Source organism: Pseudomonas sp. GW821-FHT09D08 (genome assembly GCF_059416305.1).
This window is the reverse complement of the sequence record NZ_JBWKOX010000004.1, coordinates 1-111629: the sequence shown is the minus strand read 5'-3', so window position 1 is coordinate 111629 and position 111629 is coordinate 1. Positions and strand designations below refer to the sequence as shown.

Annotated in this window: 109 protein-coding genes and 1 pseudogene; 53 read left to right on the top strand and 57 right to left on the bottom strand. The window is 61.0% G+C overall.

Features of this window, described 5'->3' with window-relative positions:
• Window positions 1–156: 156 nt before the first annotated feature.
• Entirely contained in the window at window positions 157–2439 is a 2283-nt protein-coding gene (locus AC07OP_RS09525) for a CHASE2 domain-containing protein (RefSeq protein ID WP_495100764.1), read from the top strand.
• A 180-nt stretch (window positions 2440–2619) separates the two neighbouring features.
• On the opposite strand, the gene AC07OP_RS09520 is transcribed toward AC07OP_RS09525, so the two are convergent.
• From AC07OP_RS09520 to glyQ, 4 genes are all read right to left on the bottom strand, one after another.
• Entirely contained in the window at window positions 2620–3390 is a 771-nt protein-coding gene (locus tag AC07OP_RS09520) for a lysophospholipid acyltransferase family protein (protein ID WP_027608159.1), read from the bottom strand.
• An 82-nt stretch (window positions 3391–3472) separates the two neighbouring features.
• On the bottom strand, window positions 3473–4009 hold the full coding sequence (gene gmhB, locus AC07OP_RS09515) for a D-glycero-beta-D-manno-heptose 1,7-bisphosphate 7-phosphatase (RefSeq protein WP_166655292.1): 537 nt from the start codon (window positions 4007–4009) through the stop codon (window positions 3473–3475).
• 2 nt (window positions 4010–4011) lie between these two features.
• Complete coding sequence (glyS, locus tag AC07OP_RS09510; RefSeq protein ID WP_065926815.1) at window positions 4012–6066, bottom strand: glycine--tRNA ligase subunit beta; 2055 nt, start codon at window positions 6064–6066, stop codon at window positions 4012–4014.
• Window positions 6063–7016 (bottom strand): glycine--tRNA ligase subunit alpha, encoded by a 954-nt coding sequence (gene glyQ / locus AC07OP_RS09505; RefSeq protein WP_003187265.1) that lies wholly within the window; start codon window positions 7014–7016, stop codon window positions 6063–6065. Before glyQ ends, glyS begins: the two co-directional genes overlap by 4 nt.
• Before the next feature lie 81 nt (window positions 7017–7097).
• On the opposite strand from glyQ, the gene AC07OP_RS09500 reads away from it, so the two are divergent.
• Both AC07OP_RS09500 and AC07OP_RS09495 read left to right on the top strand, forming a co-directional pair.
• Window positions 7098–7655, top strand: coding sequence for a DNA-3-methyladenine glycosylase I (locus AC07OP_RS09500; protein ID WP_495100763.1), 558 nt, complete (start codon window positions 7098–7100; stop codon window positions 7653–7655).
• Between the two features lie 40 nt (window positions 7656–7695).
• Window positions 7696–8583, top strand: coding sequence for a lysophospholipid acyltransferase (locus AC07OP_RS09495; RefSeq protein ID WP_092488127.1), 888 nt, complete (start codon window positions 7696–7698; stop codon window positions 8581–8583).
• A 55-nt stretch (window positions 8584–8638) separates the two neighbouring features.
• On the opposite strand, the gene AC07OP_RS09490 is transcribed toward AC07OP_RS09495, so the two are convergent.
• The 5 genes from AC07OP_RS09490 to def all read right to left on the bottom strand — a co-directional run bounded on the left by AC07OP_RS09490 (window position 8639) and on the right by def (window position 13201).
• On the bottom strand, window positions 8639–8950 hold the full coding sequence (locus AC07OP_RS09490) for a tetratricopeptide repeat protein (RefSeq protein ID WP_092488126.1): 312 nt from the start codon (window positions 8948–8950) through the stop codon (window positions 8639–8641).
• An 18-nt stretch (window positions 8951–8968) separates the two neighbouring features.
• Entirely contained in the window at window positions 8969–10342 is a 1374-nt protein-coding gene (gene trkA, locus AC07OP_RS09485; protein ID WP_027608153.1) for a Trk system potassium transporter TrkA, read from the bottom strand.
• Window positions 10343–10364: 22 nt separating this feature from the next.
• Window positions 10365–11675, bottom strand: coding sequence for a 16S rRNA (cytosine(967)-C(5))-methyltransferase RsmB (gene rsmB, locus AC07OP_RS09480; RefSeq protein ID WP_495100762.1), 1311 nt, complete (start codon window positions 11673–11675; stop codon window positions 10365–10367).
• Window positions 11672–12625: a methionyl-tRNA formyltransferase gene (gene fmt, locus AC07OP_RS09475; RefSeq protein WP_495100761.1), complete on the bottom strand. Its 954-nt coding sequence runs from the start codon at window positions 12623–12625 to the stop codon at window positions 11672–11674. The genes rsmB and fmt overlap by 4 nt, the downstream gene beginning before the upstream one ends.
• A 69-nt stretch (window positions 12626–12694) precedes the next feature.
• Window positions 12695–13201 carry a peptide deformylase gene (gene def, locus AC07OP_RS09470; RefSeq protein WP_005783383.1) on the bottom strand — a complete coding sequence of 169 codons (507 nt, stop codon included), beginning with the start codon at window positions 13199–13201 and terminating at the stop codon, window positions 12695–12697.
• 135 nt (window positions 13202–13336) lie between these two features.
• On the opposite strand from def, the pseudogene AC07OP_RS09465 reads away from it, so the two are divergent.
• The 3 genes and pseudogenes from AC07OP_RS09465 to tsaC all read left to right on the top strand — a co-directional run.
• Window positions 13337–13474 (top strand): annotated as a pseudogene (locus AC07OP_RS09465) (peptidoglycan-binding protein); the annotation flags it as partial.
• A 118-nt stretch (window positions 13475–13592) separates the two neighbouring features.
• Window positions 13593–14696 carry a DNA-processing protein DprA gene (gene dprA / locus AC07OP_RS09460; RefSeq protein ID WP_495100760.1) on the top strand — a complete coding sequence of 368 codons (1104 nt, stop codon included), beginning with the start codon at window positions 13593–13595 and terminating at the stop codon, window positions 14694–14696.
• 75 nt (window positions 14697–14771) lie between these two features.
• Complete coding sequence (tsaC, locus tag AC07OP_RS09455; protein WP_027608149.1) at window positions 14772–15329, top strand: L-threonylcarbamoyladenylate synthase type 1 TsaC; 558 nt, start codon at window positions 14772–14774, stop codon at window positions 15327–15329.
• Window positions 15330–15387: 58 nt separating this feature from the next.
• On the opposite strand, the gene AC07OP_RS09450 is transcribed toward tsaC, so the two are convergent.
• Window positions 15388–16365, bottom strand: coding sequence for a quinone oxidoreductase family protein (locus AC07OP_RS09450; protein WP_065937897.1), 978 nt, complete (start codon window positions 16363–16365; stop codon window positions 15388–15390).
• A 176-nt stretch (window positions 16366–16541) separates the two neighbouring features.
• Between AC07OP_RS09450 and hemF the strand changes: the two genes are divergently transcribed.
• Both hemF and aroE read left to right on the top strand, forming a co-directional pair.
• Window positions 16542–17474: an oxygen-dependent coproporphyrinogen oxidase gene (gene hemF, locus AC07OP_RS09445; protein WP_495100759.1), complete on the top strand. Its 933-nt coding sequence runs from the start codon at window positions 16542–16544 to the stop codon at window positions 17472–17474.
• On the top strand, window positions 17474–18295 hold the full coding sequence (gene aroE, locus AC07OP_RS09440) for a shikimate dehydrogenase (protein WP_495100758.1): 822 nt from the start codon (window positions 17474–17476) through the stop codon (window positions 18293–18295). The genes hemF and aroE overlap by 1 nt, the downstream gene beginning before the upstream one ends.
• On the opposite strand, the gene AC07OP_RS09435 is transcribed toward aroE, so the two are convergent.
• From AC07OP_RS09435 to betC, 3 genes are all read right to left on the bottom strand, one after another.
• Window positions 18296–19864 carry a SulP family inorganic anion transporter gene (locus tag AC07OP_RS09435; protein ID WP_115488313.1) on the bottom strand — a complete coding sequence of 523 codons (1569 nt, stop codon included), beginning with the start codon at window positions 19862–19864 and terminating at the stop codon, window positions 18296–18298.
• A gap of 159 nt (window positions 19865–20023) precedes the next feature.
• Complete coding sequence (gene choX / locus AC07OP_RS09430) at window positions 20024–20938, bottom strand: choline ABC transporter substrate-binding protein (RefSeq protein ID WP_495100757.1); 915 nt, start codon at window positions 20936–20938, stop codon at window positions 20024–20026.
• 16 nt (window positions 20939–20954) lie between these two features.
• Window positions 20955–22469, bottom strand: coding sequence for a choline-sulfatase (betC, locus tag AC07OP_RS09425; protein ID WP_495100756.1), 1515 nt, complete (start codon window positions 22467–22469; stop codon window positions 20955–20957).
• A gap of 103 nt (window positions 22470–22572) precedes the next feature.
• Here betC and AC07OP_RS09420 point away from each other — a divergent pair, with 103 nt between their 5' ends.
• The 6 genes from AC07OP_RS09420 (at window position 22573) to AC07OP_RS09395 (ending at window position 28268) form a co-directional block, all read left to right on the top strand.
• Window positions 22573–23523: a choline sulfate utilization transcriptional regulator gene (locus tag AC07OP_RS09420; RefSeq protein ID WP_115488310.1), complete on the top strand. Its 951-nt coding sequence runs from the start codon at window positions 22573–22575 to the stop codon at window positions 23521–23523.
• 31 nt (window positions 23524–23554) lie between these two features.
• A complete protein-coding gene (locus AC07OP_RS09415; protein WP_027608141.1) occupies window positions 23555–23881 on the top strand; it encodes a DOPA 4,5-dioxygenase family protein in 327 nt (108 codons plus the stop codon).
• 177 nt (window positions 23882–24058) lie between these two features.
• Window positions 24059–25024 (top strand): 2-dehydro-3-deoxygalactonokinase, encoded by a 966-nt coding sequence (locus tag AC07OP_RS09410; RefSeq protein ID WP_495100755.1) that lies wholly within the window; start codon window positions 24059–24061, stop codon window positions 25022–25024.
• A 1-nt stretch (window position 25025) separates the two neighbouring features.
• Window positions 25026–25646, top strand: a complete 621-nt coding sequence (locus tag AC07OP_RS09405; protein WP_053127387.1) for a 2-dehydro-3-deoxy-6-phosphogalactonate aldolase — start codon at window positions 25026–25028, stop codon at window positions 25644–25646.
• Window positions 25647–25693: 47 nt separating this feature from the next.
• On the top strand, window positions 25694–26842 hold the full coding sequence (dgoD, locus tag AC07OP_RS09400) for a galactonate dehydratase (protein WP_003170741.1): 1149 nt from the start codon (window positions 25694–25696) through the stop codon (window positions 26840–26842).
• 115 nt (window positions 26843–26957) lie between these two features.
• Window positions 26958–28268: an MFS transporter gene (locus tag AC07OP_RS09395; protein WP_027608138.1), complete on the top strand. Its 1311-nt coding sequence runs from the start codon at window positions 26958–26960 to the stop codon at window positions 28266–28268.
• 36 nt (window positions 28269–28304) lie between these two features.
• Here AC07OP_RS09395 and AC07OP_RS09390 read toward each other — a convergent pair whose 3' ends face one another.
• The 4 genes from AC07OP_RS09390 to trpB all read right to left on the bottom strand — a co-directional run bounded on the left by AC07OP_RS09390 (window position 28305) and on the right by trpB (window position 32735).
• Window positions 28305–29957: an FAD-binding oxidoreductase gene (locus AC07OP_RS09390; RefSeq protein WP_495100754.1), complete on the bottom strand. Its 1653-nt coding sequence runs from the start codon at window positions 29955–29957 to the stop codon at window positions 28305–28307.
• A 165-nt stretch (window positions 29958–30122) separates the two neighbouring features.
• Complete coding sequence (locus AC07OP_RS09385; protein ID WP_027608136.1) at window positions 30123–30563, bottom strand: anti-virulence regulator CigR family protein; 441 nt, start codon at window positions 30561–30563, stop codon at window positions 30123–30125.
• A gap of 135 nt (window positions 30564–30698) precedes the next feature.
• A complete protein-coding gene (gene trpA, locus AC07OP_RS09380; RefSeq protein WP_495100753.1) occupies window positions 30699–31508 on the bottom strand; it encodes a tryptophan synthase subunit alpha in 810 nt (269 codons plus the stop codon).
• The gene (trpB, locus tag AC07OP_RS09375) at window positions 31509–32735 is read right to left on the bottom strand and encodes a tryptophan synthase subunit beta (protein WP_027608134.1); all 1227 of its coding nucleotides are present in this window, start codon (window positions 32733–32735) and stop codon (window positions 31509–31511) included. It lies immediately after the preceding gene.
• Window positions 32736–32846: 111 nt separating this feature from the next.
• Between trpB and AC07OP_RS09370 the strand changes: the two genes are divergently transcribed.
• On the top strand, window positions 32847–33743 hold the full coding sequence (locus tag AC07OP_RS09370; protein WP_027608133.1) for a LysR family transcriptional regulator: 897 nt from the start codon (window positions 32847–32849) through the stop codon (window positions 33741–33743).
• An 8-nt stretch (window positions 33744–33751) separates the two neighbouring features.
• Here AC07OP_RS09370 and AC07OP_RS09365 read toward each other — a convergent pair whose 3' ends face one another.
• Window positions 33752–34078 (bottom strand): ElaB/YgaM/YqjD family protein, encoded by a 327-nt coding sequence (locus AC07OP_RS09365; RefSeq protein WP_003170746.1) that lies wholly within the window; start codon window positions 34076–34078, stop codon window positions 33752–33754.
• Window positions 34079–34234: 156 nt separating this feature from the next.
• Between AC07OP_RS09365 and AC07OP_RS09360 the strand changes: the two genes are divergently transcribed.
• Both AC07OP_RS09360 and AC07OP_RS09355 read left to right on the top strand, forming a co-directional pair.
• Entirely contained in the window at window positions 34235–34450 is a 216-nt protein-coding gene (locus AC07OP_RS09360) for a dodecin (protein ID WP_027608132.1), read from the top strand.
• A gap of 115 nt (window positions 34451–34565) precedes the next feature.
• Window positions 34566–34790 carry a DUF1161 domain-containing protein gene (locus AC07OP_RS09355; RefSeq protein WP_005783407.1) on the top strand — a complete coding sequence of 75 codons (225 nt, stop codon included), beginning with the start codon at window positions 34566–34568 and terminating at the stop codon, window positions 34788–34790.
• Between the two features lie 90 nt (window positions 34791–34880).
• Here the strand turns inward: AC07OP_RS09355 and AC07OP_RS09350 are convergent, their stop codons facing one another.
• A complete protein-coding gene (locus tag AC07OP_RS09350) occupies window positions 34881–35882 on the bottom strand; it encodes an LLM class flavin-dependent oxidoreductase (RefSeq protein ID WP_495100752.1) in 1002 nt (333 codons plus the stop codon).
• 215 nt (window positions 35883–36097) lie between these two features.
• On the opposite strand from AC07OP_RS09350, the gene AC07OP_RS09345 reads away from it, so the two are divergent.
• Together AC07OP_RS09345 and AC07OP_RS09340 are read left to right on the top strand one after the other, a co-directional pair.
• Window positions 36098–36529, top strand: a complete 432-nt coding sequence (locus AC07OP_RS09345) for an OsmC family protein (protein ID WP_027608131.1) — start codon at window positions 36098–36100, stop codon at window positions 36527–36529.
• 146 nt (window positions 36530–36675) lie between these two features.
• Entirely contained in the window at window positions 36676–36915 is a 240-nt protein-coding gene (locus AC07OP_RS09340; RefSeq protein WP_017734725.1) for a DUF1161 domain-containing protein, read from the top strand.
• Here the strand turns inward: AC07OP_RS09340 and AC07OP_RS09335 are convergent, their stop codons facing one another.
• Complete coding sequence (locus AC07OP_RS09335) at window positions 36916–37338, bottom strand: PA0061/PA0062 family lipoprotein (RefSeq protein WP_495100751.1); 423 nt, start codon at window positions 37336–37338, stop codon at window positions 36916–36918.
• Between the two features lie 110 nt (window positions 37339–37448).
• Here AC07OP_RS09335 and AC07OP_RS09330 point away from each other — a divergent pair, with 110 nt between their 5' ends.
• A complete protein-coding gene (locus AC07OP_RS09330) occupies window positions 37449–38492 on the top strand; it encodes an aminopeptidase (protein ID WP_495100750.1) in 1044 nt (347 codons plus the stop codon).
• 59 nt (window positions 38493–38551) lie between these two features.
• On the opposite strand, the gene AC07OP_RS09325 is transcribed toward AC07OP_RS09330, so the two are convergent.
• Window positions 38552–39211, bottom strand: a complete 660-nt coding sequence (locus AC07OP_RS09325) for an HAD family hydrolase (RefSeq protein WP_495100749.1) — start codon at window positions 39209–39211, stop codon at window positions 38552–38554.
• Window positions 39208–39750 (bottom strand): gamma carbonic anhydrase family protein, encoded by a 543-nt coding sequence (locus tag AC07OP_RS09320; protein WP_027608127.1) that lies wholly within the window; start codon window positions 39748–39750, stop codon window positions 39208–39210. Before AC07OP_RS09320 ends, AC07OP_RS09325 begins: the two co-directional genes overlap by 4 nt.
• 102 nt (window positions 39751–39852) lie before the next feature.
• Between AC07OP_RS09320 and prlC the strand changes: the two genes are divergently transcribed.
• Together prlC and AC07OP_RS09310 are read left to right on the top strand one after the other, a co-directional pair.
• The gene (gene prlC / locus AC07OP_RS09315; RefSeq protein WP_065926837.1) at window positions 39853–41904 is read left to right on the top strand and encodes an oligopeptidase A; all 2052 of its coding nucleotides are present in this window, start codon (window positions 39853–39855) and stop codon (window positions 41902–41904) included.
• On the top strand, window positions 41901–42173 hold the full coding sequence (locus AC07OP_RS09310; protein WP_027608125.1) for a YheV family putative zinc ribbon protein: 273 nt from the start codon (window positions 41901–41903) through the stop codon (window positions 42171–42173). The genes prlC and AC07OP_RS09310 overlap by 4 nt, the downstream gene beginning before the upstream one ends.
• Window positions 42174–42198: 25 nt before the next feature.
• Here the strand turns inward: AC07OP_RS09310 and AC07OP_RS09305 are convergent, their stop codons facing one another.
• Window positions 42199–42885 carry a phosphatase domain-containing protein gene (locus AC07OP_RS09305; RefSeq protein WP_495100748.1) on the bottom strand — a complete coding sequence of 229 codons (687 nt, stop codon included), beginning with the start codon at window positions 42883–42885 and terminating at the stop codon, window positions 42199–42201.
• Between the two features lie 273 nt (window positions 42886–43158).
• Here AC07OP_RS09305 and AC07OP_RS09300 point away from each other — a divergent pair, with 273 nt between their 5' ends.
• From AC07OP_RS09300 to AC07OP_RS09275, 6 genes are all read left to right on the top strand, one after another.
• Window positions 43159–43911, top strand: a complete 753-nt coding sequence (locus AC07OP_RS09300) for a gluconate 2-dehydrogenase subunit 3 family protein (RefSeq protein WP_027608123.1) — start codon at window positions 43159–43161, stop codon at window positions 43909–43911.
• Window positions 43912–43913: 2 nt separating this feature from the next.
• Window positions 43914–45698, top strand: coding sequence for a GMC family oxidoreductase (locus AC07OP_RS09295; RefSeq protein ID WP_065937877.1), 1785 nt, complete (start codon window positions 43914–43916; stop codon window positions 45696–45698).
• A 12-nt stretch (window positions 45699–45710) separates the two neighbouring features.
• Window positions 45711–47009 carry a c-type cytochrome gene (locus AC07OP_RS09290; protein WP_495100747.1) on the top strand — a complete coding sequence of 433 codons (1299 nt, stop codon included), beginning with the start codon at window positions 45711–45713 and terminating at the stop codon, window positions 47007–47009.
• Between the two features lie 70 nt (window positions 47010–47079).
• Window positions 47080–48138, top strand: coding sequence for a PA0069 family radical SAM protein (locus AC07OP_RS09285; RefSeq protein WP_495100746.1), 1059 nt, complete (start codon window positions 47080–47082; stop codon window positions 48136–48138).
• A 226-nt stretch (window positions 48139–48364) separates the two neighbouring features.
• On the top strand, window positions 48365–49096 hold the full coding sequence (locus tag AC07OP_RS09280; protein WP_027608119.1) for a carbonic anhydrase: 732 nt from the start codon (window positions 48365–48367) through the stop codon (window positions 49094–49096).
• 85 nt (window positions 49097–49181) lie between these two features.
• Window positions 49182–50729 carry a SulP family inorganic anion transporter gene (locus AC07OP_RS09275; RefSeq protein WP_495100745.1) on the top strand — a complete coding sequence of 516 codons (1548 nt, stop codon included), beginning with the start codon at window positions 49182–49184 and terminating at the stop codon, window positions 50727–50729.
• Between the two features lie 68 nt (window positions 50730–50797).
• Here AC07OP_RS09275 and AC07OP_RS09270 read toward each other — a convergent pair whose 3' ends face one another.
• Window positions 50798–51445: a hypothetical protein gene (locus AC07OP_RS09270; protein ID WP_495100744.1), complete on the bottom strand. Its 648-nt coding sequence runs from the start codon at window positions 51443–51445 to the stop codon at window positions 50798–50800.
• Window positions 51446–51812: 367 nt separating this feature from the next.
• Here AC07OP_RS09270 and coxB point away from each other — a divergent pair, with 367 nt between their 5' ends.
• From coxB to AC07OP_RS09250, 4 genes are read left to right on the top strand one after another with little or no spacing between them, the layout of a single operon-like run.
• Window positions 51813–52940 carry a cytochrome c oxidase subunit II gene (gene coxB / locus AC07OP_RS09265; RefSeq protein WP_141156387.1) on the top strand — a complete coding sequence of 376 codons (1128 nt, stop codon included), beginning with the start codon at window positions 51813–51815 and terminating at the stop codon, window positions 52938–52940.
• 58 nt (window positions 52941–52998) lie between these two features.
• A complete protein-coding gene (gene ctaD / locus AC07OP_RS09260) occupies window positions 52999–54588 on the top strand; it encodes a cytochrome c oxidase subunit I (RefSeq protein WP_024072609.1) in 1590 nt (529 codons plus the stop codon).
• Between the two features lie 21 nt (window positions 54589–54609).
• The gene (locus tag AC07OP_RS09255; protein ID WP_065926844.1) at window positions 54610–55161 is read left to right on the top strand and encodes a cytochrome c oxidase assembly protein; all 552 of its coding nucleotides are present in this window, start codon (window positions 54610–54612) and stop codon (window positions 55159–55161) included.
• Window positions 55162–55196: 35 nt separating this feature from the next.
• Complete coding sequence (locus tag AC07OP_RS09250) at window positions 55197–56084, top strand: cytochrome c oxidase subunit 3 (protein ID WP_027608047.1); 888 nt, start codon at window positions 55197–55199, stop codon at window positions 56082–56084.
• A gap of 6 nt (window positions 56085–56090) precedes the next feature.
• Here the strand turns inward: AC07OP_RS09250 and AC07OP_RS09245 are convergent, their stop codons facing one another.
• The gene (locus AC07OP_RS09245) at window positions 56091–56294 is read right to left on the bottom strand and encodes a twin transmembrane helix small protein (RefSeq protein ID WP_016978774.1); all 204 of its coding nucleotides are present in this window, start codon (window positions 56292–56294) and stop codon (window positions 56091–56093) included.
• A 45-nt stretch (window positions 56295–56339) separates the two neighbouring features.
• On the opposite strand from AC07OP_RS09245, the gene AC07OP_RS09240 reads away from it, so the two are divergent.
• The 5 genes from AC07OP_RS09240 to AC07OP_RS09220 are packed head-to-tail and all read left to right on the top strand — an operon-like array spanning window position 56340 to window position 60263.
• Window positions 56340–57104, top strand: coding sequence for an SURF1 family protein (locus tag AC07OP_RS09240; protein WP_495100743.1), 765 nt, complete (start codon window positions 56340–56342; stop codon window positions 57102–57104).
• Window positions 57070–57654, top strand: coding sequence for a PA_0111/PP_0108 family redox-active disulfide protein (locus AC07OP_RS09235; protein ID WP_065946462.1), 585 nt, complete (start codon window positions 57070–57072; stop codon window positions 57652–57654). The genes AC07OP_RS09240 and AC07OP_RS09235 overlap by 35 nt, the downstream gene beginning before the upstream one ends.
• Window positions 57655–57664: 10 nt before the next feature.
• Window positions 57665–58744, top strand: coding sequence for a COX15/CtaA family protein (locus AC07OP_RS09230; protein WP_495100742.1), 1080 nt, complete (start codon window positions 57665–57667; stop codon window positions 58742–58744).
• Window positions 58732–59631 carry a heme o synthase gene (gene cyoE, locus AC07OP_RS09225; protein ID WP_495100741.1) on the top strand — a complete coding sequence of 300 codons (900 nt, stop codon included), beginning with the start codon at window positions 58732–58734 and terminating at the stop codon, window positions 59629–59631. Before AC07OP_RS09230 ends, cyoE begins: the two co-directional genes overlap by 13 nt.
• A complete protein-coding gene (locus AC07OP_RS09220) occupies window positions 59628–60263 on the top strand; it encodes an SCO family protein (protein WP_027608042.1) in 636 nt (211 codons plus the stop codon). Before cyoE ends, AC07OP_RS09220 begins: the two co-directional genes overlap by 4 nt.
• 143 nt (window positions 60264–60406) lie before the next feature.
• Here AC07OP_RS09220 and AC07OP_RS09215 read toward each other — a convergent pair whose 3' ends face one another.
• The 3 genes from AC07OP_RS09215 to AC07OP_RS09205 are packed head-to-tail and all read right to left on the bottom strand — an operon-like array spanning window position 60407 to window position 62913.
• Entirely contained in the window at window positions 60407–61180 is a 774-nt protein-coding gene (locus AC07OP_RS09215; RefSeq protein ID WP_027608041.1) for a MetQ/NlpA family ABC transporter substrate-binding protein, read from the bottom strand.
• 51 nt (window positions 61181–61231) lie between these two features.
• Window positions 61232–61906, bottom strand: a complete 675-nt coding sequence (locus AC07OP_RS09210; RefSeq protein ID WP_098480654.1) for a methionine ABC transporter permease — start codon at window positions 61904–61906, stop codon at window positions 61232–61234.
• Window positions 61906–62913, bottom strand: coding sequence for a methionine ABC transporter ATP-binding protein (locus AC07OP_RS09205; protein ID WP_495100740.1), 1008 nt, complete (start codon window positions 62911–62913; stop codon window positions 61906–61908). Before AC07OP_RS09205 ends, AC07OP_RS09210 begins: the two co-directional genes overlap by 1 nt.
• Window positions 62914–63178: 265 nt before the next feature.
• On the opposite strand from AC07OP_RS09205, the gene katE reads away from it, so the two are divergent.
• Window positions 63179–65320, top strand: coding sequence for a catalase HPII (gene katE / locus AC07OP_RS09200; RefSeq protein WP_495100739.1), 2142 nt, complete (start codon window positions 63179–63181; stop codon window positions 65318–65320).
• Window positions 65321–65417: 97 nt separating this feature from the next.
• On the opposite strand, the gene AC07OP_RS09195 is transcribed toward katE, so the two are convergent.
• The 4 genes from AC07OP_RS09195 to zur are packed head-to-tail and all read right to left on the bottom strand — an operon-like array spanning window position 65418 to window position 68223.
• Window positions 65418–66137, bottom strand: a complete 720-nt coding sequence (locus AC07OP_RS09195) for a PA5502 family lipoprotein (protein WP_495100738.1) — start codon at window positions 66135–66137, stop codon at window positions 65418–65420.
• Between the two features lie 37 nt (window positions 66138–66174).
• Window positions 66175–66963 (bottom strand): zinc ABC transporter permease subunit ZnuB, encoded by a 789-nt coding sequence (gene znuB / locus AC07OP_RS09190; protein WP_092488099.1) that lies wholly within the window; start codon window positions 66961–66963, stop codon window positions 66175–66177.
• Window positions 66956–67741 carry a zinc ABC transporter ATP-binding protein ZnuC gene (znuC, locus tag AC07OP_RS09185; RefSeq protein ID WP_495100737.1) on the bottom strand — a complete coding sequence of 262 codons (786 nt, stop codon included), beginning with the start codon at window positions 67739–67741 and terminating at the stop codon, window positions 66956–66958. The genes znuB and znuC overlap by 8 nt, the downstream gene beginning before the upstream one ends.
• Entirely contained in the window at window positions 67741–68223 is a 483-nt protein-coding gene (zur, locus tag AC07OP_RS09180; RefSeq protein WP_026136513.1) for a zinc uptake transcriptional repressor Zur, read from the bottom strand. Before zur ends, znuC begins: the two co-directional genes overlap by 1 nt.
• Before the next feature lie 58 nt (window positions 68224–68281).
• Between zur and AC07OP_RS09175 the strand changes: the two genes are divergently transcribed.
• Window positions 68282–69211 (top strand): zinc ABC transporter substrate-binding protein, encoded by a 930-nt coding sequence (locus AC07OP_RS09175; protein WP_043293815.1) that lies wholly within the window; start codon window positions 68282–68284, stop codon window positions 69209–69211.
• A 60-nt stretch (window positions 69212–69271) separates the two neighbouring features.
• Here AC07OP_RS09175 and AC07OP_RS09170 read toward each other — a convergent pair whose 3' ends face one another.
• Complete coding sequence (locus tag AC07OP_RS09170; protein WP_027608033.1) at window positions 69272–70225, bottom strand: homoserine kinase; 954 nt, start codon at window positions 70223–70225, stop codon at window positions 69272–69274.
• Between the two features lie 56 nt (window positions 70226–70281).
• Window positions 70282–70572 carry a DUF2782 domain-containing protein gene (locus AC07OP_RS09165; RefSeq protein WP_060756492.1) on the bottom strand — a complete coding sequence of 97 codons (291 nt, stop codon included), beginning with the start codon at window positions 70570–70572 and terminating at the stop codon, window positions 70282–70284.
• A 74-nt stretch (window positions 70573–70646) separates the two neighbouring features.
• On the opposite strand from AC07OP_RS09165, the gene polA reads away from it, so the two are divergent.
• Window positions 70647–73430: a DNA polymerase I gene (gene polA / locus AC07OP_RS09160; RefSeq protein WP_495100736.1), complete on the top strand. Its 2784-nt coding sequence runs from the start codon at window positions 70647–70649 to the stop codon at window positions 73428–73430.
• Between the two features lie 269 nt (window positions 73431–73699).
• Here polA and yihA read toward each other — a convergent pair whose 3' ends face one another.
• Window positions 73700–74341, bottom strand: a complete 642-nt coding sequence (gene yihA / locus AC07OP_RS09155; RefSeq protein WP_027608030.1) for a ribosome biogenesis GTP-binding protein YihA/YsxC — start codon at window positions 74339–74341, stop codon at window positions 73700–73702.
• 192 nt (window positions 74342–74533) lie between these two features.
• Here yihA and AC07OP_RS09150 point away from each other — a divergent pair, with 192 nt between their 5' ends.
• The 6 genes from AC07OP_RS09150 to AC07OP_RS09125 all read left to right on the top strand — a co-directional run bounded on the left by AC07OP_RS09150 (window position 74534) and on the right by AC07OP_RS09125 (window position 80117).
• Window positions 74534–74836: a c-type cytochrome gene (locus AC07OP_RS09150; protein ID WP_027608029.1), complete on the top strand. Its 303-nt coding sequence runs from the start codon at window positions 74534–74536 to the stop codon at window positions 74834–74836.
• 33 nt (window positions 74837–74869) lie between these two features.
• Window positions 74870–75496, top strand: a complete 627-nt coding sequence (locus AC07OP_RS09145; protein ID WP_027608028.1) for a c-type cytochrome — start codon at window positions 74870–74872, stop codon at window positions 75494–75496.
• A gap of 169 nt (window positions 75497–75665) precedes the next feature.
• Window positions 75666–76301, top strand: a complete 636-nt coding sequence (gene dsbA, locus AC07OP_RS09140; RefSeq protein WP_027608027.1) for a thiol:disulfide interchange protein DsbA — start codon at window positions 75666–75668, stop codon at window positions 76299–76301.
• Between the two features lie 10 nt (window positions 76302–76311).
• Window positions 76312–77190 (top strand): endonuclease/exonuclease/phosphatase family protein, encoded by an 879-nt coding sequence (locus AC07OP_RS09135; RefSeq protein WP_065937860.1) that lies wholly within the window; start codon window positions 76312–76314, stop codon window positions 77188–77190.
• The gene (locus tag AC07OP_RS09130) at window positions 77187–79253 is read left to right on the top strand and encodes a GGDEF domain-containing protein (RefSeq protein WP_146476870.1); all 2067 of its coding nucleotides are present in this window, start codon (window positions 77187–77189) and stop codon (window positions 79251–79253) included. Before AC07OP_RS09135 ends, AC07OP_RS09130 begins: the two co-directional genes overlap by 4 nt.
• Before the next feature lie 87 nt (window positions 79254–79340).
• Window positions 79341–80117: an N-acetylmuramoyl-L-alanine amidase gene (locus AC07OP_RS09125; protein WP_495100735.1), complete on the top strand. Its 777-nt coding sequence runs from the start codon at window positions 79341–79343 to the stop codon at window positions 80115–80117.
• Between the two features lie 7 nt (window positions 80118–80124).
• Here the strand turns inward: AC07OP_RS09125 and AC07OP_RS09120 are convergent, their stop codons facing one another.
• Both AC07OP_RS09120 and algB read right to left on the bottom strand, forming a co-directional pair.
• Window positions 80125–81912, bottom strand: coding sequence for a KinB sensor domain-containing domain (locus tag AC07OP_RS09120; RefSeq protein ID WP_495100734.1), 1788 nt, complete (start codon window positions 81910–81912; stop codon window positions 80125–80127).
• A gap of 10 nt (window positions 81913–81922) precedes the next feature.
• Window positions 81923–83269: a sigma-54-dependent response regulator transcription factor AlgB gene (gene algB / locus AC07OP_RS09115; protein WP_027608022.1), complete on the bottom strand. Its 1347-nt coding sequence runs from the start codon at window positions 83267–83269 to the stop codon at window positions 81923–81925.
• Between the two features lie 378 nt (window positions 83270–83647).
• Here algB and AC07OP_RS09110 point away from each other — a divergent pair, with 378 nt between their 5' ends.
• The 5 genes from AC07OP_RS09110 to AC07OP_RS09090 all read left to right on the top strand — a co-directional run bounded on the left by AC07OP_RS09110 (window position 83648) and on the right by AC07OP_RS09090 (window position 88037).
• Window positions 83648–83932: a hypothetical protein gene (locus tag AC07OP_RS09110; RefSeq protein WP_065938050.1), complete on the top strand. Its 285-nt coding sequence runs from the start codon at window positions 83648–83650 to the stop codon at window positions 83930–83932.
• Between the two features lie 83 nt (window positions 83933–84015).
• The gene (locus tag AC07OP_RS09105; RefSeq protein WP_003170804.1) at window positions 84016–84180 is read left to right on the top strand and encodes a DUF1328 domain-containing protein; all 165 of its coding nucleotides are present in this window, start codon (window positions 84016–84018) and stop codon (window positions 84178–84180) included.
• A gap of 2 nt (window positions 84181–84182) precedes the next feature.
• Entirely contained in the window at window positions 84183–84650 is a 468-nt protein-coding gene (locus AC07OP_RS09100) for an inhibitor of vertebrate lysozyme family protein (RefSeq protein ID WP_027608020.1), read from the top strand.
• Window positions 84651–85377: 727 nt separating this feature from the next.
• Complete coding sequence (gene gltP / locus AC07OP_RS09095) at window positions 85378–86709, top strand: glutamate/aspartate:proton symporter GltP (protein ID WP_115488288.1); 1332 nt, start codon at window positions 85378–85380, stop codon at window positions 86707–86709.
• A 98-nt stretch (window positions 86710–86807) separates the two neighbouring features.
• Window positions 86808–88037 (top strand): nucleoside recognition domain-containing protein, encoded by a 1230-nt coding sequence (locus AC07OP_RS09090; protein ID WP_027608018.1) that lies wholly within the window; start codon window positions 86808–86810, stop codon window positions 88035–88037.
• An 89-nt stretch (window positions 88038–88126) separates the two neighbouring features.
• On the opposite strand, the gene AC07OP_RS09085 is transcribed toward AC07OP_RS09090, so the two are convergent.
• The 20 genes from AC07OP_RS09085 to AC07OP_RS08990 all read right to left on the bottom strand — a co-directional run bounded on the left by AC07OP_RS09085 (window position 88127) and on the right by AC07OP_RS08990 (window position 108623).
• Complete coding sequence (locus AC07OP_RS09085; protein WP_495100733.1) at window positions 88127–88738, bottom strand: ABC-type transport auxiliary lipoprotein family protein; 612 nt, start codon at window positions 88736–88738, stop codon at window positions 88127–88129.
• Entirely contained in the window at window positions 88735–89673 is a 939-nt protein-coding gene (locus AC07OP_RS09080; protein WP_027608016.1) for an MlaD family protein, read from the bottom strand. The genes AC07OP_RS09085 and AC07OP_RS09080 overlap by 4 nt, the downstream gene beginning before the upstream one ends.
• Window position 89674: 1 nt before the next feature.
• Window positions 89675–90478, bottom strand: a complete 804-nt coding sequence (locus AC07OP_RS09075; RefSeq protein WP_065937854.1) for an ABC transporter ATP-binding protein — start codon at window positions 90476–90478, stop codon at window positions 89675–89677.
• Window positions 90475–91623, bottom strand: coding sequence for an ABC transporter permease (locus AC07OP_RS09070; protein ID WP_027608014.1), 1149 nt, complete (start codon window positions 91621–91623; stop codon window positions 90475–90477). The genes AC07OP_RS09075 and AC07OP_RS09070 overlap by 4 nt, the downstream gene beginning before the upstream one ends.
• A gap of 53 nt (window positions 91624–91676) precedes the next feature.
• Window positions 91677–92708, bottom strand: coding sequence for a DUF5924 family protein (locus tag AC07OP_RS09065; RefSeq protein WP_027608013.1), 1032 nt, complete (start codon window positions 92706–92708; stop codon window positions 91677–91679).
• 72 nt (window positions 92709–92780) lie between these two features.
• Window positions 92781–94163: a M16 family metallopeptidase gene (locus AC07OP_RS09060; RefSeq protein WP_495100732.1), complete on the bottom strand. Its 1383-nt coding sequence runs from the start codon at window positions 94161–94163 to the stop codon at window positions 92781–92783.
• 57 nt (window positions 94164–94220) lie between these two features.
• Complete coding sequence (locus AC07OP_RS09055; protein ID WP_495100731.1) at window positions 94221–95879, bottom strand: Na/Pi cotransporter family protein; 1659 nt, start codon at window positions 95877–95879, stop codon at window positions 94221–94223.
• A 212-nt stretch (window positions 95880–96091) separates the two neighbouring features.
• Window positions 96092–96859 carry a TerC family protein gene (locus AC07OP_RS09050; protein WP_027608010.1) on the bottom strand — a complete coding sequence of 256 codons (768 nt, stop codon included), beginning with the start codon at window positions 96857–96859 and terminating at the stop codon, window positions 96092–96094.
• Between the two features lie 68 nt (window positions 96860–96927).
• Window positions 96928–98235, bottom strand: coding sequence for a CitMHS family transporter (locus tag AC07OP_RS09045; RefSeq protein WP_003170826.1), 1308 nt, complete (start codon window positions 98233–98235; stop codon window positions 96928–96930).
• A 313-nt stretch (window positions 98236–98548) separates the two neighbouring features.
• Window positions 98549–100510, bottom strand: coding sequence for a DUF7844 domain-containing protein (locus AC07OP_RS09040; protein ID WP_141156402.1), 1962 nt, complete (start codon window positions 100508–100510; stop codon window positions 98549–98551).
• Complete coding sequence (locus AC07OP_RS09035; RefSeq protein WP_027608008.1) at window positions 100507–100827, bottom strand: DUF2388 domain-containing protein; 321 nt, start codon at window positions 100825–100827, stop codon at window positions 100507–100509. The genes AC07OP_RS09040 and AC07OP_RS09035 overlap by 4 nt, the downstream gene beginning before the upstream one ends.
• A 26-nt stretch (window positions 100828–100853) precedes the next feature.
• Entirely contained in the window at window positions 100854–101162 is a 309-nt protein-coding gene (locus AC07OP_RS09030) for a DUF2388 domain-containing protein (protein WP_027608007.1), read from the bottom strand.
• A gap of 105 nt (window positions 101163–101267) precedes the next feature.
• The gene (locus AC07OP_RS09025; protein ID WP_027608006.1) at window positions 101268–101588 is read right to left on the bottom strand and encodes a DUF2388 domain-containing protein; all 321 of its coding nucleotides are present in this window, start codon (window positions 101586–101588) and stop codon (window positions 101268–101270) included.
• A gap of 136 nt (window positions 101589–101724) precedes the next feature.
• The gene (locus AC07OP_RS09020; protein ID WP_027608005.1) at window positions 101725–101910 is read right to left on the bottom strand and encodes a DUF1127 domain-containing protein; all 186 of its coding nucleotides are present in this window, start codon (window positions 101908–101910) and stop codon (window positions 101725–101727) included.
• A 260-nt stretch (window positions 101911–102170) separates the two neighbouring features.
• The gene (locus tag AC07OP_RS09015) at window positions 102171–102386 is read right to left on the bottom strand and encodes a DUF1127 domain-containing protein (protein WP_003187413.1); all 216 of its coding nucleotides are present in this window, start codon (window positions 102384–102386) and stop codon (window positions 102171–102173) included.
• Window positions 102387–102704: 318 nt separating this feature from the next.
• Window positions 102705–104198, bottom strand: a complete 1494-nt coding sequence (gene scpC, locus AC07OP_RS09010) for a succinyl-CoA:acetate CoA-transferase ScpC (protein WP_115488283.1) — start codon at window positions 104196–104198, stop codon at window positions 102705–102707.
• Between the two features lie 179 nt (window positions 104199–104377).
• The gene (locus tag AC07OP_RS09005) at window positions 104378–105814 is read right to left on the bottom strand and encodes an NAD(P)(+) transhydrogenase (Re/Si-specific) subunit beta (RefSeq protein ID WP_495109908.1); all 1437 of its coding nucleotides are present in this window, start codon (window positions 105812–105814) and stop codon (window positions 104378–104380) included.
• Entirely contained in the window at window positions 105814–106134 is a 321-nt protein-coding gene (locus AC07OP_RS09000) for an NAD(P) transhydrogenase subunit alpha part 2 (protein WP_003187417.1), read from the bottom strand. The genes AC07OP_RS09005 and AC07OP_RS09000 overlap by 1 nt, the downstream gene beginning before the upstream one ends.
• Before the next feature lie 15 nt (window positions 106135–106149).
• A complete protein-coding gene (locus AC07OP_RS08995) occupies window positions 106150–107271 on the bottom strand; it encodes a Re/Si-specific NAD(P)(+) transhydrogenase subunit alpha (protein ID WP_115488281.1) in 1122 nt (373 codons plus the stop codon).
• A 452-nt stretch (window positions 107272–107723) separates the two neighbouring features.
• A complete protein-coding gene (locus AC07OP_RS08990; RefSeq protein ID WP_495103282.1) occupies window positions 107724–108623 on the bottom strand; it encodes a LysR family transcriptional regulator in 900 nt (299 codons plus the stop codon).
• Between the two features lie 158 nt (window positions 108624–108781).
• On the opposite strand from AC07OP_RS08990, the gene AC07OP_RS08985 reads away from it, so the two are divergent.
• Complete coding sequence (locus AC07OP_RS08985) at window positions 108782–109963, top strand: acyl-CoA dehydrogenase (RefSeq protein ID WP_495103283.1); 1182 nt, start codon at window positions 108782–108784, stop codon at window positions 109961–109963.
• Between the two features lie 12 nt (window positions 109964–109975).
• Window positions 109976–111196 (top strand): CaiB/BaiF CoA transferase family protein, encoded by a 1221-nt coding sequence (locus AC07OP_RS08980; RefSeq protein WP_495103284.1) that lies wholly within the window; start codon window positions 109976–109978, stop codon window positions 111194–111196.
• The last annotated feature ends 433 nt before the right edge of the window (window positions 111197–111629 follow it).

Sequence of the window (111629 nt, the reverse complement as noted above, 5' to 3'; positions counted from 1 at the left end):
GGAAATCTTTTCCACTGCGTCGAAAATGAGCTTCACTGGGCTCAACGCGTCGTTCTATCACGTACGTGTGTCGGCTTACGCCGTGCAACGCCTGAGGAGGAATCGGGGGTCTATGCCATCTTCTATCGCACGCCAACAACTCAGGCGCGTTGATCCATGATGCTCTGGGGAAAGGCCGAAAAGCGCCAACCCACCCATGCCCAGCGCCTGTTCCACGGTCTGGTACGTGAGTGGTTATGGATCGGTTTGCTGCTGTTGCCAATCACTGCCTACCTCTCGATGAGTCCTGGCCTGGCCTTGAACAACCCGCTATACGACAGCCTTCGTCGTCTGGCACCGCTGCCGGTGGACCCGCGTATCCTACTGGTGACCATCGATGACCCTAGCCTGAAGAAACTCGGCCAGTGGCCCTGGCCGCGCAGTGTGCACGCCGACCTGATCGATCGCCTGAGCGCGGCGCAGCCGGCCGGTATCCTGTTTGATGTGATCTTCAGCGAGCCCGGTAACCCGGTCAATGACAAGCGCCTGGCCGACGCGCTGTGCAACGCCGGCAACGTATTGTTGCCCTTGGCTCGTGACGATTCGGCCAGCTACAGCCAGTCTGGGGCACAAATGCTGTCGCTGCTCAAATGTGCCAAGGGTGTCGGGCATATCAATGTGGAGGCGGATAGCGATGGCGTGGTCCGCAGGCTGTATATGCGCGAGGGGCCAGCCGGTGCCACGGCGCTTCAGTTAGCGTGGCTGGCTTTCGCGATGAGCGGGCAATCGGCCGAGATGCCCGGGGAACCTCTGCCATCGATCACCCAGGATTGGCACCGGGAGCATGCGGTCCGTATCCCGTTTATTGCTGCCGACACCCATTTCCCGAGCGTGTCTTATGTCAGCGTATTACGTGGTGAGGTCCCTCCTGAGCGGTTGCGGGGCCGTCTGATTCTGGTGGGGGCGACAGCGTCGGGCATGGGCGATCGCTTTGTCACACCGCTCTCTCCTATGGCTGGCACCACAGCGGGTGTGGAGATCCAGGCCAATGTGCTCAATGGCTTGCTGCAAGATCGAAGTATTGTGGACTTGCCCGGCTGGCTGGCCGCACTGATCGCAACGTCCCTGGTGGCGATGTTGCTGGGCCTGCTGCTCTACCGCCCACGCTATGCGCTTTGGATGACCCTGGGGTGCATGTGCATGGCCTTGGTGGGTTCAGCGGCCTTGTTGCGCCTGGGCTACTGGTGGTCGCCTGCGGCCTGCTTGATCGGTTTGCTGCTCAGCTACCTGATCTGGAACTGGCGGCGTCTCAGCGTGATCCTGGCCTACTTCGGCTGGGAATTGGCGCGCCTGGATAACGAACCCAAAGTCTTGCCCGAGCGCCGCCGTGCACCCGCCAATAAGGGTGACGTATTGCAGGGCCGTATCTTTGCCTTGGAGCAAGCCGTCAGTCGTACGCGGGACACGCGACGGTTTATGGCTGATGGATTGGAATGCCTGCCGGTGGCGACACTGATCACAGACACCCAGGGTAATGTCCTGTTGGCCAACCGCATCGCCCGGGAAGTGTTCGGCAATGACTTGATCAACCATAACCTTCTGGAGCAACTGGCCGACCTGGGTTATCCGCCGCTGCACAATGGCGTACGCCCTACCCTCTCGACACTGGAACTCGTTGAGTTTCGTGATATCCACCAACGCAGCCTGCGCATGGAGCTTGCCCCCTTGCTGCCGGCCGAAGGGGATGTCGCGCTGGGATGGCTGCTGAGCCTCACCGACCTGAGCAAGGAGCGCGAGGCCCAGCAGCATCGGGAAACCATGCTGCGCTTCCTCTCCCACGACTTGCGCGCCCCCCACTCGGCGATCCTCGCCCTGTTGGATGTGCACGACAGTGAGTCGCCGATATTTGCACAGATAGAGCAACAAGTACGCCGCGCCTTGAGCCTGACCGAATCATTTGTGCAACTGGCGAGGGCTGAGGCCGATGGCTACCAGTTCGAGCCTACGCTGTTCGCCATGTTGGTAATGGATGCCTTTGATCAAGTGGCCGTGATCGCCCAGCTCAAGGGGATTCACCTGGTCCACGATCTGGACGAGGCCGACGAAGGGATGGTGTCAGCCGATCAATCGCTGCTCACCCGCGCATTGTTCAATGTGCTGGAGAACGCGATCAAATATTCCCCGTCCGGTACCACTGTCCGGCTGCGACACAGCAGCGCGCAAGGCTGGCTGGAATGCCGCATCAGCGACCAGGGCCCAGGCATAGCCGCCGAGGATTTGCCTGAACTGTTCAGCCAGTACAAGCGCTTTGACTCGGCCCAAGGCAGCGAAGGGCTGGGGTTGGGACTGAGCATGGTCAAGGCGGTGGTGGAGCGTCATGGGGGCCGTATCGAGTGTGAAAGCACCGTGGGCAAAGGCACCACTTTCCGCCTGCAGTTGCCCTTGCTGGACGACTGCTAAAACGTACTTTTCCGCTGTGCATAAAAAACCGGTCTCAAGGACCGGTTTTTTAATGAAGGAAAAAACTTATGCACGTTTTTTGCGATTTTAATGGATTTGGAAATATCTAACTAAATCAACTTATTAGGACCAAAAAAAGCCAATTCGCCAACAAAGCGTACACAGGTTATCCACAGATGCTCATACCACCGGCGTCTCCACCACAATCGGCTCTGGCGGTAGGGAACCCATGGCCCGCTGCTGCGCTTCATTCCATGCCTGGGCACGGTCATTCAGCGCGGCAATGGCGCGTGGGCCTTCCCCTTCTGCGTACATTGGCTCGCCTATCACCACAGTGATGGTGCCTGCGCGTTTTGCCCAACCCGCCTTCGGCCAGAACTTGCCGGCGTTATGCGCAATCGGCAGCACCGGCAGGTTGGCGTTAACTGCCAATGCGGTACCGCCGCGAGAGAACTTGCCTACTGTCCCAAAGGGTACCCGCGTACCTTCCGGGAAGATCAGCACCCACACGCCATCCTTGAGCAGTTCATCGCCCTTCTTGGCGACGTGCTTGAGCGCCGCCTTGGGGTTGTCACGGTCGATGGCGATCGGGCGCAACATGGCCATGGCCCAGCCGAAGAACGGCACGTACAGCAGCTCGCGCTTGAGCACCTGGCTCAACGGCGAGAAGTAAGCCGAGAGGAAGAAGGTCTCCCAGGTGCTCTGGTGGTTCGACAGAATCACGCACGGCTGCTCCGGTACGTTTTCAGCGCCCTTGATCTCGAAACGAATGTTCAGGAACGCCTTGGTCAGCCACAACGCGCAGCGGCACCAATAGACGTTGATAAAGCGATAGCGCGCCTTGAACGGCAGGAACGGCGCAATAAAAAAGCTCAGGGTGCACCAGAGAAACGAACTGGTGCCCAGCAGCAGGTAAAAGAAAAAGGTTCTGATGGCCTGCAAAATCGACATGGCGGCATTTACCGTTGCGGGACATGGCCCGCCTGTTAAAAGCGCACTCCCGAACAGTCCTTGGCCAGGAAGTCGAGGGCGGCTAGTTGTTGATAAGTTCTGCGGCAACCGCCGCCAGATCGTCAAAAATCAAGGTGCCTACCGGCAGGTTTTTCGCCTGGGTCTTTTCGCCTTTCCCGGTCTTTACCAAAACTGGCTGAGAGTCGACGGCTTTGGCCGCCTCCAGGTCACCGAGGCTGTCCCCGACGAACCATATCCCAGCCAAGGGCACCTTGTAATGTTCTGCAATGGTTTTCAACATGCCAGGCTTGGGTTTGCGGCAATCGCAGCCCTCATCCGGCCCGTGAGGGCAGTACACCACCAGCCCCACTTCCCCGCCCTGCTCCGCCACCAGCGTGCGCAAGCGCGTGTGCATGGCGTCCAGGGTGGCGATGTCGTAATAGCCGCGGGCGATGCCGGACTGGTTGGTGGCGATGGCCACCGTCCAGCCGGCTTTGCTCAACTGCGCGATGGCCTCGATCGAACCGGGCAGTGGAATCCATTCCGCCACCGACTTGATGTAAGCGTCGGAGTCGTAGTTGATCACCCCGTCCCGATCGAGAATCAGCAGTTTCAACATGGTCAGCTCAGTGTCGAAATGTCAGCGATGTTGACGAACAGGCCACGCAGACGCGCCAGCATGGCGTAGCGGTTTTTCCGCACGCCGGCATCTTCGGCATTGATCATCACCGCTTCGAAGAACGCATCCACCGGCTCACGCAAGGTCGCCAGGCGTGCCAGGGCTTCGGCGTAATTGCGTTCGGCGATCAGCGGCTTCACCGCGTTCTCTGCCTTGGCAATGGCAGAATTCAGCGAGAACTCCTTGGCGTCGGCGAACAGGCCTGGGTCGACATCGGCGTTGCCCAGGCCTTCGGCCTTGCCCAGCAGGTTCGACACACGCTTGTTCACAGCGGCCAGGGCGTCGGCTTCCGGCAGCTTACGGAACGCCTGTACGGCTTGTACGCGTTGATCGAAGTCCAGTGCCGACCCCGGTTGCAGGGCACGTACCGACAGGTAGACGGAAACGTCCACGCCTTCGTCTTCATAACGCGCACGCAGGCGGTCGAACACGAACTCCAGCACTTGCTCGGCCAGGCCGGCTTGCTTGACCTTGCCACCGAACTGGCCGACCGCGAACACCACGGCCTGGGTCAGGTCGAGGTCGAGTTTCTTGTCGATCAGGATACGCAGCACGCCGAGGGCCGCGCGACGCAGGGCATACGGGTCTTTGCTACCGGTAGGCAGCATGCCGATACCGAAGATACCGACGAGGGTATCCAGCTTGTCGGCGATGGCCACGGCCGCACCGGTCAGGGTGGTCGGCAGCTCGGCGCCGGCGCCACGCGGCATGTACTGCTCGTTCAGCGCCAGCGCGACATCGTCCGCCTCGCCATCGTTGAGGGCGTAGTAGTAACCGGCAACGCCCTGCATCTCCGGGAACTCGCCGACCATTTCGGTGGCCAGGTCGCACTTGGACAGCAAGCCTGCACGCGCAGCCCAGGCGGCATCACCGCCGATGCGTGGGGCAATGTAGGCCGCCAGCTTGGAAACGCGCACGGCCTTGTCGTAGACGCTGCCAAGTTTTTCCTGGAACACCACGTTCTGCAGGCGCAGGTTGAAGTCTTCCAGCTTCTGCTTCTTGTCTTGCTTGAAGAAGAACTCGGCGTCAGTCAGGCGCGGACGCACGACTTTCTCGTTACCGGCGATGATCTGCTGCGGGTCCTTGCTTTCGATGTTGGCCACGGTGATAAAGCGCGGCAGCAACTTGCCGTCCACGTCCAGCAGGCAGAAATACTTCTGGTTGTCCTGCATGGTGGTGATCAGCGCTTCCTGCGGCACATCGAGGAAACGTTCTTCGAACGAGCACACCAGCGGCACCGGCCATTCAACCAGCGCGGTCACTTCGTCGAGCAGGCTTGGCGGCACGATGGCGGTGCCTTCCTGCAGGCGGGCGAGTTCTTCGGTGCGTTTGCTGATCAGCTCGCGACGCTCGTTGGCATCGGCCAGCACGTAGGCAGCACGCAGATCGGCGGCATAGTTAGCCGGCGAAGTGATGCGCACCGCTTGTGGATGGTGGAAGCGATGGCCACGGGAATCACGGCCAGCTTTCTGGGCGAGGAGGGTGCAATCGATGACCTGGTCACCGAGCAGCATCACCAGCCACTGGGTCGGGCGCACGAACTCTTCCTTGCGCGCGCCCCAGCGCATGCGCTTGGGAATCGGCAGGTCGTTCAGGGAGTCTTCGACGATGGTCGGCAACAGGCTGGCGGTGGGCTTGCCTGTGATGACCTGGCTGAAACGCAGTTTCGGGCCGCTCTGATCAATCTCGCTCAGCTCCACGCCACACTTCTTGGCGAAGCCCAGTGCGGCTTGGGTCGGGTTGCCTTCGGCGTCGAAAGCCGCCTGGCGTGGTGGGCCGTCGAGGTTGATGCTGCGGTCCGGCTGCTGGGTTTCCAGCGCGGTCAGCAACACGGCCAGGCGGCGCGGTGCGGCGTAGACTTTTTTCGCTTCAAACTTCAGGCCGGCGCTCTGCAGGCCTTTTTCGATACCGGCCAGGAACGCATCGGCCAGGGTATTGAGTGCCTTGGGTGGCAGCTCTTCGGTGCCCAGTTCAACCAGGAAATCTTGAGCACTCATTGTGCAGCCTCCAGCTTAGCCAACACTTCATCACGCAGGTCCGGGGTGGCCATCGGGAAGCCCAGCTTGGCGCGAGCCAGCAGGTAGGCTTGGGCGACGGAACGCGCCAGGGTGCGTACACGCAGGATGTATTGCTGGCGCGCGGTTACCGAGATGGCACGACGGGCGTCCAGCAGGTTGAAGGTATGGGAGGCCTTCAACACCATTTCATAGCTCGGCAACGGCAGCGGCTGGTCGAGTTCGATCAGGCGCTTGGCTTCGCTTTCATAGAAGTCGAACAGTTCGAACAGCTTGTCGACGTTGGCGTGTTCGAAGTTGTAGGTCGATTGCTCCACTTCGTTCTGGTGGAACACGTCGCCATAGGTCACTTTGCCGAACGGGCCGTCAGCCCACACCAGGTCGTAGACCGAATCCACGCCCTGCAGGTACATGGCCAGGCGCTCGAGCCCGTAGGTGATCTCACCGGTTACCGGGTAGCACTCGATGCCACCGGCCTGCTGGAAGTAGGTGAACTGGGTGACTTCCATGCCATTGAGCCAGACTTCCCAGCCCAGGCCCCAGGCGCCGAGGGTGGGCGACTCCCAGTTGTCTTCGACGAAACGGATGTCGTGCACCAGCGGGTCGAGGCCCACGTGCTTGAGCGAGCCCAGGTACAGTTCCTGGAAGTTGTCCGGGTTCGGCTTCAGGACTACCTGGAACTGATAGTAGTGCTGCAGACGGTTCGGGTTTTCGCCGTAGCGGCCGTCAGTCGGGCGACGACTGGGCTGCACATAAGCGGCGTTCCAGGTTTCCGGGCCGATGGCCCGCAGGAATGTAGCGGTGTGGAAAGTGCCGGCGCCTACTTCCATATCGTAGGGCTGAAGTACCACACAACCTTGCTCGGCCCAGTATTGCTGGAGGGCGAGGATCAAGTCTTGGAAGGTACGCACGGCTGGCGTAGGCTGGCTCACGAAATTCACCTGTTACTTGGGCTGCGATTTAAAGAGCGGGAGTATACCCGATTCGGCCGCGCCACCATCCCCTGGAGCCTTATGCCACGCTGCTTTTGGTGTTCTGAAGATCCGCTGTACATGGCTTATCACGATCAGGAGTGGGGAACGCCGCTGCGCGATGCGCAGGGTTTGTTCGAGTTGCTTTTGCTCGAAGGGTTCCAGGCGGGCCTGTCCTGGATCACCGTTTTACGCAAACGCGAGCATTATCGAAAGGTCTTGTTTGGTTTTGATGCCCTGCGTCTGGCACAGCTGACCGATGCCGAGATCGAAGCGCTGATGCTTGACCCTGGCATTGTGCGTAACCGCCTCAAGCTCAATGCCACCCGGCGCAACGCCGCAGCCTGGCTGGCGCTTGAAGATCCGGTGGGGTGGCTCTGGTCGTTTGTCGGCGGCGTTCCCAAGGTCAACCATTTCAAGGACCGCAGCGAGGTGCCGGCGATTACGCCGGAGGCTGAAGCCATGAGCAAAGCACTCAAGAAAGCCGGTTTCACCTTTGTCGGCCCGACCATCTGTTACGCGTTCATGCAGGCCTCGGGCATGGTCATGGACCATACCCAGGACTGCGACCGTTACGCGGACTTGGCCAACGCCGGTTAGAATGGCGGCTTTGCGCACCACACACGATCAGGAGTGACCTGTGGAAAAGTTTAAAGGCGCCTTGCTGGTAGGCGCTCTTCGGTTGTTTGCCCTATTGCCCTGGCGCGCGGTTCAAGCGGTCGGCACGGCCATCGGCTGGATCATGTGGAAAACCCCCAACCGCTCCCGTGACACGGTGCGGATCAACCTCTCTAAATGCTTCCCGGACATGGACCCCGCCGCGCGCGAGCGCCTGGTTGGCCAGAGCCTGAAGGACATCGGCAAGTCCCTGACCGAAAGCGCCTGCGCCTGGATCTGGCCGGCCCAGCGCTCCATCGACCTGGTGCGCGAAGTCGAAGGCCTGGAAGTGCTGCACGACGCCCTGGCGTCGGGCAAAGGCGTGGTCGGCATCACCAGCCACCTGGGCAACTGGGAGGTGTTGAACCACTTCTATTGCAGCCAGTGCAAACCGATCATTTTTTACCGCCCGCCCAAGCTCAAGGCGGTGGACGAGTTGCTGCGCAAGCAGCGCGTACAACTGGGTAACCGCGTGGCGGCGTCCACCAAGGAAGGCATCCTCAGTGTGATCAAGGAAGTGCGCAAAGGCGGCCAGGTGGGTATTCCGGCCGACCCGGAGCCGGCCGAGTCCGCAGGGATCTTCGTGCCGTTCTTCGCCACCCAGGCGCTCACCAGCAAGTTCGTGCCGAACATGCTCGCCGGCCACAAGGCCGTGGGGGTGTTCCTGCATGCGCTGCGGCTGCCGGACGGTTCGGGCTACAAAGTGATCCTGGAAGCGGCGCCCGAAGACATGTACAGCACCGACACCGCCACGTCCTGCGCGGCGATGAGCAAGGTCGTGGAGCGTTATGTCGGCGCCTACCCGAGCCAGTACATGTGGAGCATGAAGCGCTTCAAGAAACGCCCGCCGGGTGAAGAACGGTGGTACTGACCCACTGCTGACCAAATGTGGGAGGGAGCTTTCCCCTCCCACATTTTTGATCTGCTCAGGCCTGGCGCTCGAGTTTCTTCAGGAACACCGTCATCTCTTTCTCGGCCTGCTTGTCGCCATGGGCCTGGGCCGCTTCGATGCCCTTCTCCCACGCCTGTCGCGCCGCGGCGTTATCACCCTGCCCCAGCTGCGCCTTGCCCAACAACTTCCACGCCGCCGAATACTTCGGATCGAACTCGACGCATTTGTGCAAATGCTCCGCCGCCTTGGCATTGTCCTTCAGGTCCAGATAACCCTTGCCCAGCCCAAAGCGCAGCAGGGAATTATCCACACCCTTGGCGAGCATTTTTTCCAGGGATTCGAGCATGTCGGTCACTCCGGTTGATCAGAAAAAGCTCAATCCCACGTGGAACAACTTCTCCACATCGCGGATATGTTTTTTATCCACCAGGAACAGGATCACGTGGTCACCCGTGGCGATCACCGTGTCGTCGTGGGCGATGATCACTTCCTCATCACGAATGATTGCGCCAATGGTGGTGCCCGGCGGCAGGCCTATATCGCGGATGGCCTTGCCGATCACTTTGCTCGACTTCGAATCACCGTGGGCAATCGCTTCGATGGCCTCCGCCGCGCCCCGGCGCAGGGAGTGCACGCTGACGATATCGCCACGGCGCACGTGGGCAAGCAAGGTGCCGATGGTGGCCAACTGCGGGCTGATGGCGATGTCGATGTCGCCGCCCTGGATCAGGTCGACGTAGGCCGGGTTGTTGATGATGGTCATGACCTTCTTGGCCCCCAGCCGCTTGGCCAGCAGCGACGACATGATGTTGGCCTCGTCATCGTTGGTCAGGGCCAGGAAAATATCCGCATCGGCGATGTTTTCTTCCATCAGCAGGTCGCGGTCCGAGGCACTGCCTTGCAGTACGACCGTGCTGTCCAGGGTGTCGGACAAATGCCGGCAGCGTGCCGGGCTCATCTCGATGATTTTCACCTGGTAGCGACTCTCGATCGCTTCGGCCAGGCGCTCGCCAATCTGCCCGCCGCCGGCGATGACGATGCGTTTGTAGCTCTCATCGAGCCGACGCATTTCACTCATGACGGCACGAATATTCGCTTTGGCAGCGATGAAGAATACTTCGTCATCGGCCTCGATCACCGTATCGCCCTGGGGCAGGATCGGCCGGTCACGTCGGAAAATCGCGGCTACGCGGGTTTCCACATTCGGCATGTGTTCACGCAGTTGACGCAACTGCTGACCCACCAGCGGCCCACCGTAGTAGGCCTTCACCGCCACCAATTGCGCCTTGCCGCCGGCGAAGTCGATCACCTGCAAGGCGCCGGGGATTTCGATCAGGCGCTTGATGTAGTGGGTGACGACCTGTTCCGGGCTGATCAGCACGTCCACGGGGATAGCGTCGTTGTCGAACAGGCCGGCGCGGGTCAGGTAGGCGGCTTCACGCACCCGGGCGATCTTGGTCGGGGTGTGGAACAGGGTGTGGGCGACCTGGCAGGCGACCATATTGGTCTCGTCGCTGTTGGTGACCGCGACCAGCATGTCGGCATCGTCGGCACCCGCCTGACGCAGCACGGTAGGAAACGACGCCCGGCCTTGTACGGTGCGGATATCCAGGCGGTCGCCCAGGTTGCGCAGGCGCTCGGCATCGGTGTCGACCACGGTGATGTCATTGGCTTCACTGGCCAAATGTTCCGCCAGTGTGCCGCCAACCTGCCCTGCTCCAAGGATGATGATTTTCATCCGGTCACTCCCTTAAACCCGTTCAGCCGCGCGCGGCGGCGATCTTGATCAGTTTGGCGTAGTAGAAACCATCATGCCCGCCTTCCTGCGCGAGTAACTGGCGGCCATGGGGCTGCTTGATACCGGCGGCCGTGGCGAGGTCCAGTTCCCGCGCGCCGCTGGTGCGGGCGAGAAAGGCTTCGATCACCTCGGTGTTTTCGGTGGGCAAGGTGGAGCAGGTGGCGTAGAGCAGGATGCCGCCGACTTCGAGGGTCGGCCACAGTGCGTCGAGCAGTTCGCCTTGCAGCACCGCAAGGGCGGTGATGTCGTCGGGTTGGCGGGTGAGCTTGATGTCCGGGTGACGGCGGATCACACCGGTGGCGGAACACGGCGCGTCAAGCAGGATGCGTTGGAACGGTTTGCCGTCCCACCAGGTGGCGGTGTCGCGGCCGTCGGCAGCGATCAGCTCGGCGCTGAGGCCCAGGCGCGCGAGGTTCTCCCGTACACGCACCAGGCGCTTGGCTTCCAGATCGACCGCCACTACACCGGCCAGGTCCTTTTCGACTTCGAGGATGTGACAGGTCTTACCGCCCGGAGCACAGCAGGCGTCCAGTACACGCTGACCGGGAGCCAGGTCGAGCAGGTCGGCGGCCAGTTGCGCGGCCTCGTCCTGCACACTGATCCAGCCTTCGGCGAAGCCCGGCAGGCTGCGCACGTCGGTGGCCGCTTCCAGCACGATGCCGTCGTTGCTGTACACGCATGGCGTGGCGTTGATCCCTGCGTTCGTCAGCAAGTGCAGGTACGCATCACGGCGGTGATGGCGGCGATTGACCCGCAGGATCATCGGCGGGTGCGCGTTGTTGGCCGCGCAAATGGTTTCCCATTGCTCGGGCCAGAAGGCCTTCAGGGACTTTTGCAGCCAGCGCGGGTGAGCGGTGCGCACCACCGGGTCATGTTCCAACTCGGCCAGCAGCCCTTCGCTTTCGCGCTGGGCGCGGCGCAGTACCGCGTTGAGCAGGGCCTTGGCCCAGGGCTTTTTCAGCTTGTCGGCGCAACCGACGGTTTCACCGATGGCGGCGTGGGCCGGCACGCGGGTGTAGAGCAATTGATAGAGACCGACCAGCAGCAGCGCCTCGACATCAGCATCGGCCGCCTTGAACGGTTTTTGCAGCAGCTTGGCTGCCAGCGCCGACAACCGTGGTTGCCAGCGGGCGGTGCCGAAGGCCAGGTCCTGGGTGAAACCACGATCGCGGTCTTCAACCTTGTCCAACTGCGTGGGCAGTGAACTGTTCAGCGAAGCCTTGCCGTTGAGTACGGCGGCCAGGGCCTTGGCGGCGGCCAGACGCGGGTTCATTGGGCTGCCACCCCGAGGATCGTGCCCAGGGAAAATTTCTCACGGCGACTGTTGTACAAATCGCTGAAATTAAGCGCCTTGCCACCGGGCAATTGCAGACGGGTCAGGCACAGCGCCTGTTCGCCGCAAGCGACCAGCAGCCCCTCCTTGCTGGCGCCGATGATTTCACCGGGTGTGCCTTTGCCGTCGGCCAAGGTCGCGGCCAACACTTTCAAGGCTTCGCCATTGAGGGTGCTGTGGCAGATCGGCCACGGGTTGAAGGCACGCACCAGGCGTTCCAGCTCCACAGCCGGGCGGCTCCAGTCGATGCGGGCTTCGTCCTTGTTCAGCTTGTGGGCGTAGGTGGCCAGGCTGTCGTCCTGCACCTCACCTTGCAAGGTTCCGGCAGCGAGACCGGCAATAGCCTGGATCACGGCGGGCGGGCCCATCTCGGCGAGGCGGTCGTGCAGGCTGCCACCGGTGTCTTGGGCCGTGATCGGGGTAGTGACCTTGAGCAGCATCGGGCCGGTGTCCAAACCCGCCTCCATGCGCATCACGGTCACGCCGCTTTCGCTGTCGCCGGCCTCCACGGCACGTTGGATCGGCGCCGCACCGCGCCAGCGTGGCAGCAGTGAGGCGTGGCTGTTGATACAGCCCAGGCGTGGAATATCCAGCACGACCTGGGGCAGGATCAAACCGTAGGCCACCACCACCAGCAAGTCCGGTTGCAGCGCCGCCAGTTCAGCCTGGGCCTCGGCGTTGCGCAGGGTCGGCGGTTGCAGCACGGGAATGTTGTGCTCAAGCGCCAACTGCTTGACCGGGCTCGGCATCAGTTTTTGCCCGCGACCGGCCGGGCGATCCGGCTGGGTGTACACCGCGACGATGTCATAAGGGCTGGCAAGCAGGGCCTTGAGGTGTTCGGCGGCAAATTCAGGCGTGCCGGCAAAAACAATGCGCAATGGCTCGGTCATGGGAGGTCTCGGTTAAAAGCAGTCACAAAAGAAAAAGGCTTGCCGCAGCAAGCCTTTGGAAGGAGGGCATCAAGCTTGCTGGCGATGCTTTTTTTCCAGCTTCTTCTTGATCCGGTCGCGTTTGAGCGTGGACAGGTAATCGACAAACAGCTTGCCGTTGAGGTGGTCGCATTCGTGCTGGATGCACACGGCCAGCAGGCCTTCGGCAATCAGTTCGAACGGTTTGCCGTCGCGGTCGAGGGCCTTGATCTTCACGCGCAGCGGGCGCTCGACGTTCTCGTAGAACTCCGGTACCGACAGGCAGCCTTCCTGATATTCGCCCATCTCGTCGGTCAGCGGTTCGAACTCGGGGTTGATGTACACCCGCGGTTCGCTTCGATCTTCCGACAGGTCCATGACCACGACGCGCAGATGCACGTTGACCTGGGTGGCGGCGAGGCCGATACCAGGCGCTTCATACATTGTTTCAAACATGTCATCGACCAGCTGACGAACCTTGTCGTCCACTACGGCCACCGGCTTGGCGATTGTGCGCAGGCGCGAGTCGGGGAATTCGAGGATGTTCAAAATAGCCATAAGCGTAATTGCTGCACATGTGAGGTAAAGGCAAATCGGCGGTGGGATGGACCCATACGGCCGGTGTGAAACGCCCGAAAGCCGCGAAGGCTGTGGCATTTCACGCGAACGCACATAATAAAGGAGATTCACCCCATGAGGAAATCGCTACTCGTCTTGCTGCTATGGGCCCCGTTCGCCATGGCCCTGCTTCCAGAGCCCGGCCTGCGGCTGGATCAAGCGACGCAACAGGCCATTCACTATTTCTTGTTACACAATCCCATTCTTAATACTACGACGTCCCAAGGGCTTTACCCCCCATTTCGAGACTGCCCCTCGACCGCAATAAATAGCCTGCTAAATAAGTTACCAACAGAGTTATCCACAGCTTGTTCCGGTCAAGGATGATCAGATGCTTTCGACAAACTGCAATGAAATTTCCCCTTCAGAACTGGAAGCCCGCCTACGCCTGCACAGGCTGCCGGAGGTAGGCCCGAAGCGTTTTCGGTTGTTGATCGAAGCGTTCGGCAGCGCTTCAAAGGCCATCAGTGCCCCGGCCAGCGCGTGGCGCTCCTTGGGGTTGTCGCCCATCAGCGCCGATGCCCGCCGTAGCCATGAGATCCGCGACGGCGCCAGTGAGGCGTTGGCCTGGTTGGAACGTCCGGACCAGCATTTGCTGATGTGGGACCAACCTGAGTACCCGGCACTGCTCGCCCAGATAGATGACGCCCCGCCGCTTTTATTTGTCGCCGGCGACCCCGGGATCCTGGAAAAACCGCAACTGGCGATGGTCGGCAGCCGCCGTGCATCCCGTCCCGGCATGGACACGGCTGTTGCATTTTCCCGCAGCCTGGCGAGCGCCGGTTTTGTCATCACCAGTGGCCTTGCGCTGGGTATCGACGGTGCGGCCCATCAAGCCGCTTTGGATGTGGGGGGTCATACAATCGGCGTGCTCGGCACGGGCCTGGAAAATCTTTATCCACAGCGCCATCGACGGCTTGCGGCGGCGATGATTGCCCAAGGCAGCGCCGTGGTTTCCGAGTTTCCGCTGGACGCCGCCCCCCAGGCCGGTAACTTCCCCCGGCGCAACCGCATCATCAGCGGCCTGTCCCTGGGCGTGCTGGTGGTGGAGGCCAGCATGGCCAGCGGCTCGCTGATCACCGCCAAGCTCGCGGCCGAGCAAGGGCGCGAGGTGTATGCAATCCCGGGCTCCATCCATCATCCGGGGGCCAAGGGGTGTCACCAGTTGATCCGTGATGGGGCGATGCTGGTGGAAACCATTGAACACATCCTCGAAGGTTTGCGTGGCTGGCAGGTATTGTCACGCCCGGCGCCGATGCCTGTGATACATCCGTTGGTGGCGCTGTTGCACGCGGCGCCCCATACCAGCGAAGCCCTGGCGCTGGCCAGTGGGCGGCCGTTGGCCCAGGTGTTGGCGACCCTCACGGAGTTGGAACTTGAAGGCCTGGTGATCTGCGAAAGCGGGCGCTGGCTTGCGCGTGGCCAGCTTTTGTAGCGGCCAGTTTTTTGGAACTAGGTTTTGTAAAGAAGATCGGTAAACTGCCCAGAGCTTTAGTCCGGAGAGTAAACAATGGTCAACAGGTGGCGTGTGCTGGAAGCCGCACGAGAAATTCGCGCAGGCGCGGTGATTGCCTATCCAACCGAAGCGGTCTGGGGCCTGGGTTGCGATCCCTGGAACGAAGAGGCGGTGGATCGGCTGCTGGCGATCAAGAACCGTTCGGTGGACAAGGGCCTGATCCTGGTGGCAGACAATATTCGCCAGTTCGACTTTCTGTTCGAAGACTTCCCGGATACCTGGATCGAACGCATGGCCAGCACCTGGCCCGGACCGAATACGTGGCTGGTGCCGCATCAGGATTTGTTGCCGGAATGGGTCACCGGTGTCCACGACACGGTGGCGCTGCGAGTGAGCGATCATCCGCTGGTACGGGACTTGTGCGCGCTGGTGGGGCCGTTGATCTCCACCTCAGCCAACCCCCAGGGCCGCCCGGCGGCGCGCACGCGGATTCGTGTGGAGCAGTACTTTCGCGGGCAGGTGGATCTGGTGCTGGGTGGTGCCCTGGGTGGGCGCAAGAATCCGAGCCTGATTCGCGATTTGGCAACGGGTGAGGTGGTGCGGCCTTCCTGAGACCGCGTCGCGCCTATCGGGGGCAAGTGGAATCGTCGCACCGCCCCCGAAGAGGCCCTCAAGGCAACAGAATGGTCGACCCAGTGGTACGTCGCCCCGACAACTCCGTCTGTGCCTTCGCCGCCTCCGCCAGCGAATACCGCTGGTTGATATCAATGCGCACCTTGCCGCTCTTGATCATCGAAAACAGATCATCCGCCATCACCTGCAAGTTCGCCGGATTGTTGGCGTAGGTCGCCAGGGTCGGCCGTGTCACGTACAGCGAGCCTTTGGCCGCGAGTATCCCCAGGTTCACCCCATCCACCGCGCCCGACGCATTGCCAAAGCTCACCACCAGGCCACGTGGCGCCACGCTGTCCAATGAGGTCAGCCAGGTGTCCTTGCCGACCCCGTCGTAGACCACGGGCACCTTTTTGCCGTCAGTCAACTCCAGCACGCGCTGTGCGACATTTTCCTTGCTGTAGTCGATGGTTTCCCACGCGCCGAGGGATTTGGCCAGGGCGGCTTTTTCTGGCGAGCTCACGGTACCGATCAGCTTCACGCCCAGTGCCTTGGCCCATTGACAGGCCAGGGAGCCCACGCCACCGGCGGCGGCGTGGAACAGGATGGTCTCACCACCTTTGAGCTCATAGGTCTGGCGCAGCAGGTATTGCACGGTCAGGCCCTTGAGCATGGCGCCGGCGGCTTGTTCGAAGCTGATGTCGTCCGGCAGGTGCACCAGGTTGGCGGCGGGCAGCACGTGCAATTCGCTGTAGGCCCCGAGTGGGCCACTGCCGTAGGCCACGCGGTCACCGACTTTAAATTGCGTGACTTCGCTGCCCACTGCATCAACCACACCGGCGCCTTCTGCGCCCAGCCCCGATGGCAGGGCCGGCGGCGCGTAAAGGCCACTGCGGAAATAGGTATCGATGAAGTTCAGGCCAATCGCCTCGTTACGCACTCGAACCTGTTGCGGGCCGGGCTCTGCCGGTGTGTAGTCCACATATTCAAGTACGTCGGGGCCGCCATGGGCGCTGAACTGGATACGTTTGGCCATCTGCACTTCTCCTGAGGTCGAATTCGCGTAGCCCCCTATCGGACTCCTAAGCTTGATCTTCGTCAACTGCGGCGCTCCTAAGTGCAGTGCTGTCCAAGTGCAGTGGTATCCTGTGCGCCCATTTGCCGCCGACGCCCCACGGCTTCGCGTAGCTTTGCCCGATTCAAGGTGATGTCATGACTACTCGCACCGAGGCTGTCAAAGCCTACCTGCTCGACCTGCAAGACCGCATTTGCAGCGCCCTGGAAACCTTCGAGACGGACACTCGCTTTATCGAAGACGCCTGGACCCGGCCTGCCGGCGGCGGCGGCCGCACCCGTGTGATGGAGAACGGCTCGGTCATCGAAAAGGGCGGCGTTAACTTTTCCCACGTGTTCGGCAGCGGCCTCCCACCGTCAGCCAGTGCGCATCGCCCCGAGCTGGCCGGTCGCGGCTTTGAAGCCCTGGGCGTGTCGCTGGTGATTCATCCGCACAACCCACACGTGCCGACATCCCACGCCAACGTGCGTTTTTTCATCGCTGAAAAAGAAGGCGAAGAGCCGGTGTGGTGGTTCGGTGGCGGCTTCGACCTCACGCCCTACTACGGCAACGAAGAAGACTGCATTCACTGGCACCGCGTGGCCCAGCAGGCCTGCGCGCCATTTGGCCCGGACGTTTACTCGCGCTACAAGGCCTGGTGCGACACCTACTTCCACATCAAGCACCGCAACGAGCCCCGTGGTATCGGCGGCCTGTTCTTCGATGACTTGAACGAGTGGGACTTCGACACCTGCTTCGCGTTTATCCGCGCCATCGGCGATGCCTACATCGACGCCTACCTGCCAATCGTGCAGCGTCGCAAAGCCAGCGCTTATACCGAACAGCAACGCCAGTTCCAGGAATTCCGTCGCGGCCGTTACGTGGAATTCAACCTGGTCTATGACCGTGGCACTTTGTTCGGCCTGCAATCGGGCGGCCGTACCGAGTCGATCCTGATGTCGCTGCCGCCCCAAGTGCGCTGGAGCTACGACTGGAAAGCCGAGGCCGGCAGCGAAGAAGCACGCCTCACCGACTACTTCCTGCAAGACCGCGATTGGCTGGGCGTCGCGGCGCCTAAGGCGGCTGTCTGATGGATCGTTATGTGGTGTTCGGCAACCCCATCGGCCACAGCAAATCGCCGCTGATTCACCGTATGTTCGCCGAGCAGACCGGCGAACAACTGGACTACAGCACCTTGCTCGCGCCCCTGGAGGATTTCACCGGCTGTGCCCGTGAGTTTTTCCAACAGGGCCGAGGTGCCAACGTCACCGTGCCGTTCAAGGAAGACGCCTATCGCTTGGCCAACAGCCTCACCGAACGCGCCCAGCGCGCCGGGGCGGTGAACACCTTGAGCAAACTGGCTGACGGCACGTTGCTCGGCGACAACACCGACGGCGCCGGCCTGGTGCGCGACCTGACGGTAAACGCCGGCTTGAATCTGCAAGGCAGACGTATCCTGTTGCTGGGCGCGGGTGGCGCGGTAAGGGGCGCGTTGGAGCCGTTGCTGGCTGAACGGCCCGCTTCGTTGATCATCGCCAACCGCACTGTGGAAAAAGCCGAATTGCTCGCCGAGCTGTTCGACGACCTGGGCCCGGTGTCCGCCAGTGGATTCGACTGGCTGCGTGAGCCGGTGGACGTGATCATCAATGCCACGTCCGCCAGCCTGTCAGGCGATGTACCGCCGATTGCCGGCAGCCTGATCGAACCGGGCAAGACATTTTGCTACGACATGATGTACGCCAAGCAACCCACCGCGTTCTGCCGCTGGGCCAGTGAGCAAGGCGCAGCCGTGGCGATGGATGGCCTGGGCATGCTGGTGGAGCAAGCGGCTGAAGCGTTCTTCCTGTGGCGTGGTGTGCGTCCGGATTCGGCGCCGGTGTTGGCTGAACTGCGCCGACAGTTGGCGCAGTAATCAATCTTCAAACTGGATGGGGCATTTATCGGCCCCCTCCAGTTTTTTCAACTCTTCCACCACCTGCGGCCTGGCGCGGCGCAATGTCAGGCTACGGCCCAGCCCGCTTAAACGACGCGCCTCCTGGTGCAGCATCTCCACCCCGGAATAGTCGATAAAGTTGATCTGCTGCGCCTCGATCACCACCCGCTCACCCTGCAAGCTTTGCAGGCGCACTTGCAGGTAATGGCTGGCGCCAAAGAAGATCGACCCACCGACGCGCAACACATCCTCTCCCCCATCACGCCATTGTTGAACCCGTGGCTGTGAGGTGCGCTTGAGGTAGAAAAACAACGAGGCCAACACCCCCGCATAAATCGCCGTTTGCAACTCCAGCAACAAGGTGGCGACACAGGTCAGGCTCATCACTACGAACTCTGCGCGGCTCACGCGGAACAACGCACGAATACCCCGACGATCCACCAGGCCCCAGGAAATCAGCAAGATGCTGGCGGCCATGCTCGGGATCGGAATATGTGCGATCAATGCGGCGCCAAACAGCGCAAACAAGGCCACCCATACTGCGGAAAACACCCCGGCCAACGGCGAACAGGCGCCCGCCTCATAGCTGAGGCCGGAGCGGGTGAACGACCCTGCCGACAGATACCCGGAGAAAAATCCGCCAACGATATTGGATAAACCCTGGGCGCGAACTTCCTGGTTGGCATCGAGCAATTGTTGCGAACGGGCCGACAGCGAACGGGCAATCGACAGGCTGGTCACCAGCCCCAGCATGCCCACCGCAACGGCGCTGGGCAGCAGGCGCAGGATCATGTCCGGATCCAGCGGCAACGGGCTGAACGGTGGCAGCTTGCCGATAAACGAACTGACCAGCGCCACATGCCCGAACATCGTCGGCCATAGCCACGTTGCCAGGCTACCCAGGGTCAGTGCGATCAGTAGCGTTGGCCAGCGAGGCACAAGGTATTTGAGCAACGCGCCCACCAGCAAAGTACCGAGCCCAAGGGCAAGGGAAGCGTGGTCCCACTCGCCGGCGTGGTCGATCAGCGCCAGCAGGCTATTGATCGCTGTGGCCTGGCTCGGTAAATCCAGGCCCAGCAGGTTGGGCAGTTGCCCAAGGGCAATCACCACGGCGGCACCGAGGGTAAAACCCAGCACCACCGAATGCGAGACGAAGTTCACCAGCGCGCCAAAGCGCAGCATGCCCAGCAGCCACTGGAATACCCCGGCGAGGAATGTCAGCAACAGGATCAGGGTGATGTAGTCCTGAGACCCCGGCACGGCCAACGGGCTGACGCTGGCGTATAGCACGATGGAAATCGCTGCCGTGGGGCCACAGATCAGGTGCCAGGATGAACCCCACAGGCAGGCGATCAGCACCGGGATGATGGCGGCATACAGACCGTACTCCGGCGGGAGACCGGCGATCAGCGCGTAGGCAATCGACTGGGGCAGCGCGAGCACGGCGCCGCTGAGGCCGACCAGCGCGTCACGGCCCACAGTGGCTCGGGTTTGACGCGGGAGCCAGCTGAGGAAGGGGAAGAGTGTATGGCGGTTGGGCCGGGGCATTTATAACTCGGCTGAAAAGGTTTGACTCAGGGTATCAGTACACACTGGTCCTTGTGGGAGGGGGCTTGCTCCCGATATAGGTGGACCCGTCTAAATCTCTCTGACTGGCACTCCGCTATCGGGAGCAAGCCCCCTCCCACATTGGAATAGCGCAAGGCCCTAGAGTTTGGCCTTTACTGCCGGCAACGCATCCTGGCCATTCACTGTTTTCACGCCGTCGAGCCATTTGTCCAATACAGCCGGGTTCGCCTTGATCCACGCCTTCGCCGCGTCGGCATTGCTGACCTTGTTGTTGGCCACCTCAGCCATGATGCTGTTCTCCATCTCCTGGGTGAAGCTCAGGTTGGTCAGCAGTTTGCCGACGTTAGGGCAGGCCTGCGCATACCCTTTGCGGGTCAAGGTATACACACTGCCGGTATCACCGAAGTATTTCTCGCCGCCTTTGAGATAGTGCATTTTCAGTTGCACGTTCATTGGGTGTGGCGTCCAGCCGAGGAAGGTGACGAAACGCTGTTTTTTCACCGCCCGTGAGACCTCGGCGAGCATCGCCTGTTCGCTGGACTCGATCAGCTTCCACTGGCCCAGGTCGAAGTCATTCTTCTTGATGATCTCCTGCAGCGAGATATTTGCCGGCGCGCCGGAACCGATGCCATAGATCTTCTTGTCGAACTTGTCGGCGAATTTGTTCAAGTCGGCAAAGTCATGCACCCCGGCATCCCACACATAATCCGGCACGGCGAGGGTGAACTCGGTGCCGTCGAGGTTCTTCGCCAGTTGCACCACATCGCCGTTGGCCACGAACTTGTCATAGAAGCCCTGCTGCGCCGGCATCCAATTGCCCAGGAATACATCCACCTGACCGTCCTTGAGCCCGCCGAAGGTGATCGGCACCGCCAGGGTGTCGACCTTGGCCTTGTAGCCCATGCCGTTCAGCAGGAAACCGGTAATGGCGTTGGTGGCGGCAATGTCGCTCCAGCCTGGGTCGGCCATCTTCACGGTCTCACAGCGGGTGTCCGCATACGCATTGGCGCTACTTAGCACCAACATGCCCACTACTGCAGTTAACTTTTGCATGGCCTTCCCTCTGTACTTATTGGTTTTGGCAGGGTTGTGGATAACGTGCCTTGCGCTCCAGGTCGTCGAGGTCGATATGGTTGCGCATGTATTGCTGACTGGCGTCCACCAGTGGCTGGTGATCCCAGCTCTTCAGCTTGCCCTGGGTCAGCGCCTCGAACACCAGGCGACGACGGCGTTGGCTGGCGAGTACCTGCTGGTGGATCGCCGGAATGTCCCATTTGGCCCGCGCTTCATTCAAAAACGCCTCGAACAGTGGCCGGTGTTCCGGTGACTGGCTGAGGTCTTCCCGCTCGTGCGGGTCGTTGTGCACATCGAACAGTAGACAAGGGTCGTCTTCGCTGTAGATGAATTTGTAGGCGCCACGGCGAATCATCATCAATGGGCTGATGGTGCCTTCGGCCATGTATTCGCCAAAGACTTCGTCATGCCCGCCCTGCCCCCGCAAGTGCGGGACCAGCGAGCGACCGTCCAGTGGCAGGCGCGGGTCCAGTTCGCCGCCGGCCAGTTCCACCAGGGTGGGCAGCAGGTCGGCGGTGGACACGGCCTGGGTCACCCGGCCCGGTGCAAATTGCCCCGGCGCACTGACCAGCAGCGGCACGCGGGCGGCCATTTCAAACCAGTGCATTTTGTACCAGAGGCCGCGCTCACCGAGCATGTCGCCGTGGTCGCCGGAGAAAACGATGATCGTGTCGTCGGCCAGGCCGGTGTCTTCCAGGGTCTGCAGCAGCTTGCCGACATTGCTGTCGATGTAACTGCACGCGCCGAAGTAGGCACGGCGAGCGTCGCGAATCTTATCCACAGGCAACGGTTTGTCCCACAGGTCATAGACCTTGAGCAGGCGCTGGGAATGCGGGTCGAGGTCTGCCTGGCTCGGCGTTGCGGGCAACGGGATGTCGTTGTCGTCGTACAGGTCCCAGAATGGCTTGGGAATGGTGTACGGGTCGTGGGGATGGGTCATCGACACGGTCAGGCAGAACGGCTGGTCGCCGTCTTCGCGGATGTGGTCGAACAGGTACTGCTGGGCCTTGAACACCACCTCTTCGTCGAAATCCAGCTGGTTGGTACGCACGCACGGGCCGGCTTGCAGCACCGAGGACATGTTGTGGTACCAGGAGGGGCGTACGTCCGGCTCATCCCAGTTCACTGCCCAGCCATAGTCGGCGGGGTAGATGTCGCTGGTCAGGCGTTCTTCATAACCGTGCAATTGGTCGGGGCCGCAGAAGTGCATCTTGCCCGACAGCGCGGTGCGATAACCGAGGCGCCGCAGGTAGTGGGCATAGGTCGGCACATCGGCGGGAAAATCCGCCGCGTTGTCGTAGGCGCCGATCTTGCTCGGCAATTGGCCGCTGACCAGGGTGAAGCGTGAGGGCGCGCACAGCGGGCTGTTGCAATAGGCCGCATCGAACACCACGCCCTGTGCGGCGAGGCGGCTCAAATTCGGCAACTTGATCGGAGAAGGTCCGTAGAACGGAAGCAGCGGCGCGGCCATTTGATCGGCCATGATGAAAAGAATGTTCTTGCGCTTCATGGGTCTTCGGCATTCCATAGGCAGTGTTTATGCGAATGAGCATGCAGCCCATGGAAAATGGGGTAAAGCCCATGAAAAGCAATGTCTAGGATAAGCACAGCTTATGTATGAAGCCCTTGGCGATGTCTCCCTCGATTTGCTGCGTGCGTTCGAAGCCGCCGCCCGTCATCGCAGCTTCACCGCCGCTGCGATGGAGCTGGGCACCACTCAGCCGGCGATCAGCCAGCAGATCAAGCGCCTTGAAGAACAACTGACGATCCGCCTGTTTGACCGCATCTATCGGGGCATCGAACTGACCGACGCCGGCGCCCTGCTGTTCGAGCATGTGCAAGGCGGTTTGCAGAGCATCAACCAGGGCCTCAGTGTGATTACCCAGCAGGACCAGCACGAAGTGCTGCAAGTGGCCACAGACTTTGCGTTCGCCGCCTACTGGCTGATGCCGCGCCTGCATCGCTTCCACGCCGCCAATCCGCAGGTGGACGTGAGCCTGGTGACCAGCGAGCGCAACCACGCCACCTTGCGCAGCGATATCGATGTGGCGGTGCTGTTTGGCGATGGTCGTTTCAAGCAGGGCGACAGCCTGTGGCTGTTCAACGAGGAAGTGTTTCCGGTGTGCAGCCCGCAGTGGCTCAAGGAGCAGGCCAGGCCTTTGACTGTGCACACCTTGCACGACTACCCGTTGCTGCACCTGCGCCAGGAAAACAACAGCCAGTGGTTCGACTGGAGTGGCGTATTCCGCGAGCTAGGCATCACCGCCGCGCCCACGCCCGGCCAGCTGCGATTCGACAACTACACCTTATTGATCCAGGCAGCGATTGCCGGCCAAGGGGTGGCGATCGGCTGGCGCCATTTGGTGGATAACCTGCTGGAACAGAACTGGTTGTGCCGACCGATCGGCAACACGGTGATTTCGCGCTTTGGCTATTACGTGGTGCAGCCCCAGCGCAAGCGGCGTGGGCAGTTGGTCGAACGTTTCGTCGACTGGTTGCAGGCAGAACAGGCCAGCAGCGCGCAGTCCCTGACCGGACTGGCCCTGCCGTCGATTGCGGTCTAGGATTTGCCGCACATTGGATCCGGAGTCCGTCATGCAACGTATCAAGGGCTACCATGCCCATATCTACTTTGACGCCAGCACCATCGACCAGGCGCGCACCCTATGTGAAGACGGCGCGAAATTGTTCCCGCTGCGCATGGGCCGTGTGCATGAACGGCCCGTAGGCCCGCACCCGGACTGGAGCTGCCAGCTGGCGTTCGATGCCGAATACATTGGCGTGGTGCTGCCGTGGCTGGCGCTGCATCGCAATGGGCTGGTGGTGTTTCTGCACCCTGAAACCGGCGATGAGCTGAAGGATCACACCGATCACGCGATCTGGATGGGTGCGATGCGCGAGCTGGATCTGTCGGTTTTTTAACCTCTCTTTATCAGATAAAACCCGATTCTTCCCGCAGTAAAAGGCGAGGAAGTTGTAGGATTTATCTTGTTTCGTCTCACTATATGGGACTGTTATTTATATATTGAGATATTGCCGGCCATAGGTTTATATTCGCCCATCTGCTTTTTTCAGCACCCACTCATTTCAGGTGAAGCGATGCAGGCGCAATTGATCGCGCTCGATTGGGGGACCAGCTCCCTTCGTGCTTATAAACTCGGGCCCGCAGGCGTCGTGCTGGAACAGCGCTCGCTGGCGTCGGGCATCATGCATTTGCCCAGTGAGCCCCGGGTCATCGGCGGTGTGCACTGCAGCGATGGCTTCGAGTTGGCGTTCGATGCGGCATGCGGCGACTGGCTCGACGCCCAACCCCATCTTCCAGTGATCGCCTGCGGCATGGTCGGCAGCGCCCAGGGCTGGAGCGAGGCGGCATATCGCAATACGCCGGTCGACGTCGCCAGCCTGGGCCAGGCGTTGCACACGGTGCGCAGCCTGCGCGGCGTCGATGTGCATATCGTGCCCGGCGTGATCGAGCAGGTCGGTTTGCCCAATGTAATGCGCGGTGAAGAAACCCAGGTGCTGGGTGTGCTGCAAAGCCTCTCGGCCAACGGTGAAATGTTGATCGGCCTGCCCGGCAGCCATTCCAAATGGGTCGAGGTGGTGGAAGGTTGCATCACCCACTTCGACACTTTCATGACCGGTGAACTGTTCGCGGTGCTGAGCAAGCACAGCCTGCTGGGGCGTACGCAAAAGGTATCCGCGCAGTTCCAGGCCGAGGCTTTTGATCGCGGCGTTCAAGTGGCGCTGTCGAACGATGGCCAGCGCGGCGTGCTGTCGACCTTGTTCAGTGCGCGCACCCTTGGGCTGACTGCCGAACTTACCCCTGAGCAGCAGCCCGATTATCTGTCCGGCCTGTTGATCGGTCATGAACTGGCCGGTCTGCCAGCCAGTGCACGGCACATCCCCATCATCCTGGTGGGCGCCGGCCCGCTTTGCGTGCGCTACCAACGCGCCCTCGCCCTCTGCGGTTTCGCCCACGTCAGCCTGGCGCAGGAAGCGACCGAGCGCGGCCTGTGGCAACTGGCAGTGGCCGCCGGGCTCACTCAACCTGCAACGGAGGCCTGACATGCTCAAGCAAGCACTGGCACAAAACGGTTTGATCGCAATCCTGCGCGGTGTGCGCCCGGACGAAGCCCAGGCGGTCGGCCAGGTGCTCTACGACGCCGGTTTTCGCGTGATCGAAGTCCCGCTCAACTCGCCGGACCCTTACACCAGCATCCGCACCCTGCGCGACAGCCTGCCCGCCGATTGCCTGATCGGCGCCGGTACGGTGTTGACGCCTGCGCAGGTCGAGCAGGTGAAAGCGGCCGGTGGTCAAGTGATCGTCATGCCCCACAGCGATGCCAAGGTCCTGCGCGCCGCCAAGGCCGCTGGCCTCTACCTGTCGCCGGGGGTGGCCACGCCCACCGAAGCGTTCGCCGCGCTGGACGAAGGCGCCGACGTGTTGAAGCTGTTCCCGGCCGAGCAAATGGGCCCTTCTGTGATCAAGGCGTGGCTGGCGGTATTGCCGGCAGGCACGTTGCTGCTGCCGGTGGGCGGCATTACCCCGGACAACATGCAGGTGTTTATCGACGCCGGCGCCAAGGGGTTCGGGCTGGGTTCCGGGTTGTTCAAACCGGGTATGACAGTGGATCAGGTAGCGAGCCGCGCCCAGGCTTATGTCGCCGCCTGGAAAGCCCTGAGCTGAGATCAAGTTCCGCGCCCCTGGCGCTGCATCTATAAGAGAGATAACAGATGAAAATCACCAAACTGACGACCTTTATCGTCCCGCCGCGCTGGTGCTTCCTCAAGGTCGAGACCGACCAGGGCGTGACCGGCTGGGGTGAGCCCGTAGTCGAAGGCCGCGCTCACACCGTGGCTGCGGCGGTCGAGGAACTGTCCGACTACCTGATCGGCAAGGACCCACGCAATATCGAAGATATCTGGACCGTGCTCTACCGCGGCGGCTTCTACCGTGGCGGCGCCGTGCACATGAGCGCCCTCGCCGGCATCGACCAGGCGCTGTGGGACATCAAGGGCAAGGCCCTGGGCGTATCGGTCAGCGACCTGTTGGGTGGCCAGGTACGCGACAAGATTCGCGTGTACTCGTGGATCGGTGGCGACCGCCCGGCCGACACCGCCCGCGCCGCCAAAGAGGCCGTCGCCCGTGGCTTTACTGCGGTGAAAATGAACGGCACCGAAGAGTTGCAGTTCGTCGACAGCTTCGAAAAAGTCGACCTGGCCCTGGCCAACGTCGCGGCCGTGCGCGATGCGGTCGGCCCTAACGTCGGCATCGGCGTCGACTTCCATGGCCGGGTGCACAAGCCCATGGCCAAGGTGCTGATGAAAGAACTCGACCCGTACAAACTGATGTTTATCGAAGAGCCGGTGCTCAGCGAAAACTACGAGGCCCTCAAGGAACTGGCGCCGCTGACCAGCACCCCGATTGCCCTGGGCGAGCGCCTGTTCTCGCGCTGGGACTTCAAGCGCGTGCTCAGCGAAGGCTACGTCGACATCATCCAGCCGGACGCTTCCCACGCGGGCGGTATCACCGAAACCCGCAAGATCGCCAACATGGCCGAAGCCTACGACGTGGCCCTGGCCCTGCACTGCCCGCTGGGCCCGATTGCGTTGGCGGCGTGCCTGCAACTGGATGCGGTTTGCTACAACGCGTTTATCCAGGAGCAAAGCCTGGGTATTCACTACAACGAGAGCAACGACCTGCTCGACTACGTGCGCGACCCGGGCGTGTTCGACTATGACCAGGGCTTTGTGAAGATCCCCAACGGGCCGGGCCTGGGCATCGAGATTAACGAGGAATACGTGATCGAACGCGCAGCCATCGGCCACCGCTGGCGCAACCCGATCTGGCGCCACGCCGACGGCAGCTTTGCCGAGTGGTGATGTCTTCCTGAAAGAACACGGTCAAACATGCGGGAGAGGGCTTGCCCCCTCCCACATGTTGATCCGGTTTCTGCAGAAGTCCCTTCCTCAACAAATATAAGAAGAGGCACCTACCATGCAACCTGAATCCTTGAGCGGGCAGGCTTCTTTAGTCACGCCTACCCGAAAGCGCTACTTCATCATGGTGCTGCTGTTTATCACCGTGGTGATCAACTACCTCGACCGCAGCAACCTGTCGATTGCCGCTCCGGCGCTGACCAGTGAGCTGGGCATCGACCCGGTACATGTCGGGCTGATTTTCTCCGCGTTCGGCTGGACGTACGCCGCCATGCAGATCCCCGGCGGCTGGCTGGTGGACCGGGTGCCGCCGCGTATCCTCTACACCGCCGCCCTGTTGCTGTGGTCCATCGCCACCGTGATGCTCGGTTTTGCCGCCAGCTTCATTGCGCTGTTTGTGCTGCGTATGGCGGTGGGTGCCCTGGAAGCACCGGCTTACCCCATCAACAGTCGCGTGGTCACCAGCTGGTTCCCCGAGCGTGAGCGCGCCACGGCCATTGGCTTCTACACCTCCGGGCAGTTTGTCGGGCTGGCGTTCCTGACGCCGGTCCTGGCCTGGTTGCAGCACCATTACGGCTGGCACATGGTATTTGTCGTGACCGGTGGCGTGGGCATTCTGTGGGCGGCGATCTGGTATGCCCTGTATCGCGAGCCTCGGGACTTCAAAGGCGTCAACGCCGCTGAAATCGAGTTGATCCGCGAAGGTGGCGGGCTGGTGGACTTGAGCGCACAAGCGAGCAAGAGCAAGGCGCCCTTCAGTTGGGTCGACCTGGGCATTGTCCTGAGCAAGCGCAAGTTGTGGGGTATCTACCTGGGGCAGTTCTGCCTGAACTCCACGTTGTGGTTCTTCCTGACCTGGTTCCCGACCTACCTGGTGAAATACCGCGGCATGGACTTCATCAAGTCCGGCATGCTCGCATCGCTGCCCTTCCTCGCGGCTTTCGTCGGCGTGTTGTGTTCGGGGTTGTTTTCCGACTGGCTGATCCGCCGTGGCGCATCGGTGGGGTTTGCCCGCAAGTTGCCGATCATCAGCGGCCTGTTGATCTCGACGGCGATCATTGGCGCCAACTTCGTCGAATCGACACCGTTGGTCATCGCCTTCCTGGCCCTGGCGTTCTTCGGTAATGGCCTGGCCTCGATCACCTGGTCGCTGGTCTCGACCCTTGCCCCGGCACGTCTGCTGGGACTGACCGGCGGGGTGTTCAACTTCATCGGCAACCTGGCGGCGATTGCCACGCCGATCGTCATCGGTTTCCTGGCCAGCGGCGATTCGTTTGCCCCGGCGATCACTTACATCGCCGTGCTGGCGCTGTTGGGCGCACTCTCCTATGTGCTGCTGGTGGGCAAGGTCGAGCGGATCGAGCTGTAAACAGTGGGCGGCCTGCGGGCCGCCCGTTGGCCGGGCTCAGGGCACCGACATTTCGTTACGGAACACATTCGACGGATCCCAGCGTTGCTTGGTTCGGCGCAGACGGTTCTCGATGATCGTGTTGGGGAAGAAAATTCCATACCACAGGGGGTTCTTGGCGTTCGCGGGATTGCCACCGAGGTGGGTCATGTCCAGGTCGGGGTAGTTGATGTAGCAGCCCTCGAACTCCGGGTCATTGGGAACACCGTTGGTGAAGGCAGCGTAATAGAGGCCGCGGATCCAGTCGGCATGGGCGCGGTCGATGGCGTCATCGTCGGCGTGCCAGTAACACTGCGGTTGCCATTTGAGGTATGAGGAGCGTTGCGCGGCTGATGTCTGCGCCCGGATCGGGGCATCCATCTGGTTGATACGTCCGCCGAACGACTGGATCTGGATCAGGCTCTGGGTCAGGTATTGCTCGGGGTCTGGCAAGGTCAGCGTCTTCCATATCGCGTCCAGCACGCGCTGTGTAAACCCGCCTTTTTGATACGCCGATTTATACCGCCCGCGCTGATTGTCACCGGAGCCGTTGAGCGATTGGGTGGCGTACAACCAGTCCAAACGCCTGGCGGCCTCATGGGCGCTCTGTAGGGAGTCGATCCGGCGGCCCTTTTGCCCGCCACGTGGCTGATGCACGACGTGGAACGGCAGGAGCGACTCTGTCGCACTGACACCCACCGCGGCCTGCATGCTGCTGACAAAGTCATCGAAAGGCGCCAGGTCATCGAGCTTCCCGTCCTTGTCGACGTAGTGGATGCCCAGGGTCACGTTGCCAGTGTTCAGATGACGCATTTCCAATTTGGTGGCCAGGCCCCAGGTTGCCGGGTCGGCCTGATGGTCCACGAACCAGTTTTGATAGGCGTGCAGCAAACGTTCGAGGGCGGTGCGTGTGAGGTCTGACCAGTCCCATTCCAATGGCAGCCAGAGCACTTCGTCCGGGGCTGGCGGCAGCGTCTTGAAATAGTAACTGGTAATGATGCCGAACTGCCCGCCACCGGCGCCGCAACAGGCGGCGAACAGGTCCAGCTCATCGGTGTCGAGGCTGTTACGGGACACATGGACAGGTTCAAGGCCCGAGCCGGAGGCGTTGGCGACCAGCAGGTCGACGCCGTCCAGCCAGTCGCAGACCAGTCCGTATTTACGCGACAGCAGCCCATAGCCGCCGCCGCAGATATGCCCGCCCAGTCCCACCGAATAGCAGGATCCACTGGGCAGCGCCTTACCTGCCAATTTGTACAGCGCGACGCTGGTGTCCCAGTTCTGGCAGCCGGGCTCCAGGCGGAATGCATAGCGATGGGGTGACGCGGGTACCAGCACGGAGCCGATTTGCCCGTTGGGGTCATAGGCCAATTGGTTCATCTGGCCGATGTCCAGGATCGACAACACCTCGCCTGGCGCATCCGGCATCTTGTTAGAGACAAATCCTTCATAGCAATGCCCGCCGCTGCGCACCGTGATACGGCCATTGGGCACAGCCAGGGCCTGGGCGGCTGCGTCGAGGATGTCTTGTGGGTTGCGGCAGAGGTAGATCTGGCTGGCGCCGTTGGGTGAAGACTCGCCCTGGACGTTGCCCAATGGCCAGCGCAGGTTGAAACCCTTTTGCAACGTGGAATGACGACGGTCCGAGGGGGTGATGAGATCAAATGCCATGATGGACTCCTGAGAGACGATAATGACTTCTGATGCAGCTAACTTAACGACCGGCAACGCAAGAAGGCGTGACTTGCAGAGGTGGTTAGACGGCAATAGGCACGAAGTGTGTTGAGGGGGTGTGTGTTCCCCCCTCAAGCCTAGCCTATATGGAAAAAGCCCGGATCAGTTCAGCACGCCGTCCAGAATTTCATAGACGATACCGGTACCCACCGCGATCAACACCACATCCGGCCCCGAACGGCGCCACTCATAACCCGGGTACACCGGCAGGCGCGCCAGCGCACGGTTGTCCAGGCGTTCGCCGTAGTAGCCGCGCGGCAGGGGTTGGCCGCGCACCAGGCGCACATTCGGCGGTGGCGGTGCGCCACGGGAGAACTGGCCGTGGTTGTCGTGAATGATCTGGCGTACCGGGCCGAAGTCCTGGGGCGGGCCTCCGCGACGGTTGTCCTGCGGGCCGCGATGGTCGTCGCCACGTTGCTCGTGCTGGCCTTGCGGGCCGCCACGGTCGTCACCCCGCTGGTCAGGCGGCGCGGCTTGCACCAGGGCGCTGGCGCCAAGCACCAGCACACCAAGACCTGCAATCACGGATTTAGGCATTTTCATCGGGTATTCCTCAGGGCACACATACAAAAAAGGGATCTCGAACGCGGTTCGAAATCCCTTGGTCTTGCTGTTTAGGCCGTGATTGCGCGCGTTGATTCCTCTGTATCAGGAACTTTACCTCTGGCTACATGGCGCTTACTTACGGGCGTTGCGCACACCTTCCGACAGTGCCGCGCACAGGCTCAATACGCCATCGATTGCTTGTTGATCGTTACTGGCATTGGCGATGTGATCGATCAGGGCCGAGCCCACCACCACACCATCGGCCAGGCGCGCGATGGCGGCCGCCTGTTCCGGTGTGCGGATACCAAAACCGATGCTGATCGGCAGGTCGGTATGCCGACGCAGGCGGGTCACGGCTTCCTCGACGTGTTCCAGGGTCGCAGCGCCGGCGCCGGTCACACCGGCCACGGATACGTAGTACACGAACCCGGAACTGCCGTTGAGCACGGTCGGCAGGCGCACGTCATCGGTGGTCGGCGTGGTCAGGCGGATAAAGTCGATACCTGCAGCCTGGGCCGGGTCGCACAGCTCGCTGTTATGTTCTGGCGGCATGTCGACCACGATCAGGCCGTCGACGCCGGCCTCTTTGGCGTCAGCGATGAACTTAGGCACACCGTATTTGTGGATCGGGTTGAAGTAGCCCATCAACACCAGCGGGGTATCGTTGTTGTCCTTGCGGAACTCACGCACCATCTGCAGGGTTTTCAGCAGGTTCTGCTTGGCTTCCAGCGCGCGGATGTTGGCCAGTTGGATGGCCGGGCCGTCGGCCATCGGGTCGGTGAAGGGCATGCCCAACTCGATCACATCGGCGCCCGTAGCGGGCAAGCCCTTGAGGATCGCCAGCGAGGTGTCATAACCCGGGTCACCGGCCGTGACGAAGGTCACCAGGGCGGCGTGGTTTTGTTCCTTGAGTTGCGCAAAGCGGGTTTGCAGGCGGCTCATTTAGTGTTTCTCCTGCTGAGACTGTTCCATGTGGTGCATCACGGTCTGCATGTCTTTGTCGCCACGGCCGGACAGGTTGACCACCATCAGGTGATCCTTCGGCAGGGTCGGTGCGCGCTTGAACACTTCGGCCAGGGCGTGGGCGCTTTCCAGGGCAGGAATGATCCCTTCCAGGCGGCAGCATTTGTGGAAGGCATCCAGGGCTTCATCGTCAGTCACCGAGGTGTACTGGACACGGCCGATATCGTGCAACCAGGCGTGTTCCGGGCCGATGCCTGGGTAGTCGAGGCCGGCGGAAATCGAATGGGCGTCGATGATCTGGCCGTCGTCGTCCTGCAGCAGGAAGGTACGGTTGCCGTGCAGCACGCCCGGTACGCCGCCGTTGAGGCTGGCGGCGTGCTTGCCGGTCTCGATGCCGTGGCCGGCGGCTTCAACGCCGATGATCTCGACGCTGGTGTCGTCCAGGAACGGGTGGAACAGGCCCATGGCGTTGGAGCCACCGCCGATGCATGCCACCAGGCTGTCCGGCAGGCGGCCTTCCTGGGCTTGCAGCTGGGTGCGGGTTTCCTTGCCGATCACGGCCTGGAAGTCGCGCACCATCGCCGGGTACGGGTGCGGGCCGGCCACGGTGCCGATCAGGTAGAAGGTGTCGTCGACGTTAGTCACCCAGTCGCGCAGGGCTTCGTTCATGGCGTCCTTGAGGGTGCCGGTGCCGGCGACCACCGGGATCACTTCAGCGCCCAAAAGCTTCATGCGGAACACGTTGGCCTGTTGGCGCTCGATGTCGGTGGTGCCCATGTAGATCACGCACTGCAGGCCGAAACGCGCGGCCACGGTGGCCGTGGCTACGCCGTGCATACCGGCGCCGGTCTCGGCGATGATGCGTTTCTTGCCCATGCGCCGCGCCAGCAGGATCTGGCCGATGCAGTTGTTGATCTTGTGCGCGCCGGTGTGGTTCAGCTCTTCGCGCTTGAGGTAGATCTTGGCACCGCCGCAGAACTCGGTCAGGCGCTCGGCGAAATACAGCGGGCTGGGGCGGCCGACGTAGTCGCGCTGGAAGTAGGCCAATTCTTCGTTGAACGCCGGATCGATCTTGGCCGCTTCGTATTCGCGGGCCAGGTCGAGGATCAACGGCATCAGGGTTTCGGCGACGTAGCGGCCGCCGAACGCGCCAAACAGGCCGTTGGCGTCAGGGCCGTTGCGCAGATCGGTCTGGGACTGAGTCATGGGACGCTCCAGGTAGGAATTCTGTATGGGAAGCAATGACGGCCACTCTACCCCTCACATCCGGCGCTGAAAACCGATAAGATCGCTGCAACCTGTCAGGAAAACTCACAGATGAGCCGCGACCTCCCGCCCCTCAATGCCCTGCGCGCATTTGAAGCCACTGCCCGCCTCAACAGCGTCAGCCAGGCTGCCGAGCAATTGCACGTGACCCACGGTGCGGTCAGCCGTCAGTTGAAAGTGCTGGAGGAGCATTTGGGTGTCAGCCTGTTCATCAAGGACGGGCGCGGCCTTAAACTCACAGATGCAGGTGTGCGGTTGCGAGATGCCAGCGCCGAGGCGTTCGAGCGCTTGCGGGACGTGTGCGCCGAACTCACCCAGGCCAGCGCCGACGCACCTTTCGTGCTCGGCTGCTCAGGCAGTCTGCTGGCGCGCTGGTTGATCCCGCGCCTGGGTCGCTTGAATGCCGACCTGCCGGACCTGCGCCTGCACCTGTCGGCAGGCGACGGCGACCTCGACCCTCGACGCCCCGGCCTCGACGCCCTGCTGGTCTTCGCCGAACCGCCGTGGCCGGCGGATATGCAGGTGTATGAGCTGGCGAGCGAGCGTATCGGGCCGGTGATGAGCCCGCGTTTTGCCGGCTATGAGCGCCTGCGCCAGGCGCCGCCGCACGCCTTGTGTGGCGAAGCTTTATTGCACACCACGTCCCGTCCGCAAGCCTGGCCCAGTTGGGCGCAACGGCACGGCATCGAGCCCGGCGCGTTGAAACACGGCCAGGGTTTTGAGCATTTGTATTATTTGCTGGAGGCGGCGGTTGCAGGGTTGGGTGTGGCGATTGCGCCAGAACCGCTGGTAGCAGAGGACCTGCGCGCAGGTCGCCTGGTGGCGCCGTGGGGTTTCAGTGAAACCCCGGCGCACCTGGCGTTGTGGCTACCCAAGCGCGCCGCAGACGGGCGCGCGGGTCAGTTGGCGCACTGGCTCAAGGCTGAGCTGGCGCGCCAGCCGGTGTAGCCGGTCAATCAGTCACCGCGTTTGCACAGCAGGTAAGCTGCCAGCAGGCCCAGTGCGCCAACGGCGACGCCGGCGGTGGTCCATGGGTGCTCTTGTGCGTAGTCCCGGGTAGCAACACCGGTTTCGCGGATTTTGACTTTGCTTTCTTCGTAGGCATCGCTGATCAGGTGACGGGAGTGCTTGAGGGCATTCTCGGCATTGCTTTTCAGGGCCTTCAGGGTTTTGCGCGACTCATCCGACGCATCGTCCTTGAGGCTCTCAAGGGACTTGAGCAGGCTCGAAATCTCGGCTTCCATGCTTTCCAGCGACGCTTTGCGTAAAGAAGTGTTGGCCATGTGAATTCTCCTGAAGTGATTGAGTGGCGTGTGTAGATACCGACTCCAGCGGTTTCAGAAAGTGCAGTAAATCTGAACTTTCGGGTAGGAACGGTCGCCAGAAGCAGTATGAACAATGACTGCTAGGCTTTATTGACGACCCTCAGGAGAAACACCATGTCTGATCATCACACCTACAAGAAAGTCGAATTGGTAGGTTCATCCACCACCAGCATCGAAGACGCAATCAACAATGCCCTGGCCGAAGCCAACAAGAGCATCAAGCACTTGGAGTGGTTTGAGGTGACGGAGACCCGTGGTCATATCAAGGATGGCAAGGTTGCCCACTACCAGGTCACGCTCAAGGTGGGGTTCCGAATTGCCAGTAGTTGATCGCGTCGGTTGAACTTGCCGGCTGGCCGATTGCCATAACCTGCGCTACAAACAATGGGTGCCGATGCCTGCAGCGTCGGCACGCTCGTTTCAATCAGCGCAAGGAAAGTGACGGATGAAGAAGTTCCTGTTAGCGGTAGGTTTGTTGAGCATTGCGGGCACGGCCCTGGCGGCGGGCAAGCCTTGTGAAGAGCTGAAAAGTGAAATTGCAGCGAAAATCGACGCCAAGGGCGCTTCGGGTTATTCGCTGGAAGTCGTGGATAAAGGCGCCTCGACCGACGCTAAAGTGGTTGGCACCTGTGAAGGTGGTACCAAGGAAATCGTCTACAAGCGCGGTTAATCCCGTGTGGCAGGCTTGAAGCCGACGCACCTGTGGCTAGGGAGCAAGCTCCCTAGCCACAGGTGCGTCGGTTTTTTTTCGCCTGGGGGTTTAGCCCTTCATCAGCTGCGCCAGCAGCTCGTAGGAATGAATCCGATCGGCGTGCTCGTACAGGTCGCAGGTGAAGATCAATTCGTCGGCGCCGGTCTGTTCGATCAGCACTTCCAGCTTGGCGCGGATCTTAGCCGGGCTGCCCACCATTGCCAGTCCGAGGAAACTGCCGACTGCATCTTTTTCATGGGGCAGCCACAGGCCGTCCATGGTTTTCACGGGAGGGCGCTGTACCAGGCTTTGCCCGCGCATCAAGGCAAGGATGCGCTGGTACACCGAGGTGGCCAGGTAGTCGGCCTGTTCATCGGTGTCGGCGGCAACCAAGGGAATGCCGAGCATCACGTAAGGCTTGTCCAGCACGGCCGAGGGCTTGAAGTGGTTGCGGTACACGCGAATCGCCTCGTGCATCAAACGCGGTGCGAAATGGGAGGCGAAGGCGTAGGGCAAACCGCGTTCGCCCGCCAGTTGCGCGCTGAACAGGCTGGAACCCAGCAGCCATACCGGTACGTTGGTGCCGGTGCCGGGCACCGCAATCACCCGTTGGTCCGGTGTGCGTGGGCCGAGGTAGGCCATCAGTTCGGCCACGTCTTCCGGGAAGTCATCCGCACTGCCGGAGCGTTCACGGCGCAGGGCGCGGGCGGTCATCTGGTCGGAGCCGGGCGCGCGGCCCAGGCCCAGGTCGATACGCCCTGGGTAGAGGCTTTCCAGGGTGCCGAACTGCTCGGCGATCACCAGCGGTGCATGGTTGGGCAGCATCACGCCGCCGGAGCCGACGCGAATCGTCGAGGTACCGCCGGCCAGGTAGCCCAACAATACCGAGGTGGCCGAGCTGGCGATGCCATCCATATTGTGGTGTTCCGCCACCCAGAAACGGTTGTAGCCGAACTTTTCCACATGCTGGGCCAAATCCAGGGAATTGCGCAGCGACTGCGCCGGGCTGCCGTTGGCACGCACCGGCACCAGGTCGAGGGTCGAAAACTTTACGTCGGACAGCGAATTCATAAGCCTGCTTCTCCAATGGGGGCGCAGGCTTCTTAGACGAACCAAAACCTGCCGCTTCATGTGCATGCTCTATGCAATGAGGGCATATACCCGAGATTCAATAGCGGCAATGAAATTTCCTACTTAATCGCTAGGTTTCTCTTACAACTGAACTTTGCCGGCGCGTCTATCCTCAGAACCTTACCGACGCAAAACCACCGTTCGAGGAGAAAGCTATGAGTATCGTTAAAAAGGCATCCGCGCATTGGGAAGGTGATCTGAAGACTGGCCTGGGCTCCATTTCCACCGAAACCGGCGTGCTGCGCGAAGCGCCCTACGGCTTCAAGGCCCGTTTCGAAGGCGGCAAGGGTACCAATCCTGAAGAACTGATTGGCGCGGCCCACGCCGGCTGTTTCTCCATGGCCTTTTCCATGATTCTCGGCGACGCCGGGCTCAAGGCTGACAGCATCGACACCCAGGCCGAAGTGACCCTGGACCAGGTCGATGGCGGCTTCGCGATCACCGCCGTGCACTTGGTGCTCAAGGCCAAGATCCCGGGTGCCAGCCAGGCGCAGTTCGATGAATTGAGCAAGAAGGCCAAGGAAGGGTGCCCGGTGTCCAAGGTGCTGAATGCGAAGATCAGCCTGGATGCCACGCTGGTCAGCTGACACCGCAGGTCCACTGTGGGAGGGGGCCAGCCCCCTCCCACATTTTGTTCTGCGTTAAATCAGAACTCGTGTTTCCCGAATGTGGTCCTATAGCCTATGCAGCCTTAGGCGCACACCCGTGCGCATGCATTCAGGGAGCTTCACACATGAAACGTTTTGCTTTGGCGATCATTTGCGGTGTGTTGGCCACATCGGCTGTGGCCGCACCAAAAGACTGCGAAGAGCTCAGGAAAGAGATTGAGGTCAAGATCCAGGCGAACGCGGTTCCGTCCTACACCTTGGAAATTGTCAGCAAGGAAGAGGCTGACAAGCACGACGTCGCCATGGTCGTCGGCAGCTGTGAGAACGGTACCAAAGCCATCATCTATCAGAAGAACAACGATTGATCAGAGACAGTTGACGCTGCGTTCTTCCGCCAGCAATTGGCGAGCGGCGTTATACAGCCGGATATTCGGCATGAAGGCCAATGAGCGCCCTTCGAGGCGATAGCGTTGGCCAGCCTCGAAATGGTCGTACTGCAGCGTGATGAAACAGGTGCGGTCGGCCGTTTGCCCAAAGCCATTGAGGCTGCCGCCGGTCGGCACCTCGAAATCAAAGCGCACCATCAACTCGTGACTGCCCGGTGGCACCTGGAAGTAGCGTCCGTCCGGCAGGTTCTTACCATCCAGGCGCTGCGCCATCACCAGCTTGGCTCCCGGCGTCGGCGTAGCGAAATCGACCCAGGCCTGGTGCGGGTCGACCGGCGGCAGGGGGGTCGAAGCGCAGGCGCTGAGCAACAGGGCGACGGTGGGAAGCAGGAGCTGGCGCATGGCAGGTACTCAACGCAAGGAGAGGTTTGAGTATAAACACGCCGCGTCGTGGAAAAATCCCCTTCAGGCACGATAGTCTGGCGAACACATCACCCAGGAGCGGTCGGGGCATGGTCAGGCGTTTTCTTCCAGGGTTGATAGTCGTGCTGCTCAGTGGCTGTTCCAGCGTCAGTTACTACAGCCAATTGGCAGGTGGTCAGTGGCAGCTGTTGCGAGCCCGGGAACCGGTTGCCGAGGTCATCGCCGATCCGTCGCGGCCACAGGGGCTGCGTGATCATCTGGCTCAAGCACAGAAAGCCCGAACCTTCGCCAGCGAGGACCTGCATCTGCCGGACAACCAGAGTTACCGGTTGTATGCGGATATTGGTCGACCCTATGTGGTCTGGAATGTCTTCGCCACGCCGGAATTTTCCCTGGCGCCTCAAACCCATTGCTTCCCCATTGCCGGTTGCGTGGCCTATCGCGGCTATTACCGCCAGGGCGCGGCACGGGGTGAGGCGGCGTTGTTGCGCCAGCAAGGCATGGACGTATCGATAGGTGGCGTCGAAGCCTATTCCACCCTGGGTTGGTTCAACGACCCGATCATGAATTCGATGATGAACTGGGGCGACGAACGCCTGGCCACGCTGATTTTCCATGAGCTGGCGCACCAGCGGTTCTACGTGAAGGATGACACCGAATTCAACGAGTCGTTTGCCAGCTTCGTCGAGCAGGAAGGCACCCGCCAGTGGCGCGCGGCCCAGGGCCTGGCGCCGCTTGGCAGCTCGACGCGGCAGCAGCGGGACCAATTTACCCAGCTGATCCTCGATACACGTAAGCGCCTGGAAAAACTCTATGCGCAACCGCTGTCCGTCGAGGCGATGCGCCAGGCCAAGGCCGCCGAATTCGAGGCGTTGCGCCGTGAGTACCGGCAGATGCGCGATAGCCAATGGGGTGGGGACAAGCGTTATGACGCCTGGATGAACCTGCCGATGAACAATGCGCGGTTGTTGCCGTTCGGGCTGTATGACCGGTGGGTGCCGGCGTTTGCGGCGTTGTTCAGGCAGGAAGGCGGCGATTGGCTGAAGTTTTACGCCGCAGTGGAGAAGATGGGCGAGTTGCCGGTGGGGCAGCGCAAGGCTGCGTTGAGGCGGTTGGAAGGTACTGATCGGTAGCGCCTCATCGGGGGCAAGCCGCTCCCAATGTGGGAGGAGGCTTGCCCCCGATGGCGGCCTCAGGGCCGTTGCAAAAACGCCTGATGCATCTGCGCCAACGTCTCGAAATGCCAGGTCGGCGCTTCGGCGTTCAACTCTTCGAAACTACCAAACCCATAACCGACGGCCGCCGAATCCACGCCATTGCTGCGCGCCCCGATCAGGTCGTGCTTACGATCACCGATCATCAAGGTGGTCGCCGGGTCCAGGCCTTCTTCTCTGATCAAATGCGCAATCAACTCGACCTTGTTGGTGCGTGTCCCGTCCAGTTCGCTGCCGTAGATCACCTTGAAGTGCCTGGCAAAATCGAAATGCCGCGCGATCTCGCGGGCAAACACCCAGGGCTTGGACGTGGCGACGTACAACTGGCGGCCCTGCTTGCCCAGGTCTTCGAGCAGCGGCATCACGCCGTCGAATACGCGGTTTTCGTACAGCCCGGTGACCTTGAAGCGCTCGCGGTAGAAATTCACCGCCTCCCAGGCCTTGGCCTCATCGAAGTCGTAGAACTGCATGAAGGCTTGCAGCAACGGCGGGCCGATGAAGTGTTCGAGTTGGGTCAGGTCGGGTTCGTCGATGCCCAGTTTGCCAAGGGCGTACTGGATCGAGCGGGTGATGCCCTCCCGTGGGTCGGTGAGGGTGCCATCCAGGTCGAACAGCACGGTTTGGTAAGGGAGGGTCATTGGTCGAATCCTTCAGCCAGGTGCAGGTCTTTGAGCTTCACGTAGTTGGCGGCGCTGTAGGTGAAAAAGGCGCGTTCCTTGTCAGTCAGCGGGCGGATTTGTTTAACCGGGCTGCCCACATACAAAAAACCACTGTCGAGTTTCTTGCCCGGCGGCACCAGGCTGCCGGCGCCGATGATGACGTCGTCTTCCACCACGGCGCCGTCCATCACGATGCTGCCCATGCCGATCAAAATCCGGTTGCCCACGGTGCAGCCATGCAGCATGACCTTGTGGGCGATGGTCACGTCATCGCCGATCAGCAGCGGGAAACCGTCAGGATTGAACGGTCCGGCATGGGTAATGTGCAGCACGCAGCCGTCCTGCACGCTGGTGCGCGCGCCGATACGGATGCGGTGCATGTCGCCGCGAATCACGGTCAGCGGCCAGACCGAGCTGTCGGTGCCGATTTCGACATCGCCGATCACCACCGCCGAAATATCGACAAAAGCCCCGGCGCCCAGGGTTGGCGTGTGGTTCTGATAGGTGCGAAGGGTCACGATAGCCTCTCTCTTATGTGCTGATAGCTGCGGTGGACGTTGATTGTAATTAAGATGGCCCCATCTTTGTTCTTACATGTTTCTTCAGCCAAGGTGCCAACCGTGAGCGCGAACAACCCTCTTCTGCAGTCCTACGACCTGCCGCCGTTCTCGGCGATCCGTGCCGAGCACGTGCAGCCGGCCATCGAACAGATCCTCGCCGATAACCGTGTTGCCATCGAAGGCATCCTGCAAAGCCAGGGTAAAAATCCGACATGGGCCGGCCTGGTGCTGGCCATGGACGAATTGAATGATCGCCTGGGCGCCGCCTGGAGCCCGGTCAGCCACCTCAACGCCGTGTGCAACAGCGCCGAGCTGCGCGAAGCCTACGAGGCGTGCCTGCCGGCATTGAGCGCCTACTCCACCGAGATGGGCCAGAACCGCGCGCTGTTCCAGGCCTTCGAAGCCCTGGCCAACAGCCCGGAAGCCGCCGGTTTCGACGTGGCGCAAAAAACCATCCTCGAACACTCCCTGCGCGACTTCCGCCTCTCGGGTATCGACTTGCCGCCTGAGCAGCAAAAACGTTACGCCGAAGTGCAGAGCAAGCTTTCCGAGCTGGGCAGCAAATTCTCCAACCAGCTGCTGGACGCCACCCAGGCGTGGACCAAGCACGTCACCGAGGAAGCCACCCTCGCCGGCCTGACCGATTCGGCCAAGGCGCAGATGGCCGCTGCCGCGCAGGCCAAAGGCCTCGACGGTTGGCTGATCACCCTTGAGTTTCCAAGCTACTACGCGGTCATGACCTACGCCCAGGACCGCGCCCTGCGCGAAGAAATCTACGCGGCCTACTGCACCCGTGCGTCAGACCAAGGCCCGAATGCCGGTCAGAACGATAACGGCCCGGTGATGGAACAGATCCTCGACCTGCGTCAGGAACTGGCCAAGCTTTTGGGTTACGCCTCGTTCTCCGAGCTGAGCCTGGCCACCAAGATGGCCGAGTCCAGCGACCAGGTGTTGAGCTTCCTGCGGGACCTGGCCAAGCGCAGCAAGCCGTTCGCTGCCCAGGACCTGCAACAGCTCAAGGCCTACGCCGCCGAACAAGGCTGCGCCGACCTGCAAAGCTGGGACAGCGGTTTCTACGGCGAAAAGCTGCGTGAGCAACGCTACAGCGTGTCCCAGGAAGCCCTGCGCGCCTACTTCCCGATCGACAAGGTGCTGGGCGGCCTGTTCGCCATTGTGCAGCGTTTGTACGGCATCGAGATTGCCGAGCAAAAAGGCTTCGACACCTGGCACCCGGATGTTCGCCTGTTTGAAATCAAGGAAAACGGCCAGCACGTCGGGCGCTTCTTCTTCGACCTCTACGCCCGCGCCAACAAGCGTGGCGGTGCCTGGATGGACGGCGCGCGCGACCGTCGTCGCACCATCGACGGCGTACTGCAAAGCCCGGTGGCGAACCTGGTGTGCAACTTCACCCCGGCCGACAGCGGCAAGCCTGCCCTACTGACCCACGATGAAGTGACCACCCTGTTCCACGAATTCGGCCATGGCCTGCATCACCTGCTGACCCGCGTCGAGCATGCCGGCGTGTCCGGTATCAATGGCGTGGCGTGGGATGCGGTGGAGTTGCCGAGCCAGTTCATGGAGAACTGGTGCTGGGAGCCGGAAGGCCTGGCGCTGATCTCCGGCCACTATGAAAGCGGCGAGCCACTGCCCCAGGACCTGCTGGAAAAAATGCTCGCGGCGAAGAACTTCCAGTCCGGCCTGATGATGGTGCGCCAGTTGGAGTTCTCGCTGTTCGACTTCGAGTTGCATGCCACCCATGGCGATGGCCGCAGCGTGGCCCAGGTGCTCGAAGGCGTGCGCGATGAGGTGTCGGTGATGCGTCCGCCAGCCTACAACCGTTTCCCCAACAGCTTTGCGCACATCTTCGCTGGCGGTTATGCCGCGGGCTACTACAGCTACAAATGGGCCGAAGTGCTGTCGGCGGATGCCTTCTCCAAATTCGAAGAAGACGGCGTGCTCAATGCCGAGACCGGCCGTGCCTTCCGCGAGGCGATCCTGGCGCGCGGCGGTTCCCAGGCGCCGATGGTGCTGTTCGTCGACTTCCGCGGACGTGCCCCGTCGATTGACGCACTCTTGCGCCACAGCGGCCTGAGTGAGGACGCAGCAGCATGAGTGAAGGGCCTGTGATTACCAAAAAGCAATTTATCGCCGGGGCGGTCTGCCCGGCGTGCAGCGAGCCGGACAAGTTGAAGATGTGGACCGAGGATAGCGTGCCGCATCGCGAGTGCGTGGCCTGCGGGTATACCGATACGCTGAATGATCAAGGCCTGTCGGTGCCCAAGGAACTGGGCACGCGGGTCAATACATCGGCGTTGAAAGCGCCGGACCCGAAGGTGCAGGCGGTGCAGTTTTTCCCTAACCCGAAGCTGAAGAAAGACTGACTCGTCTACCCCCTGGGAGTGCGTCTCAGGGGGTAACCAGCAGTGCGGTTTTTTCCTCGGCGGGCCCGTGATCCTTGCTCGCCGGGTTCAGCCAGCTGTTCATCGAGCACAGGGCAAAGGCGCTGGTGCTGCAATCGCCATTCGCCAAGGCTGTGCGCAACTTGTCGATATCGGCCCTCATCATGTAGCGAACGCCGTCCTTGAAGCCGTTACTGGTGCCGAAACCGCCCAAGGTCATCTCGTTCAGCGCATCCTCCTTGCTCCATCCCTGGATCACCACGCGATACATCGCCGCCATCAGGCCGGTGCGGTCAGAGCCGTGCTTGCAATGCATCAGCACCGGGCCGTTCGCTTCCGCTTCCTTGATCGCCCTGAGTGCCGCCAGTACGTCAGAGTCATCCACATGGTTGGTGCGATAACTCAACTGAACCTGACGGATGCCTGGCGCCTTCAGCCAGTTGCTATCGGACTCGGGCAGGAAGTTGATCACGGTGCCGATCTTGAGCTGTTCCAGCAACGGCGCTGCCTTGCTATCCGGCAATGCGCTGCGATAGAGCGTGGGCGTCATTTGATGCAGGTTGTAGCGGTCGCCCACTGGCTGGGCCCATTCTGGAGAACGCAGGGACATAGTGTCATCGGCCCGCGCAAAAGCTGTGGTGAACAGTGCCATGAACGCCAGGCCCAGGGCCGGCAACCAATGATGCTTGTACATGGGCGACGTCACCCTATAGGGAGTGGTTAATAGCGCCCAGAGTCGGTCACGGCGGGTCAAGGAGGTGTGAGGTGTGCGTCAAAGAATCGTGAATCCTCAATCTTTAGTCGCTGAAGCGATTCTCTCGATGCTTAGGCTGCTATCATTTGTAACTATTGTTTGCGTGCTGCGCTCTATCTCCCTGGATCGCCTGGATCCAGTTCGCCGCCCGACAACGCCAAGCCACTCCCTAGAAGCGGCTGATAACCCGTGACCACATGATGAGGTGCCACCATGTCTGATCAAGATCAAGACAACCCCCGGCGTGACTTTCTACGCAAATCCTTGACCTTGATCCCGGTGGTCACGGTTGCCAGCACCGGCCTTGGCGGTTCGATGCTGATGGCGACGCCTGCGCCGGTCGAGGCTGCGCCAGCCAAGCCTGCGGCCAGCGAAAAAGCCTACGAGCCAAGCTATTTCACTGCCGAGGAATGGGCGTTTATCAACGCTGCCGTCGAGCGTCTGATCCCGGCCGATGCCCAAGGCCCCGGCGCCCTGGAAGCTGGCGCGCCGGAGTACATCGACCGGCAGATGAACACGCCTTACGCCAGCGGTGCCCTGTGGTTCATGCAAGGCCCGTTTAATGCCGATGCGCCACCGGAGATGGGCTGGCAGAGCAAGTTGGTGCCCAAGGACATCTATCGCCTGGGTATTGCCGCGACGGATGCCTGGTCGAAGGCGTTCAACGGCAAAGTTTTTGCTGCGCAAGACAGCGCTACCCGAGACGATATGTTGCGGCGCCTGGAGGCGGGCGGCAGTGAAGTCACGGCACATTTTGACGCGGTGCCGCCGAAGATGTTCTTCAACCTGCTGCTGCAAAACACCAAGGAAGGCTTCTTCTGCGACCCGATCCATGGTGGCAACAAAGGCATGGTCGGCTGGACCATGATTGGCTTCCCCGGCGCCCGCGCCGATTTCATGGACTGGGTGGAACGCAACGAGCAGTACCCCTTCCCGGCAGTATCCATCCGCGGCGAGAGGGCATAAACGTGGCGACCATCATGAAGAAAGTGGATGCGGTGATTGTCGGCTTCGGCTGGACCGGCGCGATCATGGCCAAGGAGCTGACGGAAGCCGGACTGAACGTGCTGGCGCTGGAGCGCGGCCCGATGCAGGACACTTACCCGGACGGCAACTATCCCCAGGTCATCGACGAACTGACCTACAGCGTGCGTAAAAAACTCTTCCAGGACATCTCCAAGGAGACGGTGACGATTCGCCATAGCGTGAATGACGTTGCCTTGCCTAACCGTCAGCTCGGCGCGTTTTTGCCGGGTAACGGCGTGGGCGGTGCGGGCTTGCACTGGTCGGGCGTGCATTTCCGTGTCGATCCGATTGAACTGCGCATGCGCAGCCATTACGAAGAGCGCTACGGCAAGCATTTCATTCCCAAGGACATGACCATCCAGGACTTCGGCGTGAGCTACGAAGAGCTGGAGCCGTTTTTCGACTATGCGGAAAAAGTCTTCGGCACCTCAGGCCAGGCCTGGACCGTGAAAGGCCAGGTGGTGGGCGAAGGGCGTGGCGGCAACCCCTATGCGCCGGACCGTTCCAACCCGTTTCCGTTGGAAGCGCAAAAGAACACAGTCTCCGCACAGCTGTTTCAGAAAGCCGCCGCCAGCGTCGGGTACAAGCCCTACAACCTGCCGTCAGCCAATACCTCGGGGCCTTACACCAACCCCTACGGCGCGCAGATGGGCCCGTGCAACTTCTGCGGTTTTTGCAGCGGCTACGTGTGCTACATGTACTCCAAGGCCTCGCCGAACGTGAACATCCTGCCGGCGCTGCGCCAGGTGCCGAATTTCGAGCTGCGGCCCAACTCCCACGTGCTCAAGGTCAATCTGGACAGCACCAAGAGCAAGGCCACCGGCGTGACCTACATCGACGCCCAGGGCCGAGAGTGCGAACAACCGGCAGACCTGGTGATCCTCGGCGCGTTCCAGTTCCACAACGTGCGGCTGATGCTGCTGTCGGGCATCGGCAAGCCTTACGACCCGATAACCAATGAGGGTGTGGTGGGCAGGAACTTTGCCTACCAGAACATGGCCACCATCAAGGCGTTCTTCGACAAGGACACCCATACCAACAACTTTATCGGTGCCGGCGGCAATGGCGTGGCCATCGATGATTTCAACGCCGACAACTTCGATCACGGGCCCCATGGCTTTGTGGGCGGTTCGCCGATGTGGGTCAACCAGGCCGGCAGCCGGCCGATTGCCGGTACGTCCAACCCGCCCGGCACACCGGCCTGGGGCAGTGCCTGGAAGCGCGCCACCGCCGATTACTACACCCACCAGGTGTCGATGGATGCTCACGGTGCCCATCAATCCTACCGGGGTAACTACCTGGATCTGGATCCGGTCTACCGCGATGCCTACGGCCTGCCGCTGCTGCGCATGACGTTCGACTGGCAGGAAAACGACATCAAGATGAACCGCTTCATGGTCGAGAAAATGGGCAAGGTCGCCGAAGCGATGAACCCCAAGGCGATTGCGGTGCTGGGCAAAAAAGTCGGTGAGCACTTCAACACCGCGTCGTACCAGACCACCCACCTCAACGGTGGCGCGATCATGGGGACCGATCCGAAGACCAGTGCGCTGAACCGCTACTTGCAGTGCTGGGATGTGCACAACGTGTTTGTCCCCGGCGCATCCGCTTTCCCACAGGGCTTGGGCTACAACCCTACCGGCCTGGTGGCGGCATTGACCTACTGGTCGGCCCGGGCGATCCGCGAGCAGTACCTGAAAAACCCCGGCCCGCTGGTTCAGGCATAAGGAGCGATGACCATGAAAGCATTTGTTATCGCGACGTTTGCCCTGCTCAGCAGCTGCTCGATCAGTGCCGCCGAAACCGACCTGATCAAGCAGGGCGAATACCTGGCCCGTGCCGGCGACTGCGTGGCCTGCCACACCGCCAAGGGCGGCAAACCGTTCGCCGGTGGCCTGCCGATGGAAACCCCCATCGGTGTGATCTATTCCACCAACATCACCCCGGACAAGTCCGGCCTGGGCGACTACAGCTTCGAGGACTTCGACAAGGCCGTGCGTCACGGTGTCGCCAAGAGTGGTAGTACGCTTTACCCGGCGATGCCCTACCCGTCCTATGCGCGTGTCAGCGAAAGCGATATGCAGGCGTTGTATGCGTACTTCATGAAGGGCGTGGAACCGGTCGCCCAGGTGAACAAGGACAGCGACATTCCGTGGCCGTTGAGCATGCGTTGGCCGCTGGCGGCGTGGCGCTGGATGTTTGCCCCTGAGGTGGTGGATAAGCCTGTCGTGGCCGACGCAGACCCGGTGATCAGCCGTGGCGCCTACCTGGTGGAAGGCCTTGGCCACTGTGGCGCGTGCCATACACCACGCGCCCTGACCATGCAGGAAAAAGCCCTGAGCGCGACTGACGGCAAGGCCTTCCTGTCCGGTAGCGCGCCACTGGAAGGCTGGATCGCCAAGAGCCTGCGCGGTGACCACAAGGACGGCCTCGGCAGTTGGAGCGAGGCGCAGCTGGTGCAATTCCTCAAGACCGGTCGCAGTGATCGCAGTGCGGTGTTTGGCGGTATGAGCGACGTGGTCGTGCATAGCATGCAGTACATGTCCCAGGACGACCTGACCGCTATCGCCCGTTACCTCAAGAGCCTGCCGGCGGTGGACCCGCAGGATCAGCCGCACCAATATGACAAGCAGGTGGCCGAGGCGCTGTGGAAGGGCGATGACAGCAAGCCCGGTGCCTCGGTGTATATCGACAACTGCGCGGCCTGCCACCGTACCGATGGCCATGGTTACACACGGGTGTTCCCGGCGTTGGCGGGCAACCCGGTGGTGCAGACGGCGGACGCCACGTCGTTGATCAACATCGTGTTGAACGGCGGCACGTTGCCGGCCACTCACACGGCACCGTCGACCTTTACCATGCCGGCGTTCGCCTGGCGCCTGTCGGACCAGGAAGTGGCGGCTGTGGTCAGTTTCATCCGTGGCAGTTGGGGTAACCAGGGGGCCGCGGTGAAAGCCAGTGACGTGGCCGACCTACGCAAGAACGACATGCGCACCACATCGGGCGATGACCTGGGGCAGGTCACACAAAAGCACTGACCGCCAGACGGCACTGGTCAGAAACATCGCGCCTCGATACTGTATATAAAAACAGTATCGAGGCGCTTTCATGTCTATTCCGCTGCCGCCCCGTGGTCGGGGCACGGCCACCAACCTGCACAACCGCTTTGCGCCCACCGTCAGCGTGGCCGAGGACGACGGCTGGTACCAGGAAGTGCCGCCGACCCAGGGCACCGAAGTGCGCATCGAAACGGCCAAGACCATCATCACCCGCAACAACTCGCCGGACCTGCCGTTCGACCGCTCCATCAACCCTTACCGTGGCTGCGAGCATGGCTGCATTTATTGCTATGCACGGCCCAGCCATGCCTACTGGGATATGTCGCCGGGGCTGGATTTCGAAACCAGGCTGATCGCCAAGAGCAATGCGGCCGACGTGCTGGAACAGCAGCTGTCGAAGCCGGGCTATGTGTGTGCGCCGATCAACCTGGGTTCCAACACCGACCCGTACCAGCCTATCGAGCGCGAGTACAGGATCACCCGGCAAACCCTCGAGGTGCTGCTGCGTTATCGGCACCCGGTCACCATCATTACCAAGGGCTCGTTGATCCTGCGCGACCTGGACCTGCTGGCGGAGCTGGCCAGGAAACGCCTTGTGGCGGTGATGATCAGCCTCACCAGCCTGGATGATGAGCTCAAGCGCATCCTGGAGCCGCGCACCGCCGCGCCCAAGGCGCGGTTGCGGGCCATACGGGTGATGCGCGGGGCGGGCATCCCGGTGGGCGTGCTGTGCTCGCCGATGATCCCGATGATCAACGACAGCGAGTTGGAAAGCCTGCTCACCGAAGCCCATGCCGCCGGTGCGCAGAGTGCGGCGTACATGATGTTGCGCCTGCCGCTGGAGGTGGCGCCGCTGTTCGAGGAGTGGCTGGCGGCGCATTACCCGCAGCGTGCGGCCCATGTCATGAGCCTGGTGCGCCAGGTGCGCGGTGGTGAGGTCTACGACAGTCGGTTCGGCGTCCGCATGCGGGGCGAGGGGCCGTTCGCCGACCTGCTGGCCCAGCGCTTCAGCAAGGCGATCAAACGCCTGGGGCTCGATCGCAGAGAAGGCTTCAATCTGGATTGCACGGCGTTCTGTCCACCGGGCAGACAGATGGCATTGTTGTAAACTGAAAAGGCAGAATGCACCGTTCCTGTAGGAATAGTCGCGTTTTGATATCACTGAAACCCGCGATCTAGAGCGGTTCATTCAGTTTGAGTTAAGTTTCGGTGGTTACCTTGTTCAGCGAGTGACTGATGAGTCGGCAGCCTGGATTGTGGCTTTTACAACTATTTCACTGGCCTGGCGTCGAACTGACCTGAAAACTCCCCTGCATTAATCAAGAGGATGAATCATGAGTGACAAGGATAAACAGCCGTTGGCTGCGTCGGCTTCAGCCCCTCAGGTGGCAGAGTCTGCCGATGCAGCGCTAAAACATATCGTTGACGGCTTTTTGCATTTCCATCACGACGTCTTCCCTCAGCAGGAAGAACTCTTCAAGAAACTCGCCACGGCCCAGAGCCCACGGGCGATGTTCATTACCTGCGCCGACTCGCGCATCGTGCCTGAGCTGATTACCCAAAGCTCTCCCGGCGACCTGTTCGTGACCCGCAACGTCGGTAACGTCGTGCCGCCTTATGGGCAGATGAACGGCGGTGTCTCCACTGCCATCGAGTACGCGGTACTGGCCCTGGGTGTGCAGCACATCATCGTGTGCGGGCACTCCGATTGTGGCGCCATGCGCGCGGTCCTCAACCCCGCCAGCCTGGAGAAGATGCCAACGGTAAGGGCCTGGCTGCGGCATGCCGAAGTCGCCAAGTCCATGGTCGAGGACAACTGCGACTGTGCTAACGAAGGCGAGAGCATGAAAGTGCTCACCGAAGAAAACGTCATCGCCCAACTGCAGCATTTGCGTACCCATCCTTCGGTGGCGTCGCGCATGGCCAATGGTCAGCTGTTTATTCACGGCTGGATCTACAACATCGAGACCAGTGAAATTCGAGCCTACGATGCTGATCAGTCGGCATTCCGACCGTTGAGCGGCGAAGGGCCGATTCCTTCCGCGACGCCTAAAGCGCGCTTCTAAAACACTTCCCTGCCGGGTAAAGCGGTGGCTGCCATGGATGCAGCCAGGCTTTGCCGCGCCCGGCGAATACCTCGGGAGAGCCATCATGCGTGCTGCTCAATTGAAAGCTGTATTGCCACGGGAGCTGCTCGCCTCCGTGGTTGTGTTTCTGGTCGCCCTGCCCCTTTGCATGGGGATCGCCATCGCGTCCGGCATGCCGCCGGCCAAGGGCCTCATCACCGGGATTATCGGTGGCCTGGTGGTGGGCTGGTTGGCGGGTTCGCCGCTGCAGGTCAGCGGCCCGGCAGCGGGTCTGGCAGTCTTGGTGTTCGAGCTGGTGCGCCAGCATGGGATGCTGATGCTCGGGCCGATCCTGCTGCTGGCCGGCTTCTTGCAGCTGGTGGCCGGGCGCCTGCGCTTGGGTTGCTGGTTCCGCGTCACGGCGCCGGCGGTGGTGTACGGGATGCTGGCGGGGATCGGCGTATTGATTGTGCTATCGCAGATCCATGTGATGCTCGACGGTGCGCCCAAGCCCTCAGGGCTGGATAACCTGGCGGGCTTCCCCGCCGCGCTGGCGGAGGCGATTCCTACCTTGGGTGGCGGCCTGGGTTGGCAGGCCGGATTGCTCGGGTTGTCGACGATGCTGGTGATGTACCTGTGGGATAAATTCCGTCCGCAAACCCTGCGTTTCGTGCCGGGAGCCCTGTTGGGCGTGGGCCTGGCAACGGTGGCCAGCCTGGTGCTGGCGTTGCAGGTCAAGCGTGTGGAAGTCCCGGAGAATCTCGCCGACGCCATCGATTGGCTGCGTCCCAGCGACCTGTTGAACCTGGCTGACCCTCAGTTGTTGATCGCTGCGTTTGCGGTGGCGTTTATCGCCAGTGCCGAAACCCTGCTCTCTGCGGCAGCGGTCGACCGCATGCACAGCGGCCAGCGTTCCGATTTCGATAAGGAATTGTCCGCCCAAGGCGTGGGCAACATGCTGTGCGGCCTGGTCGGTGCCCTGCCGATGACCGGTGTGATCGTGCGCAGCTCGGCCAACGTGCAGGCCGGTGCCACCACGCGGTTGTCAGCGATGTTCCATGGCGTATGGCTGTTGGGGTTCGTACTGTTGCTGTCGAGCGTGCTGCAAAGCATTCCTGTGGCAAGCCTGGCGGGTGTGTTGGTGTACACCGGGATCAAGCTGGTGGACATCAAGGCCTTCAAGGCCCTCGGTCGTTATGGGCGTATGCCGATGTTTACCTACGCGGCCACCGCGTTGGCGATCATTTTCACCGACCTGCTGACCGGTGTGCTGGTGGGCTTCGGGCTCACACTGGTTAAGCTGGCGCTCAAGGCCTCGCGTCTGAAAGTCAGTCTGATCGACCTGCCCCCGGAGGGGGAAATGGAGCTGCGTTTGACTGGTGCGGCGACTTTCCTGAAAGTGCCGGCGTTGACCCGGGTGCTGGCGACGGTGCCTCCGGGCACGACTGTGCACGTACCGCTGAGTAACCTGAGTTATATCGACCATTCCTGCCTGGAGTTGCTGGAGGAATGGGGCCGGGCGAATGCGGCCAAGGGCTCGAGGCTGGTGATCGAGGCGCGTGGGTTGAAGCGCAGGCTCGAAGGCCGGGTCAGGATGACGACAGGGATCGGCTCGGCGCCCTCAATCGGCTGACGGAACCGGATCAAAATGTGGGAGGGGGCTTGCCCCCTCCCACATTTGTTCTGTGTCTAATTTAAGATTTAAGCTGGCTGATCCAGCTCCAGCTCAACCCCCAGCTGGCGGGACAGGCACGGCCAGCGTTTCCACGCGGCTTCCGTTGCCGGGCTTTTCAGCTGTTCGCGATATGCTTCGACAGACTCCAGTGCAAAGCTGTCTTCGTTGAGCATTTCATCCACCGCATGATGAACGGCTTCATCCAGCTGGTTGGCGAATGCTTCGCCGATCAACTGATGGGCAATCACGTTGGCCACGGTGGTATCTGTCGGAATCAGTGGCTGGCCGAAGTGTTTGATGTACAAATCGTTGACCTCTTCCACCAGGCGATGGGCCAGGTAAGCCTCGTCCAGCAGACCGTCGAGCCCTTCATGGCCGGCCAGGATCGCGGGGGGTTGCAGGAAGAAATGCTCGGCGATTTTCAGCACTGGCTTGATCTGGCTTTCGATGCCGGCCTCGCGGGCCACGTCGTTGGCGGCGTCCAGCAGGTCCGGCACGAGATCGATGTAGGCTGTGACGAAACGGGTCATGACAATGTTGCGATCGCCATCAGCCAGGGAAATGGCCGAATGCAGGTGTGGCAATTGCTCTTCCAGCTGCTTGGCCAACTGGCCAGTGCTGGATTCGTGTTGATGGGCACGGGAAATCTGCTCGCGCAATGCGGCGGTGTTCATGAAGGCTCCAGTGAAGCAGGCGTAGGAATAGGGACAGCATAAGGTAGCTCGTTTATACGAGCGCCTAAGACGCATTTGTCATAATTATTTCATGGTTATGCACAGGCGTTATATCGAATTGCCATCGTTCGTCGGATAAACGATTCCGCACCCGGTTTTATTAGGCCTGGCCACTCATTTTTGCTCATTTGCCCCTACACATTGCGGGGTTGCAGGGCGTGTCTATACTCGGGTTTGTACGCGATTAGCTGATGACGCCAGACTGCATAAGCAGGTAAGGCTAAGCGGTTGTAAGCAGTATGGAAGCCGCTCCCTTCGACGCAGGTGCAAACCGGCGGGATAACAAGAACGATAAGGGGAACCCGCAATGACGCGACATCCACATGTTTGGATGGGCCTCCTGTTGTGGTCAGTATTCGGCCAGGCGCACGCCGCCTGGACAACGAATATGGCGCCAGGGGCAACTGAAGTCAGTCACGCTGTGTTCGACCTGCACATGACCATTTTCTGGATCTGTGTAGTGATCGGCATTGTCGTTTTTGGCGCAATGTTCTGGTCGATGATCCTTCATCGCCGCTCTACGGGCCAGGTCGCGGCCAAATTCCACGAAAGCACCACCGTGGAAATCCTCTGGACCGTGGTGCCCTTGCTGATCCTGGTCGCGATGGCCATTCCGGCGACCAAGACCTTGATCAATATCTACGACAGTACCGAGTCGGATATCGATATCCAGGTTACCGGCTATCAGTGGAAGTGGCATTACAAATACCTGGGCCAGGACGTGGAGTTCTTCAGCAACCTGGCCACGCCCGCCGAGCAGATCCGTAACCAGGCCACCAAAGGCGAACATTACCTGCTGGAAGTCGACCAGCCGCTGGTGCTGCCGGTGGGCGCCAAGGTGCGCTTCCTGGTGACCGCCGCCGACGTGATCCACTCCTGGTGGGTGCCGGCCTTTGCGGTCAAGCGTGACGCCATCCCGGGGTTCGTCAACGAGGCCTGGACCCGCGTCGAGAAGCCCGGCATCTACCGTGGCCAGTGCGCCGAACTGTGTGGCAAGGACCACGGTTTCATGCCCATCGTGGTCGAGGTCAAGTCCAAGGCCGACTACGACACCTGGCTCGGCGAGCGCAAGGCGGAGGCCGCCAAGCTCAAGGAGCTGACCTCCAAGGAGTGGACGTTGGAAGAGCTGGTGGCCCGCGGCGACAAGGTCTACCACACCACCTGCGTGGCCTGTCACCAGGCCGAAGGCCAGGGCCTGCCGCCGATGTTCCCGGCCCTCAAGGGTTCGAAAATCGCCACCGGGCCCAAGGAAGGTCACCTGAGCCTCGTCTACCACGGCAAGCCCGGTACGGCGATGGCCGCATTCGGCAAGCAGCTCTCGGAAGTGGATATCGCCGCCGTGGTGACCTACGAGCGCAACGCCTGGGGTAACAACAAGGGCGACATGGTCACGCCTAAAGACGTGCTGGCCATCAAGCAGGCGGAAAGCAAATGACTTCATTCATTGCGTATACCCCGAACCGCCCCGCCCACTCGCTTGCAGGAGAACGGCCATGAGCGCTGTGATCGATGACCATGGGCACGCCGGTGACCATGCCCACGGCCCCGCCAAGGGTTTGATGCGCTGGGTGCTGACCACCAACCATAAGGACATCGGCACGATGTACCTGTGGTTCGCGTTCACCATGTTCCTGCTCGGCGGCTCGTTCGCCATGGTGATCCGTGCCGAGCTGTTCCAGCCTGGCCTGCAGATCGTCGAGCCGGCTTTTTTCAACCAGATGACCACCATGCACGGCCTGATCATGGTGTTCGGTGCGGTAATGCCGGCGTTTGTCGGCCTGGCCAACTGGATGATTCCGCTGATGATCGGCGCGCCGGACATGGCCTTGCCGCGCATGAACAACTTCAGCTTCTGGCTGCTGCCGGCGGCGTTCCTGCTGCTGGTCTCGACCCTGTTCACGCCCGGTGGCGGGCCGAATTTCGGCTGGACGTTCTACGCCCCGCTCTCCACCACCTACGCGCCGGAAAGCGTGACGTTCTTCATCTTCGCCATCCACTTGATGGGCATCAGCTCGATCATGGGTGCGATCAACGTGGTTGCCACCATCCTCAACCTGCGTGCGCCCGGCATGACCTTGATGAAAATGCCGCTGTTCGTCTGGACCTGGCTGATCACCGCCTTCCTGCTGATCGCGGTGATGCCGGTGCTGGCCGGCTGCGTGACCATGATGCTGATGGACATCCACTTCGGCACCAGCTTCTTCAGTGCGGCCGGTGGCGGTGATCCGGTGCTGTTCCAGCATGTGTTCTGGTTCTTCGGCCACCCCGAGGTGTACATCATGATCCTGCCGGCGTTTGGCGCCGTCAGTTCGATTATCCCGACCTTCTCGCGCAAGCCATTGTTCGGCTACACGTCGATGGTCTACGCCACGGCGAGCATCGCGTTCCTCTCGTTTATCGTGTGGGCGCACCATATGTTCGTGGTGGGCATTCCATTGGTCGGCGAGTTGTTCTTCATGTACGCCACGTTGCTGATTGCGGTGCCCACCGGTGTGAAGGTGTTCAACTGGGTCAGCACCATGTGGCAAGGCTCGCTGACCTTCGAGACGCCGATGCTGTTTGCCGTGGCGTTCGTGATCCTGTTCACCATCGGCGGTTTCTCCGGATTGATGCTGGCGATTGCCCCGGCGGACTTCCAGTACCACGACACCTACTTTGTGGTGGCGCACTTCCATTACGTACTGGTGCCTGGTGCGATCTTCGGCATCTTCGCCTCGGCCTACTACTGGCTGCCGAAATGGACCGGCCACATGTACGACGAAACCCTGGGCAAGCTGCATTTCTGGCTGTCTTTCGTGGGCATGAACATGGCGTTCTTCCCGATGCACTTCGTGGGGCTGGCCGGCATGCCGCGTCGGGTGCCGGACTACAACCTGCAGTTCGCCGACTTCAATATGGTCTCGTCGATTGGCGCGTTCATGTTTGGCGCCACGCAGATCTTCTTCCTGTTTATCGTGATCAAGTGCATCCGTGGCGGCCCGCCCGCGCCGGCCAAGCCGTGGGATGGTGCCGAAGGCCTGGAGTGGAGCGTGCCCTCGCCCGCGCCGTACCACACCTTCACCACACCACCGGAGGTCAAATGAACAGGGTGAGCGGAGGTGGCCATGGCTGACTCCGTGCCCCTCAAGCGCCTGGTTACCCGCCTGCTGATCCTGGTGGTGGCGATGTTCGCCTTCGGCTTTGCCCTGGTGCCGATCTACGACGTGATGTGCAAGGCATTCGGCATCAACGGCAAGACGGCCGGGCAGTACGAAGGCGAACAGGTCGTCGACCTCACGCGCCAGGTACGGGTGCAGTTCCTGTCCACCAATGCCATCGACATGGTCTGGGAGTTTCATTCCAAGGCTGACGAGGTGGTGGTCAACCCCGGTGCCGTCACCGAGATGCTGTTCGTGGCCTACAACCCCACTGACAAGCCGATGACCGCCCAGGCGGTGCCGAGCATTTCCCCCGCCGAAGCGGCGATGTACTTCCACAAGACCGAATGCTTTTGCTTCACCCAGCAAGTGCTCCAGCCAGGCCAGCGCATCGAGATGCCGGTGCGTTTTATTGTCGACCGCGACATGCCCAAGGATGTGAAGCATTTGACCCTGGCGTACACGCTGTTTGATATCACTGCGCGCCAACCGCCCGTGGCTGTCCGTACCGGCGGCTAGCTACTGTTTGCCCGCTCAATCAGGAGAGCGAATACATGTCGACTCATGATACGTACTACGTACCAGCGCAAAGCAAATGGCCGATAATTGCCACGATTGGCATGCTGGTCACCGTGTATGGCCTGGCCGTGTGGTTCAACGACCTGAAGGCGGCACGCCCGGAATCCCACGGGCCGTGGATCTTTTTCGTCGGAGGGCTGTTGCTGGCCTACATGCTGTTTGGCTGGTTCGGTGCAGTGATCAAGGAAAGCCGCGCCGGTTTGTACAGCGCCCAGATGGACCGCTCGTTTCGCTGGGGCATGACCTGGTTCATTTTTTCCGAGGTGATGTTCTTTATCGCGTTCTTCGGTGCGCTGTTCTACGTGCGCCACCTGTCCGGTCCCGCGTTGGCCGGCGAAGGCCCCAAAGGCATTGCGCACATGCTGTGGCCGAACTTCGAGTTTGCCTGGCCGTTGCTCAACAACCCGGACCCGAAACTTTATCCCGCGCCGGAGGGCACCATCAGCCCGTGGGGCTTGCCGTTGGTCAACACCATCCTGCTGGTGAGTTCCAGCGTGACCATCACCATTGCCCACCACGCCTTGCGCAAGGGGCATCGCGGCGCGCTGAAGATCTGGCTGGCGATCACCGTCTTGCTGGGCCTGGCATTCCTCGGGTTCCAGGCCGAGGAATACATCCATGCCTATAAAGAACTGGGCCTGACCTTGGGTTCGGGGGTGTACGGCGCGACGTTCTTTATGCTCACGGGTTTTCACGGTGCTCACGTGACCATCGGCACCATCATTTTGTTTGTGATGTTGATGCGCATCCTGCGCGGGCATTTCAATGCCGAGCATCAGTTCGGTTTCGAGGCGGCCAGTTGGTATTGGCACTTCGTGGATGTGGTGTGGATCGGGCTGTTTTTCTTCGTCTATGTGCTGTGAGGCGACTTACCAGGGCGCATGAGATACCAACTGGCCGCTGAAAAATCCCCAGGCGATCAATGCCACGGTGATCACGGCCAGTACCACACGCACGGTCAAGGCCGTGACGAGGCGGTTGGAGTTGCCCTCGTCCTTGACCAGGAAGAACAGGCCACTGAACAGGCTCACGACGGTCGCGATCAGCATCAGGGCAATGGCTGCTTTGAGCATGGTCTGGTTCCTGACGTTGGTGGGCATCAAGGGGATGGGCGGGCAATGAAAACAAGTATAGCCAGCGCCATGAAACGCTTTCGTCCAGGTATCGCACCAACCGTGGTGGTGATGATTCTGCTGCCTTTGATGGTGGGCCTGGGCGTCTGGCAGCTGTCGCGCGGCCATGAGAAGCAGTTGCTGGTGGACAGCTATGCCGAACGCCGCGCCGCTGAGCCGATCAGCAGTGTGCAACTCGGGGATATGGCGGACCCGGCCTTTCGCCGCGTGCATCTGCGCGGCCAGTTCGATGCCGAGCACAGCGTATTGCTGGATAACCGCATGCGCGACGGCAGGGCGGGTGTCGAGCTGTTGCAACCTTTTCATGACCAGGCCAGCGGCCTGTGGCTATTGCTCAATCGGGGCTGGTTGCCGTGGCCGGATCGGCGCACCCCGCCCGTCTTCACTACTCCGGCTCAGCCTTTGAATCTCGACGCCTGGGTGTATGTCGCGTCCGGCGAAACCTTCCAGCTGCATGCGGACCCTGCCACTGCGCAATGGCCGCGCCTGTTGACCGCGTTGCACCCCGCCGCGCTGTGGGCTGAGCTGGGTCGCAACGGTTTTGCCTATGAACTGCGCACCGAAGCCGGCCCCGACACGTACGAAACCACCTGGCCCATCGTTGCGATGGGGCCGGAAAAACACCTGGCCTACGCGGTGCAGTGGTTCGCCATGTCCCTGGCGCTACTGGCTCTTTACCTCTACCTCGGATGGCACACCACAAAGGAGAAGCCCCATGGGAACGGCCACGAATCCACTCAACATGTCTGAGGTACCTGATCGGCGCAAAGGCCGCTGGCAGCTGATGCTGATCCTGCTGATGGTGATCGGTCCGATGGTGCTGGCCACCTTCATGTACAAACTGCAGTTCTGGGTGCCGGACAGTCGCAGCTACCACGGAGAAATGATCGGTAACGGTCAGACCCGCGCCGATATTGGCGTGCAGGCCGATGAGCAGCGCTGGCAGTTGCTGGTCACCGCGCCTGGCGCCTGCGCCGCCGATTGCCAGCAACTGGTGTACCTCGCGCGCCAGTTGCAGATCGGCCTGGGGCGCGACGCTTCACGCGCCAGCCATGCCTTGGCCAGTGCGCAACCGGTCGCTGCCGACTATGACACCAAGCTCAAGGCCGAATACCCGCAATTGCAGCGCTACTCACTGGACCTCTCGACCTTCACCAAAAACGCCGCCGCGCCAGGCGCTGCGCAACTGTGGATCGTCGACCCCCACGGCAACCTGGTGCTGCGCTACGACGCCAAGGTCAAGGGCAAGGACTTGCTCAATGACCTGCGCCACCTGTTGAAACTGTCGAACATCGGATAAGGGCATCGTCATGGCCAAACCTGGATTTCGCCTCGCGTTGTTTGCCACTCTGCTGGCGTTGATCGTCGTGCTGCTTGGCGCCTACACCCGCCTGACCCACGCCGGCCTCGGTTGCCCGGACTGGCCGGGCTGCTACGGCTTTATCAGCGTGCCGCAAAGCGAGGCCCAGCTGGCCCATGCCGAATTGCATTTTCCCGATACGCCGGTGGAGGCTGACAAGGGCTGGGCCGAGATGACCCATCGCTACTTCGCCGGCACCCTGGGCCTGTTGATTGTGCTGTTGGCGGCGCGTTCGTGGAGCCATCGGCGTGATCCGGGCCAGCCAGTGAAACTGCCGTTGTTTCTGTTGATGGTGGTGTTCGCCCAGGCCGCGTTTGGCATGTGGACGGTGACCTTGAAGCTGTGGCCCCAGGTGGTGACGGGGCATTTGTTGGGCGGTTTTGCGACCTTGAGCCTGCTGTTTCTGCTGACCCTGCGCTTGTCTGGGGTGTTGCCCGCGTTGATCGTGCCCAGGCGCCTGCAATATTGGGCCACGGCCGGCCTGGTGCTGGTGATCGGCCAGATCGCCTTGGGCGGCTGGGTCAGTTCCAACTACGCGGCGGTGGCCTGTATCGATTTACCCACCTGCCACGGCCAGTGGTGGCCTGCGGCGGACTTCGCCAACGGCTTTCACCTGACCCAGCACATCGGCCCCAATTACCTTGGCGGCCAGCTCGACAGCGACGCGCGTACCGCCATCCACCTGACCCACCGCATCGGTGCGGTGCTGGTCACCCTGGTGCTTGCGGGGCTGGCCTGGCAGCTGCGTGCGGTGGGTATGACGCGGCTCGCGGGCCTGCTGTTGATTGCCCTGGCGGCACAAATCAGCCTGGGCCTGAGCAACGTGTATTTCCACCTGCCGTTGCCGGTTGCGGTCGGCCATAACGCCGGCGGTGCGGCGCTGTTATTGACCCTGGTGCTGGTCAATTACCACGCCCGCACCAGTCTGGTCCGGGTGCGTCACCAGTCGCCCTTCGGTTGGCGCTTCAGCCCGCGCAAACACGTATCGGGCCTCATCACCCTTAAAGGAGAGATGCCATGGCGACCTTGATCGGCGTGCGCCACAGCCAGGCGATCTGGCGCGATTACCTGGAGCTGACCAAACCGAAAGTGGTGGTGCTGATGCTCATCACCTCCCTGGTCGGCATGTTCCTCGCGACCCGCGCCGGCGTGCCGTGGGCGGTGCTGATTTTCGGCAACCTGGGGATAGCCCTGTGTGCCGGTGGCGCGGCGGCGGTGAACCATGTGGTGGACCGGCGGATTGATGCAGTGATGGCTCGCACCCATAAGCGGCCGTTGGCGGAGGGGCGTGTGTCGCCGGTGGCGGCGCTGGCCTTTGCTTTGTTTCTAGCCGTTGCAGGATTGGCCTTGTTGCTGGCGTTCACCAATCCCCTGGCGGCATGGCTGACGCTGGCTTCGCTGCTCGGTTACGCGGTGGTCTACACCGGTTTTCTCAAGCGTGCGACGCCACAAAATATTGTTATCGGAGGCCTGGCCGGTGCCGCGCCACCGCTGTTGGGTTGGGTCGCTGTCACCGGCCACGTCAGCGCCGAGCCCTTGTTGCTGGTGCTGATCATCTTCGCCTGGACGCCGCCGCACTTCTGGGCCCTGGCCATTCACCGCAAGGAGGAATACGCCAAGGCCGATATCCCGATGCTGCCTGTCACTCACGGCGAGCACTACACCAAGGTGCATATCCTGCTCTATACCTTCGCCCTGTTGGCGGTGAGCCTGATGCCCTATGTGATCCACATGAGCGGCCCGCTCTACCTGGCCTGTGCGCTGGTTTTGGGCGGACGCTTTCTGCAATGGGCCTGGGTGCTGTACCGTGGCGCTCAGCCGCACGCGGCGATCAACACCTTCAAGTACTCTATCTGGTACCTGTTCCTGCTGTTTATCGCCCTGCTCGTAGACCACTACTTACTGTTGAACCTATGACTCGAACTCAAAAAACCGTCTTTATCCTGGTGGCCATCGTCGCGTTGATCATGGGCCTGACCGTTAACAAAGTGCTCTCGGGCAAGGGCCAGGGCGACCCTACGGCATTGATTGATGCCGGTATCATCCTGCTGCCGCAAAGCCGCCAGCTGCCGTCGGTGAGCATGACCAACCAGGAAGGCCAGCCGGTGCTGGTCAACGAGTTGAAAGGCAAGTGGAGCCTGCTGTTCTTCGGCTACACCTTCTGCCCCGACATCTGCCCGACCACCCTCGCCCAACTGCGCCAGATCAAGAGCGAGTTGCCTAAGGAGGCTGTGGACAAGTTGCAGGTAATCCTGGTCAGCGTCGACCCGAACCGCGACACCCCGACCCAGCTCAAGCAGTACCTGGGCTACTTCGACCCGCAATTCCAAGGCCTCACCGGTGCGAACGTAGAGGATGTGCAGAAGGTTTCGAATGCCGTGAGCATCCCGTTCATCCCGGCAGACACCAACAAGCCCAACTACACCGTCGACCACAGCGGCAACCTCGCGCTGATCGGTCCGGATGGTACCCAGCGCGGCTTTATCCGTGCGCCGTTGAACAACCAGAAGCTGGTGGCGCAACTGCCGGGGCTGTTGCAGCGCAAGTAACAGGCAATGCACAACACATGTGGGAGGGGGCTTGCCCCGATGGCGGCAGATCAGTCAGCTCATGCAGCGACTGATACTGCGCAATCGGGGGCAAGCCCCCTCCCACATTTTTTGATCTCCAGCGTGTTGGAGACCGAGTCGGATCAGAACGCCGGCAGGATCGCGCCTTTGTACTTCTCTTGGATGAATTGCTTCACCTCAGGGGTGTGCAGGGCTGCAATCAGCTTTTTCATCGCGTCCGAATCCTGGTTGTCTTCGCGGCTCACGAGGATGTTCACGTAAGGCGAGTCATTGCCTTCGATCACCAGGGCGTCCTTGGACGGGTCCAGCTTGGCTTCCAGCGCATAGTTGGTGTTGATCAGCGCCAGGTCGACCTGGGTCAGCACGCGCGGCAGGGTGGCGGCTTCGAGTTCGCGGAATTTCAGGTTTTTCGGGTTTGCGGTGATGTCCTTGATGGTCGACAGGATATTGGTCGGGTCCTTCAGGGTGATCAGGTTGTGCTTGGCCAGCAGCAACAACGCGCGGCCACCGTTGGTGGCGTCGTTCGGGATCACCACGTTGGCGCCGTCAGGCAGGTCTTCCAGTTTTTTGTACTTGCTGGAGTAAGCGCCCAGAGGCTCCAGGTGCACAGCGCCGACGCTCACCAGGTGAGTGCCTTTGGCTTTGTTGAATTCATCCAGGTATGGCTGGTGCTGGAAGAAGTTCGCATCCAGGCGCTTTTCCGCTACCTGGACGTTGGGCTGTACGTAATCGGTGAAGACTTTGACTTGCAGGTCCACGCCTTCTTTGGCGAGGGCAGGCTTCACGAATTCCAGGATTTCCGCGTGGGGCACCGGCGAGGCAGCGACTTTCAGGGTCTCGGCGGCGTGGGCGGAAAACGCGGCAACGGCGGCGAAAGCAACCAGTAGTTTTTTCATCCAACAAGCTCCTTGTTCGGGCATGTGCCGGCTTTTGACCGGCAATGGCCGTTATTTTCGAGAAAAGTGCACCACCAGCTTGTCGCCGACGGTTTGCAGAATTTGCACCAGGATCAACAGCATTACCACGGTGACCACCATCACGTCGGTCTGGAAGCGCTGGTAACCGAACCGGATCGCCAGGTCACCCAGGCCGCCGGCGCCGACAACACCGGCCATGGCCGTGTAGGACACGAGGGTAATCGCCGTCACCGTTATCGCCGCGAAGATGCCGGGGCGTGCTTCGGGCAGCAGAGCGTTGATGATGATCTGGCGGGTGCTGGCGCCCATGGACTGGGTGGCCTCGATGATGCCGCGGTCCACTTCACGCAAGGCGGTTTCCACCAGGCGGGCGAAGAATGGCGTGGCTCCTACGACCAGCGGCGGGATCGCGCCCGCTACGCCCAGGGAGGTACCGGTGATCAGCACAGTGAACGGGATCATCACGATCAGCAGGATGATGAACGGCAGCGAGCGCAGGATGTTCACGATCAGCGACAGCAGTGCGTACAGGCCTTTTTGCTCGAACAGCTGGCGTGGGCTGGTCAGGAACAGCAGCACGCCCAAAGGCAGGCCCAATACCACGGTGAAGAACAGCGAACCGAACAGCATGATCATGGTGTCGCCGGTGGCGAGCCAGATTTCGGACCAGTCGATATTGGCGAAGAAACTCAAGAAAACGTCCATCAGCGCAGCACCTCCATGTGGACGTCTGCGGCGGTAAAGCGGGCAAAGGCCGCTTCCATGTCACCGCCGGTGACCGCAAGGGTCAGTTGCCCGTAGGGGATGTCTTTGATGCGGTCGATGCGGCCGGCGAGGATGCTGTAGTCCACCCCCGTTTCGCGGGCGACGGTGCCCAGCAATGGCGCGTAGGTCGCTTCACCCTGGAATGTCAGCCGTACGATGCGACCCGGTACATGGGCGAAGTCATCGCGCTGCTCGCCTTCATCGACCTGCTCGGCTTCCTGCACGAAGCGCTTGGTGGTCGGGTGCTTGGGGTGCAGGAACACGTCGGCCACCGAGCCTTGCTCGACGATCACGCCGGCATCCATCACGGCGACTTGGTCGCATACGCGGCGGATCACATCCATTTCATGGGTGATCAGCACGATGGTCAGTTTCAACTCGCGATTGATCTCGGCCAGCAGTTGCAGGACCGAGGCGGTGGTTTGCGGGTCGAGGGCGCTGGTGGCCTCGTCGCACAGCAGGATTTTCGGCTTGGTCGCCAGGGCGCGGGCAATGCCGACGCGCTGCTTCTGGCCACCGGACAACTGCGCCGGGTACTTTTTGGCGTGGTCCGACAAGCCGACGCGGGCCAGCAGTTCAGCCACGCGCAGGTCGATGTCCTTGCGCGACAATTCGCCGGCCAGGGTCAGTGGCAGGGCCACGTTGTCGGCAACGGTCTTGGACGCCAGCAGGTTGAAGTGCTGGAAGATCATCCCGACCTGCTGACGGAAACGGCGCAGGCCATTGGCGTCCAGGGCGGTGACTTCTTCGCCGTCCACCGTGATCTGGCCGCCGCTGGGCTCTTCCAGGCGGTTGATCAGGCGCAGCAGCGTGCTTTTACCTGCACCCGAGTGGCCGATCAGGCCAAACACCTGGCCGTTTTCGACGCGCAGGCTGGTGGGGTACAGCGCGGGAATATCCTTACCGGCGACGCGGTAGGTTTTATGGACGTTTTGAAACTCGATCACGTAGCGAACCTTGTGGGGCGCATTGAAAAGGGATCAGCGGTTAGCCGGGCGCGCATTTTAGCCTGTCCGTATAGCGTTTCTTAGCATTTATTTCGCATTCAACCAGTGATTTGGCAATAACGCGATCAAAGGTCATAAAAAAGGAACGGCAGAAAACCGTGTCAGTCACTACTTAAGCAACTCGATTTCCCAGGTGCCGTGCCTGGGGTTTTGCTCAAACGAGCCGGGGACCGCTCTGGCCACTTTGAATAAGGAGTTTTGACTGATGAGTACCAAGAAGCCAGCCACCCCGTCGAAGAGTGAACTTGCAGGCACCGACACCCTGGACCGTGGCAACACCAACGCCAAGCTGCAAGCCCTGGAGGAATTCCGTTCCGATGCGACCGGCCAGGCCCTGCGTACCAACCAAGGCGTGAAGATTTCCGACAACCAGAACACCTTGAAAGTCGGCGCCCGCGGCCCCTCGCTGCTGGAAGACTTCATCATGCGTGAAAAAATCACGCACTTTGACCATGAGCGTATCCCCGAGCGCATCGTGCATGCCCGGGGCACCGGCGCCCATGGCTATTTCCAGACCTATGAAAACCATTCCGCGCTGAGCAAGGCGGGTTTCCTGCGTAACCCCGAGCATAAAACCCCGGTGTTCGTGCGTTTCTCCACCGTGCAGGGCCCGCGTGGCTCGGGCGATACGGTGCGTGACGTGCGCGGTTTCGCGGTGAAGTTCTTCACAGACGAGGGCAACTTCGACCTGGTCGGCAACAACATGCCGGTGTTTTTCATTCAGGATGCGATCAAGTTTCCCGACTTCGTGCATGCGGTAAAACCTGAGCCGCACAACGAAATTCCTACCGGCGGCTCGGCTCACGATACGTTCTGGGATTTTGTTTCGTTGCAGCCGGAGTCGGCGCACATGGTGATCTGGGCGATGTCTGACCGCGCCATTCCAAAAAGCCTGCGTGCCATGCAGGGGTTTGGCATTCACACCTTCCGCTTGATCAATACCGAAGGTAAGTCCAGCTTTGTGAAGTTCCACTGGCACCCGAAGGTCGGCACCTGCTCCCTGGTGTGGGACGAAGCGCAAAAGCTGGCCGGTAAAGATACCGATTACCACCGTCGTGATCTGTGGGAAGCGATTGAAAGCGGCGACTACCCTGAGTGGGAGTTGGGTGTGCAGATCGTTGCGGAAGAAGACGAGCATAAGTTCGACTTTGACCTGCTCGATCCGACCAAGATCATCCCCGAGGAACTGGTGCCGATCACGCCGCTGGGCAAGATGGTGCTGAACCGCAACCCGGATAACTTCTTTGCCGAAGTCGAGCAGGTCGCGTTTTGCCCGGGCCATATCGTGCCGGGTATCGACTTCACCAACGACCCGTTGCTGCAAGGTCGTCTGTTTTCCTACACGGACACGCAGATCAGCCGCCTCGGTGGGCCGAACTTCCATGAGCTGCCGATCAACCGGCCGGTAGTACCTTTCCACAATGGCCAGCGCGACGCCCAGCATCGCACCGTGATCGACAAGGGCCGTGCTGCTTACGAGCCGAACTCGATCGATGGCGGCTGGCCGAAAGAAACGCCACCGGCTGCCCAGGATGGCGGTTTCGAAACCTATTACGAGCGCGTCGATGCCAATAAGGTACGTGAGCGCAGTGAGTCGTTTGGCGACCACTTCTCCCAGGCTGCGCTGTTTTTCCACAGCATGAGCCACCACGAGAAAGAGCACATCATCGCGGCCTACAGCTTCGAGTTGGGCAAGGTGGAGCGCGAGTTTATCCGCGCGCGGCAGGTCAACGAGATTCTGGCCAATATCGATCTGGAACTGGCCAAGCGCGTGGCGCAGAACCTTGGTCTGCCGGCGCCGACCAAAGGCACGGTAGCGCCGCGTGAGTCTTCGCTGAAAGAGTCGCCGGCATTGAGCCAGGTGAACCTGCTGTCCGGCGATATCAAGACGCGCAAAGTCGCGATTCTCGCGGCTGACGGTGTGGATGGCGCGGCAATCGATGCGCTTAAAAAAGCACTGGCGGCAGAAGGTGCCCATGCCAAGTTGCTGGGGCCGACCTCGGCGCCGGTGAAGACGGCGGATGGCAAGCGCCTGCCGGTGGATGCGTCGATGGAAGGCATGCCGTCGATTGCGTTTGACGCCGTGTTTATTCCAGGCGGAAAAGAGTCGGTGAAAGCACTGAGCGGTGATGGTGTGGCATTGCATTACGTTCTGGAAGCCTACAAACACCTGAAGGCGATTGCGGTTGCCAGTGACGTGAAGCCACTGCTGGATCTGCTGAAGCTGGAGACGGATGCGGGGTTGATCGTGGGTTCGGATGCGAAAGCGTTCAAGGCGTTTTTTGCCGCGATTGCACAGCATCGGGTTTGGGATCGTGAGGCGAAGGCTAAGGCGATTCCGGCTTAAGTTATTGGTTGCTTGTTAGATCGCTATCGGGGGCAAGCCCCTCTCACGTTTGAATTGTGAATACATTCAATTGTGAGAGGGGCTTGCCCCCGATGCGTTATTCCGCCTTGCGCGGAGTCAGCACAACCTGCGCCGGAATATGTTTCAGAATCTGCCGGTGGATCTTCAGGTCATACCCCGAATCAATACGCTTCACCCGTTTGGTCAGCAATGTGGCCAGCCACGGGTAATCCTGGGTGCGTGGCGCCTGGATCGTCACATCACACTGGTAATTCACCACGTCGGTGGCAATCGCATCCAGTTGATGGCGCAGCGCTTCAATATCAGTAAGGTTCAGCGCCACGGTGGTGCTTGGCGCGGCCGGGTCGATGACTTTGGCAGCGGGCTTGGCTTCGGCGGCCTTGAGGGCCTCTTCGGCTTTATCCAGCTCGACTTTACGGGCGTGGGTGATGGCGCTGTTGACGCCACCGGTCAGCGCCGGTGCCTTGGGCATCAGCGCGCGGGCACGGCTCAGGGCGGTGGCGGCGGCGTTTACGTCGCCTTTTTGCAGCACGATCTGGCTTCGCTGCAGGTAAGCCTCGGCCAATTGACGTTGGTAGGGTTCCAGCGTCGGGTCATTGGGCGACTGGGCCTGCAGCGAGGCCAGTTGGTCTTCGGCGGTGGCCAGCTCACTGCTGGCCAGGTTTTGCTCCAGCTGCGCGATGGCCGCAGCACGCGGATCCGGGGCCTCTGGGGCGGCGGGCGGTGTGCTTTGACAGGCGCCCAGCAGCAGGGAAAACGCGGCAAGGAGCAGATAACGGGAGGTGAACAGCTTCATTCCTGCGACTCTCTATTTGCGCAAAAAGCGAGCAAGTCTACACCCCTCGACGGGGCAGGACAAAACTCAGCAGAAATAGGGCGGCCGCCGTGACTACGATCGACGGTCCGGCCGGTGTGTCCTTGAACCATGACAACGCCAGGCCCCCACACACTGCCAGCATCCCCAACAGGCTGGCACCGATTGCCATCTGCTCCGGCGAGCGGGCGTGGCGCTGGGCGGCGGCGGCGGGAATGATCAACAGCGATGTGATCAACAATACGCCGACAATCTTCATCGCGACAGCGATCACCACGGCAATCAGCAGCATCAGGGCCATGCGCAACGCGGATACGGGCAAGCCCTCGACCCTGGCCAGTTCTTCATGCACCGTGATGGCCAGCAGTGGGCGCCACAGGGCGACCAACAGCACCAATACGGCGGCGCTGCCGCCGAGAATCCAGGCAAGATCGGTGGGGCTGATCGCCAGCAGGTCGCCGAACAGATAGGCCATCAGGTCGATGCGCACTTCATGCATAAAGCTCAGCACCACCAAGCCCAGGGACAGCGTGCTCGGCGCCAGGATGCCCAGCAGGGTGTCCGAGGCCAGTGGCTGGCGCTGTTGCAGGGTCACCAGCAGTACCGCCAGCAGCAGGCAGCCCACGGTCACGGCGATGGTCGGGCTCACATCCAGCAGGAAGCCCATGGCCACGCCCAGCAGCGCGGCGTGGGACAAGGTGTCGCCAAAGTACGCCATGCGCCGCCAGACCACGAACGAGCCCAGTGGGCCCGCCACCAGCGCCAGAGCCAAGCCTGCCAGCAGGGCGTAAAGCAGAAAATCAGCCATGCTTGCAGCTATCTCCATGAGCGTGGGTGTGGGGCGTCGCGGGATCGTCAACGACAGCGCCATGCAGGTCATGGGCGTGATCGTGATGGTGGTGATAGATCGCCAGGCTCTGGGCATTCTTGCCGAACAGTTCGACGAACGCCGGGTCGCTGCTGACTTGTTCCGGGTGGCCGGAGCAGCACACGTGGCGGTTGAGGCATACCACCTGGTCGGTGGTGCTCATCACCAAGTGCAAGTCATGGGAGACCATCAGCACGCCGCAGCCATGGCGGTCGCGCAGGCGGGTAATCAGGCTGTACAGGTCGGCCTGGCCGGCGACGTCGACGCCCTGCACGGGTTCATCCAGCACCAGCAACTCGGGCTCGCGCAACAGGGCACGGGCCAGCAGCACGCGCTGCATTTCGCCGCCGGAGATGCTTTGCACCGGGCTGTCGATGACCTGCTCGGCGCCGACCTCCTTGAGGGCCGCCTGCGCGCGGGCGCGGTCCACACCGGGCACCAGGCGCAAAAACCGCAGTACGGACAAGGGCAAGGTTGGATCAACGTGCAGCTTTTGCGGCATGTAGCCCACGCGCAGCCTGGGCTTGCGCCACACGCTGCCGGTGTCGGGCTTGAGCAAGCCGAGTACGGCGCGCACCAGGGTGGTCTTGCCGGCGCCATTGGGGCCGATCAGGGTGACGATCTGCCCCGGTTCGACGCTCAACGCGATGTTATCCAGCACGTTTTGCCCGGCAAACGTGACGCCGACCTGCTCCAGGCGGATTAACGCGTTGCTCATCAAGCCCCCTGGCAGCCCGAGCACAGGCCGACCACTTCGACCGTCTGCCCTTCGACCCGGAAGCCTACGTCGGCGGAGCTCTTGATGATGGCGTCGCTGATGCTCTTTTGTTCAAGCTCGATGGCGGCGTGGCACTCGCGGCAGATCAGGAACTGGCCCTGATGCGCGTGTTCCGGGTGGTTGCAGCCGACAAAAGCGTTGAGCGAGGCAATGCGGTGCACCAGGCCGTTTTCCAGCAGGAAATCCAGCGCGCGGTACACGGTCGGCGGCGCGGCGCGGCGGCCGTCCTGCTCGCTGAGCACGCCCAGGATGTCGTAGGCACCCAGGGGCTTATGGCTCTGCCAGACGAGTTCCAGCACCCGGCGACGCAGGGCGGTCAGGCGCAAGCCTTTCTGTGCGCACAGGGTGTCGGCCTCCGACAGCGCGGTATGCACGCAGTGAGAGTGGTCGTGTGGACGGCTGGCAAGCGGTGTTTTAGGCATGAGCGGCGACAGATATTTGATAGAGACGTTATTATGTTACCCGTTCCTACGTCATTGAGTGGTCATCGTGTCCCGACTTTTTCCCGTTTTTGTCGTATTTGTCACCAGTTTGTTCCTCGCTGGCGCCGCTCAGGCCGAGGTCAAGGTGCTCACGAGCATCAAGCCATTGCAGTTGATTGCCGCTGCCGTGCAGGACGGTGTGGCGGTTCCGGAGGTGTTGCTGCCGCCGGGTGCATCGCCCCATAACTTCGCCTTGCGCCCATCCGACGTACGGCGTGTGCAGTCGGTCGATCTGCTGTATTGGATCGGGCCGGACATGGAGGGCTTCCTGCCTCGCGTGCTCAAGGGGCGTACCGCACCGACCGTAGCGGTTCAAGACCTGCCCGGGCTGAAATTGCGTCGGTTCGCCGAAGATAGCCATTCCCACGCCGACGATGCCGACGAACATGACCATGATCACCGCCCGGGGAGCCTGGATGCGCACCTTTGGCTGTCCACGGTGAACGCTCGGGTGATCGCAGCGCGCATGGCCGCTGACCTCAGTGCTGCCGACCCCGTGAACGCCGCGCGTTATCAGAGCAATGCCAAGGCTTTCGACGAGCGCCTTGATGCACTGGATGCGCGCCTGAAAAAACGCCTGGCGAGCATCGGTGACAAACCTTACTTCGTGTTCCACGAAGCCTTTGATTACTTCGAAGACGCCTACGGACTCAAGCACACCGGCGTGTTCAGCGTTGCTGCCGAAGTGCAGCCTGGCGCCCAGCATGTGGCGGCGATGCGTACGCGTTTGCAGGAAGTGGGCAAGACCTGTGTGTTCAGTGAGCCGCCGTTGCGTCCGCGTTTGGCCGAAACCCTGGTGGCAGGTTTGCCGGTGAAGCTGGCGGAATTGGATGCGCTGGGCGGCTACACCCCGGCCACGGCCCAGGGTTATGAGCAGGTGCTGGAGAAATTGGGGAATGACTTGGCAGGTTGCCTGGAGTCGTTATAAGCCGCAGCGCAGATCAAATGTGGGAGGGGGCTTGCTCCCACATTTTGACCGGGTTGGTCCTTAGAGCGCGAATGGCAGGTGGACGCTGACCTGCTGACGCTGCGTCAACCGATGCTCGAACTCGGCGGGATCGTGGATCAACACATCCTGCCCGGCAAACGATTCAGCGGCGATCAGGCGCGACAGCCAGAACCGCACGCACGCCACCCGCAGCATGGTCGGCCATAGCTCGGCCTCCTTGGCCGTGAACGGCCGCAGGCCCGCGTAGGCACCCAGCAGCGCACGGGCGCGCGGGCCATCAATCACGCCATCGGCGTCCGAACACCAGTCATTCAGGGCGATCGCCACGTCGTACAGCATCGGGCCCGAGCAGGCATTGTAGAAGTCGATCAGACCCGTCAGGTGCGTGCCCTCGAACATCGCGTTGTCACGGAACAGGTCGGCGTGCACGTTGGCGCGTGGCAGGGCGAGGATCTCGGCCTTATGGGCCTCGATTTCAGTCAATGCTGCTTGCAGCAGGCTTTGCTGCGCATCGTCCAGGTGCGAAATCAGCTGCGCGCCTTCGCTGAGCATCCAATCCAGCCCGCGATCGGTCTTGCGCTCCAGCACCTTCTCGCCCTGCGTCGCCAAGTGCAGATGGCCGAGCAGGTCGCCGACCTGGGCGCAATGCTGTGGGTTGGCCTCCTTGATGTGCTTGCCGGCCAGGCGCGGTTGCAGCAGTGCCGGTTTGCCGGCCAATTCGCGCAGGGCCACGCCATCGGTGGTGCGCAGGGCGTAGGGCACCGGCAGGTCGGCGTCGTGGAGCACGTCGAGCAGTTCGATGAAGAACGGCATTTCCTGCACAGGGCCGCGCTCAACCAGGGTCAGGACGTACTCGCCCTGTTCCAGGCTGATAAAGAAGTTGGTGTTTTCGCTACCAGCGGCAATCCCCTGGAAGTCAAGCAGGCGGCCGAGCCCGTAGGGGGCGAGAAAGGTTTCCAGCTCGGGCCGAGCCAGGGGGGTGAACACAGACATGGTTAAAACTGCCAGTACGGGCGCCGCAGTGGGCGGCGCCAATTGAAGTTAAGAAATCATTTCCATTCGAATATCTTCCATGACGGGATCAGCATATCCGGCTGGTCAGAGCGGATGAAGTTCGCGTCGGTTCCGTCCGCGCGTACCAGGAAATACGGAGGCGCACCTTTTACGGTCACCTTGATTGCATACAGGAAACCGTTTTGACGGTACTCCTGGATAGTCCGGTCGCCTTCCGTGCGAATGGTCACTTCCGGATCACCCGAAGGCGCGCTGTCTGCCGCCATGGCAGCCATCGGAGCGAGTGCAATCAGGCCGGTCAACAGCAGGCGATTGAATGTACGCATGATAACCTTGTCCCTTTGTTTTCATTGGTCCGGCTATTCTAGCGCCTGACCCGCCGAAAAGGTTGATCCTGCTCATGAGCCAAGCCCCCCTCGTCCTGGTGGACGGTTCGTCTTACCTGTACCGCGCGTTCCACGCGCTGCCACCGCTGACCACCTCCAAAGGCCTGCCGACCGGTGCGGTCAAGGGCGTGTTGAACATGCTCAAAAGCCTGCGCAAGCAGTACCCGGACAGCCCGTTCGCGGTAGTGTTCGACGCCAAGGGTGGGACGTTTCGCGATGACATGTACGCCGAATACAAGGCCAACCGCCCAAGCATGCCCGATGACATGCGCGTGCAAATCGAGCCCCTGCACCAGAGCGTGATCGCCCTGGGCTTCCCTTTGCTGTGCGTCGAAGGCGTCGAGGCCGATGACGTGATCGGCACCCTGGCCCGCAGCAGTGCCGCCGCTGACCGTCCGGTGGTGATCTCCACCGGCGATAAGGACATGGCGCAGTTGGTCGACGGGCACATTACCCTGGTCAACACCATGACCGGTAGCTCGATGGACATCGAGGGCGTAAAGGAGAAATTTGGCGTCGCTCCGGAGCAGATCATCGACTATCTGGCGTTGATGGGCGATTCGTCCGACAACATCCCGGGCGTTCCGGGCATTGGTCCGAAGACCGCTTCCGGCTTGCTGGTGGGGGTGAACGGCGGCCTCAAAGAACTTTATGAGCAGTTGGATATTGTGCCGAGCCTGCCGATCCGAGGTGCCAAGACGCTGCCGGCGAAGCTGGAAGAGCATAAGGAGATGGCATTCCTCTCCTATCAGTTGGCGACGATCAAGATCGATGTGCCGCTGGACGTGGGTCTGGACGATTTGCACCTGATTGAACCGGATCGCGAAAAGTTGCTGGAGCTTTACACCCTGCTGGAGTTCAAGAGCTGGTTCGATGAGATTCAGCGCGATGCCAAGCGAGTGGAGCTCAAGGCCGCGCCTGTTGCCGAAGAGGTTATTGAAGCTACTCCTGCGTCACCCGCAGAAACGACCTACACCACGATCCTTGACCAAGCCACATTCGATGCCTGGCTGAAGAAGCTCAACGACGCGACGTTGTTCGCTTTCGACACCGAAACCACCGGGATCGACGCTCAACAGGCGCAACTGGTGGGGGTTTCCTTCGCCGTGCAGCCCCATGAAGCCGCCTACATCCCGCTGACCCATTCCTACATCGGTGCGCCGCAGCAGCTGGATCGCGACACCGTGCTGCTGGCCTTGAAGCCATTATTGGAAGACCCGAGCAAGCTCAAGGTCGGCCAGCACGCCAAGTTCGATATGAATATCCTGGCCAACTGTGCCATCGGCGGCGACCCGGCGAATGGCATCAGCGTGCGCGGTATCGCGTTCGACACCATGCTTGAATCCTACGTGTTGAATTCCACTGCGACCCGCCATGACATGGACAGCCTGGCCAAGAAGTACCTGGACTACGACACCGTCAGTTTCCAGGACATCGCCGGCAAAGGCGCCAAGCAGCTCACGTTCGACCAGATCCCGCTCGAACAGGCTGGCCCTTATGCCGCCGAGGATGCCGACGTGACGCTGCGCCTGCATCAGGCACTGTACGCGCAGCTCACGGCCATACCGAGCCTGGCAAGTGTGCTGACGGACATCGAAATCCCCCTGGTACCGGTGCTGGCGCGTATCGAACGCCAGGGCGCCCTGGTGGATGCGCAGCTGCTCGGTGTCCAGAGCATCGAGCTGGGCAACAAGATGGTCGAACTGGAGCGCCAGGCGTTCGAGATCGCCGGCGAAGCATTCAACCTGGGTTCGCCCAAGCAGCTCGGCGCGATTCTCTACGAGAAACTCGGCCTGCCGGTGCTGAAAAAGACGGGCAAGGGCCAGGCATCCACGGCAGAGGAAGTGCTGGCCAAGCTGGCCGAAGATGACTATCCGCTGCCCAAGGTACTGATGCAGTACCGCAGCATGAGCAAGCTGAAAAGCACTTACACCGACCGCTTGCCGGAGCAGATCAACCCGCGGACCGGGCGTGTTCACACCTCTTACCATCAGGCGGTGGCGGCGACCGGGCGGCTGTCTTCCAGCGACCCGAACCTGCAGAACATCCCGGTGCGCACCGCCGAAGGGCGGCGCATCCGCCAGGCGTTTGTCGCGCCCAAGGGCTACAAACTGCTGGCGGCGGACTATTCGCAGATCGAGCTGCGGATCATGGCGCACCTGTCCAAGGACGAAGGGCTGATGAATGCGTTCCGTAACGACCTGGACGTGCATACCGCCACGGCGGCCGAGGTGTTCAAGGTCGAATTGGCTGAGGTCACCTCCAATCAGCGTCGCAGTGCCAAGGCGATCAACTTTGGCCTGATCTACGGCATGGGGGCACAGAAGCTCGGCAAGGACATCGGTGTCGATACCAAGACCGCCAAGGCTTACATCGATGTGTACTTCGCCCGCTACCCAGGGGTTCGCGAGTACATGGAGCGCACCCGCGCCCAGGCTGCCGATCAAGGCTACGTAGAAACCTTCTTCGGACGTCGGCTGTATTTGCCGGATATCAACTCCAACAAGCCCCAGGAGCGCGCGGCCGCAGAACGCACGGCGATCAACGCGCCGATGCAGGGCACTGCGGCGGATATCATCAAGAAAGCCATGGTGCTGGTGGATAACTGGCTGACCGCGTCGGGCCTGGATGCCAAGGTGATCCTGCAGGTACACGATGAACTGGTGCTGGAGGTGCGTGAGGATCTGGTGGCAGAGGTCAGCGAGAAGATTCGCGAGCACATGAGTGCGGCGGCGCAGTTGGATGTGCCGTTGGTGGTGGACGTTGGCGTAGGCGACAACTGGGACGAAGCGCACTGATTTCGCGGCATCGCCACCACCGAGCGTGGTGGCGCAGTGCTTTAGATCGGAAATCCGCTTCAGTTATTTCCAATAGTTTTTTGAACCTGCCGGAACTTAACCTGTGAACTGCTACTCAGAGTTACTGAATGGGTGGTGAAGCCCTTCAATGCTCCTATGTTGTGTTAAGTGTTGGCAGATATCCGGACCCCGCCCTAGCGGTCCGGTACTTGAACCCCGAACTTCCCCTCCCCATACGAAGTCCGGGGTTTTTTTTGCCCGCAGAAAAGTTACTCGGCGAGTTCCGCGCCTTTGTCAGCCAACTCCATCCAGCCGGCCAGCACGGTATAGGCATCTTCCAGGCCCATGCGCTTGGGGGCCGAGAACAGCTGGATGGTGATTGTGTCACCCCAACCCTTGCGGATTTCGGACTGCACTTTGAGCAGGGTGTTCTTGGCGGCGCCGTAGGTGAGCTTGTCGGCCTTGGTCAGCAGGATATGCATCGGCATGCCGCTGGCGACCGCCCAATCCAGCATCAGCAGGTCGAAGTCGGTCATTGGATGACGGATGTCCATCATCAGGATCAACCCCTTCAAACTCTCGCGGCCACCCAGGTAAGCCTCCAGGTGACGCTGCCAGTGCAGCTTCAGCGGGATAGGTACTTTTGCATAACCGTAGCCCGGCAGGTCGACCAGACGCCGATCATCGTCTAGCTTGAAGAAGTTGAGTAACTGCGTGCGGCCCGGGGTTTTCGAGGTGCGCGCGAGGCTGGCGTGGGTCAGGGTGTTCAGTGCGCTGGATTTACCGGCGTTGGAGCGACCGGCAAAGGCGACTTCAAAGCCTTCGTCATCGGGGCATTGGTCAACTTTGGCGGCGCTGAGCATGAAGGTGGACTGTTGGCACAGGCCGAGGATGGGGTTCTTGAGTTGCATGAGATTTCCGATGTGGGCGGTGCCGAAAAAGGGTGCGGCAAGCGGTGTCGTTTCCGTTTCAGTAGCGCCAGTATATAATGCCGCAGATTTTGTGTGTGCTTTGTCCCAGCGAAGGATGAAGTTCACGGGAGCGATAGACCTTTATTGCGCATTAGAACGCAAAACGCTCTCAAACCCTGAAAAGGTCGATGTATGACCCGATGGTTGCTCGCTTTCGGTGCCCTGGTTCCGCTGTATGGCGCTCAGGCTACACAGGATCCGGAAGCGGTGTACAACCGAGTTTGCGTGGCTTGCCATGCCGGCCAACTGCCGAACGCCCCGAAACGGGGTGACCAGGCAGCCTGGGCGCCAAGACTGGCGCAGGGCATGGACACGCTGGTGCAACACGTGACCCAGGGTTTCAAGGCAATGCCGCCGCGTGGTTTGTGCATGGACTGCAGTACCGAGGATTACCAGGCCATCATTGAGTTGATGGTGAGTAAACCCGGTAGATAACTCTTAAACCCTTAGCCGTAGTTGGATTAGCTGATGAACAAACTGATCGTGAGTCTGCTGTTGACCTTGGGCATCACCGGTGTTGCCGTCGCCGCAGAGGGCCCCCTTAAAGGTGATGCCACTGCCGGTCAAGCGAAAGCCGCCGTATGTGGTGCCTGCCATGGGCCGGATGGTAACAGCCCGGCGCCGAACTTCCCCAAATTGGCCGGCCAGGGTGAGCGTTACCTGACCAAGCAGATGCACGACATCAAGGATGGCAAGCGCACGGTCCTGGAAATGACCGGCCTGCTGACCAACCTCAGTGATCAGGACCTGGCGGATATCGCGGCGTATTTTGCCAGCCAGAAAGGCAGTGTGGGAGCTGCTGATCCGAAACTGGTGGCCCGTGGTGAGAAACTGTTCCGCGGCGGTGACCTGGATAAAGGCCTGCCTGCCTGCACCGGTTGCCACTCGCCCAATGGCGCGGGCATAGCTGCCGCCGGCTTCCCGCACCTGAGCGGCCAGCACGCCACTTACATTGCCAAGCAACTGACCGATTTCCGTAAGGAAGAGGCAGGGCGAGCCAATGATGGCGACGCGGCAATCATGCGCACCATCGCCCGCAAGCTGAGTGACGAGGACATTGCCGCCGTCTCCAGCTACATCCAGGGCCTGCACTAAGTGCCCCGGCAACGTTAACGCTCGATTAATCCATCGATGCAAGCATAAAAAGGGTGGCTTAGGCCGCCCTTTTTTGTGGCCGCTGCCGTTACACTAACGAACTCATGCCCGCGTAGACCTGTCACAACAAAGGTCGCGTGAGGCGACTTTATTTGTCCAGGAGTAAAGCATGCGTAATCTGATCCTCAGCGCCGCTCTCGTCACTGCCAGCCTTTTCGGCATGACCGCGCAAGCTGCCGATGTGCCGCTTGAAGCCGGTAAAACCTACGTTGAATTGGCCAACCCAGTGCCGGTTTCGGTACCGGGCAAGATCGAGGTGGTGGAGCTGTTCTGGTACGGCTGCCCGCATTGCTACGCTTTTGAGCCGGTCATCAATCCTTGGGTCGAGAAGCTGCCCAAGGACGTGAACTTCAAGCGCATCCCCGCCATGTTCGGCGGCCCATGGGATGCACACGGCCAACTGTTCCTGACCCTGGAAGCCATGGGTGTGGAGCACAAGGTCCACAACGCGGTATTCGACGCCATCCAGAAACAAGGCAAGCGCCTGACCAAGCCGGACGAAATGGCTGACTTCATTGCCACCCAAGGCGTCGACAAGGACAAGTTCCTGGCCACCTTCAACTCCTTCGCCATCCAGGGCCAGATCAAGCAGGCCAAGGAACTGGCGCAGAAGTACGGCGTGCAAGGCGTACCGACCATGATTGTCAACGGCAAGTACCGTTTCGACCTGGGCACCACCGGTGGTCCTGAAGCGACCCTCAACGTTGCCGACCAGTTGATTGCCAAAGAACGCGCAGCCAAGTAAGGGGCTCCTCATGCGCCGCTGGGGTACTGAACGTGTGGTTGGCCTGCGTGAACCGCAGGTCAACGAACATCATCTGGAGTCCACAGGTTTGCCGGCCGACAACCGCCTGCGCCTGCTCAGCTTCAATATCCAGGTGGGCAACAGCACCGAGAAGTACCGACACTACCTCACCCGGGGCTGGCAGCATTTGCTGCCCCACAACGGACGGGCCGGTAACCTGCAGAAGATCGGCGACCTGTTGAATGATTTCGACCTGGTCGCCCTGCAGGAAGCCGACGGCGGCAGCATGCGTTCCGGCTATATCAATCAGGTCGAACACCTGGCGCACCTCGGGGCCTTCCCCTACTGGTACCAGCAGCTCAATCGCAACCTCGGACGCCTGGCGCAGCACAGTAATGGTGTGCTCAGTCGTTTGAAGCCCACCTCCATCGAAGATCACCCATTGCCGGGCCCCAAGGGGCGCGGGGCGATTCTCGTGCGGTTTGGCGAAGGGCCTGAGGCCTTGGTGGTGGTGATGATGCACCTGGCGCTCGGGGGGCGTACGCGCAACCTGCAGTTGGCCTACGTGCGCGACCTGATCGGCAACTACAAGCATCAGGTGTTGATGGGTGACATGAACACCCATGCGAACGACCTCCTGCTGAATTCCCCGTTGCGTGACCTCGGGTTACTGGCGCCGCAAGTCGAAGCCACGTTCCCCAGCTGGCGCCCGCAACGCTGTCTTGACCATATCCTGCTCAGCCCGAGCCTCACACTCGAGAGTGTGCAGGTACTGGCGCAGCCCATCTCCGATCACCTGCCAGTCGCGGTAGAGATTCGTCTGCCGGGTTCGCTCACGGCTGATGCATTGCCCGCGTTGAGCCCCGGCCCTCGCGGACCCCTTGCATGAGCGACGACGCCCAGCGCTGGAAAGAAAAATACCTGTTAAGCATCGAGCAACAAGAAAAGCTCGAACGCCGTTGGGCTGCCCGCCTCGACCTGCTGCGTCGTGGGCTGGTGCGCAGCACACTGGCGGCAGAAGGCACCGACCGCGCGGTTGACCAGTGCATGAAGGAAATGCGCGACGTCGTGCGTACCGACGACATGGACGCCGCCCTCGCCGCCTTGCTGCCGCGCCTGGAGAAGGCGGTACTGGATTCGGAGCAGCGCCGCGAAACCCGGATCGACCAGATGAGCACCGCACTGACCTCCCTGGTCACGCAGTTGCAAAAGCTGCCGCTGCCCCGTGAGGTCGCCCGTCCGCTGAAAACCTTTGCCAAGCAGTTGGATGGCCGCGTCAGTCAGGCGCGCGAGATTCCCTTATTGCTCAGCGAGTTGAGCAGCCTGCAAGGGCAGGCGCTGGATAACCTGGAGCCGGACGGTGAAACCGTGCGTCCCGGGCCGGGTTTGTTGCAACGCCTGTTTGGGGCCAAGGACGCTTCGAGCGAGGCGCCGGCCAGCGAGCCCATCCCCAGTCCGCCGCCGGCCCCTGTTGCCCCCAAGCCCGCCGCCGAGCCCCAGGAGCCCGAGCAGTCCGACGAGTTGACGCAAGCGTTGCGGGCCTTTGCGCCGCCGCCTCAGGCGCCGCTTGCCGCGCAGCCCGAAGCCGCAGCGCCCGCCAAGGCCGCCGATGTCGCCAGTGAAAAGTTTGTGTACGAGGCGCCTGCCCAAAGGGCCGCAGTAGCTGCGGCTGTCGACGTATCTCCAGCACCTGTCGAGCCCTGGGAGCCTGAGCCGCAGTTGCAAGAGCCCGCCACCGAAAGCGCGCTCGCCGCCTTTATCGAAACGCCGCAGGTTGCCGTCGAGGCGCCGCAGGAGACGGTGATCGGCAGCCTCTCGTTCCCTCCGGTTCTTGACGTCGAAGAACCGGACCCCGACGAACTTCAATCGGATGGCCTCTACTCCCTGCCGGATTCACCGGAGCCATCGTACAGCTCCGTGGCCAAGCACATCGAAGATACCCTGATCGGCCTGCTGGAGGAGCTGGCCCTGCCCGAGCGCCATCGGCCCCAGGCCGAAGCCATGCGTGAACGCTTGGCCCACGGCTTGAATTGGTACGAATTGCTGCCGATCCTCGATGACCTGGCGGTGCTGATGCTGGCGATCACCGACAGCGGCCAGCACGAGTTTGAGGCTTACCTCAAACAGCTCAACGAACGCCTTGAAGCCTTCCAGGGCCATCTGCAGGTGGCCAGCGACGGCCATGCCGACAGCCGCTCCGCTGCCAGGGAGCTGGACACGCAGATTCGCGAACAGGTCGACGGCCTGCAAAGCAGTGTCCAGGAAGCCGCGGACCTGGACAGTCTCAAACAGGTGCTCGAAAGCCATCTGGAGGGTTTGCTCGGGACCATGGACGAGCACCAGCAACAACGTGACCAGCGCGAGCAGGAAGTGGCGGCGCGCCTGAAAGGCCTGGCCGAGCGGGTCGCCAATATGGAGCAGGAAGCCCAGGGTTACCGTGAGCACCTGGAGGTGCAACGCCAGAAGGCCCTGGTCGATCCGCTCACCGGTTTGCCTAACCGTGCGGCCTGGAGCGAGCGTCTGGACCATGAGGTCAATGCCTGGCACCAGCGTGGCAATAGCCTGTCGCTGGCGATGTTGGACCTGGATCACTTCAAGCGCATCAACGATGGCTATGGCCATCTGGCGGGTGACAAGGTGCTGAAAATCATCGCCAACGTCCTGCGCAAGCGCCTGCGCCCCAATGACTTTATAGCGCGGTTTGGCGGTGAGGAGTTTGTGTTGCTGATGCCTGACTCGTCCCTCTCGGACGCCCTGGCAGTGGGGGAAGTACTGCGTGCCGCGATTGCCGCCTGCCCATTCCACTTCAAGGGCGAGCCGGTGACGATTACCGTGTCCATGGGCGTGGCGCAACTGCAGCCGGGTGAGCGCAGTGAGCTGGCGCTCAAGCGAGCCGACGAGGCGTTGTATCGGGCCAAGGCGGCTGGGCGTAATCAGGTGCAGGCCGCGTAAAAGGCGTTCCATCGTGTAATTTGACCGCTGGCCACAAACGGTACGTTACACTGTTGCATTATCGTCTTCAGCGTACTGTCTTCCGCCATGAAATCCTTGTACTTCGCCTGTGTATTTCTTCTGCTCGCCGGCTGCGCCAGTGGTCCGCGCCTGGACACCCGCCACCCTTCGGCGAATCACGACAACCGCGTGCAGTTCGTGGTCGTGCACTACACCTCCACTAACCTTGAGCGTTCCCTCGCCCTGCTGACCCACGGCCAGGTCAGCGCTCATTACCTGATCGGTGACGACGCCGGCGCCACCATCTACAAGCTGGTGGATGAGAGCCAACGTGCCTGGCATGCGGGAGAAAGCGAGTGGATGGGGCGTACCTGGCTCAATTCCAGCTCCATCGGCATCGAGATCGTAAACCCTGGCTACAAGGACACCCCGACGGGCCGCTTGTGGTACCCCTACTCCGAGGCCCAGGTGAAATCGCTGGTGGTGCTGCTCAAGGACATCAGCAAGCGCAATGGCATCGACCCCAGGAACATCATCGGCCATAGCGATATCGCGCCGCTGCGCAAGCTCGACCCGGGGCCGCTGTTCCCCTGGAAGCGCCTGGCCGATGAAGGCCTGAGTGTGTGGCCGGATGCCCAGGCCGTCGCCCGTTTCCAGGTGCAGTACGCCGCTGAATTGCCGAGCGTTACCTGGTTCCAGGAAGAATTGGCGCTCCTCGGTTACCCGACACCCCAGACGGGTGAGTTGGATGTCGCCACGCGCCATGTGATCGCGGCGTTCCAGATGCGCTTCCGGCCATCCCGGTTCGATGGTGTGCCGGATGCCGAAAGTGCTGCCATCCTGCGTGCCCTGAACCGGCGCTAGCTGGCGCCTACAAGGGCAGCGCCATATAGAACTGGGTGCCCTGCCCCGGCCGCGAATACACCCCCATACGGCCGCCGTGCAATTGCACGATCTCCTTGCACAGCGCCAGCCCCAGGCCGGCGCCGCCCTTCTTGCGCCCAACCTGGACAAAGGGTTCGAAGATGCGCCCTTGCTGGCCATAAGCGATACCTTCGCCGTTGTCTTCGACGCTGATAATCACCCGTTCGCCATGACGTCGGGCCTGCAGGCGAATCTGCCCGCCGTCGGCGGTATGACGCAGGGCATTGCCCAGCAGGTTGTCGAGTACCCGTTCCAATTGCGCCTGGTCGGCATACAGCCGTGGCAGGTCGGATTGCACTTCTACCAGCAGTTCGATGTGTTGCGCATTGGCGGGCTCCACAAAGCGCGCGCGGGCGTGTTCGAGCAGATCGGTCACGTCGCAGGGGCCCAAGGTGAGTTTCTGCAGGCCGTTCTGGTAGCGCGAGAAATTGAGCAGGTCGTTGATCAACTGCATCAGGCGCTGCATTTCTTCATTGACCGTATCCAGCAGGTCCGCTTCACGGGAGTCCGGCGGGAACTTCGCGCGTTCACGGAACAGGCCGAACGCCATGTGCATGCCGGTCACCGGCGTGCGCAGTTCATGGGAGGCGCGCAAGACGAATTCGCTGCGTACCCGTTCGAAGGCGCGCTGTTCGGTAACGTCGTGCAGCACCATCACCGCCCCAAGGATATGTCCCTGGGTATGGCTGACGGGGGTGAGGCTGTAGGTCAGTAGGCGCAGTTCGCCCTCGACTTCGACTTCCAGATCCTCCGGCGCGCGCTCCAGAGTGCCGCCGCGCAACACCAGTTGCAGTTGTTCATCCAGCTCCGGGCGCACCAGGGCTTCGCCAAGGCCTTGGCCGAGGCGTTCCTCGTCCCAGCCCAATTGGCGCTGTGCAACGGGGTTGAGATGCTCCAGGCGGCCTTGGCGGTCAATCATCAGCAGGCCGTCGTCGATGCTGTCGAGCACGGCTTGCAGGCGTTGCTGGCCGGCCAGCAGTTCGTCAACGTTAGTCGCCTGATGCTGGCGCACCGCCTCGGCCATAAGACCAAAGCGACGCGTCAACAGGTTCATTTCCGCTGCCGAAGAGAGCGGCAGCGTCACTTCAAAATCGCCCTGGCCGATCTTGTCCGCTGCTTTTGCCAGCGCTTCGATCGGGCCGCCAAATCGCCGGGCGATGCCATGGGCCGTGACAAATCCGATGATCAGCACGGCAAGGCCCACCAACCCCAGCAAACCGGCGATCAGCAAGGCGCGTGCGCGGGATTTATGTTCGCTGGTGCTGATGTTTTCCAAGGCCTGCTTATGTTCGGCAATCAGCCCGTTACGCAGCACATTGAAGGTTTCGGTGAGTTTTTCCTTGCTGCCCGGTGGTGGCGACGCCTGCTGGGATTGCTCGAAGGCGTCCAGCAGGTCCTGGTATTGGGCCCGCGCCTGGCTGAAGCCGTGGCTATGGCCGTCGCGTTGCTCATGGGCGATGCCTTGGTCCAGCAGGTCGAAGTAACGCTGCTTGGAGCTTTGCAATGCCTGCGGATCGGGGCGATGTTCCAGCATCATGATCAATTGATCGCCCAGGCTTTGGCGCAGTTTGAGCCCCAGGTCCAGCGTGACGAAGTTGCTGCGAATCAGGGACTCCTGGGTCTTGGCCATTTGCATGACGCTGACCAGACCCAGGATCAGACCCAGCAAGGCGACGGTGATCAGCGCTGAGATACTCAGGAACAACCGAGTGCGCAGTTTCATCGCTAGCTTCATAGGGTGCAGCTCACAGGTTGTACTGTTTGCGTTTGCGGTACAGGGTCGACGCGTCGATGCCGAGGGTGCGGGCGGCCTGGTCCAGGGTATCGCTGGTGGCCAGTACGGCGCCGATATGGGCTTTCTCCAGCTCGTCCAGGCTCAGCGCCGCGCCAATTCGTGGGGCGTTATTGGTCGGTTGCTCGGCCATGCCGAGGTGGATGATTTCGACCTTTTCCTGTGGGCAGATGATGCTGGCGCGTTCCACCACGTTGCGCAGTTCGCGGATATTGCCTGGCCAGCGATAGTTGAGCAGCGCTTCGCGCGCCTGATCACTGAAGCCTCGCGCCGGGCGGGCGTATTCCTTGACGAAGCGCGCCAGGAAACGGTCTGCCAGGGTGAGGATGTCTTCACTGCGCTCGCGCAGCGGTGGCAGGTGCAAGGTGATGACGTTGAGGCGATACAGCAAGTCTTCACGGAAGCGACCGTCGCGCACCATGTCTTCCAGGTTCAGGTTGGTGGCGGCCAGGATACGCACATCGGCGCGACGGGTGACCGGGTCGCCCACGCGCTCATACTCTTTGTCCTGGATAAATCGCAGCAACTTGGGTTGCAGAGTGAGGGGAAAGTCGCCGATCTCGTCGAGAAACAGCGTACCGCCGTCCGCCTGGTTAACTCGGCCCAGCGTACTCTCACTGGCACCGGTAAAGGCGCCACGGCTATGGCCGAACAGCTCGCTTTCCATCAGTTCTGCCGTCAGGGACGGACAGTTGATGGTCACGCAGGATTTCTTCGCGCGCTTGCTCCAGCCGTGAATGGCCCGGGCCAGTTCGCCTTTACCCGTGCCGGACTCGCCGAGGATCAGGATGTTGGCATCGGTGCCCGCCACCTGGCGTGCGGTTTCAAGCACAACCATCATTGACGGGCTGTGGGAGTCGAGGCCGTCTTTCTGCTGGCGTACGGCGCCTTCCAATACTTCCAGGCGCGCGGAAAGTTGGCGCACTTCCAGCTGTTTGGCGGTGGCCAGGCGAAGTTGGTCGGGGCTGCAAGGCTTGACCAGGTAGTCGGCGGCACCGGCCTGGATTGCGTCCACGGCGGTATCCACGGCGGAATGGGCGGTCACGATCACCACGCGCATCCACGGCGCTTGGATACGCATCTGGGCCAATACCACCAGGCCATCGTCTTCACCCAGGCGCAGGTCCAGGAAGCACAGGTCGAACACCTGGCGTTGCATCAGGGCATCGGCCTGGGCGGCGCTGTTGGCGGTGGCGACGGTGTAGCCTTCATCTTCCAGGCAATAACGGAAGGTGCGGAGGATCGCGGACTCGTCATCCACTAAAAGAATGCGGCCTTGAAGTTCCTTGGCTGATTCCATCTGTCCCGCGCTCCTTAACTATATAAATGATGGTGTTTAGTCCCGGAATAATCGGGCAAGTTGCATGGTTTATTCTGATCGATAAAAGGCGATGTCGTGCAGCTATCTGCGCGGCTTCCTGCGAAGTCCCGCCTGACAGCGTTTTCATGCTGTCTGTCCCTTCGGCACCACCCTCTGTGCTTTCTATCCCTTCATCCGACCACTGACCATCGTGCATTTCGCACGGCGTAGTAGGCGGCATCGTGCAGGATGCTGGGCGAATGACCTAATGCATATATTTAAGTTGTTGATTTTATTGATGTTTATTTTATAAAAAAGCTGGCATGCGCTCTGCAATAGCTATCCCAACGAATAATCAGAATGTGGGAGAAATGCAGCATGACTCGCCAAAGCCTCAGCCAACTGCGTGTATCGCCACTGCGCTTGCAACAAGGGCTGTTTGCCAGCCTGGCCCTGATGGTCACGCTGATTGCAGGCCAGCAGTTGCAGCAATGGCAGCAGAGTCAGCAGCAAGCCCCATCGTTCGACCGTCCGGTTACGACCCAGACCCATTTCAGTTCCATTGGCACCCGTAGCGCCGATGTAACCGCCCCGCAATTGCGTGTGGCCGACCAGGATTCCACCCTGGGCGAGCTGCCGACTCAAGAGCGTTGGGTGTTTTAAGCAAGAACGTCGGTCGCTTGATGTCGAGCGCCCGTCCGGCACTACCGCTGTTACCTCTTAAAAGAAGCGTAAGGAGAATCACCATGTTGAGTTGGGCAATCACATTTCTGATCATCGCCATTGTGGCTGCAGTCTTGGGCTTCGGTGGTATCGCGGGCACCGCCACGGGTATCGCCAAGATTCTCTTTGTCGTCTTCCTGGTGATGTTCATTGCTTCGTTCTTCTTTGGTCGTCGCGGCCGAGGCTGAATATGACCACTTTGTCCCTCAAAGCCATTGCTGCCGCCCTGCTCTTGGGCGGCAGCGGCTTGGCGATGGCCGCCAATGACGGCCAATCCCGAGCCAACGAATTGCTCAGTGCGGACCCGCAATACCGCGAGACCTGGCAAGGCGTGGTAAAGAAAGAAGAGCGCCTGCCGGAATGGGTGATGAACCTTTCGGGCACGGCCGAGCAAATGAATGCCGTGGAAGAAGATGGCGACAAGTACCTGGTGGGGCCGCTCTGCGAAACTGCGGATACATGCCTTCAAAAGCGCCTGATCGTCGCCTTCAGCCTCGATAAGGAAGATGCCTACGCCATGTTGGTGGAAGTCCCGGCCGGTTTGCCGGCGGACAAGTCCCCGACGCGGCACGCCGATTATCGGTTTATCGGTAAGCCGGACGAAGGCATGCAAAAGCTGCTCATGGAGCAGCTGAAGAAAGATCCGAATTGGTACTAGGTTGCGTCTGACGCGTCTGTCGTCTGCGCAATCAGCGTCCATAGAAAGAAGCCCCCCGCTTCTTTCTGTCTGCATTGCCCGCCAAGGGTGATGCATGACCAGGGGGCCGGGTTGCTCTGATCAATCGGGATCGGCGTGACCTACGGGCACAGGGAGTGCCTGCGCAAGGGCCGGGTCAGGCGAAAAGCTGCGACGCAGGTTCACAAGCCCACGGCTTGCTGAACTTGCGGCGGGCTTGTGACTCTTATTCCCGCCTCATATGCCGCCCATAGCCGTAAATCCTGATTTTGCTTTCGACCAACCATTACTGGGTGTGTCGGGGCGACCATCTATCGAGAAAGTTTTGCTCGCGCCATAGGACGTTTCCGACGCTCGACGGCAGAGTTCCCGGGCATTTCTGCCAACCTCTCCAAGACCTGCAAAATCTCTGCGCGAGCCTGAATTGGCCGGTTCACGGCATATTCACCGGACAAAATGTCACATTTGAACTGACCGTTCGGACAGTTATTATGGAAAAAAGTCATGCCGATTTGGCATGGGGTAGGCGTTTACGGCATTAGACGTCGTCCCCTTGCATGGGAATAGTTGCGCCTTTTTTCGCCTGCCAGTAAGCCATTTCGGCCATGCTGCGGTGACCTTCCATGGAGGCAGATGCGCACACTTTTTCGCTCTCGAGCGTTGCAGCTGGCGCATTTGCCTTAAGTCCACTTGAAGTAAGGGTAATGACATGAAGAAGGCAAAGCTAAGCCTCGCCTGGCAGATCCTCATCGGTTTGGTATTGGGGATCGCAATCGGCGCAGTGCTCAACCATTTCAGTGCTGAAAAGGCCTGGTGGATCAGCAATGTGTTGCAGCCAGCGGGCGATATCTTTATCCGCCTGATCAAGATGATCGTGATCCCGATTGTGATTTCCTCGTTGATCGTCGGCATTGCCGGTGTCGGTGACGCGAAAAAACTCGGGCGCATCGGCGTCAAAACCATCCTTTACTTCGAAGTGGTCACCACCATCGCCATCGTGGTCGGCCTGCTGCTGGCCAACCTGTTCCACCCGGGCGCAGGTATCGACATGAGTACCCTGGGTACCGTCGATATTTCCAAGTACCAGGCGACCGCCGCCGAGGTGCAGCATGAGCACGCGTTCATCGAGACGATCCTCAACCTGATCCCGTCTAACATCTTCGCCGCGGTGGCTCGTGGCGAGATGCTGCCGATCATCTTCTTCTCCGTGCTGTTCGGCCTGGGCCTGTCGAGCCTCAAGCCGGATCTGCGCGAGCCGCTGGTGACGATGTTCCAGGGCGTGTCCGAGAGCATGTTCAAAGTCACCCACATGATCATGAAGTACGCTCCCATCGGCGTATTCGCACTGATCGCGGTGACCGTGGCCAACTTCGGTTTCGCCTCCCTGCTGCCGCTGGCCAAGCTGGTGATTCTGGTTTACGTCGCCATCCTGTTCTTCGCCTTTGCAGTGCTGGGCCTGATCGCTCGCCTGTTCGGCTTCTCGATCCTCAAGCTGATCCGCATCTTCAAGGACGAGTTGGTGCTGGCCTACTCCACCGCCAGTTCCGAAACCGTGCTGCCGCGTGTGATCGAGAAAATGGAAGCCTACGGTGCGCCGAAGGCCATCTGCAGCTTCGTGGTACCGACCGGCTACTCGTTCAATCTAGACGGTTCGACCCTGTACCAGAGCATCGCGGCGATCTTTATCGCCCAGCTGTATGGCATCGACTTGTCGATCGGGCAGCAACTGATGCTGGTATTGACCCTGATGGTCACCTCCAAAGGCATCGCCGGTGTGCCGGGCGTGTCCTTCGTGGTGCTGCTGGCCACCCTGGGCAGCGTGGGCATCCCATTGGAAGGCCTGGCGTTCATCGCCGGTGTCGACCGCATCATGGACATGGCCCGCACCGCCCTGAACGTGATCGGCAACGCCCTGGCCGTGCTGGTCATCTCCCGTTGGGAAGGCATGTACGACGACGCCAAGGGCGAGCGCTACTGGAACTCCCTGCCGCACTGGCGCACCAAGGAAGCGCTGCCGGCCGGCGAGATCACTCGCGGCTGATCGTACGATTGCGCTGACACAAACCTCGGATAATTCCGGGGTTTGTCGTTTCTGCCAGCCCCGCTATCATTCGCCCCATCTTTCGGGGGATTCAACTGATGCTCAATGGCCTGTGGCTTGGCTTCTTTGTCGTGGCAATGGTGTCAGCACTGGCGCAATGGCTGGTGGGCGGTAACGCCGGGATTTTCGCGGCGATGGTCGAAAGCATTTTCGCCATGGCCAAATTGTCGGTGGAAGTGATGGTGCTGTTGTTCGGCACCCTGACGTTATGGCTGGGCTTCTTGCGGATCGCCGAAAAAGCCGGGATTGTCGAATGGCTGGCCAAGGCCCTGGGTCCGCTGTTCCTGCGCTTGATGCCGGAGGTGCCGGCCGGTCACCCGGCCATTGGCCTGATCACCCTCAACTTTGCCGCCAACGGCTTGGGCCTGGATAACGCAGCAACACCTATCGGCCTGAAGGCCATGAAGGCGCTGCAAGAGCTCAATCCCATCCCTAACACGGCGACTAACGCACAGATCCTGTTCCTGGTGCTCAATGCATCCTCCCTGACCCTGTTGCCGGTGACGATCTTCATGTATCGCGCCCAGCAAGGTGCGCCCGATCCGACCCTGGTATTCCTGCCGATCCTGCTGGCCACCAGCGCATCCACATTGGTGGGCCTGCTGTCGGTGGCGGTGATGCAGCGCCTGCGGCTGTGGGACCCGGTGGTGCTGGCCTACCTGGTTCCAGGCGCATTGGTACTGGGTGGGTTCATGGCCCTGCTGGCGACCCTCTCGGCCACCGCATTGGCCGGGTTGTCGTCAATCCTCGGCAACCTCACGTTGTTCGGCCTGATCATGCTGTTCCTGCTGATCGGCGCACTGCGCAAGGTGAAGGTCTACGAAGCATTTGTCGAAGGCGCCAAAGAAGGTTTCGACGTTGCCAAGAACCTGTTGCCGTACCTGGTGGCGATGCTCTGTGCGGTGGGCGTGTTGCGTGCCTCCGGCGCGCTGGACCTGGGCCTCGAAGGCATTCGCCATGTGGTGGCCTGGACGGGCATGGACACGCGCTTTGTCGACGCCTTGCCGACGGCGATGGTCAAGCCCTTCTCCGGCAGCGCGGCCCGGGCGATGTTGATCGAGACCATGCAGACCCAGGGCGTGGACAGCTTCCCGGCGTTGGTGGCGGCGACGATTCAGGGCAGTACGGAGACCACCTTTTATGTGTTGGCGGTGTACTTCGGTTCGGTCGGCATCCAGCGGGCGCGGCATGCCGTAGGGTGCGCGTTGCTGGCTGAGTTTGCCGGTGTAGTTGCGGCGATTGCGGTGTGCTACTGGTTCTTTGGCTGAGGCTTAAATAGCTATCGGGAGCAAGCCCCCTCCCACATTCTGAATGTGTTCACAGATCCACATGTGGGAGGGGGCCCCCGATGAGGCCCTCAGCGTTTCCCCGCACCATTGCCCTGCTGAACAACCCACTCCACCACCTGCCTGTTCAACTGATCTCCCGCCAACCCAAACCCGGCCACCACCGCCGGCACTTTGGTGTCAGTCACCGCCTGCTGCACTTCAAACCGCCGGCTGGCAATAATCCGCTGATCACTCCCACACACCAGGCGTGCGTCGAGGCGGATCACCACCGCTACCGCACTGCCCCGGTACTCGCTCTGAAACGCCTGCAACTGCCCGCCCAATTCATAATCGGCCTGCAGGTTGGTGTCGTCGGTGCTCAACAGCGTCACGCGTCCATCGCGCTGGAACCCGTCCATCAGGCGATTGCGCAGCAGCACGGGCACTGGGTCGCTCCAGCGTGAGTTCGCATAGCTGCTGATCAAATCGCCATTGGGCACCACGGCGATGCGCGGGCTGTCGAGGAACTCACTGGTCTGCGGCTTTGCCAGGCGCAGCGACCAACTGACCGGCGCTCCCTGGTTGGCGGCCTGGGCCGAGGGCAGTCGGTAGACGTCCGACGGATCCGCCTTGGGCAGGATCGAGCAGGCGCTGATCAGCGCCAAGGCCACAGGGGCGATCATTTGGTAAGCACGCTTCATGGCGTGAACTCCTTGTTCTTGTCGCTGCCCAGCAGGTAGCCGCTGGGGTTGGCTTCCAGGCGGCGAGAGATGGCGCGCAGTGAACCGAGGGTTTCGCGCAGTTCGCGCACGGCCGGCGCCAGTTCGTTGAGACCCTGCATGCCGCTGTTCACCGAGTCCTTGTTGTTGGTGAGCAAGGTATTGATGGTGGCGGTGCTTTGCTCAAGGGATTTCATCGCCTGTTCGGCGCTGCCGAAGACCTGCTTGCCTTGATCACTGAGCAGGCCATTGGCGTTGCGCATCAGCGCCGTGGTCTGCTCCAGGGCGGCCCCGGCCTGCTTGCTTACCTGCATCAATTGCTGCATCACCACCTTGATATCCCCACGCTGGTCGGCAATCGCGCCGGTGGTCTGTTCCAGATGGTCCAGGGTGTTGCTGAGGCGCTCGACATTCTGCGCGGAGAACATGTCGTTGGCGTTGTGCAGCAGCAGGTTGATGCTGGTCATCAGGTCGTTGCTGTTATTGAGCAATCGCGCGATCGGCGATGGCGAGGCGATAATTTCCGGCAGGTTGCCGTCCTTGCCCTTGAGCTCCGGGCTTTGCGGTGTGCCGCCGCTGAGTTGGATGATCGAGGTGCCGGTGATGCCGGTCAGCGCGAGTTTGGCCTGGGTGTCTTCCTTGATCGGCGTCTGGCCGGCCAGGCGAATGCGCGCGAGTACGCGGCGCGGGTCCTTGGGGTCCAGGCGCAGGCTGATGACATCGCCCACCTTGATCCCGCTGTATTGCACCGAGCTGCCCTGGGACAGACCGCTGACCGCTTCGTTGAAGATCACTTCGTAATCCTGGAAGGCGCTGTCGACGCTGGATTTGGCCAGCCACAGGCCAAACAGCATCGCGCCGACCACCACGATCACGCTGAACAGACCGATCATCACATGATGGGCTCGGGTTTCCATGTCATACCTCGTTGAGCGGTTGAGCGGCATCCAATGCCGCGCGGCCACGGGGGCCGTGGAAATATTCGTGAATCCAGGCGTCGTCCGTTTCCGAGACGATATCGATGGCATCGGCCACCAGCACCTTCTTCTGCGCCAGCACCGCCACACGGTCGGTGATGGTGTAGAGCGTGTCCAGGTCATGGGTGACCAGGAACACGCTCAGGCCCAGCGCATCACGCAGGGTCAGGATCAGTTGGTCGAATTGCGCCGCGCCAATCGGGTCGAGGCCGGCGGTGGGTTCGTCGAGGAACAGGATGTCCGGGTCCAGCGCCAGGGCGCGTGCCAGGGCCGCGCGCTTGATCATGCCGCCGGACAGCGAGGCCGGGTATTTGTCGGCCGCCGACAGCGGCAGTCCGGCCAAGGCCAGCTTGACCGCCGCCAAGTGCTCGGCATCACGGCGGCTGAGCCCGGCATGTTCGATCAGCGGCAGCGCGACGTTCTCGGTCACTGTCAGCGAGGAGAACAGCGCGCCCTTCTGGAACAGTACGCCAAAGCGCCGTTCCACCAGCGAGCGTTCATGTTCCGGCAGGCTCGGCAGGTTCTTACCGAACACCCGCACTTCGCCTTCACTGGGCCGGCGCAGGCCGACGATGCTGCGCAGCAGCACCGACTTGCCGCTGCCGGAGCCGCCGACCACCGCAAGGATTTCGCCCTTGTACAGATCCAGGTCGAGATGCTCGTGTACGCGCTGGCTGCCAAAGCGATTGCACAGGCCACGCACTTCAATCACCGCCTCGGTGGGCGCACGGTGCAGACGACTCACCAGCCCATCTCCATGAAGAACAACGCGGCCACCGCATCCAGCACGATCACCACAAAGATCGATTGCACCACGCTGGAGGTGGTGTGGGCGCCGACCGATTCGGCGCTGCCGCTGACCTTGAAGCCTTCCAGGCAGCCGATGGCGGCGATCAGGAAGGCGAAGAACGGGGCTTTTACCATGCCCACCAGGAAGTGCTGCACGCCAATGTCCGATTGCAGCAGCGAGAGGAACATCGCCGGCGAGATGTCCAGGGCCACGGCGCAGACCACGCCGCCGCCGACGATCCCCGCCAGCATTGCCATGAACGTCAGCATCGGCAGTGCCACCAGCAACGCCAGCACGCGCGGCAATACCAGCAACTCCATCGGGTCCAGGCCCAGGGTGCGGATGGCGTCGATTTCTTCATTGGCCTTCATCGAGCCGATTTGCGCGGTAAAGGCGCTGGCGGTGCGACCGGCAATCAGGATGGCGGTGAGCAATACGCCGAATTCCCGTAGGAAAGAGAACGCCACCAGGTCCACGGTAAAGATCGTTGCGCCAAAGCTCTTGAGCACTGTAGCGCCGAGGAACGCCACGACGGCACCGACCAGAAAGGTCAGCAACGCGACGATGGGCGCGGCGTCGAGGCCGACCTGTTCAAGATGGGCGACCATCGGCGTCAGGCGCCAGCGCTTGGGCCGGAAAATGCCCCGGGCGAAGGTTTCGAGAATCAAGCCGATAAAGCCCAGCAGTTGCTTACTGTCTTGCCAGACCTTGTCCACGGCCGCGCCGATACGCGCCAGCACCTGAATGCCAGTAGCTTCTTCCGGCGCTTTGTCGGGCACGCAAAAATCGTTGAGGGAGCGGTAGACGGTCTTGAGCAGCGCGCGGTCGGCGGCGGACAGGCTGCAGTCGGTCTGCTCGGCGGATTGTTCGATACGGGTGGGCCCCAGCAGCTCCACCAGCAGCGAGGCGCCGGCGGTATCCAGGGCGCCGAGACCATTGAGATCGATGCGCGCACCAGCATCGTATTGGCCGTCGAGCTTGTCCGACAGCTTCTTCAGGTTCGCGTAGTGGGCAAGCGTCCAGTCCCCTGTAATCCGCAGTAACGGGGGAGCGGTGGACGTATCGAGGTGGGCTGTGCCGGCCGTGGTGCTACTGGTCATAAGCTCCGAGCTTGTTTGCTATCCACAATTCCTACGTAATAGCACGATCCTGCCTACTTTGGGTTGTCCGTTTGTGCTGCGTCAGTCACTTTGAAGCGCAGCACACCGATGACCTGCCCGTCTTCGGTCAGCACCCTCACCTGCCAGCGGCCGACCGCATCGGGCGGGAAGTTCTGCTTGTGGGTCCAGGCGCGATAGCCTTCCTTGCGCCCGCCGTGGATATCCAACGCGATGCGGTCCACCTCTTTGCCGTTGAGTTTCCACACGTGGTAGATCCGCTCATCCAGGCCGCGCGGCGCGTTGATTGCGGTGTAGGCATAAAGCCCGCCGCTGCGCAGTTGGGCGGCGCTGACTTCCTTGAGGTCGTCACCCGGCGTGCGGTCTTGCAGTTGGGTGCTGATCGCCACTTCGGTCATCCACAAGGTGGCCGGCGGTACCCAACTGCGCAGGAACCAGCCCGCGCAACCAATGGCGGCCGTTACCCCCAGCAGCATCGCCCAGCCCTTGAGGCTGCGCAGCGGCAGGCTCACCGCCAGGCTTGGAATCGACAAGGCCATGGCGACGCCGAGGGCGAGTTTGTAACTTTCGGCGGTGGTCAGGTGCAGGATGATCGGCAGCGCAGTGAGCAGCGCGGCGAACAGGGTCAGGGTGTGCAACGCGAGGAACAACGAACGCTTGGGCGCCAGCCATTTGTAGTACAGCGGGTCGACGATCGACACCAGCGCGGCCGCGCCGAGCAGGCCGGTGAACACCGATTGGCCGCTGTTCCAGGCGGTGGTGACGAAAAAGAACGGCAGCACGAAGAACAGACTTTCCTGGTGGATCATCTGGGTCGCGTAGCGCAGCAGGGGTTCGGGTATTTCGCGCTTGAAGACTTTGGTGAACAGCTGGGTAAAGCTGTTTTCCAGCATCAGCCACAGCCAGCTCACCAGCATGATCACCGCGATCCAACTGGCCATGCCCTGCTGGCGATCCACCAGAATGAAGCTGCAGACACCCGAGATAAAACCGCCGAGTGCAATCACCCCTGGGTAGCGCTTCATCAGTTCGAGGACGCGGGTGATTAAGCGGGTCAGGTTTTGCATTCGGCGGTTCGCAGTCTTTGTAGGAAAAAATCCCAGACAGAATAACGTCTTAGGCCAGGGTTCGGTGCCTCATTACGCGATCCGTTTGCGATAACGGCGCACGCCGATCAACGCAATGGCGATCAGCGCGAGGACGCCGGCGCCGATCCAGTTGAGCATGTCGTAGCTCAGCAGTGGTTTCTCGATGCGCCAGTAACCCGGTTGCTTGAGCAACTCGCGCATGGCCTGGCTGGTCTGCTCCAGGCTCACGGCCTTGATGCGTTTGACCGGGTCGCTGAAGTGGCCGTTGTCGTAATCGCCCGAGGCGCTCCAATAATAGTCGGCCAGCGCGCTGTTGCCCTGCACGGCCCAGGCCTGGCGGGCGATGGCGGCCTGTTTGAGGCGCGCGAATACCGTTGGGTCCAGGCCGTCCTTGAGCAGTTGCGCCTTGAGGTCTTGCAGCACCTGCTCGGCTTCGGGGAGGTTGTCCCGCTCGAGGTCGGCATTCAGGCTGAGGAAGCCAACGCCACCCAACACCTCGCGCTCGCTCCAGGGGCCGTAGGACAACCCATGCTTGAGGCGCAGTTGGCGGTACAGCGCCCAGTCCAGGTAATCCTTGAGCAGGTCGTAGGTTTCATCATGCTGGTCGTCCAGCACCGGCTCGGGGAACAGCCAGTGCAGTTTGGCACTGTCACCCACCCAGCCGTGGATCAGGTCGCGGTGGCTGGCGGCGGCGTGCTGGATCTGCGGCAGCGCCGGGTGCTCGCTGGGTTCGATCGGGTCGAGTTGACCGTAGGTGCGTTCCAGGTAGGCCGGCAGCAGTTTGTCGAGGTCGCCGACGATGATCAGGGTCATGTTGTTGGGGGCGTACCAATTTTTGCGCAGCGTCTCCAGTTGGTCGCGGGTCAGGTGATCGACCTCGGCGCGCTCGGCGCATTTGAGCCCCAGCTCGATGGCCAGTTGATTGCTGGCGGTGTGGCCCAGGTCCTGGCGGTCGAGCAGGCGTTGCAGGTGGGAGTAATGACCGCCGTCTTCGCGCTCGACTACCTGTTTGGCCGCGTTGATATTGGCGTCGGTCAACTGGGTGCGGGTGATGATCGCCAGCAGCAGGTCGAGCACCTTGCGCTGGTTTTGCGCGGGTGCCTCGATCACAAAGGTCGTATCGGCGTTGCTGGTGTAGGCGTTCCACTCGCCACCCAGGGCTTGCATGCGGTCTTCCAGCTCGCCTTCGCCACCGCCGTCGATACCGCTGAACAGCAAGTGCTCAAGGAGGTGCGGCAGTTCCTTGTCTTCGCAACTGAAGTCGTCCAGGCCGACGCCGACCACCAGGCGAATCGCCACATGGCCGCGCTCGGTGCCCGGTTTAAGCAGCAATTGCAGGCCGTTGGGCAAGGTGTAGCCCTCAACCTGCAAGCGGTCAAAGGCAAAGACGTGGGCAGAACCCATGAGCAGGCAAGCGAACAACAGGCGACGCATAACAAGCTTCCTGGCGAGTGAGGTCAGCTTTAACTGACTTCACGGGCCATCGTACGTTCAGGGCGAATGTGTGATGTCGGCAATATCTTCGGCGGAGAGTGCGCCGGTGTCGGACGTTTCCAAGACTACATAAGCACTGCTGCAAAACAACGAGTTCAAGCGTTTCATGTCGGCAATCAGCTCCAGGTGCAGGGAGCTGGTCTCCAGGCTCTGCACGATCTTGCGTTGCAGGCGGCTGACGTGGGCGTGGGCCAGGCGGCGTTCCTGGGCGCGAAAGCGGCGCTTTTCGCGCAGCAGTTGGCGGGCGCTTTCCGGGTCGGCACTGAGGAACACCGACAAGCCCAGGCGCAGGTTGGCGATCAATTGGCTGTGCAGGCCGGTGAGTTCTTCCAAGCCCACTTCGGAAAATTGACGGCGTTGGGAGGTTTTCTGCTGCTGGACTTTGCGCAGCATGCGTTCGATCAGGTCGCCGGCCAGTTTCAGGTTGATCGACAGCTCGATGATTTCGGCCCAGCGCCGACTGTCTTGCTCGCTGAGGTCTTCGCGGGGCATTTGCGCCAGGTAGAGTTTGATCGCGCTGTAGAGTGCCTCGACATCGTCGCTGAGGCTGCGTATTTCCTGGGTAATGGCTGTCTGTTTGCCGCGCAGCACTTCCTGCATGGCGGTGAGCATGTTGTCGATCAGATCACCCAGGCGCAGGGTTTCGCGCGCGGCGTTGGCCAGCGCCAGGCTCGGTGTGGCCAGGGCCGTGGGATCCAGGTGGCGCGGTTGGGCCTTGCCGTTGACCTCGTCCCGCTCCGGCAGTAACCAGGCGCACAGCTTGGCCATTGGGCCGATGGTGGGCAGCAGGATCAGGCAACGGCTGACGTTGTAGAGCAGGTGGAAGGTGATGACCATGCCTTGGGCGCTGTAGTCCAGCCCGTCCATCCACAGCACCAACGGGTCGAGGACCGGAATAATCAGCAGCAGGCCGATCAGTTTGTACAGCAGGCTGCCCAAGGCGACCTGGCGACCGGCGGCGTTCTGCATGCTGGTGCTGAGAAAGGCCAGCACGCCGCTGCCGATGTTGGCGCCGATCACCAGGCCGATGGCCACGTGCAAGCCGATCACCCCGGCGCCGGCCAGGGTGGCGGTCAGCAGGACAGCGGCGAGGCTGGAGTAGGAAATCATCGCGAACAGGGCGCCGACCAGGGCATCGAGCAAAATATCGCCGGTCAGCGAAGCGAACAGCACTTTCACGCCCTGGGCGTGGGTAATCGGCCCGGCGGCTTCGACGATCAATTGCAGCGCGAGGATGATCAGGCCGAGGCCGATCCCGACCCGGCCCAACTGCCCGGCCCGCGTCTGTTTGCGCGACAGGAAGAAAATCACCCCGAGAAAGATCAGCAGCGGCGACAGCCAGGACAGGTCGAAGGTCAGCACCCGGGCCATCAGCGCGGTGCCGACGTCGGCGCCGAGCATGGTCGCCAGGGCGGGCACCAGCCCCATCAGGCCCTGGCCGACAAAAGAGGTCACCAGCATCGCCGTGGCGTTGCTGCTCTGCACCATGGCGGTCACCAGGATGCCGGCGACAAATGCCAGCCAGCGCTTGGACATGTTCTGCCCGATGACTTGACGCAGGTTGGAACCGTAGACCCGCAGGATGCCGGTACGGACGATGTGCGTGCCCCAGATAAGCAGGGTCACGGCGGAAAGCAGATTGAGCAAGGTCAGCATGCTCGGCCCCCCGTGTGGGTGCGCTCCAAGAGGAGCGAAGGAAAGTTGCCGCGTGCCGTTCTACGTCTTGTAGTTAAGCTGTAGTTGGCGAATGGGCTCGGCGCCAGCATCGCATAGCTAAAGTGGGGATTGAAACAAAACTGTCATGAAATCAGCTTTTTATGCATGAAAAAAAGGGGCTTATAAAAGCCCCTTTTTTGTCTGGCTCGGGTTTATTGACCCGGAATGTCCTTGCGCAGTTTCACAGGGTCCTGCTGTTTCTTCTTTTTCGCGATGGCGGTGCGCATCTTGATGTTCACCGCTTCCACCGCCAGCGAGAACGCCATGGCGAAGTAGACGTAGCCTTTTGGCACGTGCACGTCGAAGGATTCAGCGATCAGCACGGTACCCACCACCAGCAGGAACGACAGTGCCAGCATTTTCAGCGACGGGTGCTTGTCGATGAAGTCGCTGATGGTGCCGGCGGCCAGCATCATCACCAATACGGCAACAATGATCGCGGCAACCATGACCGGCACATGGGAGACCATGCCCACGGCGGTGATCACCGAGTCCAGGGAGAACACGATGTCGATGATCGCGATCTGGATGATGGTGTAGATGAACTTGCCACCGGCGCCCTTGGGTTCGTCGTGGGTTTCGTCTTCACCTTCCAGGGCGTGGTACATCTCCTGGGAGCTTTTCCACAGCAGGAACAGGCCACCGAAGAACAGGATCAGGTCGCGGCCGGAAATGCCTTGGCCGAAGACCACGAACAGATCGTCGGTCAGGCGCATGACCCAGGTGATCGACAGCAGCAGCAGGATTCGCGTGACCATGGCCAATGCCAGGCCGAAGATCCGGGTGCGTGCCTGCATATGCTTGGGCATGCGGCTGACCAGGATCGAAATCATGATGATGTTATCGATGCCCAGGACGATCTCGAGGGCCGTCAGGGTGAAGAAGGCAATCCAGATTTCCGGATTGGTCAGCCATTCCATGTGTATTCCTTTGAGCAAGTGTTAAACCGCGCAAGCTGCAGCGCCGCGCGGTGAGTGAGTCGGTACGATTATAGAGTGCTGAACAGCGGAAAAATCCCCATCAGCAATGCGGCGAACATTATGCACAGGCATACCAGTACTGCCCACTTCAGGGTAAAGCGCTGGTGATCGCCAAATTCGATACCGGCCAGGGCCACCAACAGGTAGGTCGACGGTACCAGCGGGCTGAGCAAGTGCACGGGCTGGCCAACGATCGAGGCGCGGGCCATTTCCACTGCGGTGATGCCGTAGTGGCTGGCGGCTTCGGCGAGTACTGGCAGTACGCCGTAGTAGAACGCATCGTTGGACATGAAGAAGGTGAACGGCATGCTCACCAGTGCGGTGATCACCGCCAGGTAAGGGCCCATGGCTTCCGGAATGACGGCCAGCAGGCTCTTGGACATGGCATCGACCATGCCGGTGCCCGACAGGATGCCGGTGAAGATCCCTGCGGCGAAGATCAACCCTACCACCGCCAATACGCTGCCGGCGTGGGCGGCGACGCGGTCTTTCTGCTGTTGCAGGCACGGGTAGTTGACGATCATCGCGATACTGAATGCCACCATGAACAGCACCGGCAGCGGCAACAGGCCGGCGATCAGGGTGCACATCAGGGCCAGGGTCAGGGCACCGTTGAACCAGATCAGCTTCGGACGGCGGGCGTCCGGGTATTGCGACACGCTGATCTCGCTGTGGTCGATCTCGTCGCCTTGCAGGTGCAGTTCACCCAGGCGCGCCCGTTCGCGCTTGCCGTACATGTAGGCAATCACCAGGATCGCCACCACACCGGCGGCCATCGCCGGGATCATCGGGACGAAAATATCCGAGGGGTCCACGTGCAGCGCACTGGCGGCGCGGGCGGTCGGGCCGCCCCAAGGGGTCATGTTCATCACGCCACCGGCGAGGATGATCAGGCCGGCCATGATCCGCGGGCTCATGCCGATGCGCTGGTACAGCGGCAGCATGGCGGCCACGCAGATCATGTAGGTGGTGGCGCCGTCACCGTCGAGGGACACCACCAGGGCCAGCACGGCGGTGCCGACCGACACCTTCAGCGGGTCGCCCTTGACCATCTTGAGGATCTTGCGCACGGCCGGGTCGAACAGGCCGGAGTCGATCATCAGGGCAAAATAGAGGATGGCGAACATCAGCATCACGCCGGTGGGCGCAAGCTTGGTAATGCCTTCGAGCATCATCGGGCCGATCTTCGGTGCGAAACCGCCGAACAGCGCGAACAGGATAGGCACGATGATCAGGGCGATCAGCGCGGACAGGCGCTTGGTCATGATCAGGAACATGAACGTGATGACCATGGCAAAGCCAAGGAAAGTCAGCATAGGAATACTCCAGGCGTAGCGCGGCTAGGGAATGGCAAACCGGGGTGGGGTCAGCGCAGAACGAAAGGCACTAGGCGTACGGGTGGAGTTGGGGCGAACAGGCGGGTACGGACGGACATCGGGGATCACCATTGTTGTTGTGTACAGCCGGTCTGTTGCCGGCAGTTGGGGGCGATCCTAGACGCGTTAGCTTTCAGCCAGCTTTCGTTGGTAAAACAGTTGGTGGTGGGAAGATGTACGGTCTTCAGGTGTACACATTGCAAATGTGGGAGGGGGCTTGCTCCCACATTGGAATGTGTTTATCCCGTGTACTTCAGGGCAGCTCAAGGCCGCCCGCTGCTTTGTGCAGTTTGCGCAGGTGTTCACCCACCTGCTTTAGGTTGGCTTCACACGCAGCAATTTCGGCCGCGCGGGACGGATCCAGCAGCGCCCTCACCTCTTTATCCAGCTCGCCGGTGAGCGATTGCAGCTGCTTCTGGCGCTCGGCGCTTTCCGATTCCAGGCGCTTGGCTTCCGATGATTGCGGCAGGCCATAGCCACCGCTGCCCAGCAGTTCTGCGGGACGGCTGAGGAAGCCACTGTTGGCGAGGATCTGCTGCAGCGTGGCGTTGGCTTTCTCCATGCCGCCGTTTTTCAGCTCGCGTGCACCGAGGTAGCGTTGCTTGACTTCGTCCTGGGCCAGCATCAGCTGTTTGCGAAAGCTCGCCTGTTCCAGCAGCAGCAGTGCGGCGCTGGTGCGCAGGTCGGCCTGGTCAAACCACTGGCGGCGCTCTTCGGCGCTGAGGGACAGCCAGTCTTCAACCTGGGTCTGTTTGATCGGCAGGTGTTTGCGCAGCACGTCGAACATGGCCTGGTAGCGTTCGCGGAAGGAGTCGAAGTGATACCCCAGGCGCATGGCCTCGCGTTTGTCGTTGAGTACGCTGGTATCCGCCAGGCCGCGGGCTTGCAGCACTTCCAGCAGGCCATTCGGTGTGATGTTGTCCAGGCCGGTCAGCTGCGGGTTGGCGCTGCCGCTGCGCAGCAGTTTCAGGCTTTCGACCGCGCAGTTGTTGGACAGGAAGTAATAGTTGCCGTCATAGCTCCAATGCATTTCAGCGGCGTGCTCGACGGTGTCGTTGATCTCCTGGCGCGACAGTTTCAGCGGCACGGACGCCAGGCCGCGCAGTTCGGTCTTGGTGTATTCGTCAATCACCTGGGCCAGCGGCAGCACGAACAGCCGTGACGGGTACTTGCCCACCAGGCCGTCCCAGCTGGACAGCTGCACATCGCCGACGAAGGCGCGGTAGGACAGCACCAGGTGCTGGTCCAGGTCGAGCCGGCAGTCCGGCCCACGGGGGCGGCCCGGCGCGCAGATCACCAGGCGCAACATACTGTGGCCCCAGCGGCTGACCAGGTTCTGGTTGGCTTCGGCCAGCAGGTAGTCGATTTCGTAGACCCGCTCCGGGTCGACGTGGCCCAGGGGGGTCTTGGCGAAATCGTTGCCGGCGTTGAGGAACGCGTAGGTCTTGGCGCAGGTGTCTTGTTCCGGTGGGGCCCAGCCGAAGTGTTCCTTGTAATAGCGGAACAGCGCGGGGCGCCGGCAGGCATAGCTTGGGTCGAGGAGGAAGTACTCCATATTGACCGCTACGAATTCCAGCGGGCTGGTGGTTTCGTAGATATCCGGGCTGCGTGCGACCTGACGGTTGTGTTGTTCGCGCTCACCGCGACGGCCGACATATTGCGGCCAGCCCGCCAGGTCCAGCAGGCGCGGGTCATCGCTGAGGGTGAAGCGCCGGTCATTCTGGCCACGACATTGGTCGGGCAGGCCGATCAGGCCGGTGATGTTGTTCTGGCGGCTGCAACGCTGGATCAGCGCGCGTTCGTCCTTGGGCCACAGGCGCGCACGGTCATAGATGTGGGTCAGTTCGTGCAGCACGGTCGCGAGCATTTCCCGGCGCACGGTGCCGTGGGGGCGATTGGTTTTCTGCGTGGCGGCGCTGCCGTCGGTCAGGCTGTCGAGCAGGTTGCGGTTGAGGTCCAGCTCGGACACCAACGAAGCCTGGCCATAGGCATTTTCGGGCATCTTGTCGGTCCAGCCGACATCAATGCGCCGGTCCAACTGCTCGACGAAGCGCGGTGGCAGCGAACGCATCGCCTCATCGAGCAATGCCTGGCTGGCCTGCTGTTCGGCCGGGCTCAAGCCATCTGTCTTGAGCCGCAGTTGCAGGCTGGCCTGGGCTGCGCTGGCACACAGCAGCACAGTCCCGGCCAGGAGCCAGGCGACAAGGCGCCTCACAGAGCGAGGATAGCTTCGGCGAGGGTCTGGTCGCTGGCATCGCGCGCTTCCGGCAGGCGGGTGCGCAGGGTGTCGAAGGCGGCTTCCAACTGCGCGCCGCGGATCTCGCCGTTGGTGGCGACGAAACTGGCCGCGTCATCGTGGGCTTCGCGCACGACTTTGGAGTCGCGGATGGAGGTGGTGGTGTCCGAAGTGAAATCAATGGTGCGGCCAGAGGCGCGAACAATGATGTTACTGGTGGCCACCAGGGTATGTGCCTGGGCAACGTCGGCCAACAACAGCAGGCCAAGGGTGGCGGCGATCAGCGGGCTACGCATGGAATGACTCCGAAATACAAAGATGATTATTGGACGAGAATTGCCTGCGCCAGTTCAAGGTCGCTGGCGTTAAGTTTTGGTTGGGTACGGCGCAGGTAATCCAGCGCGGATTCCAGCCGTGCGCCCCGCCATTGGCCGTCAGTGGCGATAAACGCAGCGGCATCATCCTGGGCCGCCACGACTACTTTCCGGTCGAAAGGCGCGGAGGTCACCTTGCTGGTGGCGTACGCACTCGCGACGGTACCTTGGATGGTCAGGTCGAAGGCCGAAGCCAATGGCGACCAGCTGGCACACAAACACACAGGGACAATTAGCAGGCGGTATGAAAAAGCCATGGGACTCGACAACTGAAAACGAGCGCCAAGGCTAGCGTAATGCCAGGGCGAGAGCCAGTGCGGCGGCATCGGGGAGCGACGGGCGCTCCCTTTGTGTCAACTCACTCAAATAGCCAGGATGGCTTGGGCCAGCTGTGCGTCAGTCGCGGTGTTCAGTTGCGGCGCCTGTTGGCGGATCTGGGCCAGGGCGCTTTCCAGCTTCACACCACGAATGGCGCCTTCGCTTGCGACGAAGCTGGCTGCGTCGTCACGGGCGGCGCGCACGACCTTGTTATCCCGCAGTGACGAAGTGGCATCGGAGGTGGCATCGGAAGTAGCCTTCAGTGCGCCGACGATGGAATCGGTGGTCACGATGAAGCTGGAGGCGCTGGCGTTGGTGGCCAGGGCCAGCAGGGCAGCAGCACTCAGCAGGCGAATACGGGACATGGGGTGACTCCTGTAGGTGAACGAATAAGGTGGCGCAGGGCAGCCATTGGGGATCAGACGCCTGTCCTAAACGGTTCGCCACGTTGTGGTTGGATATTAAGCCGCTGTTTATCCGTTCGGAAAGCTTCTTGACTGCCTAGTCTCGCCAGAACGGCTTGGACAGCTCGGCCATTCGGTCTCCCGGGCTGATGCCGACATCGGAGAGTTCTCGAAGATCGAGCTGCGCCAGTTGGCGGCGTTCGTAGGCGTGGCGGAGCCATTTGGCCAGCGTGGAAGCTGTCCTGTGTAACAGCCGTTTATAGAGAGAGGGTTGGGTGTCCATGGTGAGCGCCTTTCGTGAGGTCCTGGAACACCATGGTGGGCGAGTGGCTCTGACCGTTACAGATACACCAATGTTTAATTGTACTGCTTAACTGTTATATTTTTTGAACTGTACTGGTTTGGATGAATGGCTTCTGTTTGGACGGAAAGAAGGCTCGCCCGGAAAACAACAAAGCCCGCCTCCGGTTTCCCGGGGCGGGCTTTGTTTTGACAAATCAGTGCTGGCTGTGGACCCGGTGGGTCAGGGCCAGCGGGCGTCAATTAACGCCAGAACGGCTTGCTCAGCTCTTCGTAGCGTTGAGCTTCGCTGATACCGGCATCAGCCAGCAGACGCGAATCCAGACGAGCCAGTTGATGGCGGCTGGAGATGCGGCGCTGCCACAACATCAGGTTGGCGAGAACGCGCAAAGGCAGGGAAGCCTGGGTGTTTACAGCTTTTTCTTCGAAGAACAGTTCGGAACTGAGTGTACGTTCCATGATGACATCCTTCCGCTTGTGGCGGGATTAGGTAGTGGTTTAACTGATGCCAATGATCCTCCTCCGGCGCAAGACTCTCTAGATACAGTTCACCTGTATTGTGAGGGGCCAGTTAACTGTTTATAGGCGCTGTACTGTACGGAAATGGGGCAACTGTACTTGTCCGCACTGAAATAGTGCGAAATAAGCATTTTGTGACGTGAGTGTGGGAATTTTCGGTAGGAAATGACCGGTACAGCAGTACAGTTTTTTCAAGAAGTGAGGGGTGTGGCATCGAGCTGACGAAACTGTGTTTGCGTCAGCTCGAATCTGTATCAATCAGGCCTTGAGCATATGCCCGGTTTCTTCCAGGTTAATGTGCCAACTCAGTGCTTCGCGCAGGATGTGGGGGGTGTGGCCACCGATAGCGCAGGCCGAGTTGAAGTAACTGTTCAGCGCATCGCGGTAGGCCGGGTGCACACAGTTGTCGATGATCACCCGGGCCCGCTCCCGTGGCGCCAGGCCCCGCAGGTCGGCGAGGCCGACTTCGGTGACCAGGATGTCGACGTCGTGTTCGGTGTGGTCCACATGGCTGACCATCGGCACCACGCTGGAAATCGCGCCGCCCTTGGCAATCGACTTGGTGACGAAGATCGCCAGGTGCGCGTTGCGCGCGAAGTCGCCGGAACCGCCGATGCCGTTCATCATCCGCGTGCCGCAGATGTGGGTGGAGTTGACGTTGCCGTAGATGTCGAACTCCAGCGCCGTGTTGATGCCGATAATGCCCAGGCGCCGCACTACTTCAGGGTGATTGGAAATTTCCTGCGGGCGCAGCACCAGCTTGTCTTTGTAGTGCTCCAGGTTGCCGAACACGTCGGCATTGCGCCGCTCCGACAGGGTGATCGAGCTGCCCGAGGCAAAGCTCAGTTTGCCGGCGTCGATCAGGTCGAACGTCGAGTCCTGCAACACTTCCGAATACATGGTCAGGTCTTCGAACGGCGAATCGATCAGGCCGCACATCACTGCGTTGGCAATGTTGCCGATCCCGGCCTGCAGCGGGCCAAGCTTGTTGGTCATGCGCCCGGCGTCCACTTCCTGCTTGAGGAAGTTGATCAGGTGGTTGGCGATGCCCTGGGTATCGCTGTCGGGTGGTGTCACGGTGGAGGCTGAGTCGGCCTGATTGGTGATCACGATGGCGACGATCTTCTCCGGCGGGATCGGGATCGCGGTGCTGCCGATGCGGTCGTCGACCTTTACCAGCGGGATCGGCGTACGGGTTGGCCGGTAGGTCGGGATATAGATGTCGTGCAGCCCTTCCAGATTCGGGTTGTGTGCCAGGTTGATCTCGACGATCACCTGCTTGGCGAAAATCGCGAAGCTGGCGGAGTTACCCACGGACGTGGTGGGCACGATATGGCCTTGTTCGGTGATCGCAACGGCCTCGATGACGGCTATGTCCGGCAGCTTGAGCTGGTTGTTGCGCAGTTGCTCGACGGTTTCCGACAGGTGCTGATCGATAAACATCACTTCGCCGGCGTTGATCGCCTTGCGCAACGTGCTATCGACCTGGAACGGCATGCGTCGGGACAGCACGCCGGCTTCGGTCAATTGCTTGTCCAGGTCGTTACCCAGGCTGGCGCCGGTCATCAGGGTGATTTTCAGCGGGGACGTCTTGGCGCGTTCGGCCAGGGCGTGGGGCACGGCCTTGGCTTCACCGGCACGGGTGAAGCCGCTCATGCCGACGGTCATGCCGTCCTCGATCAATGCGGCGGCGTCTGCCGCACTCATGACCTTGTTCAACAACGAAGGCAAGCGGATACGATCACGGTACATGAATTGTTATCTCAGGCTACGGAAGCAAGGTGGGCAGTGTAGTGATTTCAAAAAGTTTCGGCCCGCTACCATGGTCGAATGCGGGGCAGCGATTTAGAGCCTTTGGTCGGGTTTCATGGGGTAATAAAAAACCCCAGCCTACTGGAGGCCAGGGTTTCGGGTATTGCTCTGGCGCAGTGTTATTCGACGGCCTTGACCATGTCTTCGATGACCTTCTTGGCATCACCGAAGACCATCATGGTCTTGTCCAGGTAGAACAGTTCGTTATCCAGCCCGGCATAACCACTGGCCATCGAGCGCTTGTTGACGATGATGGTCTTGGCCTTGAACGCTTCCAGGATCGGCATGCCGGCAATCGGCGAGTTGGGGTCGTTCTTGGCGGCCGGGTTGACCACGTCGTTCGCGCCCAGCACCAGCACCACGTCAGCCTGGCCGAATTCGGAGTTGATATCCTCCATCTCGAACACCTGGTCGTAAGGCACTTCCGCCTCGGCCAGCAGGACGTTCATATGCCCAGGCATACGGCCGGCCACCGGGTGGATCGCGTATTTCACGGTCACGCCACGGTGGGTCAGTTTCTCGGTCAGTTCCTTCAGGGCATGCTGTGCCCGTGCCACTGCCAGGCCATAGCCTGGAACGATGATCACGGTGTCGGCGTTGGTCAGCAGGAAGGTGGCGTCGTCGGCCGAACCGGACTTCACCGGGCGTGCTTCTTTAGAACCCGCTGCAGCGCCGGCATCCGGCGCATTGCCGAAACCGCCGAGCAGTACATTAAAGAAGGAGCGGTTCATCGCCTTGCACATGATGTACGACAGGATCGCACCGCTTGAACCCACCAGCGAACCGGCAATGATCAGCATCGAGTTGTTCAGCGAGAAGCCGATGCCCGCCGCTGCCCAGCCGGAGTAGCTGTTAAGCATCGACACAACAACCGGCATATCGGCGCCGCCGATTGGGATGATGATCAGCACGCCGAGCACGAACGCCAATGCCAGCATCAGCGCAAAGGCGGTGAGGTTGCCGGTGAACATGAACCCCAGGCCCAGGCCCAGGGTTGCGAGGCCGAGTACCAGGTTGATCTTGTGCTGGCCGCCAAACTGTACCGGTGCGCCTTGGAACAGGCGGAACTTGTACTTGCCCGAGAGCTTGCCGAACGCGATCACCGAACCGGAGAAGGTAATTGCGCCGATGGCCGCGCCGAGGAACAGCTCCAGGCGGTTGCCCGCCGGGATCGCATCGCCCAGGTGTTTGACGATGCCCAGGGACTGTGGCTCGACCACGGCGGCAATCGCGATAAACACCGCGGCCAGGCCGATCATGCTGTGCATGAAGGCGACCAGTTCGGGCATCTTGGTCATTTCTACGCGCTTTGCCATGATCGAGCCGGCGGTGCCGCCGACCAGCAGGCCGACGATCACGTAGCCGATACCGGTGGTGGCCAGCTCAGCGCCGAGCTTATAGATCAGGCCCACGGTCGTGAGTACCGCCAGCGCCATGCCAAGCATGCCGAACAGGTTGCCGCGTCGCGACGTAGTGGGATGCGACAGGCCTTTGAGGGCCTGGATAAAGCAGATCGACGCGATCAGGTACAGCGTCGTCACCAGATTCATGCTCATTACTTCGGCGCCTCTTCTTTTACTTTCGGGGCTTTCTTCTTGAACATCTCCAGCATCCTGCGAGTTACCAGGAAACCGCCGAACACGTTCACGGCTGCGAGGGCTACAGCCAGGGTGCCCATGGTCTTGCCCAGTGGCGTAACGGTCAGCGCTGCCGCGAGCATGGCGCCGACAATTACAATCGCTGAAATGGCGTTGGTCACTGCCATCAACGGTGTGTGCAGTGCGGGCGTTACGTTCCAGACCACGTGGTAACCGACATAAATCGCCAGCACAAAGATGATCAGGTTGTAGATACCGGGGGAGATAAGCTCTTCCATCGTCTGAATCCCTGCTTAGGCGTTTTTGCGGATGACTTGGCCGTCGCGGCACATGAGGCACGCGGCGACGATGTCGTCTTCGAGGTTGATTTCAAACTGCCCTTCCTTGTTGAAGACCAGCTTCAGGAAGTCCAGCAGGTTGCGCGCATATAAAGCTGAGGCGTCGGCGGCGACGGCACCGGCCAGGTTGGTTGGGCCGCAGATGATCACGCCGTTTTCCACCACGGTTTGATCGGCGACGGTCAGCGGGCAATTGCCGCCCTGGGCTGCGGCGAGGTCGATCACCACCGAGCCGGGTTTCATCTGCGCGACGGTCTCGGCGCTGAGCAGGGTCGGTGCCTTGCGGCCCGGGATCAATGCGGTGGTGATGACAATGTCGGCCTGCTTGGCGCGTTCGTGCACCGCCAGGGCCTGGCGCTGCATCCAGCTGGTCGGCATTGGGCGTGCATAACCGCCGACGCCGACGGCGCATTCACGTTCTTCATCTGTCTCGTAGGGCACGTCGACGAACTTGGCGCCGAGCGACTCGATCTGCTCTTTTACCGCAGGGCGCACGTCGGATGCTTCGATCACCGCGCCCAGGCGTTTCGCCGTGGCGATGGCTTGAAGGCCTGCAACACCGGCGCCGAGGATCAGCACGCGCGCGGCTTTGACCGTACCGGCGGCGGTCATCAGCATCGGCATGAAGCGCGGGTAATGATGGGCGGCGAGCAACACGGCTTTATAACCGGCGATGTTGGCCTGGGAAGACAGCACGTCGAGGCTCTGGGCCCGCGAGGTACGTGGCGCAGCTTCCAGCGCAAAGGCAGTGATGCCCTGCTCGGCCAGCTTGGCAATGGTTTCGTTGCTGAACGGATTGAGCATGCCCACCAACACGGTGCCGCTTTTGATCAGCGCCAGTTCGCTGTCGCTGGGGGCGACCACCTTGAGAATCAGCTCGGCGCCAAACGCATCGCCGGCACTGCCAATGGTCGCGCCTGCCGCTTCATAGGCACTGTCGACGATGCTGGCCTTGAGGCCTGCGCCGCTTTGAACAGTGACCTTATGGCCCTGGCCGATCAGCTTCTTGATGGTTTCCGGGGTGGCAGCCACCCGCGTTTCACCGGTCTGGGTTTCGAGAGGAACACCAATGTGCACGTCAAATCTCCTGCATGATCTTTTTGCTTTTGATCTTTTTGTAAAAAGGCCAGTGCACCGCGAGTGGCGCAGCTGGGGCGGCCGATCAGCACGATCCCGCTGAAATGACAGCGGGGCGCGGCATTTTGCAGGCGAACTTTACGGCCTTCAAGGGATTATGACGGGTGACGAAAAATTAACTACAAGTCACCCTGTGACTGATTGTCGCAAGGGTCTGAAATAACCTCTTTAAATACAGGTATTTAAAGGGCTTCAGCTGATTCGGGTGTTTTTTTCCATCGCTGATATGAATAGTCGGGCATTGGCTGATAGGCGTCGCTACAAGCCACGAAAAACATGGCTTTAAGCCTTGTTTCAGGCTCACAGGTACAGTCTGCTTAAATGCGACATATACGTATATCTGTAGGCTTTAGATTTAGCTGACTACAAAGTCAGCATGTGAGATTTGTCCTTTAAATGCTGGGGCTGTAGCGCTGCGATTGGTCTATCAACCAGTCTCTGAACGCGTGCAGTGAAGCTGATTCGACTTTTCTGTCAGGAATCATCAGGTAATAAGCCTTCGAACTGGTCAGGGCCTGCGGGCTTGCGATCACCAGTCGCTGCCCGTCCAGTTCTCGCTGGATAAGGAATGGCGGGATCAGTGCAATACCCATGTCATGCATGGCGGCTTGAGACAACATCGAGAATAGCTCGTAACGTGGGCCTGTCATGTCGCGGGGCACGTTCAGTTGCTGGGCGTTGAACCATTGGCGCCAGGCGTAAGGGCGGGTGGTCTGCTGCAGCAATGGCAGTTCTGCAATCTCCTGGGGGGTGAATCGCCCAAGTTCGCCCAATAGTCGCGGGCTGCACACGGGGACAGGATTTTCTCCCATTAGCCTGTGGGATTCGGTGCCGGACCAATCGGCGTCGCCGAAGTAGATTGCTGCGTCGAACTCTGTGTCGGCAAACAGAAAAGGACGCGTGCGGTTAGTCAGGTTTACCGTCACCTCTGGATGCTGTCGTTGAAAGTCCTTGAGGCGAGGGATCAACCATTGCGTACCAAACGTGGGTACTACGGCCAGTTCAATGGTGTTTGCGCCTTGCTGCCCCATGACGGACAGGGTATCGCGCTCCACGGCGTCCAACTGGGTGGCCACGCGACGGCTGTATGAAAGTCCCGCCTCCGTCAGCTTTACCCCGCGCCGTGAGCGCCGAAACAGCTCGACACTTAAAAACTCCTCCAGGCTGGCGATCTGTCGGCAAATGGCGCCTTGGGTGATGGAAAGCTCATGCGCCGCCTTGGTAAAGCTCTCGTGGCGGGCTGCCGCTTCAAAACTGACAAGGGCGGTGGTGCTGGGAATTTTTCTGCGCATATACCTTGTCCTCACATAAAAAGTGCAGCTGCACCGCTTGTAGGCATTACGGAGTGAGAAATTAGCACAAGCTTATGCAAAAACCTCGTTTGCTCTCCCTGTCTGCCCGGCCTAGGCTCCATGCACGACTTCTGATTTTTCTTTGCGAGGACTCATTCATGGCTGGCAAGGCAAGCTTCAACTGGATCGATCCACTGCTGCTGGATCAACAGCTCACCGAAGAAGAGCGCATGGTGCGTGACAGCGCTGAGCAATTCGCCCGGGACAAGCTGGCGCCGCGTGTGCTCGAAGCCTTTCGCCATGAAAAGACCGATCCGGCGATTTTCCGTGAAATGGGTGAGACCGGTTTGCTGGGGGCGATGATTCCTGAGCAGTACGGGGGCAGTGGTTTGAGCTACGTCAGCTACGGCCTGATTGCGCGTGAGGTTGAGCGCGTCGACTCCGGTTATCGCTCGATGATGAGTGTGCAGTCGTCACTGGTGATGGTGCCTATCAATGAGTTCGGCACCGAAGCGCAAAAGCAGAAGTACTTGCCGAAATTGGCCTCGGGCGAATGGATTGGCTGCTTTGGTTTGACCGAGCCTGACCACGGTTCCGATCCCGGCGCGATGGTTACTCGTGCACGCAAAGTGGATGGCGGCTACAGCCTGACGGGCGCAAAAATGTGGATCACCAATAGCCCGATTGCGGACGTGTTTGTGGTGTGGGCCAAGGACGACGCTGGGGATATTCGTGGGTTTGTCCTGGAGAAAGGCTGGAAGGGCCTGAGTGCGCCGGCGATTCACGGCAAGGTCGGCCTGCGCGCCTCCATCACCGGTGAGATCGTGATGGATAACGTGTTTGTGCCGGAAGAGAACATTTTCCCGGATGTGCGCGGCTTGAAGGGCCCTTTCACCTGCCTGAACTCGGCGCGCTATGGCATCTCCTGGGGGGCTTTGGGGGCTGCAGAGTTTTGCTGGCACACCGCTCGCCAGTACACCTTGGATCGTCAGCAGTTCGGTCGGCCATTGGCGGCAACTCAATTGATCCAGAAGAAGCTGGCCGATATGCAGACCGAGATCACCCTGGCGCTGCAAGGCTGCCTGCGTCTGGGGCGTATGAAGGAAGAGGGAACGGCCGCGGTTGAAATCACATCGATCATGAAGCGAAACTCGTGCGGCAAGTCCTTGGACATCGCGCGTATGGCACGGGACATGTTGGGGGGCAACGGCATCTCCGACGAGTTCGGGGTGGCGCGTCATCTGGTGAACCTTGAGGTGGTTAACACCTATGAGGGTACCCATGACGTGCACGCCTTGATTCTGGGGCGCGCGCAAACCGGTCTTCAGGCGTTCTATTAATAGGAGAACGGCATGGGCGCGCTTTCGCATCTGCGGGTATTGGATTTATCGCGAGTGTTGGCAGGCCCTTGGTCCGGGCAGATCCTTGCGGATCTTGGGGCTGAGGTGATCAAGGTCGAGCGACCTGGTAGCGGTGACGATACGCGCGCCTGGGGGCCGCCCTTCCTTAAGGGCGTGGATGGCGAGAACACGAGTGAAGCGGCGTACTACTTGTCGGCTAATCGCAACAAAGAGTCGGTGACTATCGATTTTACACGGCCGGAGGGGCAGCAACTGGTGCGAGATCTGGCGGCCAAGTCCGACATCTTGATCGAGAACTTCAAGGTGGGTGGACTGGCGGCGTATGGGTTGGACTACGAGTCGCTCAAGAAGGTGAATCCGGAGTTGATCTACTGCTCGATCACTGGCTTCGGTCAGACGGGCCCTTATGCCGCCCGGGCGGGGTATGACTTCATGATCCAGGGGTTGGGTGGGCTGATGAGTCTTACCGGCCGGCCGGAAGGTGATGAGGGCGCCGGACCGGTGAAGGTGGGGGTTGCGTTGACTGACATTCTCACTGGGCTCTACTCGACAGTGGCGATCCTGGCTGCGCTGGCGCATCGGGATCATGACGGGGGTGGGCAGCATATCGATATGGCGTTGCTTGATGTGCAGGTGGCTTGTTTGGCTAACCAGGCGATGAACTACCTGGCCACGGGAGCGGCGCCAAAACGACTGGGTAATGCTCATCCGAATATCGTGCCTTATCAGGATTTTCCTACGGCCGATGGCGATTTCATACTGACCGTGGGTAATGACGGGCAATTTCGCAAGTTCGCCGAAGTGGCTGGGCAGCCGCAGTGGGCGGATGATCCGCGGTTCTCTACTAATAAGGTGCGGGTAGCCAACCGCGCTGAGCTGATTCCATTGATTCGCCAGGTTACGGTCTTCAAGACGACGGCTGAGTGGGTGTCACAACTGGAGCGGGTTGGTGTACCTTGTGGGCCGATCAATGACTTGGTCCAGGTGTTTGCCGATCCTCAGGTAAAGGCACGAGGGCTGGCGATACAACTGCCACATGCGTTGGCAGGGATGGTGCCGCTGGTGGCCAGTCCGATTCGGTTATCCAAGACGCCTGTGGAGTACCGTACTGCGCCTCCTTTGTTGGGGCAGCATACGGCCAAGGTGCTGCAGGATGTGTTGGGGTTGGGCTTGGCGAATGTGAAGGCTTTAAAAGAAGCGGGAGTCATCTAGGGGGAGCTCTTCTATATATAGAGGAGCATGTTTTGGTGGTTTTTTAATCAACTTCAGTAGATTGATAGGAAAACCAAATTAATGGTTGACGGCAGATTCTGGACGTCTATAATTCGCCCCACTTCCGGCGCAGTCGAAACGTAAAACTCCTTGCTAAACAATGAGTTATTCAGAATAAGGCAGCGGATTGCTTCAGTTCATCGAAGCCCAGAAGGAGTTGATAGAGTCGTGTTGTTTGGCACTATTAACGATTCGATCTTCTCGGTCGAAAGCGCAGAAAAAGAGGTGTTGACAGCAGCGTGTAACGCTGTAGAATTCGCCTCCCGCTGACGAGAGATCGGAAGCGCAAGTGGTTGAAGTGGTTGAAGTTGTTGAAGAAATCTTCGAAAGCTTCTGAAAATAATCACTTGACAGCAAATGAGGCTGCTGTAGA

Excerpts from the sequence above, each read along its gene's own strand:
- AC07OP_RS09525 (WP_495100764.1), top strand. The coding sequence starts at position 157 with ATGATGCTCTGGGGAAAGGCCGAAAAGCGCCAACCCACCCATGCCCAG.
- AC07OP_RS09520 (WP_027608159.1), bottom strand. The coding sequence starts at position 3,390 with ATGTCGATTTTGCAGGCCATCAGAACCTTTTTCTTTTACCTGCTGCTG.
- gmhB (WP_166655292.1), bottom strand. The coding sequence starts at position 4,009 with ATGTTGAAACTGCTGATTCTCGATCGGGACGGGGTGATCAACTACGAC.
- glyS (WP_065926815.1), bottom strand. The coding sequence starts at position 6,066 with ATGAGTGCTCAAGATTTCCTGGTTGAACTGGGCACCGAAGAGCTGCCA.
- AC07OP_RS09500 (WP_495100763.1), top strand. The coding sequence starts at position 7,098 with ATGCCACGCTGCTTTTGGTGTTCTGAAGATCCGCTGTACATGGCTTAT.
- AC07OP_RS09490 (WP_092488126.1), bottom strand. The coding sequence starts at position 8,950 with ATGCTCGAATCCCTGGAAAAAATGCTCGCCAAGGGTGTGGATAATTCC.
- trkA (WP_027608153.1), bottom strand. The coding sequence starts at position 10,342 with ATGAAAATCATCATCCTTGGAGCAGGGCAGGTTGGCGGCACACTGGCG.
- rsmB (WP_495100762.1), bottom strand. The coding sequence starts at position 11,675 with ATGAACCCGCGTCTGGCCGCCGCCAAGGCCCTGGCCGCCGTACTCAAC.
- fmt (WP_495100761.1), bottom strand. The coding sequence starts at position 12,625 with ATGACCGAGCCATTGCGCATTGTTTTTGCCGGCACGCCTGAATTTGCC.
- def (WP_005783383.1), bottom strand. The coding sequence starts at position 13,201 with ATGGCTATTTTGAACATCCTCGAATTCCCCGACTCGCGCCTGCGCACA.
- dprA (WP_495100760.1), top strand. The coding sequence starts at position 13,593 with ATGCTTTCGACAAACTGCAATGAAATTTCCCCTTCAGAACTGGAAGCC.
- tsaC (WP_027608149.1), top strand. The coding sequence starts at position 14,772 with ATGGTCAACAGGTGGCGTGTGCTGGAAGCCGCACGAGAAATTCGCGCA.
- AC07OP_RS09450 (WP_065937897.1), bottom strand. The coding sequence starts at position 16,365 with ATGGCCAAACGTATCCAGTTCAGCGCCCATGGCGGCCCCGACGTACTT.
- hemF (WP_495100759.1), top strand. The coding sequence starts at position 16,542 with ATGACTACTCGCACCGAGGCTGTCAAAGCCTACCTGCTCGACCTGCAA.
- aroE (WP_495100758.1), top strand. The coding sequence starts at position 17,474 with ATGGATCGTTATGTGGTGTTCGGCAACCCCATCGGCCACAGCAAATCG.
- AC07OP_RS09435 (WP_115488313.1), bottom strand. The coding sequence starts at position 19,864 with ATGCCCCGGCCCAACCGCCATACACTCTTCCCCTTCCTCAGCTGGCTC.
- choX (WP_495100757.1), bottom strand. The coding sequence starts at position 20,938 with ATGCAAAAGTTAACTGCAGTAGTGGGCATGTTGGTGCTAAGTAGCGCC.
- betC (WP_495100756.1), bottom strand. The coding sequence starts at position 22,469 with ATGAAGCGCAAGAACATTCTTTTCATCATGGCCGATCAAATGGCCGCG.
- AC07OP_RS09420 (WP_115488310.1), top strand. The coding sequence starts at position 22,573 with ATGTATGAAGCCCTTGGCGATGTCTCCCTCGATTTGCTGCGTGCGTTC.
- AC07OP_RS09415 (WP_027608141.1), top strand. The coding sequence starts at position 23,555 with ATGCAACGTATCAAGGGCTACCATGCCCATATCTACTTTGACGCCAGC.
- AC07OP_RS09410 (WP_495100755.1), top strand. The coding sequence starts at position 24,059 with ATGCAGGCGCAATTGATCGCGCTCGATTGGGGGACCAGCTCCCTTCGT.
- AC07OP_RS09405 (WP_053127387.1), top strand. The coding sequence starts at position 25,026 with ATGCTCAAGCAAGCACTGGCACAAAACGGTTTGATCGCAATCCTGCGC.
- dgoD (WP_003170741.1), top strand. The coding sequence starts at position 25,694 with ATGAAAATCACCAAACTGACGACCTTTATCGTCCCGCCGCGCTGGTGC.
- AC07OP_RS09395 (WP_027608138.1), top strand. The coding sequence starts at position 26,958 with ATGCAACCTGAATCCTTGAGCGGGCAGGCTTCTTTAGTCACGCCTACC.
- AC07OP_RS09390 (WP_495100754.1), bottom strand. The coding sequence starts at position 29,957 with ATGGCATTTGATCTCATCACCCCCTCGGACCGTCGTCATTCCACGTTG.
- AC07OP_RS09385 (WP_027608136.1), bottom strand. The coding sequence starts at position 30,563 with ATGAAAATGCCTAAATCCGTGATTGCAGGTCTTGGTGTGCTGGTGCTT.
- trpA (WP_495100753.1), bottom strand. The coding sequence starts at position 31,508 with ATGAGCCGCCTGCAAACCCGCTTTGCGCAACTCAAGGAACAAAACCAC.
- trpB (WP_027608134.1), bottom strand. The coding sequence starts at position 32,735 with ATGACTCAGTCCCAGACCGATCTGCGCAACGGCCCTGACGCCAACGGC.
- AC07OP_RS09370 (WP_027608133.1), top strand. The coding sequence starts at position 32,847 with ATGAGCCGCGACCTCCCGCCCCTCAATGCCCTGCGCGCATTTGAAGCC.
- AC07OP_RS09365 (WP_003170746.1), bottom strand. The coding sequence starts at position 34,078 with ATGGCCAACACTTCTTTACGCAAAGCGTCGCTGGAAAGCATGGAAGCC.
- AC07OP_RS09360 (WP_027608132.1), top strand. The coding sequence starts at position 34,235 with ATGTCTGATCATCACACCTACAAGAAAGTCGAATTGGTAGGTTCATCC.
- AC07OP_RS09355 (WP_005783407.1), top strand. The coding sequence starts at position 34,566 with ATGAAGAAGTTCCTGTTAGCGGTAGGTTTGTTGAGCATTGCGGGCACG.
- AC07OP_RS09350 (WP_495100752.1), bottom strand. The coding sequence starts at position 35,882 with ATGAATTCGCTGTCCGACGTAAAGTTTTCGACCCTCGACCTGGTGCCG.
- AC07OP_RS09345 (WP_027608131.1), top strand. The coding sequence starts at position 36,098 with ATGAGTATCGTTAAAAAGGCATCCGCGCATTGGGAAGGTGATCTGAAG.
- AC07OP_RS09340 (WP_017734725.1), top strand. The coding sequence starts at position 36,676 with ATGAAACGTTTTGCTTTGGCGATCATTTGCGGTGTGTTGGCCACATCG.
- AC07OP_RS09335 (WP_495100751.1), bottom strand. The coding sequence starts at position 37,338 with ATGCGCCAGCTCCTGCTTCCCACCGTCGCCCTGTTGCTCAGCGCCTGC.
- AC07OP_RS09330 (WP_495100750.1), top strand. The coding sequence starts at position 37,449 with ATGGTCAGGCGTTTTCTTCCAGGGTTGATAGTCGTGCTGCTCAGTGGC.
- AC07OP_RS09325 (WP_495100749.1), bottom strand. The coding sequence starts at position 39,211 with ATGACCCTCCCTTACCAAACCGTGCTGTTCGACCTGGATGGCACCCTC.
- AC07OP_RS09310 (WP_027608125.1), top strand. The coding sequence starts at position 41,901 with ATGAGTGAAGGGCCTGTGATTACCAAAAAGCAATTTATCGCCGGGGCG.
- AC07OP_RS09305 (WP_495100748.1), bottom strand. The coding sequence starts at position 42,885 with ATGTACAAGCATCATTGGTTGCCGGCCCTGGGCCTGGCGTTCATGGCA.
- AC07OP_RS09300 (WP_027608123.1), top strand. The coding sequence starts at position 43,159 with ATGTCTGATCAAGATCAAGACAACCCCCGGCGTGACTTTCTACGCAAA.
- AC07OP_RS09290 (WP_495100747.1), top strand. The coding sequence starts at position 45,711 with ATGAAAGCATTTGTTATCGCGACGTTTGCCCTGCTCAGCAGCTGCTCG.
- AC07OP_RS09285 (WP_495100746.1), top strand. The coding sequence starts at position 47,080 with ATGTCTATTCCGCTGCCGCCCCGTGGTCGGGGCACGGCCACCAACCTG.
- AC07OP_RS09280 (WP_027608119.1), top strand. The coding sequence starts at position 48,365 with ATGAGTGACAAGGATAAACAGCCGTTGGCTGCGTCGGCTTCAGCCCCT.
- AC07OP_RS09275 (WP_495100745.1), top strand. The coding sequence starts at position 49,182 with ATGCGTGCTGCTCAATTGAAAGCTGTATTGCCACGGGAGCTGCTCGCC.
- AC07OP_RS09270 (WP_495100744.1), bottom strand. The coding sequence starts at position 51,445 with ATGAACACCGCCGCATTGCGCGAGCAGATTTCCCGTGCCCATCAACAC.
- coxB (WP_141156387.1), top strand. The coding sequence starts at position 51,813 with ATGACGCGACATCCACATGTTTGGATGGGCCTCCTGTTGTGGTCAGTA.
- ctaD (WP_024072609.1), top strand. The coding sequence starts at position 52,999 with ATGAGCGCTGTGATCGATGACCATGGGCACGCCGGTGACCATGCCCAC.
- AC07OP_RS09255 (WP_065926844.1), top strand. The coding sequence starts at position 54,610 with ATGGCTGACTCCGTGCCCCTCAAGCGCCTGGTTACCCGCCTGCTGATC.
- AC07OP_RS09250 (WP_027608047.1), top strand. The coding sequence starts at position 55,197 with ATGTCGACTCATGATACGTACTACGTACCAGCGCAAAGCAAATGGCCG.
- AC07OP_RS09245 (WP_016978774.1), bottom strand. The coding sequence starts at position 56,294 with ATGCTCAAAGCAGCCATTGCCCTGATGCTGATCGCGACCGTCGTGAGC.
- AC07OP_RS09240 (WP_495100743.1), top strand. The coding sequence starts at position 56,340 with ATGAAAACAAGTATAGCCAGCGCCATGAAACGCTTTCGTCCAGGTATC.
- AC07OP_RS09235 (WP_065946462.1), top strand. The coding sequence starts at position 57,070 with ATGGGAACGGCCACGAATCCACTCAACATGTCTGAGGTACCTGATCGG.
- AC07OP_RS09230 (WP_495100742.1), top strand. The coding sequence starts at position 57,665 with ATGGCCAAACCTGGATTTCGCCTCGCGTTGTTTGCCACTCTGCTGGCG.
- cyoE (WP_495100741.1), top strand. The coding sequence starts at position 58,732 with ATGGCGACCTTGATCGGCGTGCGCCACAGCCAGGCGATCTGGCGCGAT.
- AC07OP_RS09220 (WP_027608042.1), top strand. The coding sequence starts at position 59,628 with ATGACTCGAACTCAAAAAACCGTCTTTATCCTGGTGGCCATCGTCGCG.
- AC07OP_RS09215 (WP_027608041.1), bottom strand. The coding sequence starts at position 61,180 with ATGAAAAAACTACTGGTTGCTTTCGCCGCCGTTGCCGCGTTTTCCGCC.
- AC07OP_RS09210 (WP_098480654.1), bottom strand. The coding sequence starts at position 61,906 with ATGGACGTTTTCTTGAGTTTCTTCGCCAATATCGACTGGTCCGAAATC.
- katE (WP_495100739.1), top strand. The coding sequence starts at position 63,179 with ATGAGTACCAAGAAGCCAGCCACCCCGTCGAAGAGTGAACTTGCAGGC.
- AC07OP_RS09195 (WP_495100738.1), bottom strand. The coding sequence starts at position 66,137 with ATGAAGCTGTTCACCTCCCGTTATCTGCTCCTTGCCGCGTTTTCCCTG.
- znuB (WP_092488099.1), bottom strand. The coding sequence starts at position 66,963 with ATGGCTGATTTTCTGCTTTACGCCCTGCTGGCAGGCTTGGCTCTGGCG.
- znuC (WP_495100737.1), bottom strand. The coding sequence starts at position 67,741 with ATGAGCAACGCGTTAATCCGCCTGGAGCAGGTCGGCGTCACGTTTGCC.
- zur (WP_026136513.1), bottom strand. The coding sequence starts at position 68,223 with ATGCCTAAAACACCGCTTGCCAGCCGTCCACACGACCACTCTCACTGC.
- AC07OP_RS09170 (WP_027608033.1), bottom strand. The coding sequence starts at position 70,225 with ATGTCTGTGTTCACCCCCCTGGCTCGGCCCGAGCTGGAAACCTTTCTC.
- AC07OP_RS09165 (WP_060756492.1), bottom strand. The coding sequence starts at position 70,572 with ATGCGTACATTCAATCGCCTGCTGTTGACCGGCCTGATTGCACTCGCT.
- polA (WP_495100736.1), top strand. The coding sequence starts at position 70,647 with ATGAGCCAAGCCCCCCTCGTCCTGGTGGACGGTTCGTCTTACCTGTAC.
- yihA (WP_027608030.1), bottom strand. The coding sequence starts at position 74,341 with ATGCAACTCAAGAACCCCATCCTCGGCCTGTGCCAACAGTCCACCTTC.
- AC07OP_RS09150 (WP_027608029.1), top strand. The coding sequence starts at position 74,534 with ATGACCCGATGGTTGCTCGCTTTCGGTGCCCTGGTTCCGCTGTATGGC.
- AC07OP_RS09145 (WP_027608028.1), top strand. The coding sequence starts at position 74,870 with ATGAACAAACTGATCGTGAGTCTGCTGTTGACCTTGGGCATCACCGGT.
- dsbA (WP_027608027.1), top strand. The coding sequence starts at position 75,666 with ATGCGTAATCTGATCCTCAGCGCCGCTCTCGTCACTGCCAGCCTTTTC.
- AC07OP_RS09135 (WP_065937860.1), top strand. The coding sequence starts at position 76,312 with ATGCGCCGCTGGGGTACTGAACGTGTGGTTGGCCTGCGTGAACCGCAG.
- AC07OP_RS09130 (WP_146476870.1), top strand. The coding sequence starts at position 77,187 with ATGAGCGACGACGCCCAGCGCTGGAAAGAAAAATACCTGTTAAGCATC.
- AC07OP_RS09125 (WP_495100735.1), top strand. The coding sequence starts at position 79,341 with ATGAAATCCTTGTACTTCGCCTGTGTATTTCTTCTGCTCGCCGGCTGC.
- AC07OP_RS09120 (WP_495100734.1), bottom strand. The coding sequence starts at position 81,912 with ATGAAGCTAGCGATGAAACTGCGCACTCGGTTGTTCCTGAGTATCTCA.
- algB (WP_027608022.1), bottom strand. The coding sequence starts at position 83,269 with ATGGAATCAGCCAAGGAACTTCAAGGCCGCATTCTTTTAGTGGATGAC.
- AC07OP_RS09110 (WP_065938050.1), top strand. The coding sequence starts at position 83,648 with ATGACTCGCCAAAGCCTCAGCCAACTGCGTGTATCGCCACTGCGCTTG.
- AC07OP_RS09105 (WP_003170804.1), top strand. The coding sequence starts at position 84,016 with ATGTTGAGTTGGGCAATCACATTTCTGATCATCGCCATTGTGGCTGCA.
- AC07OP_RS09100 (WP_027608020.1), top strand. The coding sequence starts at position 84,183 with ATGACCACTTTGTCCCTCAAAGCCATTGCTGCCGCCCTGCTCTTGGGC.
- gltP (WP_115488288.1), top strand. The coding sequence starts at position 85,378 with ATGAAGAAGGCAAAGCTAAGCCTCGCCTGGCAGATCCTCATCGGTTTG.
- AC07OP_RS09090 (WP_027608018.1), top strand. The coding sequence starts at position 86,808 with ATGCTCAATGGCCTGTGGCTTGGCTTCTTTGTCGTGGCAATGGTGTCA.
- AC07OP_RS09085 (WP_495100733.1), bottom strand. The coding sequence starts at position 88,738 with ATGAAGCGTGCTTACCAAATGATCGCCCCTGTGGCCTTGGCGCTGATC.
- AC07OP_RS09080 (WP_027608016.1), bottom strand. The coding sequence starts at position 89,673 with ATGGAAACCCGAGCCCATCATGTGATGATCGGTCTGTTCAGCGTGATC.
- AC07OP_RS09070 (WP_027608014.1), bottom strand. The coding sequence starts at position 91,623 with ATGACCAGTAGCACCACGGCCGGCACAGCCCACCTCGATACGTCCACC.
- AC07OP_RS09065 (WP_027608013.1), bottom strand. The coding sequence starts at position 92,708 with ATGCAAAACCTGACCCGCTTAATCACCCGCGTCCTCGAACTGATGAAG.
- AC07OP_RS09060 (WP_495100732.1), bottom strand. The coding sequence starts at position 94,163 with ATGCGTCGCCTGTTGTTCGCTTGCCTGCTCATGGGTTCTGCCCACGTC.
- AC07OP_RS09055 (WP_495100731.1), bottom strand. The coding sequence starts at position 95,879 with ATGCTGACCTTGCTCAATCTGCTTTCCGCCGTGACCCTGCTTATCTGG.
- AC07OP_RS09050 (WP_027608010.1), bottom strand. The coding sequence starts at position 96,859 with ATGGAATGGCTGACCAATCCGGAAATCTGGATTGCCTTCTTCACCCTG.
- AC07OP_RS09045 (WP_003170826.1), bottom strand. The coding sequence starts at position 98,235 with ATGCTGACTTTCCTTGGCTTTGCCATGGTCATCACGTTCATGTTCCTG.
- AC07OP_RS09035 (WP_027608008.1), bottom strand. The coding sequence starts at position 100,827 with ATGCGTAGCCCGCTGATCGCCGCCACCCTTGGCCTGCTGTTGTTGGCC.
- AC07OP_RS09030 (WP_027608007.1), bottom strand. The coding sequence starts at position 101,162 with ATGGCTTTTTCATACCGCCTGCTAATTGTCCCTGTGTGTTTGTGTGCC.
- AC07OP_RS09025 (WP_027608006.1), bottom strand. The coding sequence starts at position 101,588 with ATGTCCCGTATTCGCCTGCTGAGTGCTGCTGCCCTGCTGGCCCTGGCC.
- AC07OP_RS09020 (WP_027608005.1), bottom strand. The coding sequence starts at position 101,910 with ATGGACACCCAACCCTCTCTCTATAAACGGCTGTTACACAGGACAGCT.
- AC07OP_RS09015 (WP_003187413.1), bottom strand. The coding sequence starts at position 102,386 with ATGGAACGTACACTCAGTTCCGAACTGTTCTTCGAAGAAAAAGCTGTA.
- scpC (WP_115488283.1), bottom strand. The coding sequence starts at position 104,198 with ATGTACCGTGATCGTATCCGCTTGCCTTCGTTGTTGAACAAGGTCATG.
- AC07OP_RS09005 (WP_495109908.1), bottom strand. The coding sequence starts at position 105,814 with ATGAGCATGAATCTGGTGACGACGCTGTACCTGATCGCGTCGATCTGC.
- AC07OP_RS09000 (WP_003187417.1), bottom strand. The coding sequence starts at position 106,134 with ATGGAAGAGCTTATCTCCCCCGGTATCTACAACCTGATCATCTTTGTG.
- AC07OP_RS08990 (WP_495103282.1), bottom strand. The coding sequence starts at position 108,623 with ATGCGCAGAAAAATTCCCAGCACCACCGCCCTTGTCAGTTTTGAAGCG.
- AC07OP_RS08985 (WP_495103283.1), top strand. The coding sequence starts at position 108,782 with ATGGCTGGCAAGGCAAGCTTCAACTGGATCGATCCACTGCTGCTGGAT.
- AC07OP_RS08980 (WP_495103284.1), top strand. The coding sequence starts at position 109,976 with ATGGGCGCGCTTTCGCATCTGCGGGTATTGGATTTATCGCGAGTGTTG.